Annotated in this window: 101 protein-coding genes and 2 tRNA genes (2 of these 103 cut by a window edge); 32 read left to right on the top strand and 71 right to left on the bottom strand. The window is 59.0% G+C overall.

What is annotated here, in order from left to right:
* The 3 genes in view from ctaC to B9Y51_RS09530 are tightly spaced (at most 11 nt apart) and all read left to right on the top strand, a layout consistent with a single transcriptional unit that may run on beyond the window.
* A protein-coding gene (gene ctaC, locus B9Y51_RS09540) for an aa3-type cytochrome oxidase subunit II (RefSeq protein ID WP_048678334.1) crosses the window boundary here: on the top strand, positions 1-510 show its 3' portion. The gene continues 348 nt to the left of window position 1, outside the view; the window shows 510 of its 858 coding nt (coding positions 349-858); its start codon lies off the left edge, out of view; its stop codon occupies positions 508-510.
* Positions 511-520: 10 nt separating this feature from the next.
* On the top strand, positions 521-2224 hold the full coding sequence (gene ctaD / locus B9Y51_RS09535) for an aa3-type cytochrome oxidase subunit I (protein WP_048678332.1): 1704 nt from the start codon (positions 521-523) through the stop codon (positions 2222-2224).
* 11 nt (positions 2225-2235) lie between these two features.
* The gene (locus B9Y51_RS09530) at positions 2236-2637 is read left to right on the top strand and encodes a cytochrome c oxidase subunit 4 (protein ID WP_048678331.1); all 402 of its coding nucleotides are present in this window, start codon (positions 2236-2238) and stop codon (positions 2635-2637) included.
* A gap of 1414 nt (positions 2638-4051) precedes the next feature.
* Here B9Y51_RS09530 and qcrB read toward each other — a convergent pair.
* From qcrB to ctaE, 4 genes are read right to left on the bottom strand one after another with little or no spacing between them, the layout of a single operon-like run.
* Entirely contained in the window at positions 4052-5680 is a 1629-nt protein-coding gene (gene qcrB, locus B9Y51_RS09525; protein WP_048678329.1) for a cytochrome bc1 complex cytochrome b subunit, read from the bottom strand.
* Between the two features lie 2 nt (positions 5681-5682).
* The gene (gene qcrA / locus B9Y51_RS09520; RefSeq protein ID WP_048678327.1) at positions 5683-6774 is read right to left on the bottom strand and encodes a cytochrome bc1 complex Rieske iron-sulfur subunit; all 1092 of its coding nucleotides are present in this window, start codon (positions 6772-6774) and stop codon (positions 5683-5685) included.
* 58 nt (positions 6775-6832) lie between these two features.
* Positions 6833-7627 (bottom strand): cytochrome bc1 complex diheme cytochrome c subunit, encoded by a 795-nt coding sequence (qcrC, locus tag B9Y51_RS09515; RefSeq protein ID WP_085529512.1) that lies wholly within the window; start codon positions 7625-7627, stop codon positions 6833-6835.
* 58 nt (positions 7628-7685) lie between these two features.
* A complete protein-coding gene (gene ctaE, locus B9Y51_RS09510; protein ID WP_082156609.1) occupies positions 7686-8360 on the bottom strand; it encodes an aa3-type cytochrome oxidase subunit III in 675 nt (224 codons plus the stop codon).
* 215 nt (positions 8361-8575) lie between these two features.
* Here ctaE and trpD point away from each other — a divergent pair, with 215 nt between their 5' ends.
* Positions 8576-9631 carry an anthranilate phosphoribosyltransferase gene (trpD, locus tag B9Y51_RS09505; RefSeq protein WP_048678322.1) on the top strand — a complete coding sequence of 352 codons (1056 nt, stop codon included), beginning with the start codon at positions 8576-8578 and terminating at the stop codon, positions 9629-9631.
* Positions 9632-9689: 58 nt separating this feature from the next.
* On the opposite strand, the gene B9Y51_RS09500 is transcribed toward trpD, so the two are convergent.
* Positions 9690-10103, bottom strand: a complete 414-nt coding sequence (locus tag B9Y51_RS09500) for a DUF3054 domain-containing protein (protein ID WP_218189210.1) — start codon at positions 10101-10103, stop codon at positions 9690-9692.
* A gap of 174 nt (positions 10104-10277) precedes the next feature.
* Here B9Y51_RS09500 and B9Y51_RS09495 point away from each other — a divergent pair, with 174 nt between their 5' ends.
* The 3 genes from B9Y51_RS09495 (at position 10278) to B9Y51_RS09485 (ending at position 12515) form a co-directional block, all read left to right on the top strand.
* Complete coding sequence (locus B9Y51_RS09495) at positions 10278-10760, top strand: NfeD family protein (protein WP_245826129.1); 483 nt, start codon at positions 10278-10280, stop codon at positions 10758-10760.
* Positions 10761-10795: 35 nt separating this feature from the next.
* Positions 10796-11974: an SPFH domain-containing protein gene (locus B9Y51_RS09490; RefSeq protein WP_085529510.1), complete on the top strand. Its 1179-nt coding sequence runs from the start codon at positions 10796-10798 to the stop codon at positions 11972-11974.
* A 190-nt stretch (positions 11975-12164) separates the two neighbouring features.
* Positions 12165-12515, top strand: a complete 351-nt coding sequence (locus B9Y51_RS09485) for an RNA polymerase-binding protein RbpA (RefSeq protein ID WP_048678316.1) — start codon at positions 12165-12167, stop codon at positions 12513-12515.
* Positions 12516-12635: 120 nt separating this feature from the next.
* Here B9Y51_RS09485 and B9Y51_RS09480 read toward each other — a convergent pair whose 3' ends face one another.
* From B9Y51_RS09480 to B9Y51_RS09370, 23 genes are all read right to left on the bottom strand, one after another.
* The gene (locus B9Y51_RS09480) at positions 12636-13385 is read right to left on the bottom strand and encodes a polyprenol monophosphomannose synthase (protein ID WP_281252096.1); all 750 of its coding nucleotides are present in this window, start codon (positions 13383-13385) and stop codon (positions 12636-12638) included.
* 129 nt (positions 13386-13514) lie between these two features.
* Positions 13515-14363, bottom strand: coding sequence for a hypothetical protein (locus B9Y51_RS11255; protein WP_177345062.1), 849 nt, complete (start codon positions 14361-14363; stop codon positions 13515-13517).
* A gap of 17 nt (positions 14364-14380) precedes the next feature.
* Positions 14381-17212, bottom strand: a complete 2832-nt coding sequence (locus tag B9Y51_RS09470) for a DEAD/DEAH box helicase (protein ID WP_085529508.1) — start codon at positions 17210-17212, stop codon at positions 14381-14383.
* 84 nt (positions 17213-17296) lie between these two features.
* Positions 17297-18151, bottom strand: coding sequence for a twin-arginine translocase subunit TatC (gene tatC / locus B9Y51_RS09465; RefSeq protein ID WP_085529507.1), 855 nt, complete (start codon positions 18149-18151; stop codon positions 17297-17299).
* Positions 18152-18241: 90 nt separating this feature from the next.
* Positions 18242-18547, bottom strand: coding sequence for a Sec-independent protein translocase subunit TatA (gene tatA, locus B9Y51_RS09460; RefSeq protein ID WP_048678309.1), 306 nt, complete (start codon positions 18545-18547; stop codon positions 18242-18244).
* Complete coding sequence (locus B9Y51_RS09455; protein WP_048678308.1) at positions 18537-18908, bottom strand: hypothetical protein; 372 nt, start codon at positions 18906-18908, stop codon at positions 18537-18539. The genes tatA and B9Y51_RS09455 overlap by 11 nt, the downstream gene beginning before the upstream one ends.
* 397 nt (positions 18909-19305) lie before the next feature.
* On the bottom strand, positions 19306-21084 hold the full coding sequence (locus tag B9Y51_RS09450; RefSeq protein ID WP_085529505.1) for a helix-turn-helix transcriptional regulator: 1779 nt from the start codon (positions 21082-21084) through the stop codon (positions 19306-19308).
* 40 nt (positions 21085-21124) lie between these two features.
* On the bottom strand, positions 21125-21520 hold the full coding sequence (locus B9Y51_RS09445) for an FKBP-type peptidyl-prolyl cis-trans isomerase (protein ID WP_048678306.1): 396 nt from the start codon (positions 21518-21520) through the stop codon (positions 21125-21127).
* Positions 21521-21572: 52 nt separating this feature from the next.
* Positions 21573-22532 (bottom strand): FKBP-type peptidyl-prolyl cis-trans isomerase, encoded by a 960-nt coding sequence (locus tag B9Y51_RS09440; RefSeq protein WP_048678305.1) that lies wholly within the window; start codon positions 22530-22532, stop codon positions 21573-21575.
* 98 nt (positions 22533-22630) lie between these two features.
* Positions 22631-24064: a Pup--protein ligase gene (pafA, locus tag B9Y51_RS09435; protein ID WP_085529504.1), complete on the bottom strand. Its 1434-nt coding sequence runs from the start codon at positions 24062-24064 to the stop codon at positions 22631-22633.
* A 5-nt stretch (positions 24065-24069) separates the two neighbouring features.
* Positions 24070-24270 (bottom strand): ubiquitin-like protein Pup, encoded by a 201-nt coding sequence (locus B9Y51_RS09430; protein WP_085529503.1) that lies wholly within the window; start codon positions 24268-24270, stop codon positions 24070-24072.
* A 21-nt stretch (positions 24271-24291) separates the two neighbouring features.
* Positions 24292-25878 carry a depupylase/deamidase Dop gene (dop, locus tag B9Y51_RS09425; RefSeq protein ID WP_218189209.1) on the bottom strand — a complete coding sequence of 529 codons (1587 nt, stop codon included), beginning with the start codon at positions 25876-25878 and terminating at the stop codon, positions 24292-24294.
* Positions 25875-27584, bottom strand: coding sequence for a proteasome ATPase (gene arc, locus B9Y51_RS09420; protein WP_085529502.1), 1710 nt, complete (start codon positions 27582-27584; stop codon positions 25875-25877). Before arc ends, dop begins: the two co-directional genes overlap by 4 nt.
* Before the next feature lie 26 nt (positions 27585-27610).
* Entirely contained in the window at positions 27611-28654 is a 1044-nt protein-coding gene (locus B9Y51_RS09415; RefSeq protein WP_048678300.1) for a tRNA (adenine-N1)-methyltransferase, read from the bottom strand.
* An 88-nt stretch (positions 28655-28742) separates the two neighbouring features.
* Positions 28743-29843, bottom strand: coding sequence for a site-2 protease family protein (locus B9Y51_RS09410; RefSeq protein WP_085529501.1), 1101 nt, complete (start codon positions 29841-29843; stop codon positions 28743-28745).
* A 6-nt stretch (positions 29844-29849) separates the two neighbouring features.
* Positions 29850-31148 carry a cysteine--1-D-myo-inosityl 2-amino-2-deoxy-alpha-D-glucopyranoside ligase gene (gene mshC, locus B9Y51_RS09405; protein WP_085529500.1) on the bottom strand — a complete coding sequence of 433 codons (1299 nt, stop codon included), beginning with the start codon at positions 31146-31148 and terminating at the stop codon, positions 29850-29852.
* Between the two features lie 32 nt (positions 31149-31180).
* Positions 31181-32011 (bottom strand): undecaprenyl-diphosphate phosphatase, encoded by an 831-nt coding sequence (locus B9Y51_RS09400; protein WP_085529499.1) that lies wholly within the window; start codon positions 32009-32011, stop codon positions 31181-31183.
* 161 nt (positions 32012-32172) lie between these two features.
* The gene (locus B9Y51_RS09395; RefSeq protein ID WP_085529498.1) at positions 32173-32481 is read right to left on the bottom strand and encodes a hypothetical protein; all 309 of its coding nucleotides are present in this window, start codon (positions 32479-32481) and stop codon (positions 32173-32175) included.
* A gap of 81 nt (positions 32482-32562) precedes the next feature.
* The gene (locus B9Y51_RS09390) at positions 32563-33525 is read right to left on the bottom strand and encodes an L-lactate dehydrogenase (protein WP_085529497.1); all 963 of its coding nucleotides are present in this window, start codon (positions 33523-33525) and stop codon (positions 32563-32565) included.
* Between the two features lie 159 nt (positions 33526-33684).
* Positions 33685-33773: transfer RNA gene (locus tag B9Y51_RS09385), tRNA-Leu, on the bottom strand.
* 120 nt (positions 33774-33893) lie between these two features.
* Complete coding sequence (locus B9Y51_RS09380) at positions 33894-34877, bottom strand: MaoC/PaaZ C-terminal domain-containing protein (protein ID WP_085529496.1); 984 nt, start codon at positions 34875-34877, stop codon at positions 33894-33896.
* Positions 34877-36217, bottom strand: coding sequence for a 3-oxoacyl-ACP reductase (locus B9Y51_RS09375; RefSeq protein WP_085529495.1), 1341 nt, complete (start codon positions 36215-36217; stop codon positions 34877-34879). Before B9Y51_RS09375 ends, B9Y51_RS09380 begins: the two co-directional genes overlap by 1 nt.
* A gap of 36 nt (positions 36218-36253) precedes the next feature.
* Positions 36254-37558 (bottom strand): acetyl-CoA C-acetyltransferase, encoded by a 1305-nt coding sequence (locus B9Y51_RS09370; RefSeq protein WP_048678287.1) that lies wholly within the window; start codon positions 37556-37558, stop codon positions 36254-36256.
* A gap of 137 nt (positions 37559-37695) precedes the next feature.
* Between B9Y51_RS09370 and B9Y51_RS09365 the strand changes: the two genes are divergently transcribed.
* From B9Y51_RS09365 to B9Y51_RS09345, 5 genes are all read left to right on the top strand, one after another.
* Complete coding sequence (locus B9Y51_RS09365) at positions 37696-38397, top strand: TetR/AcrR family transcriptional regulator (RefSeq protein WP_158088286.1); 702 nt, start codon at positions 37696-37698, stop codon at positions 38395-38397.
* A 56-nt stretch (positions 38398-38453) separates the two neighbouring features.
* Complete coding sequence (locus B9Y51_RS09360) at positions 38454-40613, top strand: acyl-CoA dehydrogenase family protein (RefSeq protein ID WP_085529493.1); 2160 nt, start codon at positions 38454-38456, stop codon at positions 40611-40613.
* Between the two features lie 128 nt (positions 40614-40741).
* Positions 40742-43339 carry an aminopeptidase N gene (gene pepN / locus B9Y51_RS09355; protein WP_085529492.1) on the top strand — a complete coding sequence of 866 codons (2598 nt, stop codon included), beginning with the start codon at positions 40742-40744 and terminating at the stop codon, positions 43337-43339.
* 147 nt (positions 43340-43486) lie between these two features.
* Positions 43487-45037: a hypothetical protein gene (locus B9Y51_RS09350; RefSeq protein ID WP_085529491.1), complete on the top strand. Its 1551-nt coding sequence runs from the start codon at positions 43487-43489 to the stop codon at positions 45035-45037.
* Positions 45038-46738, top strand: a complete 1701-nt coding sequence (locus B9Y51_RS09345; protein WP_126855665.1) for an ABC1 kinase family protein — start codon at positions 45038-45040, stop codon at positions 46736-46738.
* A 34-nt stretch (positions 46739-46772) separates the two neighbouring features.
* On the opposite strand, the gene B9Y51_RS09340 is transcribed toward B9Y51_RS09345, so the two are convergent.
* From B9Y51_RS09340 to B9Y51_RS09320, 5 genes are all read right to left on the bottom strand, one after another.
* A complete protein-coding gene (locus tag B9Y51_RS09340; RefSeq protein WP_085529490.1) occupies positions 46773-47798 on the bottom strand; it encodes an LCP family protein in 1026 nt (341 codons plus the stop codon).
* Between the two features lie 123 nt (positions 47799-47921).
* Complete coding sequence (locus B9Y51_RS09335) at positions 47922-48182, bottom strand: type B 50S ribosomal protein L31 (RefSeq protein WP_030014296.1); 261 nt, start codon at positions 48180-48182, stop codon at positions 47922-47924.
* A 158-nt stretch (positions 48183-48340) separates the two neighbouring features.
* Positions 48341-49246, bottom strand: a complete 906-nt coding sequence (locus B9Y51_RS09330) for a TrmH family RNA methyltransferase (protein ID WP_085529489.1) — start codon at positions 49244-49246, stop codon at positions 48341-48343.
* A gap of 27 nt (positions 49247-49273) precedes the next feature.
* Entirely contained in the window at positions 49274-50056 is a 783-nt protein-coding gene (locus tag B9Y51_RS09325) for a sulfite exporter TauE/SafE family protein (RefSeq protein ID WP_085529488.1), read from the bottom strand.
* Positions 50056-50844, bottom strand: a complete 789-nt coding sequence (locus B9Y51_RS09320; RefSeq protein WP_085529487.1) for an ABC transporter ATP-binding protein — start codon at positions 50842-50844, stop codon at positions 50056-50058. Before B9Y51_RS09320 ends, B9Y51_RS09325 begins: the two co-directional genes overlap by 1 nt.
* A gap of 107 nt (positions 50845-50951) precedes the next feature.
* Here B9Y51_RS09320 and serB point away from each other — a divergent pair, with 107 nt between their 5' ends.
* Complete coding sequence (gene serB / locus B9Y51_RS09315; protein ID WP_053089915.1) at positions 50952-51899, top strand: phosphoserine phosphatase SerB; 948 nt, start codon at positions 50952-50954, stop codon at positions 51897-51899.
* A 70-nt stretch (positions 51900-51969) separates the two neighbouring features.
* Here the strand turns inward: serB and B9Y51_RS09310 are convergent, their stop codons facing one another.
* The gene (locus tag B9Y51_RS09310) at positions 51970-52713 is read right to left on the bottom strand and encodes an SDR family oxidoreductase (protein WP_048678266.1); all 744 of its coding nucleotides are present in this window, start codon (positions 52711-52713) and stop codon (positions 51970-51972) included.
* Positions 52714-52810: 97 nt separating this feature from the next.
* The gene (locus tag B9Y51_RS09305) at positions 52811-53557 is read right to left on the bottom strand and encodes a beta-ketoacyl-ACP reductase (protein ID WP_085529742.1); all 747 of its coding nucleotides are present in this window, start codon (positions 53555-53557) and stop codon (positions 52811-52813) included.
* Between the two features lie 211 nt (positions 53558-53768).
* On the opposite strand from B9Y51_RS09305, the gene B9Y51_RS09300 reads away from it, so the two are divergent.
* The 3 genes from B9Y51_RS09300 to B9Y51_RS09290 all read left to right on the top strand — a co-directional run bounded on the left by B9Y51_RS09300 (position 53769) and on the right by B9Y51_RS09290 (position 55553).
* Positions 53769-54242, top strand: coding sequence for a DUF3099 domain-containing protein (locus tag B9Y51_RS09300; RefSeq protein WP_158088285.1), 474 nt, complete (start codon positions 53769-53771; stop codon positions 54240-54242).
* Positions 54243-54312: 70 nt separating this feature from the next.
* The gene (locus tag B9Y51_RS09295; protein ID WP_085529485.1) at positions 54313-54546 is read left to right on the top strand and encodes a hypothetical protein; all 234 of its coding nucleotides are present in this window, start codon (positions 54313-54315) and stop codon (positions 54544-54546) included.
* A 35-nt stretch (positions 54547-54581) separates the two neighbouring features.
* Positions 54582-55553, top strand: a complete 972-nt coding sequence (locus B9Y51_RS09290) for an SURF1 family cytochrome oxidase biogenesis protein (protein ID WP_245826127.1) — start codon at positions 54582-54584, stop codon at positions 55551-55553.
* A 59-nt stretch (positions 55554-55612) separates the two neighbouring features.
* On the opposite strand, the gene B9Y51_RS09285 is transcribed toward B9Y51_RS09290, so the two are convergent.
* On the bottom strand, positions 55613-57211 hold the full coding sequence (locus tag B9Y51_RS09285) for an ABC-F family ATP-binding cassette domain-containing protein (RefSeq protein WP_085529484.1): 1599 nt from the start codon (positions 57209-57211) through the stop codon (positions 55613-55615).
* A 397-nt stretch (positions 57212-57608) separates the two neighbouring features.
* Between B9Y51_RS09285 and B9Y51_RS09280 the strand changes: the two genes are divergently transcribed.
* Positions 57609-59603, top strand: coding sequence for a PhoX family protein (locus tag B9Y51_RS09280; RefSeq protein ID WP_245826125.1), 1995 nt, complete (start codon positions 57609-57611; stop codon positions 59601-59603).
* Positions 59604-59680: 77 nt separating this feature from the next.
* Here B9Y51_RS09280 and B9Y51_RS09275 read toward each other — a convergent pair whose 3' ends face one another.
* From B9Y51_RS09275 to B9Y51_RS09255, 5 genes are read right to left on the bottom strand one after another with little or no spacing between them, the layout of a single operon-like run.
* Complete coding sequence (locus tag B9Y51_RS09275; protein WP_048678259.1) at positions 59681-60022, bottom strand: metal-sulfur cluster assembly factor; 342 nt, start codon at positions 60020-60022, stop codon at positions 59681-59683.
* On the bottom strand, positions 60019-60783 hold the full coding sequence (gene sufC, locus B9Y51_RS09270; protein WP_048678257.1) for a Fe-S cluster assembly ATPase SufC: 765 nt from the start codon (positions 60781-60783) through the stop codon (positions 60019-60021). Before sufC ends, B9Y51_RS09275 begins: the two co-directional genes overlap by 4 nt.
* A 45-nt stretch (positions 60784-60828) precedes the next feature.
* Complete coding sequence (sufD, locus tag B9Y51_RS09265; RefSeq protein WP_085529482.1) at positions 60829-62145, bottom strand: Fe-S cluster assembly protein SufD; 1317 nt, start codon at positions 62143-62145, stop codon at positions 60829-60831.
* A 3-nt stretch (positions 62146-62148) separates the two neighbouring features.
* Positions 62149-63606 carry a Fe-S cluster assembly protein SufB gene (sufB, locus tag B9Y51_RS09260; RefSeq protein ID WP_048678252.1) on the bottom strand — a complete coding sequence of 486 codons (1458 nt, stop codon included), beginning with the start codon at positions 63604-63606 and terminating at the stop codon, positions 62149-62151.
* Complete coding sequence (locus tag B9Y51_RS09255; protein ID WP_085529481.1) at positions 63603-64403, bottom strand: helix-turn-helix transcriptional regulator; 801 nt, start codon at positions 64401-64403, stop codon at positions 63603-63605. The genes sufB and B9Y51_RS09255 overlap by 4 nt, the downstream gene beginning before the upstream one ends.
* 116 nt (positions 64404-64519) lie before the next feature.
* Here B9Y51_RS09255 and B9Y51_RS09250 point away from each other — a divergent pair, with 116 nt between their 5' ends.
* From B9Y51_RS09250 to B9Y51_RS09240, 3 genes are all read left to right on the top strand, one after another.
* Positions 64520-65539, top strand: a complete 1020-nt coding sequence (locus tag B9Y51_RS09250) for an ABC transporter ATP-binding protein (protein WP_085529480.1) — start codon at positions 64520-64522, stop codon at positions 65537-65539.
* A 35-nt stretch (positions 65540-65574) separates the two neighbouring features.
* Entirely contained in the window at positions 65575-66351 is a 777-nt protein-coding gene (locus B9Y51_RS09245; RefSeq protein WP_085529740.1) for an ABC transporter permease, read from the top strand.
* Positions 66352-66439: 88 nt separating this feature from the next.
* Entirely contained in the window at positions 66440-67453 is a 1014-nt protein-coding gene (locus B9Y51_RS09240) for a COX15/CtaA family protein (protein ID WP_085529479.1), read from the top strand.
* A 94-nt stretch (positions 67454-67547) separates the two neighbouring features.
* Here B9Y51_RS09240 and B9Y51_RS09235 read toward each other — a convergent pair whose 3' ends face one another.
* Complete coding sequence (locus tag B9Y51_RS09235) at positions 67548-68480, bottom strand: heme o synthase (RefSeq protein WP_048678628.1); 933 nt, start codon at positions 68478-68480, stop codon at positions 67548-67550.
* Positions 68481-68858: 378 nt separating this feature from the next.
* Between B9Y51_RS09235 and tkt the strand changes: the two genes are divergently transcribed.
* The 5 genes from tkt (at position 68859) to pgl (ending at position 75550) form a co-directional block, all read left to right on the top strand.
* Entirely contained in the window at positions 68859-70976 is a 2118-nt protein-coding gene (tkt, locus tag B9Y51_RS09230; RefSeq protein WP_085529478.1) for a transketolase, read from the top strand.
* 84 nt (positions 70977-71060) lie between these two features.
* Positions 71061-72161 (top strand): transaldolase, encoded by a 1101-nt coding sequence (tal, locus tag B9Y51_RS09225; RefSeq protein ID WP_085529477.1) that lies wholly within the window; start codon positions 71061-71063, stop codon positions 72159-72161.
* A 134-nt stretch (positions 72162-72295) separates the two neighbouring features.
* Positions 72296-73807 (top strand): glucose-6-phosphate dehydrogenase, encoded by a 1512-nt coding sequence (gene zwf / locus B9Y51_RS09220; protein ID WP_048678627.1) that lies wholly within the window; start codon positions 72296-72298, stop codon positions 73805-73807.
* On the top strand, positions 73807-74793 hold the full coding sequence (locus tag B9Y51_RS09215) for a glucose-6-phosphate dehydrogenase assembly protein OpcA (protein WP_085529476.1): 987 nt from the start codon (positions 73807-73809) through the stop codon (positions 74791-74793). Before zwf ends, B9Y51_RS09215 begins: the two co-directional genes overlap by 1 nt.
* On the top strand, positions 74783-75550 hold the full coding sequence (gene pgl, locus B9Y51_RS09210) for a 6-phosphogluconolactonase (RefSeq protein WP_085529475.1): 768 nt from the start codon (positions 74783-74785) through the stop codon (positions 75548-75550). Before B9Y51_RS09215 ends, pgl begins: the two co-directional genes overlap by 11 nt.
* Positions 75551-75693: 143 nt before the next feature.
* Here pgl and secG read toward each other — a convergent pair whose 3' ends face one another.
* The 11 genes from secG to uvrA form a co-directional block, all read right to left on the bottom strand.
* Complete coding sequence (gene secG, locus B9Y51_RS09205) at positions 75694-75942, bottom strand: preprotein translocase subunit SecG (protein WP_048678238.1); 249 nt, start codon at positions 75940-75942, stop codon at positions 75694-75696.
* A gap of 160 nt (positions 75943-76102) precedes the next feature.
* Positions 76103-76918 carry a triose-phosphate isomerase gene (gene tpiA / locus B9Y51_RS09200; RefSeq protein ID WP_048678625.1) on the bottom strand — a complete coding sequence of 272 codons (816 nt, stop codon included), beginning with the start codon at positions 76916-76918 and terminating at the stop codon, positions 76103-76105.
* 144 nt (positions 76919-77062) lie between these two features.
* A complete protein-coding gene (locus B9Y51_RS09195; protein ID WP_085529474.1) occupies positions 77063-78286 on the bottom strand; it encodes a phosphoglycerate kinase in 1224 nt (407 codons plus the stop codon).
* Positions 78287-78334: 48 nt separating this feature from the next.
* Positions 78335-79339 (bottom strand): type I glyceraldehyde-3-phosphate dehydrogenase, encoded by a 1005-nt coding sequence (gene gap, locus B9Y51_RS09190; RefSeq protein ID WP_085529473.1) that lies wholly within the window; start codon positions 79337-79339, stop codon positions 78335-78337.
* A 399-nt stretch (positions 79340-79738) separates the two neighbouring features.
* Complete coding sequence (gene whiA, locus B9Y51_RS09185) at positions 79739-80713, bottom strand: DNA-binding protein WhiA (protein ID WP_048678234.1); 975 nt, start codon at positions 80711-80713, stop codon at positions 79739-79741.
* A 72-nt stretch (positions 80714-80785) separates the two neighbouring features.
* Positions 80786-81811, bottom strand: a complete 1026-nt coding sequence (locus B9Y51_RS09180; protein ID WP_085529472.1) for a gluconeogenesis factor YvcK family protein — start codon at positions 81809-81811, stop codon at positions 80786-80788.
* Between the two features lie 16 nt (positions 81812-81827).
* Positions 81828-82724 carry an RNase adapter RapZ gene (gene rapZ, locus B9Y51_RS09175; protein WP_085529471.1) on the bottom strand — a complete coding sequence of 299 codons (897 nt, stop codon included), beginning with the start codon at positions 82722-82724 and terminating at the stop codon, positions 81828-81830.
* 112 nt (positions 82725-82836) lie between these two features.
* On the bottom strand, positions 82837-84819 hold the full coding sequence (gene uvrC, locus B9Y51_RS09170) for an excinuclease ABC subunit UvrC (protein ID WP_048678229.1): 1983 nt from the start codon (positions 84817-84819) through the stop codon (positions 82837-82839).
* Between the two features lie 26 nt (positions 84820-84845).
* Positions 84846-85535, bottom strand: coding sequence for a lysophospholipid acyltransferase family protein (locus tag B9Y51_RS09165; RefSeq protein WP_048678623.1), 690 nt, complete (start codon positions 85533-85535; stop codon positions 84846-84848).
* 141 nt (positions 85536-85676) lie between these two features.
* The gene (locus B9Y51_RS09160; RefSeq protein ID WP_085529470.1) at positions 85677-86399 is read right to left on the bottom strand and encodes an HAD hydrolase-like protein; all 723 of its coding nucleotides are present in this window, start codon (positions 86397-86399) and stop codon (positions 85677-85679) included.
* Positions 86396-89284 carry an excinuclease ABC subunit UvrA gene (gene uvrA / locus B9Y51_RS09155; protein WP_085529469.1) on the bottom strand — a complete coding sequence of 963 codons (2889 nt, stop codon included), beginning with the start codon at positions 89282-89284 and terminating at the stop codon, positions 86396-86398. The genes B9Y51_RS09160 and uvrA overlap by 4 nt, the downstream gene beginning before the upstream one ends.
* Positions 89285-89459: 175 nt before the next feature.
* Here uvrA and B9Y51_RS09150 point away from each other — a divergent pair, with 175 nt between their 5' ends.
* Positions 89460-90128 carry an MBL fold metallo-hydrolase gene (locus B9Y51_RS09150; protein WP_082156600.1) on the top strand — a complete coding sequence of 223 codons (669 nt, stop codon included), beginning with the start codon at positions 89460-89462 and terminating at the stop codon, positions 90126-90128.
* Between the two features lie 21 nt (positions 90129-90149).
* Here the strand turns inward: B9Y51_RS09150 and B9Y51_RS09145 are convergent, their stop codons facing one another.
* On the bottom strand, positions 90150-91850 hold the full coding sequence (locus B9Y51_RS09145; protein ID WP_085529468.1) for a formate--tetrahydrofolate ligase: 1701 nt from the start codon (positions 91848-91850) through the stop codon (positions 90150-90152).
* Positions 91851-91972: 122 nt separating this feature from the next.
* Here B9Y51_RS09145 and B9Y51_RS09140 point away from each other — a divergent pair, with 122 nt between their 5' ends.
* From B9Y51_RS09140 to B9Y51_RS09130, 3 genes are all read left to right on the top strand, one after another.
* A complete protein-coding gene (locus B9Y51_RS09140; RefSeq protein WP_048678222.1) occupies positions 91973-94582 on the top strand; it encodes a DEAD/DEAH box helicase in 2610 nt (869 codons plus the stop codon).
* A gap of 14 nt (positions 94583-94596) precedes the next feature.
* Complete coding sequence (locus B9Y51_RS09135) at positions 94597-96027, top strand: alpha/beta fold hydrolase (RefSeq protein ID WP_085529467.1); 1431 nt, start codon at positions 94597-94599, stop codon at positions 96025-96027.
* A 146-nt stretch (positions 96028-96173) separates the two neighbouring features.
* On the top strand, positions 96174-96683 hold the full coding sequence (locus B9Y51_RS09130) for a GNAT family N-acetyltransferase (RefSeq protein ID WP_048678619.1): 510 nt from the start codon (positions 96174-96176) through the stop codon (positions 96681-96683).
* Positions 96684-96764: 81 nt separating this feature from the next.
* Here B9Y51_RS09130 and B9Y51_RS09125 read toward each other — a convergent pair whose 3' ends face one another.
* Together B9Y51_RS09125 and B9Y51_RS09120 are read right to left on the bottom strand one after the other, a co-directional pair.
* Positions 96765-97535 (bottom strand): SOS response-associated peptidase, encoded by a 771-nt coding sequence (locus tag B9Y51_RS09125; RefSeq protein ID WP_085529466.1) that lies wholly within the window; start codon positions 97533-97535, stop codon positions 96765-96767.
* Between the two features lie 234 nt (positions 97536-97769).
* Complete coding sequence (locus tag B9Y51_RS09120; protein ID WP_238651012.1) at positions 97770-98459, bottom strand: lipoyl protein ligase domain-containing protein; 690 nt, start codon at positions 98457-98459, stop codon at positions 97770-97772.
* Between the two features lie 130 nt (positions 98460-98589).
* Here B9Y51_RS09120 and B9Y51_RS09115 point away from each other — a divergent pair, with 130 nt between their 5' ends.
* Complete coding sequence (locus tag B9Y51_RS09115) at positions 98590-100107, top strand: SulP family inorganic anion transporter (RefSeq protein ID WP_342742330.1); 1518 nt, start codon at positions 98590-98592, stop codon at positions 100105-100107.
* A gap of 111 nt (positions 100108-100218) precedes the next feature.
* On the opposite strand, the gene B9Y51_RS09110 is transcribed toward B9Y51_RS09115, so the two are convergent.
* The 6 genes from B9Y51_RS09110 to B9Y51_RS09085 all read right to left on the bottom strand — a co-directional run bounded on the left by B9Y51_RS09110 (position 100219) and on the right by B9Y51_RS09085 (position 106488).
* Positions 100219-100932: an SRPBCC domain-containing protein gene (locus B9Y51_RS09110; RefSeq protein WP_085529464.1), complete on the bottom strand. Its 714-nt coding sequence runs from the start codon at positions 100930-100932 to the stop codon at positions 100219-100221.
* 196 nt (positions 100933-101128) lie between these two features.
* Positions 101129-102103, bottom strand: coding sequence for a class 1b ribonucleoside-diphosphate reductase subunit beta (gene nrdF / locus B9Y51_RS09105; RefSeq protein ID WP_048678613.1), 975 nt, complete (start codon positions 102101-102103; stop codon positions 101129-101131).
* A gap of 141 nt (positions 102104-102244) precedes the next feature.
* A complete protein-coding gene (gene nrdE / locus B9Y51_RS09100; RefSeq protein ID WP_238651050.1) occupies positions 102245-104365 on the bottom strand; it encodes a class 1b ribonucleoside-diphosphate reductase subunit alpha in 2121 nt (706 codons plus the stop codon).
* A 29-nt stretch (positions 104366-104394) separates the two neighbouring features.
* Entirely contained in the window at positions 104395-104859 is a 465-nt protein-coding gene (gene nrdI, locus B9Y51_RS09095) for a class Ib ribonucleoside-diphosphate reductase assembly flavoprotein NrdI (protein WP_048678212.1), read from the bottom strand.
* A gap of 36 nt (positions 104860-104895) precedes the next feature.
* Positions 104896-105132, bottom strand: coding sequence for a glutaredoxin-like protein NrdH (gene nrdH / locus B9Y51_RS09090; protein ID WP_048678210.1), 237 nt, complete (start codon positions 105130-105132; stop codon positions 104896-104898).
* A gap of 315 nt (positions 105133-105447) precedes the next feature.
* Entirely contained in the window at positions 105448-106488 is a 1041-nt protein-coding gene (locus B9Y51_RS09085; protein ID WP_085529463.1) for an App1 family protein phosphatidate phosphatase, read from the bottom strand.
* Between the two features lie 311 nt (positions 106489-106799).
* Here B9Y51_RS09085 and B9Y51_RS09080 point away from each other — a divergent pair, with 311 nt between their 5' ends.
* Together B9Y51_RS09080 and B9Y51_RS09075 are read left to right on the top strand one after the other, a co-directional pair.
* Entirely contained in the window at positions 106800-108203 is a 1404-nt protein-coding gene (locus B9Y51_RS09080) for an anion permease (protein WP_085529462.1), read from the top strand.
* A gap of 53 nt (positions 108204-108256) precedes the next feature.
* Entirely contained in the window at positions 108257-108928 is a 672-nt protein-coding gene (locus tag B9Y51_RS09075) for a metal-dependent transcriptional regulator (protein WP_048678202.1), read from the top strand.
* Positions 108929-109001: 73 nt separating this feature from the next.
* On the opposite strand, the gene B9Y51_RS09070 is transcribed toward B9Y51_RS09075, so the two are convergent.
* The 9 genes from B9Y51_RS09070 to nadD all read right to left on the bottom strand — a co-directional run.
* On the bottom strand, positions 109002-109286 hold the full coding sequence (locus B9Y51_RS09070; RefSeq protein ID WP_085529461.1) for an antibiotic biosynthesis monooxygenase family protein: 285 nt from the start codon (positions 109284-109286) through the stop codon (positions 109002-109004).
* 182 nt (positions 109287-109468) lie between these two features.
* Positions 109469-109900, bottom strand: coding sequence for a cupin domain-containing protein (locus tag B9Y51_RS09065; RefSeq protein ID WP_245826123.1), 432 nt, complete (start codon positions 109898-109900; stop codon positions 109469-109471).
* Between the two features lie 812 nt (positions 109901-110712).
* Positions 110713-112230: an FAD-dependent oxidoreductase gene (locus B9Y51_RS09060; protein ID WP_085529460.1), complete on the bottom strand. Its 1518-nt coding sequence runs from the start codon at positions 112228-112230 to the stop codon at positions 110713-110715.
* Positions 112221-112538, bottom strand: a complete 318-nt coding sequence (locus B9Y51_RS09055) for a winged helix-turn-helix transcriptional regulator (RefSeq protein ID WP_281252106.1) — start codon at positions 112536-112538, stop codon at positions 112221-112223. The genes B9Y51_RS09060 and B9Y51_RS09055 overlap by 10 nt, the downstream gene beginning before the upstream one ends.
* A 376-nt stretch (positions 112539-112914) precedes the next feature.
* Positions 112915-113091 carry a hypothetical protein gene (locus tag B9Y51_RS11185; RefSeq protein ID WP_158088284.1) on the bottom strand — a complete coding sequence of 59 codons (177 nt, stop codon included), beginning with the start codon at positions 113089-113091 and terminating at the stop codon, positions 112915-112917.
* 25 nt (positions 113092-113116) lie between these two features.
* Positions 113117-113192, bottom strand: a tRNA-Ala gene (locus B9Y51_RS09050).
* A 114-nt stretch (positions 113193-113306) separates the two neighbouring features.
* Entirely contained in the window at positions 113307-113732 is a 426-nt protein-coding gene (gene rsfS / locus B9Y51_RS09045; protein ID WP_048678197.1) for a ribosome silencing factor, read from the bottom strand.
* A 32-nt stretch (positions 113733-113764) separates the two neighbouring features.
* A complete protein-coding gene (locus B9Y51_RS09040; protein ID WP_085529458.1) occupies positions 113765-114583 on the bottom strand; it encodes a hypothetical protein in 819 nt (272 codons plus the stop codon).
* 53 nt (positions 114584-114636) lie between these two features.
* On the bottom strand, positions 114637-115343 hold the 3' portion of the coding sequence (gene nadD, locus B9Y51_RS09035) for a nicotinate-nucleotide adenylyltransferase (protein ID WP_082156597.1). The gene runs 73 nt beyond the window's last position; the window shows 707 of its 780 coding nt (coding positions 74-780); its start codon lies off the right edge, out of view; the stop codon is at positions 114637-114639.

Below are 115343 nucleotides of genomic sequence, written 5' to 3'. Positions count from 1 at the left end.
TTCTCGTTCTCCGACCGTGCCGAGCGTTCCGTTGATGCACGGTGGGACCATCCGGGAGTCACCGTTGAGGTTTACGGCAAGCAATGGGCTTGGGACTTCAATTACCTGGATAGCAACACGTACACCTCGGGAACGCAGGGTCACCTCGATGGCAAGCCTGGCGTGGAGAATTCCCTTCCGACCCTTTACCTGCCGGAGAACACCGAAGTTGAGCTCCAGCTGAAGTCTCGCGATGTCAACCACTCGTTCTGGGTACCGGCCTTCTTGCAGAAGATCGACACGATCCCGGGACAGACCAACTACATGGACTTCAAGACCGGCGGGCCTGGCGACTACCAGGGTAAATGTGCCGAGCTCTGCGGTGAGTACCACTCGGAGATGCTTTTCAATGTGAAGGTTGTTTCCAAGTCCGACTACGACAAGCACATGCAGGAACTCAAGGACCAGGGCAATAACGGACGCCTCGGTGATGAGTACAACCGCAATCCCACCAAGAACGAATCGAAGTAGGGGAGTACCGGTGTCTACACTCGAGTATTCAGCTGAAGAATCAACGGTTGCTCAACGTACCGTTCCTCGCTCGCGAGGCCGGATCATTGTCAGCTGGTTGACCTCGACCGACCACAAGACGATCGGGTACATGTACTTGATCGCCTCCATCACGTTCTTCCTGCTCGCTGGCATCATGGCGCTCGTCATGCGCTTGGAGTTGTTCCAGCCAGGAATGCAGATCCTTGAGACCAAGGATCAGTTCAACCAGCTCTTCACCATGCACGGCACGCTGATGTTGCTGATGTTCGGAACGCCGGTGTTCGTTGGGTTCGCCAACGTCATCGTTCCGCTTCAGCTGGGCGCGCCTGACGTGGCGTTCCCTCGCCTCAATGCGTTGGCGTTCTGGTTCTTCTTGTTTGGTTCACTCGTCGCTATCTCGGGCTTCATCACCCCGCAGGGCGCTGCATCGTTCGGTTGGTTCGCATACGCACCACTGAACTCGACGACGTACAGCCCCAGCGTGGGCGGTGACCTTTGGGTCTTCGGACTCGCCCTCCAGGGCTTCGGCACCATCATGGGCGGCGTCAACTTCATCACGACCATTCTGTGCATGCGCGCACCGGGTATGACGATGTGGCGTATGCCCGTCTTCACCTGGACCACCCTGATCACGGCAATTCTGCTGATCATGATCTTCCCGCCGCTGGCTGCAGCTCTGTTTGCCCTCGGTATGGATCGACGACTGGGCGGCCATATCTTTGACGCCGAAAATGGTGGCGCGATTCTCTGGCAACACCTCTTCTGGTTCTTCGGCCACCCAGAGGTGTATGTGCTGGCCCTTCCATTCTTCGGTGTGGTCTCGGAAATCATTCCCGTCTTTTCTCGCAAGCCGATCTTCGGTTATAAGGGACTGGTTTACGCGACGATTTCGATTGCTGCCCTTTCCGTGACGGTGTGGGCGCACCACATGTACGTGACCGGTGCCGTGATGCTTCCGTTCTTCTCGTTCATGACGATGATGATCGGGGTGCCCACGGGCGTGAAGTTCTTCAACTGGATCGGAACGATGTGGCAAGGGTCCATGACGTTTGAAACGCCTCTGCTGTGGGTGTTCGGCTTCTTGCTGACCTTCCTCTTCGGTGGCGTCACCGGCATCATCTTGGCTACGCCGCCGCTGGACTTCCATCTGTCCGATTCGTACTTCGTGGTGGCTCACTTCCACTACACGGTCTTCGGTACGGTCGTGTTCTGCATGTTCGGTGGCCTGTACTTCTGGTGGCCGAAGTTCACCGGCAAGATGCTCAATGAGCGTCTCGGGAAGATTCACTTCTGGTTGCTGTTCGTGGGCTTCCACGCCACGTTCCTCATCCAGCACTGGCTCGGTGTGGACGGCATGCCCCGTCGTTACGCGGACTACTTGCCGGAGGACGGCTTCACCTGGATGAACCAGTTCTCGACCATCGGCGCCATGATCCTCGCGCTGTCGATGTTGCCGTTCTTCTGGAACGTTTACATCACCACCCGAAATGGCAAGAAGGTTGAAGTGGACGATCCGTGGGGATTCGGTGGATCGCTGGAATGGGCAACGTCTTGCCCGCCCCCGCGCCACAACTTCACGGCTCTTCCGCGAATCCGCTCTGAGCGCCCCGCGTTGGACCTGCACCATCCGGAACTGTCCACGAACCACGACGTCGCCTCGGCTGCCCGCAAGGCCGCCACGGTGAATTCCTAGGAGGTCACAACGTGCGCGAAAATAGCATTCTCTTCTGGGGCTTGTTCGTCTTCCTCGTTCCGGTCAGCATTGTCTACGGATACATGACCAATTTTGAGGAATGGGTTGGATTCCCCGCTCTGTTGCTGACCGCTCTGATGTCGGCGTTCCTGGGCTTCTTCTTTGGCTTCACCAACAAGAAGCACCCGAACCAGCCGTCGGATAACCTCGACGGTGAGATCGCCGACGCGGCCGGTGACTACGGTTTTTACTCGCCGTGGAGCTGGTGGCCTCTCCTTCTGGGCATTGCCGCCACGATTGGCGTCGTCGCCTTGGCCATCGGCTGGTGGCTGCTGATGCTTGCCGTTCCGGTAGCTTTGGTGGCACTTGTTGGTTGGGTCTATGAATACAACCGCGGAAGCCATGCCCACTAGGGACAAATAGGTTTCTTGACGCTAGAAAGCCCCCATGCTCGTAGAGCATGGGGGCTTTTGCATGGCCACGTTGGTGGAGGCCCCGGGGGACCGACAGCTTCAGGACTCGTGTAACTTCCGCGCCCGCCGGAGACTACGCGAGATTTCTCCAAGCGCTTGCGCAAGGGCTAGGGGAAACTGAACTTGGGACGGCGCATGTGCGGGATGGCAGCATGTGCGCTGCGTGTAGTAGCAATTGTCGCGGAGGTTGGGTCCGCCCAATGCACGGGGCACGCGTAGGGTGGTGCCACATCTTTGTTGTAGAGCATGTTGGCTGCTGCCCTGCGACCCGGGCTGTCGTGGACAGCCGAACCGCGGCTATTGAGGGGTCCGACTGGAGCATCAGGAGGGGGGGTGTCCACCGCCCGTCGCCGTTAGTCGCTCATCGGGGCCGGGTGGCATCCGGCTCTTAGGCGGCGGTTGCCCGGTTGGCGGGCGCCTACCATCACGAGTGGAGAGCGTAGAGACGGAAAAGTCTCGACGTTGGGTGGCGCTTACCCGAATCGGATGTGCTTAATTCCGTTAGGTGGTGGCTACACCGCCTCCTAACAGCTGCAGGCCCCACCAAATTGGGTAAACCCCACCGAACGAGCGACCTACCGAACGGTTGCCGCCGCCGATACGGACAAACCCCGCTCAACAGACCGGAGACCGCACGGAAAACCCCACCAAATCGGACAAACGCCTCTAAACGGACCGAAGCCCGCATGGCAATCTCAACCGATACGGACAAACGCCACCGAACAGATCGAAAGACGCAAGGCAACCACCACCAAATCGGACATACGCTACCGAATGTGTTGTTCGCGATCGTATAGGCTCCAGCATCGCGTCCCTGCCACCCATTGCCGACACCGTGTAGTCCTCCGAGACTCGAGCAACATTCTTCGGATCTTCAGCGGGGTGAGATCCCGCCGAGGCCACTGGGAGAGAAGTTTCGAGCGGATAGAATCGACACGTGGTTCTTCGGTATTTGCGCAGCCGGTCTATCGGTTGCTCGACAACGATCTGACAGGAAATGAGGGAGAGCGCACCCCACACGTACAGGTGCTAAGAAGTGCTCCCCGGAAAGTTACCTGCCGATGTGTCACCTCCATGAGTGGACGGACAATGGGAGACCACCGACGGAGTAGAGCGAATCTATTGGGTAGCCACGACGCCGGTGGACAAAGGCGTCTAGAACCACTAGACGACTCCGCCACAAGAACTGGCCTGAAGCGGGCGGCGAGAATACCCCGCCTCCGTCAACGTGCAGACGGCGGTTGTAGCTCCCGGTACTCCATCAATCCAGCTAGCGCATGAAGAAAGGCCCTCGAACTCCATTACGGAGTTCGAGGGCCTTTCCTAGACGAGGTATTTGGCCTAGCCGTGAAGACTAGTGACCGCCTGCCTCAATCTCGTGATGCTTGTGAGCAGCTTCCAGCTCAGAGGGAGTTACGGGAGCAACCCTGTCCTCAAAGAACAAGCGGGAGATGCGACCGCGAACCTTCTCGGCGCCAGTGATCTTGCCCTTCTTGTTCGGCTGAGCGGGAGTGACCTTCGGGGAGTTGAAGTCCACCAGGCGGTACATGTCGTACTCATTGAGAGGCTCATGTACTTCGATGAATTCACCGTGGGGAAGTTGAACGACCCGGCCGGTTTCGACACCGTGGAGGACCAATTCGCGGTCTTTCCTCTGCAAGGAGAGGCAGATCCTGCGCGTGATCTCGAAGGCGATGAACGGTCCGAAGAAGAACAGGAACCGGAGCACGTAGGCGACGTCGTTGAGAGCGACGTGGAAGTGCGTCGCGATCAAGTCGGAGCTTGCCGCAGTCATCATGACGGCGTACCAGGTCACACCGGCCACGCCTGCGCCCGTACGGAACGGAGCGTTACGGGGGCGATCCAGGATGTTGTGTTCACGGTTGTCCTTGGTAACCCAACGTTCGATCCACGGCCACAGGAAGAAGCAGCCCAACAGGATCGCAGCGGGCACCATCGGGAGCAACACTGCCAACACCCAGGTGCCACCTGCCTGCAACTGCCAGTGGAAGGGCCAGGAGCCCGGCATCAGACGTAGTGCGCCATCGACCCAACCGATATACCAGTCAGGCTGCGTACCTGCCTGAACAGGGGAGGGATCGTAGGGACCGTAGTTCCAAATGGCGTTGATCGTGACGGTTCCGGCCATCAAGGCGATGATTCCGAAGACCACGAAGAAGAACCCGCCTGCCTTGGCGGCGTAAACCGGACCAACAGGGAAGCCGACAACGTTCTTTTCGGTACGTCCGGGGCCGGGGTACTGGGTGTGCTTGTGGACGACCACCATGAAGAGGTGAATAGCGACCGTGAGCAAGATGAGCGCGGGCACAATCATGATGTGCAACGTGTACAAGCGGCCGATGACGGCGTGGCCTGGGAACTCACCCCCGAAGAAGAAGAGCGAGAGGTGAGTACCGACCAGCGGGATCGCCTTCATGACGCCGTCGATAATGCGGAGACCGTTACCGGACAGCACGTCATCGGGGAGTGAATAACCGGTGAATCCGGCAGCCATGGAGAGCACGAACAGCATGCCGCCCACAACCCAGTTCAACTCGCGAGGGCGACGGAATGCGCCAGTGAAGAACACGCGCATCATGTGCACAGCAATGGCGACGACGAACATGAGAGCGGCCCAGTGATGGACCTGACGCATAAACAAGCCGCCACGGATATCGAACGAGATATGCAATGCGGATGCATATGCCGCCGACATCTCGACGCCCTTCATGGGTACGTAGCTACCGTCGTAGACCTTAGAGGTCATCGACGGGTCGAAGAAGAAGGTCAGGTAGGTTCCCGAGAGAATCAGGATGACGAGGCTGTATAGAGCGACTTCGCCAAACATGAAGGACCAGTGATCCGGGAAGATCTTGCGGCCAAATTCACGCACGATTCCCGACATGCCCACTCGAGTATCAACAAAGTTCGCGATACGGCCGGGGGTGGTCGAGGCCTGGTATTCGTTTACGGCATTAGACATGATTAAGCCTCACTCGCCATCTCTTGCTTTTGCTTGCCGCGTTCCCAGTAGGCCGGGCCAACCGGCTCGTGGAAGTCGCTGCGGGCAACGAGGTAGCCCTCGGAATCGACGGTGATCGGAAGCTGCGGCAACGCGTGGGCGGCGGGGCCGAAGACCACGGCGCACTCATTTGCAGCGTCGAACGTTGACTGGTGGCAGGGGCACAGCAGGTGGTGCGTCCGCTGCTCGTACAGAGCGATGGGGCAACCAACGTGCGTGCAAACCTTGGAGTAGGCGATGATGCCGTCGACGTTCCAGTCCTTGCGATCCTCGGAAACGTGCAACTCCTCCGGATCCATGCGCATCAGAAGAACAACGGCCTTGGCCTTTTCCTCGAGGTAACCATCTTCGTGGGAGATATCGAGAATGTTCTCGGGAAGAACGTGGTAAGCGGAGCCCATGGTCACGTCGGCGGCCTTGATGGGAGTTCCGGAAGGGTCGCGAACCAGGCGAACTCCCTTATCCCACAAGGTGTGAGAGAGAACCTTGGTATCGATCGGCCCGAGTTCGCGGAACAGAGTCACAAAGGTGAGGGGCGCCAGGATAATGGCACCGATCAAGGTGTTCCGCATCAGAGGACGACGCTTCACACCGGATTCGTCGATGATTGTTTCGACGATCTCCTGAGCTTCCGCTCGTGAATCCTCGGAGCTGATTTCGTGACGCATCTCGACCATCTCGTGGTCAGGCATCAGCGTACGTGCCCAGTGAACAATGCCGATTCCGATGCCGAACATCGTGCACGCAATACCGAGACCGAGAAGCAGGTTCTGCAAGCGCAGATTGCTGGTGGGATCCGGGTTATTGACGTCGTACATGTCGCCGTTAGCTTTGATCGCGAAGAACCCGATCCAGAAAATGAAAGCGCCAACGATCGACAGAATGAACAGCCAGGAGACCTGATGTTCGGCACGCTTAGCACGCCGAGGATCAAGGTCGGTCAGACGTGGTTCGTGATGCGGCAGACCAGGATCCGGAAATTTTTCCTGGTTCTGATCTTCTGAGGTAGCAACGGCGCCGGAATGATCCGGTGCTCCGTCACGATGGTTGCCCATGTGTTCCTCTAACTTCCTTGGTACGAGCTACTAGTAAGTGTGTGATGCCCTGCTGGGCTTATGCGGACCGCGAGGTCAGCCAGACGGTGAAGCCTACGACGACTCCGAGTCCGATAGTCCAGATGAACAAGCCTTCAGAAACCGGGCCAAGGGAGCCCAGCGCGAGTCCGCCGGGGGAGCTGTTGGTTTCTTGTGCCTTCAGGTAAGTGATGACATCGCGCTTTTCGTCGGGCGTGATGTTGGCGTCGTTGAACACCGGCATGTTTTGCGGGCCGGTTTCCATGGCCTCGTAGATGTGCTGCTCGGAGACGCCCATGAGCGTCGGCGCGAACTTGCCGCGAGTCAGGGCACCGCCGGCGCCTGCCGCGTTGTGGCACATGGCGCAGTTGGCCAGGAAGACCTTGGCGCCGTTAGCGGCATCGCCCTTGCTCGTGTCCAAGGATTCCGCATCCGGCACGCCGGGGCCTGCACCCAAGGAAGAAACGTAGGCGGCGAGCTGCTTGGTCTGCTCGTCGTTGAACTGACCCGGCTTGATCTGGGCCTGAGTACCCTGCATCTGCATGGGCATACGGCCCGTGCCGACCTGGAAGTCCACCGCGGCCGCGCCGACACCGATCAGGGACGGCCCGTCCTGGGTGCCTTCAGCACTCGTGCCGTGGCAAGTGGCGCAGTTCGACTGGAACAACTTTTGTCCGGCAGCAATGTCATCTGCTGTGTAGCTCTGTGAGGAGTCGGCCTTGGCCTGGTTGGTGGCTGAGGCAACTGCATAGAGGCCGCCAGTCAGGACAAGAGCGACAGCCAAAAGAATGATGGCCGCCAGCGGATGACGCCGCTTTTGAGAAAGTGCCTTCACGTCAGGAGTTCCTTTGTCTGTGTGTGATTGATGTGGGGACGGACCGCTGAAACGACGTCTACTTGACGAAGTAGACGACGAGGAACAGCACAATCCAGACCACGTCGACGAAGTGCCAGTAGTAGGACACCACGATTGCCGAGGTCGCTTCGTAATGACCGAAGCGCTTGGCAACATAGGCGCGCCCAATGATGAACAGGAATGCGATGAGTCCCGCAGTCACGTGAAGAGCGTGGAATCCGGTGGTGATGTAGAACGCCGAACCATAGGCGCTACCGGCAATCGAGACGCCCTCCGAGACGAGGGTTGCATATTCCATCGACTGGATGCTGACGAAGAACGCGCCCATGATGAAGGTGAGGAAGAACCACTCGATCATTCCCCACTGGCCGACCTGCCAGATAGAACCGGTGCGTCGTGCCTTGAGCTGTTCCGCCTTGAACACGCCAAACTGGCAAGTGACCGAACTCAAGACGAGGACGATCGTATTTGCCAGCGCGAGCGGAACATCAAGGTGGTGGGTGTTTTCGGCCCACACCTCGGGCACCGTGGCGCGCAGGGTGAAGTACATGGCAAAGAGTCCGGCGAAGAACATCAGCTCACTCGCGAGCCAAACCACCGTGCCAACGGACACGATGTTCGGGCGATTGAGCGTCGGTTGTGCCGACTTACTGTGAGTTTGGGTTGCAGTTGTCACATAGACATTATGTCGGTAAAACTCCCGTCGAACCAACAGGAACGCCGTTTGTGCCCTCCGGCGTGTCACGGAGCGTGCCGCAGATCGTTGGAAATCCGCGGGAATTCGGGGCTTTTCGCGCCCTGTAGGTATTAAGGTCACGTAACGGTGGGACGAGGGCCACACGTGTTTATCCAGGGAGCGTCCAGGGATACGTCAGGGTTCGAGAGTATCGCTGACAGGTGCGGGCTGTGATCCCGTAAGGTTGAGGGATGAACGATTCGTCACTCCACGCACGTGAAACCAGCTGGAAGTCGCTGATCAACGCGATTGAACGTCACGAAGATCTGACCTACGACGAGGCTGCCTGGGCCATGAAAGACATGATGACCGGCGCTGCCGACCCGGTCCACGTTGCGGCCTTCTTGGTGGGTTTGCATACCAAGGGGGAGACGGCCGAGGAACTTCACGGGCTTTCCGAACAAATGCTCAGCATGGCCAAGGATTATCACGGCCCGCGCGACGCCGTGGACATCGTGGGCACCGGGGGAGACCAGCACAATACGGTCAACATTTCGACGATGGCTTCGTTGGTCATTGCCGGGACGGGCCTGAAGGTCGTCAAGCATGGAAACAGGGCGTCGTCGTCCTCCACGGGGTCCGCGGATGCTCTTGAGCGCCTAGGTTTGCCGCTGGATGCGCCTGCTGATCGCGTCGAAGCCTCCGCCGATGAGGTCGGAATCTCGTTCCTCTTCGCGAATACATACCATCCGGCCATGAGATATATCGGCCCGATCCGGAAGACGCTGGGCGTCCCGACGATCTTTAACTTTTTGGGACCGCTAGCTAATCCCGCTCGGGTCGATTCATCCGTTATCGGTGTATCGAATGCTCGGATTGCACCACTTATGGCGGATGTTTTTGCTCGTCGTCGGCAACACGCCTTGGTATTTATCGGGCCACTCAATCTCGATGAATTGAGCTTGATCGGCCCGTCCCGCATCTGGGAGGCGTTCGATGGGCAGATTCAGGAGAGCGTCATTGAAGTTGCCGATTTGAACCTGCCCTCGAATACGTTGGGCGACATCACCGGTAAGGATGCCGAATTCAACGCAGATGTGATTCGGCGGGTCATTGCGGGGGAGAAGGGGCCGATTCGCGACACCGTGGTCCTTAATGCGGCCGCTGGTCTGGTATCGGCCTCGAGCGATGTGGATCGGCCCTTGCCGGACCGGTTGAACGAGGCCATACATAGTGCGGAGGAGTCCATCGATTCCGGAAGCGCGCATCGTGTGCTGCAGGATTGGATTCGGTTCCTCCAAGATTAACCTTAGGTATAAGTTGAAGGTTAGTGATACGCTCGGGGAGTAGCCAGCGTTTTTTGCTTTACTTCGCGGTCGGACCGTGCGCGAATCGCTGAATCAAGCGAATTACGAGGCGGAATCCCAGGAGAAAAACGCCGGTCGCGATGGTTGCGACGATGATGAACGACCAGTGCGTCCCGGCACCTGTGATCGCGCGAAGAATCATGCCGACGACGACGGTGGAGACCCATATGGCGACTCCGGTAGGAAAGATGATTTCAGGTCGACGCCACGCGCGACTGACGATCCATCCCACGGCGCCGCCCACGAGGAACGGCCATGCCGTCATGGCAATACCCGAAATAGCTTCTCCGTGAGAGGCTCGGCCGATGCCAGCGAAGATCATGATCAAGAGTGCATCGATGATGGCAAAGGCCCAAACGGGCATAGATGGTGCTGCGCGGCGTTCGGAGTGAAGTGTGGGGGAAGGAGTCATGCGTCGAATCTACCGCGGACATGGATTCGGCAGCCAATAGGGGCGTCCAGATTCTTGTACTTTACATAATGTAGATTATCGGTTGTATAGATCTCTGCCTGGACGGTCTGCCGTTGATGTATTCGCCGACCGAATCATGCACGATAGATATATACCCCGTGAAAGGACTCAATCGTGCTGACGTGGATTGTCGAGAATCCGGTGGACGTCTGGCTCATAGCAGCGATCATTTTGGGCGTCATCGAAATGCTGTCGCTCGACTTTTTCTGCTTGATGCTTTCGTTCGGTTGCCTAGCTGCAATGCTGACAGCATTGGCAGTTGATAGCTGGACGGTCCAAGTCATCGTTTTCGCTGTCGTGGCAATTCTTCTGCTGTTCTTGGTGCGTCCCATTATGCTGCGACGTCTTCGTCGGAATTCCCCACACGCTCCGACCAATGTCGACCGACTGATCGGCCAACACGTGGAAGTTTTGGAGGCCGTGTCCGACAAGACGGGACTCATTCGGCTTGAAGGCGATCATTGGACGGCGCGAACCGTTGGTGATTCGGCGCCGATTCCTACTGGACACGAAGCTGTCGTTCAACGCATTGAGGGTGCAACAGCAATCGTGAGCAATGAAGCTCCCGAGACAGAACAAGATAGCACCACACTCTAGATCCCGAATAAAAGAACCACCTGAAAGGTAGTCGCATGACCCCGCTCATCATCGTGCTGGTCCTGATCATCATTTTTGTGGTGATCACGGTCTTTAAAGCAGTGCGGATTATCCCCCAAGCCCGTGCAGGAATCGTGGAACGTCTCGGTAAATACCAGACGACGCTCAATCCGGGATTGCACTTTATCGTCCCATTCATTGACAGGGTTCTCCCTCTGATCGATCTTCGCGAACAGGTCGTCTCGTTTCCCTCGCAGTCCGTGATTACTGAAGACAACCTCGTCGTCGGAATCGATACCGTGGTCTATTTCCAGGTGACGGATCCTCGTGCCGCTACATACGAAATCACCAACTACATTCACGCCGTGGATGAGCTCACGAGCGCGACCTTGCGTAACGTCGTCGGTGGCCTCAATCTTGAGCAGACGTTGACCTCCCGCGACCAGATCAATGCGGAGCTCCGTGGCGTGTTGGACAGCACCACAGGACGCTGGGGTCTGCGCGTCTCCCGCGTGGATATCAAGGAAATTCAGCCCCCGGTATCCATTCAGGATTCGATGGAAAAGCAAATGCGTGCTGAGCGGGATCGTCGTGCAGCGATTCTTACCGCTGAGGGACAGAAGCAATCGCAGATTCTCACCGCAGAAGGTGAACGCCAGGCGGCGATTCTTTCGGCAGAAGGTGACGCTAAGGCCTCGATTCTTCGCGCCGACGGTGAGGCTCAGGCCATTCATAAGGTCTTCAGCGCGATTCACAAGGCGAAGCCGAGCCAGAAGCTGCTCAGTTACCAGTACCTTCAGACCTTGCCGAAGCTTGCTGAAGGCGATGCCAACAAGCTGTGGTTCATTCCGACCGAGCTGGGCGATGCGCTGCGTGGTATCGGTAAGGCCTTTGGCGACGACGGCTCTGGGGTTGACCCCATGAACCCCTTCACCAACGTCTCCGACGATGAGGAGGACGTCGAGGTTCCGGACGACGTCGACGACCCGATCGTGGACTCCCCTGTGCTCAAAGTGACCGAGGACGATCTCAAGGCAGATCCGAATCAGACGATGGTGGACCCAGACGAATTTGAGATGCCGCCGTCGAGCATTGATGTCGACTCGACCCCGACAGCTGATCGCGATGAGGTCCCAGGGACGACGAACGCGTCCAATGAGGGCGGATCCACGGGGCAGTCCCCCAGCACCTATGGGATCCCTGGAGACAAATAGGTCATTTAGGTTTCCCGATGAATGCCGTTCATCTCGTCCCTGCGGGGCGGTTGGGCGGCATTCGTCGTCCGGGACCCGAAATTTCGGTGTTCATGGTGATCAATGAGACCATGGAAGGGAATAAATGAGGGCGTGCCAGCGCTGATGGGATCAGCGATAACTGTCTGGCACCGGGGAAGGATAAATATTTATGAGTGACCGTAGCCTGCGAGGCATGCGTTTGGGCTCTCAGTCCATGGAATCAGAGCAGGGCGTGGAGCCCGCTCCGCGTCAGCGTGTTGAGTACCGTACGGAAGACGGTGAGCAAGTCTTCGTCACTTTTGCGGTCGAAGCCGAGATTCCCGCGACCTGGTCGGCCAAGTCCGGTAAGCAAGCATATTTGGTTGATGGCTCCCGGCCGGAAGCTGGCAACGAAAAGCCGGTGCGTACCCACTGGGACATGCTGCTGGAACGACGCTCCATGGAAGAGTTGGAAGAGACTCTCCAGAAGCGCATCGAGTACTACCGTGATCGCTTGGACCTCGCCACGCCGGAGAAGTAACTCCCCCGGTCGTTCGAAGCGAGGAAATACGCCGAACGTCGAATGATCGTTCAGGAAATATGAAGGGGCGACACCCGCGTTGGGTGCCGCCCCTTCATCGTGTATAGCCGAGTGGCTTCCTTATGCCTTCGCCCGAGCGAGCTTATTTTTCAAGGTCTTGAGCCGTGCTCCAAGGCCCCATCGGGCAACCTTCGTCATGGATTCGAAGATCACGCCTGAATCCATTTTGGAGTCCCCGACCTCGCGCTCCACAAAGGTGATCGGAACTTCAGCGACAGTAAGGCCCTGTAGCTGAGTTCGCCAGCCCAAATCGATCTGAAAGCAGTAACCGACCGATTCAATGGTGTCGAGGTCAATTTTCGTCAGGGTTTCGCTTCTGAACGCGCGGTAGCCGGCGGTAATGTCCTTGACGGTGGTGCCCAACATGGTTCGGGCGTAGACGTTGGCTCCCCACGACAGGAACTGCCGGTGCCACGGCCAATTGACCGTCTTGCCGCCGGGAACGTAGCGTGAACCGATCGCAAGGTCGGCACCTTGCTCAACGGCTTCCAATAGGCCGCCGAGTTCTTCGGGGCGGTGTGAGCAATCGGCGTCCATCTCAACCAGGACGTCATAGCCGCGTTCGAGACCCCATTTGAATCCGGCAATATACGCCGCTCCAAGGCCACCTTTGCCTTCGCGATGCAGGACGTGAATCAATGAATCCTCTGCGGCGAGCCGGTCCGCGAGTTGGCCGGTCCCATCGGGGCTGTTGTCGTCCACCACAAGAACGTGCACTTCGGGCTGGGCAGCACGAAGGCGCTTCATGACCACGGGAAGAGCTTCAATCTCGTTAAACGTGGGGATCACGGTCAGGGTCTTAAGTCGCACTATGTATTCTCCTGCTGAGATCACGCGTCCTCGCGGATCCCCGATATGACGTTGGCCTTATTAATTGTACCGGCGGCTACCTTATCCCAGGTTGTCACCAATTCGGGTCACCCGAGGCGACCTGGGATGTCACCACGAAATCTCTCTCGAACCTACACGAGCAATCTGGGCTATTGGGAAAGAATGTTCGTTCAACTCCGGAAGCAATGGGGTCCTTGCCCGGGGGTCTGTACTCCATGCTGCGATGCGTGTGTCTGCCGTCTGCACCATGAGCGCTTCGGCCCGCCAGCCTACGAAGTCTGCGGGCGCGTCGGGAACGATTTGGCCGCCGAACGGTCCGCCGGCCCTAAACAGTCGCCTGAGCCCTCGTGTCTGAGCGGTGAACGTGGCGCGACTCGGCAAACCCACAGAATCTTGGGAATTCAGTCTCAGTCCTCGGGTCGCCCATTCCCAGGGGTTCAACGCCGTAGAGTCACCAACGACGCTACTGGAGCTGACCAGGCCGACAGCTGAGCCTGCCTTCAACTGGTCTTTCACGACGTCGATCCATTGCTCGTCGTTGAGGTCGGCGGACAGCAGGAGCCCGCTATCTTCGATGTCCGTGAAGTTTTGGCTTGTCTCGGCTACTCGGACGGCTGACGGGAGATCCAACGTTTGATCCGTGAATACCTGTCGAAGGTGCCATGAATCGTCCTGCGCCACGACGCTCGCCGTGTAGCCTGACTGCGCCAGTTGGACATCCGTATCTTGCGAAGCCTGAGAAGCGTCGATTCGCCCCACAAAACCCGGGACCAAAATCAGTCCGTCGAGGTCGACGGTGTGCATCGAGTCATCGACGACGGAGTCCGCGCCGGCCTCTTCCCCGACCCATACGACGCGCTCCCCCTGTACCAAGACGGCCGTCGCGAACGGGTCGGCTGGGCTATATACGGATCCATTCCGATACATGACGGTTTCATAGCCACGAAAAATTTCCAATGTCCTTATTCTCTTTCTCATGCCTCATCGAAAATGTCGCTGAACTCCGGAGTCTCGTCCTCGCCTGATGGCGCATCCAATTCATGAATGATGACTCCCCGTTTGATCAGTCCAATGGCGGCTTCACACACGGTGCGCCAGTCAGCATCATCGACGGCGTGACCCAACTGGTCTAGTGCGTCAATCACCTGTTTGGTAGCTCGGACGAAGTCCCCCGCAACGAGGTCGGACCGTTCTAGGGACTGGGATAAGCTACCGCCTCTCGCCCACCGATAGATCGACCACATGAGCCCGACGTCGGGAACGGGCGTCTCTGGAAGCCTGTGGCGACGCTCTCGGCTCGTCAGCTCGGTCCACATCGCATGGAGCGAATCCACCCTGCCGCCTAATCCAGCGGGATACTGACGCATAAAGACCGTTTCTTCCCTCTTACCGGAAAAAACCAGAACCGACATCGCCGCACACAACGCCGCGGGATCCAGATCTTGGAAGTACCCGCCGTGTAAGGACAGTGTGGTCAAGAGATCGCGATCTCCATAAATCTTCCTCAGCGCTTCACCTTGTACTTGAAGCTCAGGTGTACCATCCCCTCCTGGGGCCACGTAGTCGTACTCCGCCAATAATTCGAGGATATGGGCGAATCGTTGAGCAATCGTGTTGGTTCGGGAGTCGATTTGATGCCGGAGTGAATCGGTTTCCTTCTTCAACTTCACCCAACGATTGAACCAGCGCTCGTGGTCTTCGCGTTCGGAACACCCATGGCATGGATGATTCTCGACGGCCTTGCGAAGACGCGCGATCCCCTCGCGCTCATCACGTCGATACTCGAACTCCGGAGATACAGGGGCCGAAATAGAGCGGGGCGGTTTTCCGGCGTCAAGTGCGGCTGTGGCGCGAGCCGACATGTCACGACGCTCTTCCGGGGTGCGCCCCGTGAAGTGTTTGGGAACCTTAACCCTTGAGATCACGTTGACGTCGCCGTCAAAGTCGGAGGGTCCCACCACACGGAGATGAGCGGAAAGGGTCACGATGCCAACCCGTGATTCAAACCCTCCTTGGGGTTTGCCGACGACGACCGCCGTTCCTGCACTCCTACCGCGCGGAATTTCGATCACGTCCCCTGGGGTGAGCAATTGCAACAAGGAATCAACGGCGTCGCGGTTCGCCCGTTTCCGGTCTCGCGCGAAGGCCTTTTCCTTTTGGTTTAGGTTGTACTTGAGGTTTGCATACTCCACGTAGTCGCCGAGGTGGCATGACATGGACTCTTCGTAGCCAGCAAGGGCCTTCTCTTGGCGACGGACCTTGGACGCCAGATTTACCACGGATTTATCGGCCTGGAACTGAGCAAAAGAAGACTCCAAAATGCTCATGGCCCGATCAGAACCAAAATGGTCCAGCAGATTGACCGACATATTGTACGTAGGGCGGAAGCTTGAATAGAGCGGATAGGTCCGTCGGGAAGCCAGCCCAGCAATTTGGCGGGCGTCCATGCCGTCGTCCCAGAGCACAACGGCATGGCCTTCGACGTCAATGCCTCGTCGTCCGGCTCGTCCAGTGAGCTGTGTGTACTCCCCCGGCGTGATGTCGACGTGTTGCTCGCCATTGAATTTGGACAGTTTTTCGATCACCACCGACCGCGCCGGCATGTTGATGCCCAAAGCAAGAGTCTCCGTGGCGAAGACCGCCTTCACGAGTCCCATCGAGAAGAGTTGTTCAACGATTTCCTTGAAGAGCGGCAACATGCCGGCGTGGTGAGCCGCAATTCCACGGCTCAAGCCTTCGCGCCACTGATCAAATCCCAGAACTCGAAGGTCCTTAAGATCAATCGCTGCTGTGGCCTCCGAAATGTAGGCCCGGATCAGCTGGGCTTGACGGTCGTCTGTGAGCCGAATGTCGGCATTGATGCACTGGCCCACGGCGTCGTCGCAAGCAGCTCTGGAGAAAATGAAGTAAATGGCCGGGAGAAGACCATCCTCTTCGAGGGAACGGAGGACCACGGGGCGTGGAGCGCGTCGCATCCGTGGTGACCCGGAACGACCGTGGCCCTTGCCCTTGCGTCCTCGCCGAGGTCCCCCACGTTTCGAGGTTGCCTTCAACAACTCGGTATTGACCTTGAGTTTCTCGGTGTCTCCTGAACGTACGATGTCAGCGGCGCGCGAGATGGTCGTGTTGTCGGCAAAGAGATCCAGCAGGCGATGTCCCGTCATGACGTGCTGCCACAGAGGCACGGGCCGATGCTCGGAAACGACTACCGTGGTGGAACCCCGGACGGTGTCGAGCCACTGCCCAAATTCCTCGGCATTGGAAATCGTGGCGGACAGGGACACAACCGCCACGGATTCTGGCAGGTGGATGATGACTTCTTCCCATACGGCACCGCGAAACCTATCGGCCAGGTAGTGAACTTCGTCCATGACGACGTAGCCGAGCGAGTCCAGCGTGCTCGATTGGGCGTACAACATATTCCGCAAGACCTCGGTGGTCATGACCATGATGGGGGCCTCGGAATTGACGGCCACGTCACCAGTCAGCAATCCGACGTTCTCGGAGCCGTAGGTCTTGCACAGGTCCTGGAATTTTTGGTTGGAGAGGGCCTTGATGGGGGTCGTATAGAAGGCCTTTTTGCCCTGTTGCTGACCCAAATAGACGGCGAACTCCCCCACCACAGTTTTGCCGGCTCCGGTGGGTGCCGCCACCAAAACGCCATCTCCCTGCTGGAGGACTTCGCAGGCTTCGCGCTGAAAATCATCCAGGGGAAAGTTCAGCGACTCTTCAAAGGCGCCAAGCGGAGAGCGCAAGTACTCGTTTCGCGCCCGAGCCGCGCGGTATTGGTCGGCGTAACTAGGCATATACCCCACCCTACCGGTCTAGATCCTTGACCTGACCGAATTCCGCTCACCGCCGGATGAGCGTCTTGGAGTATTCCCAGAACGTTAATCCTTGGGTTCGAGACCTAAATCCTTGAGTCGTCCGGCAGGGGTCGCCTGGTCGGCTTCCATTCCATAGGATTCTGCGAGTTTGGCGTTCTTCTTATCCCGTCGTTTGTCATTGAAGATACAAATCGCGATGGCGAGGAAGAACAGGAGAAGTAGCGGCGCCATGAGGTAGAACATCGTCATGACGTCGGTTCCTGGAGCAGTCATAGCAGCCAACAACGCAACGATGACCACGACCCAGCGCCAGGACTTGAGGATGGTCCGTCCGCGGATCAGCCCCATCATATTGACTCCAACCAGGGCCACTGGCACCACGAATGAAATTCCGAAGGAGAGAATCAGCTTGACGACAAACGAGATGTAGGTCTTGGCCTCGATGAAGTTTGACTGACCTTCGGGGGTAAATGCCGTGAGCGTGAAAACTGCGGCCGGCATGCACAGCCACGCAATGAAGATTCCGAGAAGAAAAAGCGGGACGGAGACTCCGATAAAGCTCAAGGCATAGAGCTTCTCCCGCTTATGAAGGGCCGGCATGATGTAGGCCCACAATTGGTAGAGCCACACTGGTGAGGCGAGGACCAAACCGATGGCCAGCGAAACCTGAACCATCACGTCAAAAGCGGAGGCCACTCCGTTGAAGTTGATGGTGGCGTGACGGCCATGCTCGGAGGCGATCTCGGCGATAGGCTCCGTGATCGCCTTCATGACGGGATTGTAAAAGAAAAACCCTGCGACGGCGCCGATGACCGTGGCGATGGCGGCCTTAATTAACCGATTGCGAAATTCCCGGAGATGCTCCCGCAGGGCCATCTGTGCCTCGGGATTTCCCTTCCGGCTGTACTTTGAAGCCATGTTTTCTGAGTGTCCTTGTGTCTCCAAGGTCGGTACAGCGCCAAGCGGTCCATGCCTTTCCAGCACGGACCTACTCGTCGAGACCAACGATCAGCGGTGCGACGTCCCCTGATCACGCACATTGGGCTCGGCGGTGGCGCCACCGGGCGCGTGCGAACCGTTCGAGTCGACGTCGCCATTGCTGACGACCTCTCCATTAACCACGCTGTTCTTCTGACCCTGGCCAGATTTGTCGGACTTGTCGTCCTTCATTTCTTTGACTTCGGACTTGAAGATACGCATGGACTGGCCCAAGCTTCGGGCCATGCCAGGAAGTTTCGGAGCGCCAAACAACAACAGGATGATGACCAGAAGGATCACCAAGTAGAGGGGGTGATCGAAGAGCCTACCGAGCATGAGATTTTCCTTTCTTATCACCGCGGTATAGGTCCCTCACGTTCTGAGGCTGACCGCGGTGGTCACGGCGCGCGATGCGTTGGGCGACGTGACGTTCGTGTCGCTTCGTGCGTTCGCGAAGATACTCCTCGCGAGCTTGATGAACGGGTATCAGAATGCCGGGAACCGGGGCTTCACGTATTCCGGTGGCCACAGAACTCGACGACTTCTCCCATCGCTCTGTCATATCTTGTCCAAGGGTGCCGATCTCATCCAACAGTTTGAAGAACCGACGGATGACCCACCACATCAGTAATCCGAGGACGGCCGCGGATACGAGGACGAGCGCCGTCCACAAGAGTATCCAAAACCACCAAGGCATGGGTTCCATTATACGCATCCATCAACTGTGAGTAGGCTGACCTGGCCGATCGCTTGGGTCACAGGGATTCTGTAGAATCCGGCGTCGATAGAGCTCTCTTCGCCATTCTGGTGCCCACAATTGTGGCTGCCACAATGCCATGCGCCCCGCGTGGTGCAACATCATCCGGTACAGACTGAACCAGCTGCGAACCCTAACCTCGATGAGCTGTCCCTCGATGCTGGAACCATCCGCACGCGATATCCGTGCCTGGCCGAGTTGAGTTCCATTCATGAGAGCCGAAAGCTCGGGGCACGAGGCATCGACCCACATGTGAGCGGTGGTATCTTGCGGCGATTCGTTGTCACCACCGTGAGCCGCCGTGGATTCAGCAGGGACACCCGGGACAGGTGGCGTCTCACGTTCGATGGCCCGAATAGATGCGACCCGGTAGGTGCGTTCTAGGCCGTCTTTGGCGTCGGCGGACAGGTGGCGTCTCACGTTCGATGGCCCGAATAGATGCGACCCGGTAGGTGCGTTCTAGGCCGTCTTTGGCGTCGGCGGCGCTGACGTACCACGTGGGTCCGTCTGCATAAACCTTAGTGGGCCGCACCGTGCGCCACGTAGCGGAGCTTTGCGACCGTGAACGGTACAGGATGCCTACATGACGGCCTTCGTCAGCTGCCTCGCGCAGGATAGACAGATGTTCCGTGGTAATGGATTCGAGATGGACCGAGAGCTGATCGGACTCGACGCTAGCGAGGGTCACCGTTTTTGCGAGCTTATCGGCGATGCCCCGAGTCTGCTCACGGTGTCCTGGGCTGATCTCCCCCAAAAGATGCAAGGCGAGAACGAGACGAATGGTCTGGTCAGGAGCGAGGCTGAGGGGCTGATCCAGCTCTCGCGGAAGCTCGACCCGGACGACGTCGTCATGTGCGTCCACCATCATGTAGGCGCTGCCCAGTAGCTCAGATCCAGCGTTGGCCAAGGCCATCAAATCCTTGTTGATTTGCGACGGCGGAATGTCCAGATGCTTCGCGATCTCTCCCGTCGTGCAACCCTGATGCGATCCGAGGAATGATGCGAGATCGACGAGACGAACGAACCGTCGCTCGCTCGCCTCTCGATGACGTTCCCTGCGCGGGGCTTCAATCTGCACGGCCCCCGAGGTATAGGCCGAGGAGACTTCGTCCTGCAATTCGACAGCGTGCCGAGCCTGTGCCTCGACCCGATCATTGATCTCCGCGCTGGAGAATCCAGCGTCGTTGCTGACCTCGACCGTGACAGCACCACCCAGTTCCGCGAGGCACCGGATCAACTCTTGGATATCCGGGACATCGACAGTAATCGATGCGCTCCCCACTTGGCCTTGCTCCATCGAGGAAGGAATTTCCGAGAGCGCATCCATCCCGCGAAGCGCTGTGCCGTCTTCGACCCAGTCCATGACCATGGGCCAAGCATGGGTGGGAAAGGTGAGTTTTACCGCAGGACTCTGAGATTCGGTGATTCCGGCAAGCACTCGAGCCATGGAAAACTCCGGGTCGGCTGCCGGTAGCGTGGTCCACGATTGCGTGATGGCGCTCATCCTGGACAAGCGGAACGTGCGAAAGGCTTTCCGGTCAGAGTCCCAACCACCGACGTACCAGTGCCCGAATCGTTGCCCTACTCCCCAGGGCCTCATGATGCGGGGCAAAGCGTCGAAGGAATCGACACGGCGGTAGTTGAAGCGCAATTCGGTGCCTTGGGCGAGAGCCTCAAGCACGAGATCGAGGTGATCTCCTCCCCCATTCAACGCCGGACTCCAGCGATTGTGAGGTTCGGTGGAATTCTCGTCACGATATCCGAGTCGCCTCACCGCGCGATCTACATCCCGTGCATAGTGAGGGTCCGACCAAAGGCGGGCCGCGACCCCCAGGGTCAACTTGTCGGAAGGCGAAAATGTTTCTTCCGACAGCCAGAGGCGATTGCGGTCCAGGCTATAGACCGGTTCTCCGCGCAAAGTATTCGTTTGCAGGCGCATCCCCAGACGCCGCAACGCCGATTTGTCTCGTTCGAAGGTCCGTTCAAAAGCCGCATCAGAGCTCGCACTCCGATATGCGTCAATACTCTCCCGGATGCGCGCCCTGGTCATGGGGCGCTCTTGGGAGACGAGGAGACTGTATAAGGCGAAGAGCCTCTCAGGTACGGTCGTAGCCATGAGAACTGAGCGGGGCCGCCGAAGCGACCCCGCTCCTGAACTATCGGGCGTCCACGAGGTCCACGACGAAGACGAGCGCCTGGTTAGGCCCGATGGCTCCCCCAGCGCCCCGCTCGCCGTAGGCCATCTGAGACGGAATCTCGAGACGGCGGCGGCCTCCGACCTTCATGCCGAGAAGCCCCTGATCCCAACCCTCGATGACCTGGCCAACACCCGCTCGGAATGCGAGCGGTTCGCCACGGTTCCATGAAGCGTCAAATTCTTCACCGTCTTCGTAAGTCACGCCCACGTAATGGCACTGAACCTGGTCTCCGGGCTGAACCTCGTGGCCCGCGCCTTCGATGATGTCGATGCTCCGTAATTCGGTGGGAACCGGGCCGTCGGGGAAATCTACCTCAGGTTTGGTGCGATCCAGATTGCGTTGTCCAAATGACATATCGATCCTTTCTGAGAGCCCCGCGGGATGCCTCCGCGATAGCTCGAGAGTTCTACTTCTGTGTTGTGCCCTGGCCGGTGCCCTGCCCCGCGCCCTGAGCGGGATCGGCCTTCGACGTCCCGAGAATGTCGACGACGAAGACCAACGGTCCTGCCGGTTGCTGTGCGTTTGCACCCAAGGATTCCTTGGTGCCATAAGCCTTATCCGTCGGTACGACCAAGAGCACCCGGTCACCGACCTTCTTGCCCTTGAGGCCCTCGGTCCAGCCCTTGATGACCTGGTTCAGCGGGAACCCGTTTGGGTCTTTAGTCCAGTTCGAATCAAACTGTTTTCCGTCCGACCACTTCACACCGGAGTACTTGACGAAAACTTGGTCACTTTCCTTGACCTCATCACCGTTGCCATTGATCAGGTTTTGCGAGGTCAACGTCGTCGGATCAGGCTGGCCCTCGGGGATCGAAATCTCCGGTCCGCTGTCCTTCATCGTGACCTTCGGTAGCCCTTCCTTCGGAGGAACTGTTTCTCCGTCGGCCGACTTTTTCAGCTTCTTCGAAATGCTGTAGATCTCGACGGCACTGGCATCCGAACCGCCCGATGCGCCTGCGCTGGCGTTGTCTTGGGGCTTCTTCGCGTAGGCGAATGTGGTTCCAACCTTGGAATCCTTGAGGATGTCGTAGACCTTCGGCAGCTTGTCCTTCAAGTCGTCATTGACGGTAATCGGGATGGGAGCGCCGGAATAGGTGTCCCCTTGGCTCTTTTGGTCCGCTCCGTTGAAAACAGCCGCGTTGACGAGGATGGTGTCTCCCGTGCCAACCTTCTCTCCGTCACCTTCCTTGAGCTGACGCGTTGAGTCGTCTTTCACGGTCAACGGGGTCTCAAAGGAGATCGACGGCGCCTTGTCCGCGCCTTGATCCTTGTAGTCGATGGAGTCGAGGCCGTGATCATTGCTGCAACCGGCCAAGGCAAGCGCCAGGGCTACGGTTGCGGCAGAGATTTTCAGGGATCTACGCACGGAATATTTCCTCACTGTGTTTGCGGTCGGGACGATTCGTGACGTCCAAGGGCACGGCGTCGACTCTAGATGACTCGACGGCGAAATTCCTGGACGTGTCAGATCAGCGGTGGCATGGGGGTTGACCCCGAAGCCGTCGCTTCTCGCAGGAGTTCTATGGTTCGTTCAATGTCCTCATCGAACGTGGCGAAGGGATCCTGGCATACATGGGCCATCGCGGGGACATTATTAATCTTGTAGTGGACCCAATCCACCGTGTAGTCGGACCCGGCGTGTTGTGCAGCGGCGATAAACCGACCGCGAATCCGGGCACGAGTTTCCGGCGAAACGGACTCCGCGCGGATAACGCTTTCCTCATCGATCCAACGCCTTGCTTGGCCTTTGCGTTCGAGAAGATAGTAGATACCGCGGGCCCGATTGATGTCGTGATAAGCCAAGTCCAGTTGGGCCATTTTAGGATCTGAATAATCGCAGCCACGCTTTGCGGCGGTACGGTCGAGCAATTTCTTCTTGATCGCCCAGTCGATTTCGGTGTCGATGGAGGATGTATCTTGACGGTCTACCGCGTCCAAGGTGCGCGCCCAAAGATCCATGACATAGTCCGTTTCCGAACGGTGAGACCCATGTGCTGCCAAGAAGCTCTGTGCCGCCTCTAGGTAATACCGTTGCAGGTCCAAGGCCGACATGTGTCGTCCGTCTTTCAGCTCGACCGTTTCGCGACCGGTGAGATCGTGAGAGATCGTCCTGAGCGCCTGGCCCGTATTTGCGAGTTCCAGGTCCTCGAGGTTCGCGTGATCTTCGATCATTCTCAAGATGACGTCTGTCATGCCCAGCCGAGCCAAGGTCGTGGTCTCGGACATGTTGGAATCTCCCACGATGACGTGGAGGCGGCGATACTGTGAGGCATCGGCGTGAGGCTCGTCGCGGGTATTGATGAGGGGGCGCGATCTCGTGGTCGCCGAGGATGAAGCCTCCCATACATAGTCGGCGCGTTGTGAGAACGAGTACGAAGCCTCGCCCGTTCCAGGAGCGCCTTGGGCCTCGGGCGGACCGGTTGGGTGGACTCGACCCGCGCCCACCACGATCTGCCGGCTGACGAGGAACGGAACCAAGAAGCGAACGAGGCGTGAAAACTCTGCTTTCCTCGAAAGTAAATAGTTCTCGTGAGAGCCAAACGAGTGGCCGGCAGAATCGACGTTGTTCTTGAAAAGGTGCAATCGCCCGGGCATGTCCTGGGCTATCAGGGCTTCCTCGGCGCGTTGCGCCAAGCGCTCAAAGAGCCGTTCGCCGGCCTTGTCTTGCCGTACGAGGTCCGTCAGCTCGGCGCATTCTGCCGTTGCGTATTCCGGGTGCGATCCGACGTCCAAATACAGCCGAGCGCCGTTTTCGAGGAACACGTTCGACGAGCGGCCCCAATCCACGACAGGGCGGAACAGCTTCCGTGCTGCCTCCTCGGGACCCAAATGGCCCATCCCTGACATGGAAAATCGGATGCCAAACTCGGTTTCTACTCCGAAGATCCTGCGTTGCATGTAGCCTACTGGCCGCCCTTCTGGACGAACCCACGGACGTAGTCTTCCGCGTTTTCTTCCAGAACGCTGTCGATTTCATCCAAGATGTCGTCGGTTTCGCTGACGAGATCGTGGTCCAGGGAATGTTCACCCCGCACAAGGCTCACGTCTTCTTCTTGCGACTGATCCTGTGCCGACGGCTGCGATGATTCACGAAATTGTGCCACGGTGATCCTGTCCTTTCTCCATCATTGAATTTTACGCAGGCCCAGACGGGACAGGGCCTGATGCGCGTTCGAGCTGGAATTGATCACATGCTCGGTTTCCTCGCGAGTCCACCGCGCGGGGTCCTCCATAAGCCACCGGTGTCGCCGATCCGTTGCCGGGTCTGTGACCGTGAAGACATCCCACCCTGCGGAATCCACCTGGTGAGGCCAACGGCCCAAAATCTTGCCGCGGAGGTAAGCCCGAGTGTTTTCGGGAGGCTCGACGACGGCGTCGTCGATTGAGGCGTCGTCCACAAGAGTTTTCATGCGGCCCAAAGAGACCAACTTGGTGTACAGACTTTTCGACGGTCGTAAATCGGCATATTGAAGGTCAAGTGCCTGAATCTTGGGATCGTCAAGACCGACACCGCGTCCTTCGTATTGCCGGATGAGAGCGTACTTGGCAACCCAATCCAAGCGGTTAGCCAACGACAACACATCGTTTTCCAAAGCCTCAAGAACATGGAACCAGAGGTCGAATGTCCGCCGAGTTCGCTCGTCGTTCCATCCACGTTTTTCCGCCAACTGTTGGGCGGCCTCGGCATAAGCCCGTTGAATCTGTACGGCCGTCATTCGACGTCCGTCCTTGAGCGTCAGGAGTCGCTCCAACGTCAGGTCATGACTTGTCTCGATCATGGCCTGCACCGGGTTTGCCAACGTGAGGTCCGGCACCTCGTCGTGCTCGATGAGCGTCAGCACGGCGGCCGCGCTCGCCAGTTTAAGGAGTGTCGAAGTATGAGACAGGTTCGAATCTCCCGTAATCACGTGGAGGCGACGGAAGCGCTCGGGGTCCGCGTGAGGTTCGTCCCGGGTGTTGACGAGCGGCCGGCGGATGGTGGTTTCCAAGCCGATCTCTCGCTCGAAGAAGTCGGCCCGTTGGCTGATCTGAAAGCCAGGCCTCACATGATTCGCGCCGATGCCCGCACGGCCGGCGCCCGTGATGACTTGACGCGTCGCGAAATACGGCAAGAGATGACGCGCGAGTTTCTGGAAATTCAGGGATCGGGGAACTAGGTAATTTTCGTGAGCGCCGTAAGAGACGGACTTATTATCCGTGTTGTTCTTGTAGAGGTGGATGGCCTCTGGCCACGACTCGGCGTACCTGCGTCCGACTGACGTGGCCGCCGCAGCAGCGATGCGATCGCCTGCGAGGTCCCAAATCGTCGCGTCCCAGGGGTTGGTGGTCTCCGGCGCGGAATACTCAGGATGCGCATGGTCCACATAAAAACGGGCCCCATTAGGCAACACGCGGTTCATCACGGCACGGTCCCAGAACGATCGGTTCACCATGCTCGGGGAATCATCCAGAACCTCCCGAGCGATGTCTTCGCTGGTCAATACGTGACCTTGATGGGTCAGCTGACTCGGGTGTGCTTCCGATTGCCCCATCTGGAACCCACGGGCGTCTTCCAACGGCGATTCGGAGGCATAATCCCACCCGGATTCGGCGGCCGCATGGGGGTAGCTGTCGACCACCAAGGTCGACAGCACCGAATCATTGGCTCCAGGGTTGTCCGGGCAGATGATGCCGAATTCCGTTTCGGTGCCCATGGCACGTTCGAAGATCATGAAATTCCTCGTTCAGAGTGGCTGGCCTCCAGGCTTCCGCTAGGAAATTCAATGCCTGAGAGCGGAACCGAATGCCCAATTCGTCCCAGCCAATCTTCAACGTCGCCTCGTGATGCGGAATCACGCTGTTGCAAGAATTCCGTCCGGGCGCTCTCCACGAGATGCTCGACGCTCAAACCCTTCACCTCATCGTCCAGGAAGGATTTGATGGCGAGTTTTTTGGCACGATCCACGATGTTGTGGATCAAGGCACCCGAGAGGAAATCCGACCAATACGCGGGGATTCGCCGGCCATCGACCAAGACGGCGTCCAAGTACCGATGCTCTTCGTCCCGGGTGAAGATGTCGGCCACCACCGTTTCGATCATGGATGCAGCCAGTGCATTTCGGTCGCCACCGTACTTCGAGACGTCGTCCGCACGAAGCGGCAGCTCGGAGTGCACATAGAGTCCAAAGATCTCGCCGGTGCCTTGGTAATCGGGCCTATCGATGCGAACCTTGACATCCAGTCGACCGGGCCGAAGAACGGCAGGGTCGATCATGTCTTCGCGGTTAGTGGCGCCGATGACGATGACGTTGTCCAACGACTCGACGCCGTCGATCTCGGCGAGGAGCTGAGGAACGATGGTCGTTTCCACGTCGGAAGACTTGCCCGCACCACGCGTTCGGAACAGCGATTCCATCTCGTCGAAGAAGATGACGACGGGGTTTCCTGCCGTAGCCTTATCCCGGGCGCGGGCGAAGATGGCGCGGATCTGCCGCTCGGTTTCACCGACGAATTTGTCGAGCAATTCCGGGCCCTTGATGTTGAGGAAGTATCCGCGCAATGTGCCGTCTTGCGCGTCACCGGTCATCCGATCGGCCAGGGACTTGGCCACGGCCTTAGCGATCAAGGTCTTGCCGTTTCCGGGAGGACCATAGAGAAGAATGCCCTTCGGCGGCTTGAGATCGTGCTCTCGATACAGCTCCGGGTACAAGAACGGAAGTTCGACGGCATCGCGGATCTGTTCGATCTGAGGCGTCAGGCCACCGATGTCCTCGTAGGAAACATTCGGAGTATCTTCCAGCACCAGGTCTTCGGCGTCGGATTTAGGCACGAGCGACAGCGCGATGCCACTGGCCGAATCGAAGGAGACGGCGTCGCCAATCTTGACCTCGGATTCGACCAACTGTCCCGAACGCAGGGCGACGACTTGGTTATTCGAACCGGTCCCCAACACCAAACGGTCGGAACCCAAAATCTCCCGGACGCTCGCAATCTCACCGGTTTCGCGATATCCGACGCAGGCACATGCCCCGACGGTTTCCGTCAGCAATACGGTCATGCCGACTTTGACCTCATCGAGCGATAGCACAGGGCTCACCGGGATCCTGATCCGGCGCCCGCCCATCACCACGTCCAGGCTGGCTTGGGTCGATACGAGCGGGGCGACGTCGTCGTTCATGGAAGACGACCAGATATTGCGGTGATTGACCCGGACCACTTGGGCCTGGTTCATGGGAGCTTCGAGATCTTGAGCGATGGCCTGCTTGAGACGCTGAATATCGCTACGTGCCCCTTCCAGGGCACGGACCAATTTGTCGTTGCGTAACGTTGATTCCTTCAACTGTTTATTGAGGTTCAAGCGTTGGTCGCGCAAGACATTGAGCTGCCGGAGGGTCATCTCGTGGTCGCGCGGGTTGATCGTGGATTCAGATTCGGCCATGAATCCATGTTCTCACCGCGGCGACGTTACTGACCACTAGTGTCCGCATCGTGTCCGGAGCGTGCGGCGTTCTGCGCTTGCCGTTGGGCATCCCGTCCGGCACGGCGCAGTTTACGGTCTGAGACGTTCCGCTCGCCCAACGACATCGGAGTCCATGCATTCATGTCTTCTTCGGTGAAATCTGACTTCGAGGCTCGTCGCTTGGGAGCCAGGCGTTGCGCACCATCGGCGAGTCTGCGAGCCGAGATGAGGAATCCTGTGTGTGCGACCATGCGGTGGTCGGGCCGGACGGCGAGTCCTTCGACGTGCCATCCGCGCACCATAGTCTCGAAGGATTCGGGTTCGGTGAAGCGACCATCCGCGCGCAATGCCTCCGCAACGCGAGATAGCTGCGTCACCGTAGCTACGTAGCACATGATCACGCCGCCCGGAGCGAGAGCAGTCGCGACGGCGGATACGCACTCCCAGGGGGCGAGCATATCCAAAATCGCGCGATCAACGGTGCCCGGCGCTTCAAACTCCCCCAGTTGTTCAGCGAGGTCGCCAAGGGTGAGTTCCCACGCGGGATGCGGGCCGCCAAACATCGTTTCGACATTGCCGGCAGCAATATCGGCAAATTCCTCACGACGCTCGAAGGAACGCAAATGACCGGAATCGCCGATGGCACGAAGCAAGGAAATGCTCAAAGCGCCGGAACCAACACCGGCTTCGATCACCCTCGCCCCCGGAAAGACATCCGCCATAGTGATGATCTGGCCGGCATCCTTCGGATAGACCACGGCGGCACCGCGGGGCATCGACAGAACGAAGTCCTTGAGCAACGGGCGCAGCGCTTGATACTGGAACCCGACGGAATTGGAGATGACGGTTCCTTCGGGCTTGCCAATCAAATCGTCGTGAAGCAGAACCCCTCGGTGGGTGTGAAATTCACCACCTTCCACCAAGGTTATGGTGTTCATGCGACGGCGTTCGTCCGTGAGCTGCACCCGTTCACCTGCGCGGAAGGGGCCCCTGCGGTTTTGCGCGCCGGTTACGGACGTTGGCCGATGCTCCGATGATTCTGAGGCCATGAAAGTGCGACTCCTGACGATTCACGATCGAAATTGATTCGCGCACCATTCTCGCACGTTGGGCCGCGCTTCATGGACGCGCTGGGCATCAGTCGCGCTGGCTACGTCGAACCGCTTCGATCACATCGGATTCAAAGAGCACTGTGGGCTGCCCGTCCCACGACTTCACAGGCCAGATGCGCCCCGGCAATTGAGCCACAAAGGACATCAGGGCGTGCCCCTGGAGACCCTCAGGCACCGGGCGGTCCCACGTCGCTGAAACCATGAGTCCTTCGGCACTGACGTCGTCGTCGCCAACGGCCGATGCCTCCGCCATGGCCGCGGCATCGACCACACCCCGTGCTTGACCCCGGTCGTCGGTGACCAGGTAAACCCCTCGGGGATCTTCGAGGGGCGGAAATGCGCTGAGACGGTCGGTGAGCCTGACGGCGGTGGTGGGTCTCGCCAGAGCCACGACGGAAATTCCGTCCACGGCCTGGCGCAGGTGGACATTTCGGAATGCCTGCGAGGATCCGGAGATGACGATGAAGGCGACCATCATGGTTAAGACGATCATGCCCACGTTGTGCCACGTGCCCGAGAGTATGAGCCATGCGATGAGCCCCGCGGCGGCCAGGTAACCGACGACGCCGGCCGTCCGGGTTCCCGTGTCTCGGTTCTTCGTCACTTTCCACGCCAAGGCCTCTACTGCATAGCCGCCATCGAGGGGAATACCCGGTAGGAGGTTGAACAGACCCACAAATCCGTTCGAAGTGGTGATGAGATATAGAACCAAGGCCGGCCAGCCCGTCCAATCGAGGCCGGCAAGGAGTCCCCACCCGATGCCGGCCAGAACGAGATTCGCGACGGGGCCAGCAAGCGAGACGATGGCGGAACGCCCCGCGGTGGCATGAGATGACCTAAAGGTCGTGTGGCCGCCCATCAAGGTCAGGTTGATGCCAGAGACCGACCAACCGAACCCCTTGGCCGTCAACCCGTGGCTGAGTTCATGAATGAGCACGGAGATCGCGAGGAGCACGGCAAAGGCAAAAGCCGCCAGGTATGCTCCAGGGCCAAGCCAGACGAAACGTTGCGAGAGGTAGCTTCCGTAGCCGGCGATGATCAGGATGGTCAGGAGAAACCAGGACCTCGAGAGTCGGACCGGAATTCCCGCGATCCGGCCGATGAGATAACCTTCATGACCGTTCATGGAACCTCAGAGGGTGACGCCCAAGCGGGCTTCGACGACACGTGCCACTTCACGGCGGTCTCCAGCGGGGCCTCCGGCCTCCACCTGGGACACCCACTCGTCGAGGGCGTGAAGTGCCTTCGGAGCGTCGAGATCCTGAGCTAAAGCCTGACGTACCGCCGTGATGACGGCATCGCTAGAGCGCGTGTCGTCGTCGGTGGGGTCGGCCGTCATGACGCGCCGCCAAGCCTGAATCCTTGCCTCAGACTCGTCCAGAAGCTCCTGTGTCCAGGACCAATCGGTGCGATAGTGGTTCGCCAAAATGGCCAATCGGATTGCTGACGGGTCGACGCCTCGCTCGCGAAGTCGAGAAACGAGCACGAGGTTTCCCTTCGATTTACTCATTTTCTCGCCGTCGAGTCCCACCATGCCGGTATGCACGTAGTGTTCTGCCATGCGGTTCTTCGACATCGCATAGGCATGCCCTGCACCCATCTCGTGGTGTGGGAAACGTAGGTCATTGCCACCGCCCTGGACCGTGTAGGGCATCCCAAGAAAACGTTCGGCAATAACGGTGCATTCGATGTGCCAACCGGGGCGTCCGGGACCAAGAGAACCTCCGTCCCAGGACGGCTCGCCCTCACGATGAGCGCGCCATAAGAGTGCGTCAAAGGGATCCTTCTTGCCGGGTCGCTCTGGGTCTCCCCCACGTTCGGCAAAGAGCGGTCCCATTTCTCGTTCGGAGTAATTGGATACGTATCCCAGATACCAGCGAGCCGGCTCATGTTCCGTATCGGCGGCCGCTCGTACGTCGAAGTAGACGTCGCCGTCCGGATGCTCCACGCCGTCGTCGTCGGTATATCCGCTGGCCCGGTATGCCAAGCCGTCCTCGATCATCCGCTCTACCCACGGAACGATCCAATCGACCGACTCCGTGGCTCCAATGTAGTGATTCGGAGGGATGACGTTGAGTGCCTCCATGTCTGAACGGAAAAGATCCGTTTGCTCTTCCGCGAGAGCCTCCCAGGAGACGCCGGTCTGTTCCGCTCGTTCCAAGAGCGGGTCATCCACGTCAGTCACGTTTTGGACAAACGAGACGTCGTATCCCGCATCGATCCAGGCCCGATTCAGCAGATCGAAGGTCACGTACGTGGCGGCATGTCCCATGTGCGTTGCGTCGTACGGAGTAATTCCGCACACGTACAGAGAGGCCGATTCGCGGTCTTCGGGAAGCTTCACGATCTCATGGAGCCGTGAGTCGAATACCGACGGCACAGGGCCGGCGGTCTGAAGATCAGGAATGTGCGGTGCGGACCACGTACGCATGGACGCCTTTCGACGGGAGCGGGCGGGAAGATTTATGCGGCGATGACGCCAGTGCCGAGCAATACGAAGACGAGCAGACCGACGGCGATTCGGTACCACACGAAGACGCTGTAGCTATGGCTCGAAATGAATTTCAGGAGCCAACCGATCATCACATAGCCCACGGCAAACGCGATAATTGTGGCCAAGATGGTGGGTCCGGCCGAATAGAAGGGGTCAAATCCGTCGGAGAGCGACTTTGCCAATTTGTACAAACCGGAGAGGAAGACCGCGGGAATGGCCAACAGGAAGGAATAGCGTGTTGCGGCCTTTCGGGTATATCCCATGAAAAGACCGGTCATGATGGTGCCGCCCGAGCGTGAAACTCCGGGAATCAACGCGAGGGCCTGTCCCAATCCGTAGAGAACGCCGTGCTTGACGTTAAGGTCATCGAGTTTCAGCTGTTCTTTTCCGATGCGGTCAGCAATGGCCAGGAAAACACCGAAAACGATGAGCATGGTCGCGGTGATCCATAGGCTACGGAATTCCGTGTCGATGTAGTCCTGAAGGAGCAGACCCAACACACCGATCGGGATGGATCCGATGATGATGAACCAACCCATGCGAGCATCGGGGTCTTGCCGGCTGACCTTTCCTCGAAGGGAGAGGAACCAGCGAGAGATGATGCGCACAATGTCCCGCCAGAAGAACAAGATGACGGCGGTTTCCGTACCTAATTGGGTGATCGCGGTGAACGCGGCTCCCGGGTCATCCTTATGAGGCAGTAGCTGCCCCACGATGCTCACGTGCGCCGATGATGAGATCGGCAGGAACTCCGTCAGGCCCTGAACGAGGCCGAGAATAATTGCTTGTATCCATTCCACGCCTCGACTCTACATACTCATCTTCGGGCTTCTTCTCAGGCACCACACTTTGTGGGTGAAGTTACAGGCTACTCATTGTGACTTGTCAGCTGTTCGTTAAAGAAGAACGGCAGGAACTCCGTGATAGGAGTCCCTGCCGTCGTTCCAAGCTGGCCGAGATATTACCGAGAGGGAGTCTCGTCCTCGTCGTCCTCATCGAGATCCTCGAAGTCGTCGTCTTCGTCCAGATCGTCGAGTTCGTCGTAGTCTTCTTCGTCCTCGTCGTCATCTTCCACGAAGACTTCCAGCGGGGTGACTTCGTTATACGCGACGTAGATGGCGTCCTCATATACCTCAAAGGCATCCGCGATACCGAGGTAAGCATTTTCCACGGCGGTGTCCTGCTCGCCGCGCTTGGCTGACAGGGCGGTCAGATGTTCCTCGAGAGCCTGAATGAGCGAATTGAGCGCGACGCGCGGTTCCGTAGTCATGCTCCTAAACTAGCCGACTTTTACGCCCGTGAAAACACCGATGGTTCGATCTAGCAGGGCAACTGTGAGACTTCACCTCGCTCAGAATCGAAGTCCGCTCATGGACTGTTCGAGAGCCTCCGCCGAACGGTGCAACTTGGCCAGTTCTTCATCGGACATCGGAACCTGCAAGCGTTCCCGGATGCCATTCTTATCTACGATGGAAGGAACGGACAGGGCAACCCCGCTCACGCCTCGGTAGTCTTCGAGGACGGTCGACACCGGAAGTACTGCGGCTTGATCGCCCAAGACGGCTTCGACGATGCGTGCGCCCGCAAGGCCGATGGCGTAGTTGGTTGACCCTTTGCCGTCGATCACTCGATAGGCGGCTTTCATTGCTTGCTCAGCCAGTTCGATGCGCCGTTCCTCCGGGAATAGTGGGTCACCGTTATCGTCGACCCACTCATCGATCGGAACTTGTCCGATATTGGCCTGGGACCACAGGGGAAATTCGGAATCTCCGTGCTCCCCCATGATCACCGCATGCACACTCGAGGTCGCGACGTTGGCTGCTTGACCAATGAGCAGCCGAAGCCGGGAGGTATCGATGACGGTTCCCGAAGAGAAGATGCGGTCGGCGGGCAGCCCTGAGATCTGCTGGGCGACGACAGTGAGGACGTCGCACGGATTCGTGACCAACATGTAGACGGCGTCGGGTGCTACCTCCAACAGCTGGGGCAACATGGTGGAGAGAATCTTGACGTTGGCATCGGCCAATTCGAGTCGAGTTTGTCCGGGCTTTTGCCTGGCCCCGGCGGTGATCACCACCATGTCGCTGTCGCGGAGAATCCCGAGGTCTCCGCTGCCGACAACGGGCGTACCACCGGCGAACAATGAACTGTGGGCGATATCCAGGGCTTCTGCTTCAGCTCGGGAGCCGTCAATGTCGTACAGGGCGATATTGCGAGCGGACCGGCGCATCATGGCGGCGTACGCCATGGCCGACCCCACTCCTCCTGCTCCGACAATGCCCAATTTCGAGGTGGTCCGGAAATCACTGGTCATGGTTACTGTCCTCTCTCCCAAGGCTCACGTGGTGGGGTCGACGCCCCAGAGTCATTTTCCCACAGCCGTGTCCGAATATGTGGGAATATTTGGGAATTTCGAGGTTAAATACCAAAAGGCCCCGGCCGGAAACTTTCGTTCCGGCCGGGGCCTTTTCCCTGGTGCGCGAGGGGGGACTTGAACCCCCACCCTCTAATACGAGGACTAGCACCTCAAGCTAGCGCGTCTGCCTATTCCGCCACCCGCGCAGGTGATCTCGGGAGCGAGCTCCCGGGCAACGAGTAATAACTTACTGGATGCTCGACGGGCACGCAAATTCTCAAGCTCCGATCACCTGTGATGATCGGCACTTCCCGAGATCTTCGAAGCTACTCCGGGCGATTCCACGCGAATTCGAAGTTCTTCCGTGCCTTACGGCCAATTCCCCGAATGCGACGTCGTCCCTCAGGTGCGGCCCGATCCTTCCAAATCTCCACGGTGGACGGAAGGACTACGGGCGATCCAAATTCCACCGTCCATTGTCCGGGGCCTGCCGGGTCATCGGCCAGCTGCCCCAAGGCCCTGGAAGCGCAATACATTCCGTGGGCAATGGCACTGGGGAACCCAAACACCTTGGCCGAAGCAGCGCTGAGGTGGATCGGGTTGGCATCGCCCGAAACCTTGGCGTATTTACGACCGGTTTCGGAAGGAAGTCTCCAGCGTCCGATGAGCCGAAATCCTTCACGAGGATCTTCTCGCCGCGTGGACTCCGCCTGCGAATCCTTGCGGACGGCGGTCTCGTCGTCTTGAGTGGTCTTGGCCTGCTTGGATAGATACAGGGACTCGTCACTGAAGGCCAGCTCGCCCTTGTCGTCCCAAATCTCAGAAAGAATGGTGACGGTCACTCCCCTGCGATGGGTCCCGAACTCTTTAACCCGGGACCGAATCTTGACCGTGCTGTCCACGGCGATGGGCCTCCGCTGCGTGACCTCATTCTTGAGGTGGATTAGGCCTAGCAGCCGGAGCGGAAACGTGCGACTCGTCATCACCTCTGTGGAGATCGGAAAGCTGATGGCGTGAAGGAATCCACCGTGAGCGTCCTCCCCGGCAGGCGCATGCACGACGGCGCAAAAAGCAGCGTGCTTTTCGGCGTCGACCTTCACCCGACGCTCGGCCACTTCGAGCGCCTCGGGTGCAGGCATGGCATGGCGTGCCGGAGAATCCGACGAGCCGCGGCGATGCAGCTGCTTGTCGACGGCGGCCCCCAACTCTTTGACCAGGATCTGGCCGTAGAATTTCGCCGCGCCGGCCGAATCACCCTGTACGCTGGCTCCGCTCTTGGGCTTGAGGCTCTTGATGCTCGGAAATTTCATTAGGCACCCACCATCGACTGTCCGCACACGCGAAGGGTCTGACCGTTGATGCAACCGGCGGCGTCTGAGACCAGGAAGCCAACTGCCTGGGCAACATCCTCCGGCCGGCCGCCTTGCTGTAAGGAATTCAGCCGACGCGCGACCTCGCGAGTCACGGTTGGCATCGCCTTAGTCATGTCGGTCTCAATGAACCCGGGAGCCACCGCATTGATGGTTCCTCCGGCTTTCTGGAACTCCTGGGCCATGGCGGAGACCATGCCGATGATTCCAGCCTTCGACGCCGCGTAGTTCGTCTGCCCCCGGTTACCGGCGATGCCGCTCGTGGAGGCCAGGGAGACGACGTGCGGCGTCGAGCCGAGCACCCCAGAATCGAGTAGCTGCCGATTCATGGCCAACTGTGAGGCCAGATTGACGGCCAAAACCGATCCCCACTTGCTCTCATCCATATTCGCCAAAGTCTTATCCCGAGTGATACCGGCGTTGTGCACCACGATGTCCAACCGGCCGTAGTGCTGCTGAGCCGCCTCGGCGATACGCTGACCTGCCTTGGGATCCGTGATGTCGAGCTGAAGCGCTCGGCCGCCGACGCTATTGGCGACCTTGGTGAGCGCCTCGCCCGCCCCGGGGACGTCAACCAGAAGAATCTTCGCGCCATCGTCGCTCAGCCGGCGGACGATGGCTTCACCGATTCCTCGTGCGGCGCCGGTGACGACGGCAACCTTTCCCTCAACCGGATGATCGGCGTCGGACGGAGTCTCGGCATGGCCTGACCCCACGGTGAGGGGCTGACCGCTGACGTAGGCGGAACGCGAAGACAGGAAGAATCGCAATGGTCCGGTGACCGCGTCACTATGGGTCGCAGTTCCAGGGGCAATGCTTAGGAGATTGCAGGTCGCTCCTTTGCGCATCTCGTGGGCCAGGGAACGCATGAACCCCATGACACCTGCCTGGGTGGCAACGAGCTCCGGGGTGTCCCCCGACGTGCTGTCTCGGCCTAGGACCAGGACCCGACCGGAGCTCCCAAGGCTACGGAGGGCAGAACCGACGGCCAGCGCCGGCCTTTGAAGGTCAGACGGCTGTGCCGCCGACGTGAAATCGACGATGATCGCGCCGTATCGCGTATGTGCCTCCGGGTGGCGTCGAACCTCGAGCCCCCAACCTAGAAGAGTCTCGGCGAGGTTGTCGGATGCGTCATCTCCGATGAGCAAGACCTTCTGATCCTTCAGCAGGTCTTGCCCCGGTTCGTAGCGGCGCAGCTCCACGGGTTGCGGTAAGCCGAGGGCCCCGGCGACCTTCTTGCCGAGGGTTGAATTAACGATTTGTGTGTAAGAATCCTTCATCGCGTTCTGAGCTTCCTCCTGAAGTCTATGGGTGGACTAGTTGGCGGGCTTTTCGGCTTCGAGGATCATGGCGACGCCGAGTCCTCCCGCCGCGCAAACAGAAACGAGTCCGCGCTGGGTCTTGCCGGTTTCTGTGGCCTTCTCGTGAAGTTGCTTTGCCAGGGAGGCGACGATTCGTCCCCCGGTAGCGGCGAAGGGGTGGCCTGCTGCAAGCGATGAACCGTTCACATTCAGCTTGGACCGATCGATGGAACCCACGGCCTGGTCGCGACCGAGCTTTTCCCGGGCAAATGTCTCAGATTCCCAAGCCTTGAGATGGCACAGGACGGTGCCCGCGAAGGCCTCGTGAATTTCGTAAAAGTCAAAGTCTCCCAGACCGAGATGATTGCGTTCGATCAGCTGTGGCACCGCGTAGGCGGGGGCCATCAGTAGTCCCTCGTCGCCGTCGACGAAGTCCACGGCCGCGGCCTGTGCATCGACCACACGGGCCAGAGGTGTCATGTTGTGCTGATCTGCCCACTCCTGGCTGCCCAAAAGCACGGCCGATGCGCCGTCGGTCAATGGCGTCGAGTTACCTGCGGTCATGGTCGGTTCGCCGGGAAGGCTGCGACCGAAGGCCGGGTTCAGCTTCGCAAGCTTCTCCAGGGACGTATCCGGACGAAGATTGTTGTCCCTATTCAATCCGCGGAAGCCGGTCACCAGATCATCGAAGAATCCGCGATCGTAGGCGGCAGCAAGATTCTGGTGGCTCGTCAGGGCAAGCTCATCTTGGTCCTCCCTGCTGATCTCCCAGTCAGCGGTCGTAATGGCTTGATGCTCGCCCATGGAAAGTCCAGTGCGCGGTTCACCCGTTCCCGGGGCTTGCGGCTTGATATCGGCCGGGCGCAGGGAAGAAACGGCAGCGAGTCGTTGCTTGAGGGTTTTTGCCCGGGCTAGTTTGAGCAGTCCGCGGCGGAGTCCTTCGGAGACCACGATGGGCGCGTCGGAAGCGGAATCGACACCGCCGGCGATGGCAGAGTCCATCTGACCCAAACGAATCTTGTTGGTCAGTCCCCAGACAGTTTCCAAGCCGGTTGCGCACGCCTGCTGAACGTCGTAGGCGGGGGTTGATGATGAAAGGGCCGAGCCCAAGACGGCCTCACGCGTGAGGTTGAAATCCTTGGGATGCTTGAGGACGGCGCCCGCCGCGATTTCGCCGATGTGCTCGCCAGCAAGGCCAAATCGAGCTGCCAATCCGTCAAACACACTCGTCAGCATGTCCACATTGCTGACCGAGGCATAGGCCCCGTGTGAACGTGCGAACGGAATGCGGTTACCACCGAGAACATAGGCCTGAGACATGGATCCTCCGGATCTAGAAGGTTGTGGAACGACGGCGCAAAGCGCTGAATTTCGCTCGAGCGAGAAGCCGATTCCCACCGCATCGTCCCTTGTGACTGGGGTTACAAAAGTCAAGAGTACCTGATACTCTGCGTATCGTGAACACCAACGAGGCCGTCAAAACACGGAAAGATGCGTCCATCGAATCGTCCGCCCCCGATGGGCGCGCGACTCGATGGCAAACCCACCGTAAGGTGCGGCGTCGTCAGCTTCTTCGGGAAGCCCGGTACGCGATTCACAAAATCGGTCCGCAAGCCTCTATGGAAGAGATCGCCGCCCATTCTGGGACGTCCAAGTCGGTCTACTACCGATACTTCACGGACAAAGCGGGTCTCAGCCAAGCATTGGGTGAATTTTTGCTGTCAAGCCTGGAACAGAAAATCGTCGAGGCGGCCGCCAACGGGTCATCCCCGGCGGATACCGTGCACCGGATGATTGACGCGTACCTCGTGATGGTTCAGCGTTCGCCGTCCATCCACGAATTTGTGACGTCTCATGCCGGATTGGGTTGGGCACGTCTGGATGGTGACGAAGCCCCGACATCGTCATTGGGGCTCTTTGCCGATCACGTCGCTCACCTCTTGCTGGCCTCCTTGCGAAATGTTGCCCAGGAGAGTGGGGAACTTTCCTTACCGGACGACGTCTCGCTCGACTATTGGGCCCGAGCTGTGGTCGGGATGGTTCAATCCGTGATCGAAAAGTGGAGCCGCGCCTATGTCAAAGGGGAAGCCCCATCCCGCGAACAAACGGTGGATCAGCTCACCCAATGGATCCTCATGCCCTTAAAGGAGCACACATGACTCAGACTTCGGAACTCCCAGACCGCCACACCAACCCATCAGATTCAGGAGTAAACATGCCGCTGAACCCCACATCCTCCTTGACGGATGACGCCGCGGCGTCGCACCCGAAAGCGTCCAAAGGATCACCTGAAGGCACGTCTCAGGGCCCGCTGGACGAGGTGCAGGCCGTTCAAGGACCGGACACCGACGAGCGAATCGATGTCGAGACGCTGCACGACAAGCTCATGGGCCCGTGGAAAGAGGTCCGTCAGAAGGTTCGGGATCTCATTGAAGATCCGGCGTTGCACAAGGTCGATACTCTCAGCTATCAGGATCACCGCGAACGCGTCCTGCAGCAGCTTCAGATCCTGGTCGAAAACCACGTCGTACATCGCGCCTATCCTGAGTACGTTGGCGGCGGCGAAGATCCCGGCGGAAATATCGCTGGGTTCGAAGAGCTCGTGGCGGCCGACCCCTCTCTGCAAATCAAGGCCGGCGTCCAATGGGGCCTCTTTGGTGCCGCCGTTCATCAACTCGGCACCCAGGAACACCACCGCCGCTTCCTGCCAGGAATTATGAATTTGGATGTTCCCGGCGCCTTCGCGATGACCGAGATCGGCCACGGCTCTGACGTGGCCTCCATAGCGACCACGGCCACCTACGATCCCGACAGCGAAGAGTTTGTGATCAATACTCCGTTCAAATCGGCGTGGAAGGAATTTCTCGGTAATGCCGCTCAGCATGGCAAGGCGGCCGTGGTTTTTGCTCAGCTGATCACCGAGGGAGTCAACCATGGAGTCCACGCGTTCTACGTGCCGATTCGCGACGAAGACGGGGTGAATCTTCCCGGTATCCAGTCCGAAGACGACGGGCACAAGGGCGGCCTCAACGGAATCGATAATGGCCGGTTGGCTTTCGACCATGTCCGGATTCCCCGGACCAATCTGCTCAATCGCTATGGGGACGTTGCCGACGACGGGACCTACTCCTCCCCCATTGATTCTCCAGGTCGCCGATTCTTCACGATGCTCGGAACACTCGTTCAAGGCCGCGTGAGCCTGGACGGCTCGTCCGTCAATGCCTCCAAGATCGCGTTGAGCATCGCCATCCGATACGCATATGAGAGGCGTCAGTTCTCCGCGGGCGGAGAGACCGAAGCAACGCTCATGAGCTATCAGCTCCATCGGCGTCGGCTTTTGCCTCTGTTGGCCCGCACTTACGCCCAGGCCTTTGCCCATCACGGATTGCTATCGACCTTTGATGATGTCTTCTCGGGCAGAGAGGACACGCCGGAAAATCGTGCGGAATTGGAGACCTTGGCGGCGTCGCTCAAGCCACTGTCTACGTGGGGTGCTTTGGAGACCCTGCAGGAGTGCCGTGAAGCTACCGGCGGTGCAGGCTTCATGACCAAGAACCGTTTCACGTCGCTCTACCAAGACCTGGATGTTTATGCGACGTTCGAGGGTGACAACCACGTGCTTTTGCAGCTGGTGGCTAAGCGCTTGTTGGGTGACTACTCGAAGGAATTCGCGGGGCTCGACGTCGGAACGATCACCAAATATGTGTCCTCTCGCGCGGAAGACCTTGCATTCAATCGCACGGGACTTCGGAGCGTTGCCCAGCTCATTCACGATACGGGTACTCAGAAAAAGTCGGCCAAGGCCCTCAAGGACCCCAAGTGGCAGCGTGAACTCATGCAGGATCGCGTGCACACCAAGGTCTCAGAGGCCGCCGAGGCGCTCCGGCCGGCACGAAAGATGTCGGCCACCGATGCGACCAAGGTCTTTAACAGCCAACAGGTTAAGTTGATCGATGCCGCCCGTTCGCACGGTGAACTCCTCGCGTGGGAAGCCATGAGCGACGTCGTCGATTCCTTGGACGGAAAAACCCACGAAGTCATGACCTGGTTGCGAGATTTGTACGGTCTCACGCTGATCCACAAGAATTTGGGGTGGTACGTGTCCTACGGCCTCATCTCCACGCAACGCGGTCGGGCGCTGGAGGAGTACATCAATCGGCTCCTCGACAAAATCGAGCCCTATTCCTTGCAACTCGTGGAAGGCTTTGGCTGGACCCAGGCACATCTCCGCGCCGAAATTTCCAGTGGTCTGGAAGAGGTGCGACAGGCTGACGCTGCGGAATACTTCCGAAAACTACGGGCCTCGTCGGATGCTCCGGTGGATGAAAAGACGCTGATGAAGATGAAGTCGTCTGGTTCGGGCAAACGCCGTTAGGCACGGAGAGATCGCTGCTGAGCATAGCGACATGACAAGGGGCGGACGCACGGAAAATGACCGTGCTTCCGCCCCTTATCCGCTTGTGCGTCCGAGAGTTACAAGGTAAAACTCCTATACTCTGTGGTGTGCGTAACGATAATTTGACCTTTGATGAAGCCCAGAACCGATCCGCGCTCCTTGAGATGGATCGGTACGACGTCCACGTGGACCTGACGTACGCAGCCGATCCGACGATGGAGTCTTTTCCCGTTAAGGCGACCATCACCTTTTCGGCCGACGTCACCGGCCCGGAACCAGCGTCGACCTTCATCGAGTACATCCACCACAGCGTCGACTCGGTGACTCTGAACGAGCAGCGTTTGGATCTGGCACAGGTGGTCCATGGCAGTCGCATTGAGCTACCTGATCTTGCGCCGACAAATACGCTCGTGATTCACGGTCGTTCGCTGTACTCCCGTTCCGGGGAAGGGTTACATCGGTTTATCGATCCTCAGGATCATCGCACGTACCTCTATACGCAATACGAGCCATCCGATGCTCGCCGTGTATTTCCCACCTTTGAGCAGCCGGACCTCAAGGCGAATTTCTCTTTCACCGTCACGGCCCCGAGCGACTGGGTCGTCGCGTCGAATACAGAGATTGTGGCGACCGAAGACGACCCCGTACTCGAGGGGGTTTCGCGACGACGCTTCGCTCCGACTCAACGCATGTCGACGTACATCACGACCTTGCTCGCCGGTCAGTACCACGCGGTGAGCTCCTTGTATCGACGAAGCGGGTCAGATTCAGGGGTCACGCCCATGACCCTGTATTGCCGGCAATCGATGGCCGAGTCCATGGACTCGGAAAATATCTTCGACCTCGTTCGGCATGGCCTCGATTTCTTCCAGGATCTTTTTGACTACCCGTACCCGTGGGGCAAATACGATCAGGCCTTCGTCCCGGAATACAACCTGGGTGCGATGGAGAATCCCGGATTGGTGACCTTCACGGAGTCGTATCTCTTCCCCGATGGGTCGACGGTGGCGCAACGTGAAGGCCGAGCCGATGTCATCATGCACGAAATGTCGCACATGTGGTTTGGAGACCTCGTGACCATGCGGTGGTGGTCCGATTTGTGGCTCAAGGAGTCTTTCGCCGAATTCATGGGTTCCTTGGCCGCAGAACGGGTCGGAGGCTACGAGGAAGCGTGGGTGACGTTCGCCAATCGTCGGAAAGCCTGGGCGTATACGCAGGATCAATATTCGACCACGCACCCGATCGTCGCCGATATTCCCGATGTTGAGGCGGCCAAACAAAACTTCGACGGCATCACCTATGCCAAGGGCGCTTCGGTGCTCAAACAACTGGTCGCATATGTGGGCTTCGAACAATTCATTCAGGCGGCCCGCGTCTATTTCAAGCGACATCAATTCGGGACCGCGGAGCTCTCGGATTTCTTAGCGGTCCTCAGTGAGGCCTGCGGCCGCGATCTGAGTGAGTGGGCCCGGGCCTGGTTGCAAACGGCCGGTGTCACCCACTTGACGTACAGCGCCCAACGTTCAGAACTCGCGCAAACCTTCCCCGATGAGGCTTCGCAGGCTATCGGTCGCCCCCATGTGCTCAATCTCGCGACATTCTCTTTGGACGCCGGCTCCCTGCAGCGAACCCAGGTGGTTCCCTGCGAGGTATCCGCGGGTGCCGAGAGCACGTCGACGACCGTATCCCTGGACGTCTCTCCCGCCGGCGACGCCGAGAGCATCGTTGTGGTCAATCAGGATGATCAGACCTATGCCCTAGCCCTGCTGTCCGAGTCCGATGTCGAGACGGCGCTGGAGTATGGACACACGATCAGTGATCCGTTGGACCGGGGCGTCTTGGGCAGCTCGCTGTGGAACATGGTTCGGCTGGGCCAGATCGATCCTCGCCGTTACCTCGAGCATGTGGGCCGGGGACTCAGCCGCGAGAATTCCCCTACCCTGCTGGACACCCTACTGATCCATGCGGGTACGGCACTGCGGTCGTATGTCCCTGAACCGGAACGGACGTCACAGCTCGAGTCCTTGGCCGCACACCTGCGGGACGGCTTGGCATCGGTAGAGGAAGGAAGCGACCAGCAACGAGTTCTGGTACAGCACAGCCTTGTCTTGGGCCGTGAATCTGGAGCGCTGGCCGACATTGCCTACGAGCTCCTGGACTGGGCGACAACCCATCCGGGCACCCCGTGGCGAGGCCTGACATTGGGAGACCAGATCCAGTGGCTGGCTCGGACGGCGCTTGCCGCTCACGGTCGTCTCACCCGTACCGCCCTCGAAGAGTCCTATGCAGCAAACCCCAGCCAGTACGCCGCCATCGGTCACGCGCGTTCGTTAGCCGCCTTGCCGAGCACAGACGAGAAGGCTCTGGCTTGGGAAAGGATCTTCGGCGAGGATCTCTCCAACGACCTACTGTCGGCGACGGCAGTGGGCTTAATGACCGGCGACCCAGCTCTGAGGCAAGGGCAAGGGGCTCAGTACTTCGACGGACTCGGCGCGGTCTGGGCAGACCACTCGATCGGTATGGCGACCCGAATTGTCAGGGGCCTGTTCCCCACCGTGGACGACGACGTCGACCCCGTGGCTGCAACCCAGGAATGGCTCGCAGATCATCCTGACGCGCCCCGGGCCTTGCGCCGTGAACTGACCGAACGTTCTGAGGACGCGATCAGGACGTCGCGCATACGCGATCTATGGTCCAAAATTTAAAGAACCTGATGTGGCACCCTGACGATCCGCGGGACGGCGAGGAACACGACCGTAAGATTCGCCGCGATTACCGATCTCCAGGGGCCAAGTTGTGACATTCTAGGAGGACCTGCTTCGGGTATTGAGGGATATTAGAGGAGATTCGCAGTGACGGATTACGCGCTCAACGACCGTGGGTCCTTGGAGCTTGTCACCGAGGACTATTACGACGCCGAGATTTTGCGGCTCTTCGACGGAAAACGCTTGGATCGTGAGCAGGTCGTCGACGCGACGGCTCAGCTGGTTCCGGAGCCCGACAACCCCGTCTTTCCCGAGAGCATCGCGATTTGGGTCAACGGTTACAAGGTGGCCCGAATGACCGTGAAGGATTCCGAACGTTATTGGAATCCCCTGGCACGCATCATCTATTCGGGATACACGCCCGTCGCGCCGATTCGATTCTGGGCGACCCAACGGCGCGATGGTGATCATCCTCGCCTGGAAACCCGCGCGATCCTCTCCGTTTCGCGCCCGGAACTGCTCTTCCCGATCAATGCGTCTCCCCTCCACGCGGCTCTTCTCCCCCAGGGGTCCAGCGTCAAGGTTCTTAACGAGAACGAACATGCTGAGTACCTCCACGACGTCCTCCCGATGTCTGGCGAGGGCCGCGTCATTCTGACCCTTGAGGCGAACCGTCACAAGCTGGCGGACGGCAGCGAGGTCGAGGTCGTGGACGTCTTGCACGACCGTCGCATCGTCGGACGCCTCAGCACCCAGATGTCTGAACAGCTGGCGCCCGTGGTTCGTCACGCCTTCCAGCACAACAAGTTGACCGCCGTGTGGGGAACCATCCGTGGTAGCTCATTCGAGCTGTCTCTCACCGTCCAGACGGTTCGCGCCGACGAAATCCCGAGCTCTTGGTACACGGATCTGCCCAATTCCTTGCCTCTCCTCAAGGCCAAACAAGATTCATATGACCTCGACCCGAGTTACGTGCCGAGCGAGGCGGAAGAGAACCCCAGCTTGAAGCGAGCCGAAAAGCCCGACGACGCCGTCGAACGGCTCCACCCGGATACTCACGGAAGCTCGTCTGCGACCAAGGCCGGATTTGTGGAGCGTCATCGACACAGCGGAGGCTCAGGATGGGGCTTGGGCGTCCTCGGTGCGCTGATCTTGATCCTGGGCATCGTGCTGATTTTCTTCAAGCCGATTCTCGGTGTGTTGGGCATCATCGTCGGTGCATCGGTGGTATTCGCCGGCGTCTACATGTCGCGATTCCAGGGGTCTGGTCGGATGTACGACCAAATCGATATCAACCCGACCGGTGGTCCTTCCGCGTCTGACCACGAACCTCAGGCCCTGGACCAGTCTGAAGAGCCTGAGGGTGCCGAAGCCGACCAGGAAGAGCAAGCCCTCGAACAACGACCGGAGCAGGAGCCCTTTTCCCCCAATGCGGAAGACCTCGACCTGGAAGAAGCCGAGCCCGAGGCCGCCACGGACACTATCGACGTCGCGAAGTACGACGAATCACCCGAGGTGAACGACGGGTATTACTCCGATCAGCATCTGTCGGAGGAGGAAGATGTCGATTTTGAGGAAGATACGGAGCCTTCCGAATACGACGAAAGCTACTCGTATCCGGAGTGGGAGCACTCGGACGACTACGAAACCGTGGGCGAGGATTACTCGAACGGCCGCGGCTCGGGCTCGCGTCGCTAGGTGACACCATTGCTCACCCGCGCTCGCTCTCGGACCGACCGCTTTCTCCAGATTGCCGACGTCTTCATTCGTCACGGATTGGGATTCCTGGTGGAGGGGTTGGGCGCCCCGATCGCCGGCCCATTGCATCGGGTCCGACGCACCGAAACCGGTGAGCGCCTCACCCAACCTCAGCATTTGAGGATGGCCCTTGAAGAGCTTGGCCCGACCTTCATCAAGGTCGGTCAGCTCATTTCGACTCGACAAGACCTCCTACCGACGAGCTACACGCAAGAACTGCGCAAATTGCAGGACGACGCAACGGTCGTTCCCTACGAGGAGCTCATGGACTCCTTGGCCGGACAGCCCGAGCAAACCATGTTGGAACAGTTCGATTCCATTGACACCACTCCCCTGGCGTCGGGGTCTATCGGGCAGGTCCACGCGGGGGTTTTGCACGGGCAGGATGTCGTGGTTAAATTCCGCAAACCGGGCGTTCTCGAAGAAGTTCATCAGGACCTAGATATCATCAGCGACCTCGCGACGCTGTTGAGCCGGTATGTTCCCTTAGCCAAGCAGTACGACGTTGTAGAACTGAGCGCGGAGTTCTCCCGAACGCTCTTGGAGGAGCTCAACTACACCATCGAGGCAACGCACTGCGATCGGTTCGCGAATTTCTTCCACGATGATCCTGAATTGCATATCCCCCACATCTACTGGGAAGCAACGACTTCGCGCATCCTGACGCAAGAACGCGTTGGTGGAATCAAAATCAGCAATGTGGACGCGCTCGACGCCCACGGAATCGATCGACATCGGCTCGCGGTGAATGCGACCGGTGCGATGTGCCGGATGATCTTTGAGTTCGGCTACTTCCACGCGGATCCTCACCCGGGCAATCTGTTTGTGCGCCCAGACGGCGCCATCAATCTGATCGACTTCGGCATGTGCGGCGAGCTGAGCGAAGACTTCCGCGACAGCATGCTTCCCTTGCTGATTGGCGTGACGACCCAGAACATAAAGCAGTGCAGCCGCGCCGTCATCCGTCTCACCAATTCACACGGCCGTAATGTCACGCCTCAGGAAATTGAGGCAGATCTTGGGCGCATCATCCGTCAGTACTCCGGGCAAAGCCTTGACGATCTGAATATTGGCAGGGTGCTCACGGACGTTATGGCCTTGTTGCACCGGCATCAGCTCAGCCTGCCCTCAGAAGCGGCGCTCTTGATCCGCATGATCGCGACGGCCGAATCTTTGGGTGAGCTGATCGACCCGGACTTTGATTTCATCGCCGTCCTCAAGCCTTTTGCGACGGCATTCGTATCGAGCAGGGTTTCGGTGGAGGCCATTCTCAAGCGGCTTACTGCCATGACTCGGGAGACCGTGGGGTTCGGCGTCGAGGTGCCAAGCTCCTTACGAAAGATCATGAGCGTCATCGAAAATGGCGGCTTTGACGTCCATCTCCGCGCGGATGAGCTGGAAGAAATTATCGACCGCGTCGAGGTCGTCGGGAACCGATTGGTTGCCGGTGCGGTCTTGGCCGCTTTGGTGAATGGTTCCGCCAAGATTATTTCGACGCACCCGGAAGGCTATCGAAGCTGGAAGGGGCTCCTCATCAGCGGAGGCGCGGGTGGTGCGGGTCTGTTGAGCGGATACATTTTGAGCTCGGCTCGCCTTCGGGTTAAACGACCGAAGCGACGTCGTGGCCTCATGAGTCTCTGAGGCACGACGTCGCTTCGCGTGTCGCGCTTCGCGGCTAGTCGGTTCCTGCGGTCTTGGCGAATTGATCCATGGTTCCATCCTTCATGGCCTTGCTGAGTTCCTGGACGGCTCCCTCGTCCAGATTGACGATGGACTGGCCGTCGTCGGACCACCCGGTCCCGGCATTCGGCAGAGTCATCATCTTCATGTTCTTGAAGCCGTTGGGCCCCATTTTCATCAGAATCTTTGCCGCTTCCGTGGAATTGAGCGAGTCATCGACTTGTACATAGGGCGAGAAGGTTTTGACCATGTCGTTAACCTTGAGCGGGTTGGCGAAGTTTTGCGGGTCGCCGATGGCCTTCATGAGGCCACGAATATAGGCACGCTGGTCGCGAACCCGCTGATAGTCCCCGTCCGCGAAGGCATAGCGTTCCCGGACGAAGGTTAGCGCGCGGTCCCCGTTCATCTTTTGTGGGCCCTTGTCGTAGGACTCACCGTGATCGGTCGTGAACGCCACAGGAACATCGACGGTGACGCCGCCGACGGAATTGGTCAAGTCACGGAAGCCTTCGAAATTGATGCCGGAGACGTGGTCAATTCTGGTGTCCAGCAACTGCTCGATTGTTTGGACCTCCAAGGGAATACCCCCTTGGTCGAGGGCCGCGTTGATCTTTGCCTTGCCGTGTCCCGGAATATCGACCCAGGTGTCACGCATGATGGAAATCAGGTACGCCTGGCCCCCATCGGCGGGAACGTGGAGGAGCATGATGGTGTCCGCGCGCTGACCGGAAACCGTTTTTTCATCGGCCTCCCCTTGACGCGAGTCGCTGCCGAGGAGCAAAACGTTATAAGAGCCGTCTTCTTTCGGCCGATTTTTGTCGTCCGGCAGGGCGTTGGCGAATTTTTTGGTTCCGGAATCAAAGTTGTGGGCCAGGTTGGCAAAATAGGCCCCAACGGCGATCACGCCGACCAAGAGCAGAGTCCCGCAGATGCCGAGCGCGATGAGTCCCCCGCGCCTCTTTTTTCGGCGCCGGGGCTGCGGCTCGTTGCCGTTGTCCAGGAGGTCGTCGTTCAGCGACATTCGGATACTCCGTCAGGTTCGGTGATGTTCGGGGGTCAGTTAACCCGACCGATTTTACTCTGAACATACAGAAAGTGCCGGGAATCGTGAAAGATTCCCGGCACCTTCTCAGCGAGGGGCTGGTTACTTGCCAGCCTTGCCGAAGTTCTTGAAGCGAGCATTGAAGCGCTCGACGCGACCGGCCGAGTCCATGATGCGCTGCTTACCCGTGTAGAACGGGTGCGACTCGGAGGAGATTTCGACCTCGATCAAGGGGTACTCGTTGCCGTCTTCCCAGGTTTCAGTCTTCTGGCTGGTGGCGGTCGAACGGGTCAGGAAGGTCTTGCCGGACGCGAGATCGCGGAAGAGGACCGCGTGGTAATCCGGGTGAATATCGGTCTGCATGGGTCTACCTTTTCAATCGGACTGGATTTTGCCAGGCCTAGGGAGTAAAGCTGAGATTCTCCACGGGGCGGTCGATATATTGTTCGAACACGCCACGGAGGACGCCGCGGTACGGCGACCACATAACGCTACCACGTGTACTGCAAGAAGAGAAGGAATCAGCGGACACGCGTTTCCCAAAAGGCCACGGCCGAAGCCGCCGCTACGTTGAGTGAATCGACCCCGTGGCCCATGGGGATCATGACCGTTTCCTGTGCGGTCGTAACAGTAGCCCGGCTCAGGCCATGCCCTTCGGTTCCGAGAATGAGGGCAAGTTTGTCTTCGTTCCGGGCTGAGAGCTCGTCGAGGGTGATGGAATCCGGTTCCAGGGCGAGGGCCGCCGTGGTGAAGCCGGCTTCGTGGAGTGCCTCCACATCATCCGGCCACGATTCCGAACGAGCCCACGGAACTTGGAATACTGTACCCATCGAGACTCGAATCGAGCGTCGATACAGCGGGTCCGCGCAGCGCGGCGAGACCAAGACGGCGTCGACACCCAGAGCTGCCGCTGAGCGAAATATGGCGCCGACGTTCGTGTGATCCACGATGTCCTCCAATATCGCTACGCGTCGAGCTCCACGAATAACCTCGCGAACACTCAACGGTTGTGGACGCCGCATCACGGCCAGTGCTCCCCGATGCAGGTGGAAGCCCGTGAGGTCTTCCAGCGTGGCGTCGTCGCTCACGTAGGCAGGGACCTCCGGCCACGCTCGAAGGACGTCTTCCAAATCCGCAGCCCACTTGTCCGACATGAGAAAAGACAAGGGGGCGTGGCCTGCATCGAGGGCTCGTCGCAAGACCTTGGATGATTCGGCGATGTAAACGCCCCACTCCGATTCTCGCGACGTGCGCATGCGGACGTCGGTCAGTCCACGATAGAAGCGCAAGTCCCTGAGCACTCGTTCGTCAGCACGGCCATGGGAATCTGCGATCTGCTGCTGGGCCACGCGCACGACATTGGGAATCGTGTCAACGTGGGCCGCGCGGGCGGCCAGCTCGGCCGGTCCATATTGAGGGTTATTCATAGGTGCTCCGAAAAAATGTGTCGCGGCCTAGTCGAGAAAGACCATCTTGACGATGGCGGCAAGTCCCAGGATCACGATGATGCTCCGAAGAACCACCGGCTTCAATCGTCGTCCGATCTTGGCCCCCACCCAGGAACCGACGGTCGAGCTGATGGCGATCAGGAGGACCACCCACCAGTCGATTCGATCAAACGCAAACAAAAGATATGAGATTCCTGCGATGAGGTTAACGCTGGCCACTAAGACGGTCTTGATGGCGTTGGCACCCTGGAGTGATGCGAGGAGGAAGACGCCCAATATCCCCAAGAGAAGGACCCCTTGGGCAGCCACAAAGTAGCCCCCGTAGACGCCGGCGAAGAATACCAACGCATAAAGTATCGGCGGTTGATGGTCGCTCTCTTCGGACGGCAACTCTGTGCCTTCGCGCCTCTTTCGGACGATAGCCTGCAGTTTCGGCTGGAAGATCACGAAAAGCAACGCCACACCGATGAGAATCGGGCTAGCAGCCTCAAAAACACTGGCGGGTAGGTGCAACAAAAGGTAGGCACCGAGGATCCCACCGATCAGGGAACACGGAATGAGCTTCCAGAGGGTGCGTTCTAATCCCTTGAGCTCTTTTCGGTACCCCCAAGCGCCAGTGAAGTTCCCGGCGATCAGGCCCATGGCATTGGAAATCGTGGCTGTGACCGGTGGCACGCCCATCGACACGAGCACCGGAAAGGTCACGAGAGTGCCTGAACCGACGATTGTATTAATGGCACCGGCCCAGAGGCCAGCAACCAATATGATGCAAATTTCCAGAATGGACATTAGTTCGCGGAGAACGCCGTGTAACGGCCATCCACGGAGGTCAGTTTGAGAGGCATCTCGTAGGCTTCACTGAGATTTTCCGAGGTGAGGACCTCATCGATGGGGCCTTGCGCGACGACGCGGCCGTGGTTCAACAGGAGCAGATGTGTGAGGCCGCGGGGCAATTCCTCGAGATGGTGGGTGACTAACAGAGTGGTCGGCGCATCGGGGTCTTGCGCGAGGTCCGTCAGGCGCGCCACGAGGTCTTCACGGCCGGCAATATCCATTCCGGCCCCCGGCTCGTCGAGAATCATGAGTTCCGGGTCGGTCATGAGAGCGCGGGCAATCAGAACACGCTTCCGTTCGCCGTCGGACAAGGAACCAAAAGTTCGGTCCGCCAGGTGGGATACGCCCCATTGCTCGAGCAGTTCTTGGGCGCGCTCGTGATCCATCTGATCGTAGCCCTCACGCCAACGTCCCGTAACGCCATAGGCTGCGGTGACGACGACGTCTCGGACCTTTTCGGACGCCGGAAACTGTGAAGCGATGGCGCCCGAAGTCAAACCGATCCGAGGCCTCAGTTCGAAGACGTCCACGGCCCCCAAAATTTCGTCCAGGATATCCACCATGCCCGAGGTCGGATGCAATCGCGCGGCGCAGACGCTCATCAACGTCGATTTGCCGGCGCCATTGGGGCCGAGCACTGCCCAACGCTCCCCTTCCCGTACGGTCCACGTGATTCCGTCGATTAGTCGTTGGCCCTGTCCCCGCACCACGGAGACGTTAACTAGCTCCAAAACAGCACTCATGTCTCGACTTTAAGCCACGTCGGCCCGACTTACCTAGCCGTGACACTCGGCAAGTGGAGAGCATTCATACCTGGGAACCTGAGCCTTCCATCCATAGGATGGGAAATATGAGCAAAAACCTGCGAATCGTTGCCCTGAGGGTGGGCGCCCCCGCTGATCGGCATCGAGACCTGTATCGCTACGTTGAGGATGCCGGTGCCCAGATCCTGAATGGCATTGACTACTCCGTGCCAGCCTTGCCGGAAGTCCGGGCTGATGGGCGGCGAGCCGCACAACGTGGCGGCCCCCAGTACAGCGTTGTCACCTTGGATGTTCGCTGGCCTCATGATCTCGCGGAATTGCGTGGCACCTTGCGCCCCGATCCACTAAGCCGCGGCCTCGAGGGGTACGACCTCAACGTCGTCGACCCAGCGATCCTTACGGCTGATCGGCGCATGCTTGTCATGGACGCGGACTCGACGCTCCTCGACGGAGAGGTGATCGATGAACTTGCCGCCGTGGCCGGGGTGCGTCACGAAGTTGCCCAAGTGACGGAGCAGGCGATGCGCGGGGACATGGACTTCTCAGAGTCCTTCAGGAGACGAGTTGCAACTCTTTCCGGGCAACACCAAGCCGTCATGCATCGTGTCTCGCGTTCCCTCGTGTTGAACCCTGGAGCACTCCAATTGGTTAACGCCTTCCACGTTTCGGACAACCCGGTGTGCGTCGTATCCGGTGGATTCATCACTATCTTGAAGCCAGTGATTCGTCAGCTAGACATCGAATGTGCCAGGGCGAATGACGTGACGATCAAGGACGATCGTTTGACCGGCGAAGTCCGTGGAACCATCGTTGACGGTCAGGTCAAACAGGATTCCGTTAAGGAATGGGCCAAAAAGTTCGGTGTGAAGCCCTCGAACGTCGTGGCGGTCGGAGATGGCGCCAACGACGCGATGATGTTGGATCGTGCCGGGCTCGGGGTGGCCTACAACGCCAAGCCGGTTCTGCGACAGGTCGCGGACGCGCAGATCAACTTCCCACGGCTCGACGCCGTGCGGCATCTCATCGGTATGTAGCGGCCTCCGGATATGGAACTGGGGCGTGGCACCGTGATGATGGTGCCACGCCCCAGCTGTGTCCCGAGCTTTAGTTGAGGAAGCCCTTCGCTCCGCCCACGAGTTCCACGTGGCCGGTTTCGACGTCGGCCGTGACCATAGCGGCGACCTCTTGGGCGAATTCTTCAACGGAGTAGAGCTTGCCTGCCTCATTGCGACGCTCTTCGAGCGTTCCCGGGCGGGCCCGATTGAGAAGCGTTGCCGTAACAGTGCCCTCAATCATGTCGCCAGAAACAACGACCAACGAGATCCCCTTCTCCTTCAATGCGGGAATCTCAGCGATGAGGGCGTCCTCGCCGGCCCTCTTTGACTTGGCCACAGCCTCGTACTCGGGCATGGTCTCGACGTCGTGAATGAAGTGAGCCTGGTGCGACGTCACAAAGACAACGCGTGAGCCTTCCTTCATGGAGGCCGCTGCGGTCCGCAACAAATCCAACTGAGCGTCGCGGTTGAGGCGAAGAGCGTAGTCCTCGCCCAAGTCAGTTTCCATTCCACCTGAGGCGTTCAGCACCAAGACGTCGAGTCCGCCGAAATTCGATACGGCGGCGTCGACCAGCTGCTGGACGTCGTCGTGGTTGGTGATGTCAGCTCCCACGGCGACGGCGCGGCCGCCAGCTTCCTCAATGGCCTGGACGACTTTATTGGCCCGGGGAGCCTTCTGTCGGTAATTGATCACGACGCCCGCTCCTTCGGAGGCGAGAATCTTGGCGGTGTCAGCGCCAACCCCTCGCGAGGAACCGGTCACGATTACGGATTTATTGTCCAGAGCGCCCATGCTGTCCTTTCTACGGCGTCTTCGGAGGCTACCGAGGACGCGATATTGATGTTTTCAACGGTCGCTGGCTGAAACCAACGGCCAAAAATCGGTGAATTTAGTGGCCCATTCCGAGGCCGCCGTCGACGGGGATGACGGCGCCGCTGATGTACGCCGCCTCGTCACTGGTCAGCCACCGAACCACGCGTGCGACGTCCTCAGGCGTACCGAAACGGTGGGCCGGAATGGTGTCCAGGTACTTTGCCTGAGTCTCCTCGGGAAGAACATCCGTCATATCGGTATCGATGAATCCGGGAGCGACGACGTTTGCCGTGACGTTTCGGGCTCCCAGCTCGCGAGTGAGGGAGCGTGCGATACCCACAAGGCCAGCCTTCGACGCAGAATAGTTGATCTGGCCCGGGGATCCGTACAGGCCAACGACGGAGGAAATGAGGACTACGCGACCAAATTTCTTGCGCATAAAGCCCTTGGCCGCGCGTTGCACCACCCGGAAAGCTCCGGTCAGATTGGTGTCGACGACCTCCGTGAAGTCCTGCTCCTTCATGCGCAGCAGCAGCGTGTCTTTGGTCATTCCGGCGTTCGCCACCAAGATCTCGACAGGGCCGAACTCGGACTCGATCTCTTTGAACGCACGATCCACGGATTCGGAATCGGTCACGTCCGCACGAACGGCGAAGAAACCTTCTGGTGCTTCCCCGGAACGATACGTCACGCAGACGTTGTGTCCCTGATCCCTATAGGCTTCGGCGATCGAACGGCCGATGCCGCGGTTGCCTCCGGTGACGAGAACGGTCCGGGGCTGAAAGTCCTGGGAAGTATCGGTAGACGTCGGTTCTGCTGCCATGGTCACCTTTCGGCTTCAACCGGCCTCGAGGACCGGACTCCTGATGCGGTATTCAATCCTTCATCCTATCCGAGCCATGGCCCGTGTCCGTGTGGATATTGACGCAATCGGCCACCAAAGACCCACTTCGGCGCCCGAACCGTGCTCCAAAGTGAGACAATGATTCTTTATGCGGTCCTCAACATCACGATTCCGGGAGGAGGGACCGGCGTTGTCACCTCGCGATCATCGAGAAAAGTCCGACGCTCACGATGAGCCTCAGGACGTCCACACCATCACCGGTGCCCAGGCGCCCCATAGCGAAGGCATCGACCATCGCATGAAGCGATACGCCTTGCAGATGGGACTTCGCATCGTGTGTTTGATCGTGGCAGTCGCGTTCGACGGGTGGATTCGCTGGGTGGCCGTCGTCGGCGTCGTCGTTTTGCCGTGGGTCGCGGTGGTTTTGGCCAACGGTAATGACCGGGCGGAAGTTCGTGATGTTTCTTACGATCCCGGTCGGCAGCCACGAGAACTTATTCCTGGGCAAACCTATTCGGCCGAGGAATCGCGGGGACATCAAAAACCGGATGATGGCGAGCAGAACGGTGACGACATCAGCCATGGTTCTCCTGGCGAAGCGCCGAGCTCTCCCCCGTCGGACGACGTCATCGACGGGGAATACCGGACTGGGCACCAGTACTAGCGAGCCATCCATTGGCTTCCATCCGACGGTGTTGAGGCCGAGGACCGTGACCACGAGGAAGGCGGTACGCATGAATCTTCAGGATCTCTTGGGAACCCCCGAGAGCGTCGACATCCCGACCTGTTCCCGGCGTGGTTGTTCTGCCGAGGCTGCCTTCCGGCTCGAGTGGAATAATCCGTCGATTCACACACCCGACAGGCGTAAAGTATGGCTGGCGTGTCCGGAACATCGGGTCTTTTTAGAAGAATTCCTCGGCGCGCGAGGATTCCTCAAGGAGACCATCGACCTCGGTCCGCGAGGATGAAACTCCCCCTACGTAGGTCCACGAAAAGGTAGTGCGTGTACAAGTTCTTGTTGTCCGGCAAATGGATCGGAGCGTTCGGTCTGTGCGTTCTGTTCTCATTGCTTTGCGTCTATCTGGCCGGCTGGCAGATGGACCGCAAGGAGGCCTTGGACTACAGGAATAGTCGCATCAGCCAGAATTATGACGCCTCCCCCGAACCTTTCTCTGAGGCCGGTCATTACTTTCAGGATTATCAGCAAGACAAACAGTGGACCCCGATCTCCATGAGGGGTTCCTATCATCCGAAGGACCAAATTCTGGTTCGTAACCGGCCGCACGACGGCAGCATCGGTTTCGAGGTCCTCGTCCCCTTCACGACGACGTCTGGCACCACCGTGGTGATCGACCGCGGCTGGGTACCTGCCGGAGACTCGAATGCTAAGCCGGCTTCAGCCGTTCCGCCGCCTCCCGAGGGAAATGTCACGGTGGTGGCGCGTCTGCAGGCCTCTGAAGCGGATACCGGAAAGAGCGCGCCGTCAGGACAGATCGCTTCCGTTGACGTGAAACGCCTCGGCCAGAACCTGGGCTATCCCGTGGCCGAGTCCGGGTACGGGATTTTAGCTTCGGAAGACCCGGCGCCGGCGTCGTCGCCCTCTCAGCTCAGCGAACCGGAACAAGACGCGGGACCAAACCTCTCATACTCGATGCAGTGGTACGCCTTCTCTGTCTTGGTCTTCGTCGCTTATGCCTGGTGCGCCCGTCAAAAGGTGCGAAATGACCGCCTCGACGCACAATTGGCCGAGGAACTCGAACAATATTATGGGCGTTTTTACGACGCCGATGGCACGTATATCGGCGACATTGACGAATCGATTGTCTTGCGGCAAATGGAAATGATCGACGACATGCCGTCACATATGAAGGCCATCGTGAGGCCGAAACCACCGAAGAAACGCAAACGCCCCAGCGCCGAAGAGATCGAGGACGCCGAGGTGGATGCTTTTGGGACGGCGCGTCGACCACGCTAAGAATCGCCGTCGGAGCGGTACGTCCGTTGACGAACGTACCGATCCGACGCGGCCCGTTCCTAAGCCAGCGTGATCAGGTCCTGGTATTCCTTGTTCCAGTGATCTTCGATGCCGTCCGGAAGCATCAGAACCCGCTCGGGATCGAGCGCCTCAACGGCCCCTTCATCGTGCGAGACCATGACGATCGCGCCCTCATACGTCTTCAAGGCGTTCAGAATTTCTTCACGGCTTGCGGGGTCAAGGTTGTTAGTGGGCTCGTCCAGCAGAAGAACGTTGGCGCTAGATGCGACCAACGTGGCCAAGGCGAGGCGGGTCTTTTCGCCGCCGGACAGGACGCCCGCGGGCTTGCTGACGTCGTCCCCCTGGAAGAGGAACGAACCCAAAATGGTGCGAACCTGCGTGTCTTGCAGGTCCGGAGCCGCTGTGCGCATATTTTCCAGAACTGACCGCTCCGGGTCTAGGGTGTCGTGCTCCTGAGCGAAGTAGCCGAGTTTCAGCCCATGGCCCGGTTCGAGCTGACCGGAATCCGGTTCCGAAACTCCCGCGAGCATTCGCAGCAAGGTGGTCTTACCGGCACCGTTAAGGCCCAAAACCACGACCCGGGAACCTCGGTCGATGGCCAAGTCCACGTCGGTAAAGATCTCGAGGGAACCGTAGGACTTGGAAAGCCCACTGGCTCGGAGCGGCGTCTTGCCACAGGGAGACGGCGCGGGGAAACGGATCGCGGCGACCTTATCCTTCGCTTGCTCCGGCTCAACCTCGCGCATGAGCCGTTCGGCGCGCTTAATCATCTGCTGGGCTGCTACTGCCTTAGTCGCCTTGGCACGCATTTTATTTGCCTGCTCCATGAGTGCGCCGGCCTTCTTTTCGGCATTCGCGCGCTCGCGTTTGCGTCGATGTTCGTCCTGCTCACGCTGTTGGAGGTAATGCTTCCAATCCATGTTGTAGACATCGACCACACACCGGATCGCATCGAGATAGAGCACCTTGTTGACCACAAGTTCCATGAGTTCGACGTCGTGGCTGATCACCAACAGGCCGCCCTGGTACCCACGCAAGAATTCGCGCAGCCACGCAACGGAGTCCGCGTCGAGGTGGTTAGTCGGCTCGTCGAGCAACATGGTGTCGGCGTCCGAGAACAAAATCCGAGCAAGTTCCACACGGCGACGCTGACCGCCGGACAGGGTTCGCAGCGGTTGCGATAGTAATCTCTCGGGAAGGTCGAGGTTGTGAGTGATCGTTGCGGCTTCTGATTCCGCGGCGTAACCGCCACCCGAAATGAACTCGGCTTCCAAGCGGTCGTAGGACCGCATGCCCTTTGCCTGAACCTGGGGATCTTCAGAAGCCATGTCTTGCTGAGCCCGGTGCATGCGACCCATGACGCCGGCCAAACCACGAGCGGAAAAAATCCGATCCCGTGCGGTCTGCTCCATATCGTCGACCTTTGGGTCTTGCGGCAGATAGCCGATGGAACCCGAATGGGTGACTTCTCCACCAGCGGGAAGTGCCTGCCCGGCCAAGACCTTCGTCATCGTCGTTTTACCCGCGCCATTACGACCGACGAGACCGACTTTATCCCCCTTGTTAACTCGGAAATTGACCTCGTCCATCAGTAGACGAGCGCCAGCACGCAATTCGAGATTCGAAACTGTAATCAAGGGTGGACATCGACCTTCCGGGCGGATCGGGGTGCGTCATTTATTGATAATTGCCCCAGAGAACTGGGACGTCACAGACGCCATGACGGCATCCTTTCCATTTTACGACTCTATGCAAGGATGACGATCACAGCAGCATTTCTCAGGGACCTGGCATGCCGAATAATTTCGGGTTTACCTGGGGTTGATGTGGTGTTTAGTCGAGGTCTCGTCGCGAGTAACACCGCATCCCTAGGTTACGGGTGTGGCCTTTTGGCACAAATTTGCATCAACCACACCACTTCCAGGAGGAACCGTGGCTCCACAGGGGCGAAAACTACTTCCGTTGCTCAACTTCACCTCGAGCCGATCGCATCGTACGTGCGTCTACAAATGCGGTGACGCTTGCGCAAAGCCCGTGTCCAATACTTCTGATAACGAGTATTTCCGCGATGTCGCCCGACGGGTATTCGACCGGCGTCGGCTCCTCAAGGGGGCAGGGGCTGCGGCAATGACCGTGGGCGGCGCCGCCGTCACGGCCGGCTGTGCTACCTCTGAAGCTTCGGCGGATTCCGTAGGCGCCCCGTCAGGTTCTTCTGACGGAACTTCGTCCGGGGATATTCCCGACGGCATGCGTTTCGACGTCGTGGCTCCGAATACACAAGACGCCGTCGTCGTCCCCCATGGATATGACAATAAGGTGCTGATTCGCTGGGGCGATCCTGTGGTTCCCGGGGCACCCCAGTGGGACCTGAATCAGCAGACCCCGGAGGCAGCGGCTCAACAATTCGGGTTCAACCCGGACTTCGCCGCCTTGCTGCCGATCGAGGGTAGCGACAAGAGATTCTTGTTTGTGTGCAACCACGAATACACGACCCCTCAGCAAATGTTCCCGGGGTACGACGCCGACAATCCTTCGGAGAATGACGTCAAGATCGAATGGGCCTCACACGGCCTCACGGTCCTCGAAGTTGAAGGAAACGACCAGGACGGTAGCCTCAAGCCGGTCATGGGCAAGTACAACCGTCGGATCACCGGCACCACTGAGTTCACACTCACTGGGCCGGCCGCCGGAAAGGAACTCCTGAAGACGAAGGCGGATCCGTCGGGCACGCGGGTTCTCGGGACTCTCGGAAACTGTGCCGGAGGATTGACGCCGTGGGGCACGGTGCTTTCCGGCGAGGAGAACGTCGATCAGTACTTTGCCGGGGGCGCGGAAGCCACGGGAAAGGACGCCAAAAAGCGCAATGACCGTTATGGAATGAAGGACTCCGAGACCGTCCGTCACTGGGAGAAGTACGACGATCGTTTCGACCTCCGCAAGGAGCCGAACGAGGCTCACCGTTTCAATTACGTCGTGGAGATTAACCCGTGGGATGCCTCGTCGACTCCCGTCAAGCACACCGCCATGGGACGCTTTAAGCACGAAGGCGCCACCATTCACGTGACCGACGACGGCCAGATCGTCGCCTATTCCGGGGACGACGCACGGTTCGAATACATCTACAAATTCGTGTCGTCGCGTCGCATCACTGAAGGGTCAACCCCCGAAGCGATAGCGGCCAACATGAAGGCCCTGGATGAAGGCACCTTGTACGTGGCGTCATTCCAGGGAAATTCCGATGATTTCACGGAAGGAAAGCTTCCGAAGGATGGCGCCTATGACGGTGAAGGTACCTGGCATCGGCTGGCCACCAGCAATTCCGACGGAAGCGTAACGTCCCACATTAACGGCATGACCGGCGAGGAAGTTCTGATCTTCACGCGGTTCGCTGCTGACACGGCCGGGGCCACCAAAATGGACAGGCCCGAGGACGTGGAGCCGAACCCGAAGACCGGAAAGGTCTATGCCGCGCTCACCAATAACGATTACCGAGGGGCCAATCGTCCGGGAAAGAATGACGCACCGACGGCCGAATACGCGCCAATCAAGGAGAATAAGAACGGCCTGGTTCTGGAAATGGACGATGAGCACACCGGCGAGTCCTTCACCTGGAACCTTCTGCTCGTTTGCGGTGATCCTCATGCGGCGGAAACGTATTTCGGAGGGTTCGACAAGAACAGCGTCTCCCCCATCTCCTGCCCGGATAACGTGGCGTTCGATCCGCACGGAAATCTTTGGATCTCCACGGACGGCAATGCGTTGAAGTCCAATGATGGTCTGTTTGCCGTGTCTCTCGAAGGTGATACCCGTGGCCTGACCAAACAGTTCCTGACAGTTCCGAAGGATGCGGAAACGTGCGGTCCGATCGTCGAGGAGCGCCGGGTCCTGGTTAACGTTCAGCACCCTGGTGAAGACGACGAGGCCACGGTTGAGTCCACAACGTCCCACTGGCCCGACGGCGGTAAGTCTCTGGCCCGACCCGCTGCGGTCGTGGCCTGGAAAAAGGGCAACGGACCTATTGGGTCCTAGCCGCCGCAGGTGAAGAGAAAAGGCCGGGCCGCTCCACAAGGGAGCGGCCCGGCCTCATCATCTGTGCTGTAGCAGCGTTAGATATTGAATCCGAGAGCGCGCATCTGATCGCGCCCCTCTTCGGTAATCCGCTCGGGACCCCACGGCGGCATCCACACCCAGTTGACATGCCATTCGTCCACCACAGGCTCAAGGTTCTGCGTGACCTGCTCTTCGATGACGTCCTGCAAAGGGCAGGCAGCGGTAGTCAGCGTCATATCCATGATCAACGCACCGTTGTCGTCCCAGCGAGTGCCATACAGCAAGCCCAGGTCGACGATGTTGACCCCGAGCTCGGGATCGATGACGTTAGCCAGGGCGTCCTCGATCTCTTGGTCCGACGGGCGCCCGTCAGGCTTCTCTGTCGTTGCTTCGCTCATGCTCCGGCCCCCTCAAGGTAGCCGACGTAGCCCTCATTCTCGAGGCGCTCGGCCAACTCGGGTCCGCCCTGGTCCGCAACGTGGCCGTCAACGAACACGTGGACGAAGTCGGGCTTGATGTAGCGCAAAATGCGTGTGTAGTGGGTGATGAGCATGACGCCCATGTCGTTGGCATCGTGTGCCCTATTGACGCCTTCGGAAACCACCTGAAGGGCGTCGATGTCGAGCCCGGAGTCGGTCTCATCGAGAATGCCGAATTTAGGCTTGAGCAATTCGAGCTGGAGGATCTCGTGGCGCTTCTTCTCGCCACCGGAAAATCCTTCGTTGACGTTACGCGAGACGAAGTCCGGATCGATCTTCAGCTCGTTCATGGCTGCCTTGACGTCCTTGGTCCAGGTTCGAAGAGCCGGTGCTTCGCCGTCGACGGCGGTCTTGGCTGAGCGGAGGAAGTTGGACATGGTCACACCGGGAATCTCTACGGGGTACTGCATGGCCAAGAACAGTCCCGCACGGGCGCGCTCGTCAACGGACATCTCGGAGACGTCTTCGCCGTCCAGGAGGATTTCGCCGGAATCGATCGTGTACTTCGGGTGACCGGCGATAGTGGACGCAAGGGTCGACTTACCGGAACCGTTCGGTCCCATAATGGCGTGAACTTCGCCGGACTTAATGGTCAGGTTGACGCCTTTGAGGATCGGCTTGGTGTTTTCGTCATCGAGGATGACCGAGACGTGCAGATCCTTGATCTCAAGAGTGGACATGAATACTCCTCTGAAGTGTATGAAGTTCGGGGATGCCTGCCGGCATTAGTTGTCGCTGATCGCCAGTTCATCTTCGAGGGCGTCCATCAGGGAGTCCTCGAGTTCCGGAACACGGATCTGCTGGATGATTTCGTACAAGAAGCCGCGGACCACAAGGCGACGAGCCTGCTTTTCGGGGATGCCGCGGGCCATGAGGTACCACAGGTGTTCCCCATCGAGCTGGCCGGTCGTGGAAGCGTGGCCGGCGCCCTCGATGATGCCGGTTTCGATCTCCAGGTTGGGCACGGAATCCGCGCGGGCACCGTCCGTCAACACCAAGTTCTGGTTTTTCTCGTAGCTGTCGGTGCCTTCTGCAGCCTTCTGGATGAGGACGTCGCCCACCCAAACCGTGTGGGCATCCTCGCCTTGAAGGGTTCCCTTGTACAACACGTTGGAGGTATTCCGGGGAGCGTTGTGGTCCACGAAGGAACGGTGTTCCAAATGCTGACCCGAATCTGCGAAGTAGAGGCCGAACAGTTGCGCGTTGCCGCCTTCAGCGGAGAACCGCACATTTGAGTTCAGACGGACGATGCTGCCACCCAGCGTCACATTGATGTGCTTGTAGTGCGCATCCTTACCGACCTCGGCATCATGTTGGCCCACATGCAAGGCGTCGTCGTTCCACCTTTGCAGGGAGACGACGGTCAGGCTCGCGCCCTGTCGAACGATGATCTCCACGTTTCCGTTATGGCGGCTCGAACCGGTGTGTTCAAGCACTACGGTGCTGTGTGAGTTGGCACCTGCCTCGATCACGACGTGGTTATTCGAGCGTGCCGAGGCGTCGTGCCCCTCTACCCGAACCGTCACGGGTTCCTGACGTTCCTCGTTTTCCGGGACAAGAACGTGCATGGCCTCGGGAGCGTTGGCAGATCCGACCACCGCTGCGCGATCCGCAGGTCGCAACACGGTGTCTCGAGGGGCCTCGCCCTTGTTCAAAGTCCCGGCAAGCCAAGATTCAGGGCCGTCGAAGGAGACGCTGAATGCCGGCTTTCCGTCGACGACGTCCGTGGCCGCATCCTCAAATAGGGAAGCGATCTTCTTGATGGGAGTGAAACGCCATTCCTCTTCACGGCCATTCGGGAGCGCAAAGTCGGCGACGTCGAAGCTCCAGGGCCGTTCCGCACGTGAATGCATGACCTGCGAGTCAGTTTGACCTGCATTATCCGACTTGCGAGCACGAAGCGTGTCGTCGATGGACAGCTCGGGCGAAAGCTTTTCGCCTTCCTGATCCATACCGGGAATCGCGGGCCGTGCTTCACCGGTGTGAACGCCGTCGACCTTTTCGGAAGTCTCGGTCTGATCCTGTTTGATCTGATCAGTCATGTTTTAGCCTACGGATCCTTCCATCTGGAGTTCGATAAGACGATTGAGCTCGAGTGCATATTCCATGGGGAGCTCGCGCGCGATGGGCTCGACGAAGCCGCGGACGATCATCGCCATGGCCTCGTCCTCGGGGAGTCCTCGCTGCTGCAGGTAGAACAACTGTTCCTCGGAGACCCGCGAAACCGTGGCTTCGTGGCCCAGCGTCACTTCGTCTTCGCGAATGTCGATGTACGGATATGTATCCGAACGCGAGATGGTGTCGACCAGCAAGGCGTCACACACCACGTTGTTCTTGGAATGCTTGGCGCCTTCACGCACCTGAACCAACCCGCGGTAGGCAGCACGACCACCAGAACGCGCCACCGATTTCGAAACAATCGAGCTTGAGGTGTTCGGGGCGATGTGAACCATCTTCGACCCGGTGTCCTGGTGCTGGCCCTCGCCGGCGAAAGCGATGGAGAGAGTCTCACCCTTCGCGTGCTCCCCCACCATGTAAACGGCGGGGTACTTCTGGGTGACCTTGGAGCCGATGTTTCCGTCGATCCACTCCATGGTTGCTCCCTCGTGAGCAATGGCGCGCTTGGTCACGAGGTTGTACACGTTATTCGACCAGTTCTGGATCGTGGTGTAGCGAACGCGAGCGTTCTTCTTGCACACGATTTCGACGACGGCCGAGTGCAACGAGTCCGACTTGTAGATCGGAGCCGTGCAACCCTCGATGTAGTGAACGTAGGAATCCTCGTCCGCGATAATCAGCGTCCGCTCAAACTGACCCATATTTTCCGTATTGATACGGAAGTAGGCCTGCAGCGGAATCTCTACGTGAACTCCCGGGGGAACATAGACGAAGGATCCGCCGGACCAAACCGCCGTGTTGAGGGCAGCAAATTTGTTGTCTCCCACCGGAATGACGGTGCCGAAGTATTCTTCGAAGAACTCGGGGTGTTCCTTGAGGGCCGTATCAGTATCCATGAAGATGACGCCTTGGCGCTCGAGGTCTTCACGGATCTGGTGGTAAACCACCTCTGATTCATACTGGGCGGCCACACCGGCCACCAAGCGGTTGCGTTCGGCCTCGGGAATACCCAACTTCTCGTAGGTATTCCGGATATCCTCTGGCAGTTCTTCCCACGACTCCGCCTGACGCTCGGTCGAACGCACGAAGTACTTGATGTTGTCGAAGTCGATCTCGTTCAGATCGGCTCCCCACGTCGGCATCGGCTTCCGATCGAAGAACTTCAAGGCCTTGAGCCGGAGGTTCAACATCCACTCAGGCTCATTCTTCTTGGCGGAGATGTCTCGGACGACGTCCTCGTTCAATCCGCGCTTTGCGGACTGTCCGGCGTCGTCGGAGTCGTACCACCCGTATTGGTAGGTGCCGATTCCTTCGAGCTCGGGGTTTCGTTCCAGAACGTCGGAAATGACGTTGCCGTCGGCTGTTCGCTCAGCTTGTTCAGTCATGGAGACCCTTCCTTGCTGTGTGTCGCTTTCCCCTGTGACGGGGTCGTGGCTTGCTGTGTCCCGCGAGCCAAGGGGATGTGTGTTGTACATACATGGGCTCCCCCGGCCATGGTCGAAAGGCGTCGGACATCGACTCCCAAGAGGGAGGCGATGATCCGAGTCTCTTCATCACAGAACTCGGGAAATTCTTGGGCCAGGTCACGGACTGGGCAGTGACCTTGGCAGAGCTGGATGCTCGAGAGGAGGTGCTCGGGTAGTTCGACAGTTCGCGCGGCTTCGCCCATCGCCAAAACGGAGGTGCTGGCGACGAATCCGTCACGAGTCATGGCGTCACCGAGCGCCTTGGCTCGGTCGTTAATATCGGATCCCGCAGCTTCGACGATCGGCCGGTAGCGACGCTCCATCTCCTCGAAGCGTTTTTGGGCGAACTCACGAAGTGCTTCTTCTCCGAGAGATTCTTTGATGGTGTGGAGCGACTCAATCGCAATGCCCAGGTAGTCATTGCCCAGTTCAGCATGCCCCTGGGGTGCGATGACGTACCTCCGGGCAGGTCGGCCTGCACCGCCGCCGCGCTTGCGCACCACCGTGACCTCGATGAACTGTTCCTTTTCGAGGGCCTCAAGGTGCCGCCGAATGGCGGCGGGAGTGAGACCCAGAACGCGACCCAAATCCGCAGCGGACACCGGGCCATGAGCAAGCACGCCTTGCAGGACCCGGTCCCGGGTCCGTTCTTCGGTCTCGGCACCTACCTGCGGCGAGGCACCCTTGGTCTGGGTAGCGTGCTTCATCGAATACATAACTAAAGTATGTCCTAATTTATTCCGACCTATCCAGTAAGGCGCACCTTGCCGCCTGTCATACACCACACCGTCTCAATGCTGAGGAGGGCGGAAGCTCGCCGTAGACTGGGACGGTGCCAGTTTTAGGAGATGAGAAGCGCCCGGGTGAGGCGACGACACGCGACGCAGCTGTGGTCGTCCAAGACTTGTACAAAGATTTTCCCGCCGCTCGGCGACCACGCAGGGAATCCCGTGCCGAGGGTGCGCCCACGCGAGTTAATGCCGTCAACGGCATCACGCTCCAAGCTCGGCGTGGAGAGATTACGGCCGTCTTGGGTGCCAATGGCGCGGGTAAGTCCACAACGCTGTCTTGTGCTCAAGGACTGATGCGCCCAACTTCCGGTTCCGTGAGATTGCTCGGAACGGATCCCTGGGGTGCAGGTCCCGAATTGCGTGCCAGAGTCGGCATTATGCTTCAGGACGGCGGTCTTCCGCAGGCCATCCGGCCCATTCCGCTTCTCAAGCACGTGGCTTCGATGTACGAGACCCCGGCAGACCTTGAAGCGCTGATCGAAAGATTAGGGATCAACGGATTTGACGGAACTCCCGTGCGGCGTCTTTCGGGAGGTCAGAAGCAGCGGGTTGCTATGGCCGCTGCTCTCGTTGGCGGACCCGAGGTTCTTTTTCTCGACGAGCCGTCGGCAGGGCTCGATCCCCAGTCTCGCAAGGTCGTTTTCGACCTGATCCGCGAGCTGCGGGATGAAGGAACCTGCATCGTCTTGACGACTCACCTCATGGACGATGCACAACGTCTAGCCGACTATGTCTACATAGTCGACGCCGGACAGAACGTCGTCGAAGGCCGAGTCCACGAGTTGCTGTCGCCCGAATTTAGCGGTCAAAGGGCGAGGTTCACGGTCTCTCAATCCGGATTGAGCCTCACGAACCTCTTCCCCGAGGCCCTTTCCCAAAGTCTCGAACTACGCGAGACCCAGCACGGCACCTATGAGTTATCGGGGCCCATTCGTCCTGAACACCTCGTTTATCTGACAAAGTCTTGGGAACGTTCCGGCGAATTGCCCCTCAACTTCGAGCTCACCTCGAAGAGCCTCGAAGACCTGTTTCTCGAAGTGTCTGGGAGCGATGTTCGGTGAGTACCCCCACGAATGAAGAACGCCACGGAGACCTCATGACGGAACCCACGGTGGCCAAACGACGACCTGCCTCGTCGAGCAAACGCGTCCTCGAGCAAGGTCGGTTCGAAACGTTGGCCATGTTGAAGAACGGTGAGCAACTGATGTTGCTGATCTTGTTCCCGCTGATGGCACTCCTTGCATTGTCTTTCACGGGATTCCTGGATTCGACGGCTGCATCGAAGGGCGTAGGCCGTGTAGATCTTGCCTTGCCGGGAGTGCTCGCTCTCTGTGCCATGTCGACCGCGTTGTCTGGTCAAGGAATCGCCACAGGCTTTGATCGCCGTTACGGCGTCTTGCGATTTATGTCCACCACTCCCTTGGGTCGGGGTGGCCTCATCGCCGGCAAGGGAGTTGCCGTACTCACGATCGTTATTGTGCAATACGTGGTTATGGCGATCGTCGGCGTCATTCTCGGCTGGCAACCACCCTTGACCGGGATATTGCTCTCCATTCCAACCCTTATTTTGGGGGCCGCGGCATTTACTGCAGTTGGCATGTTGGTGGCGGGTACGGTTCGAGCCGAAGCCACGTTGGCTTTGGTGAATACGCTGTGGGTCGTTTTGGCGGCTGTCGGCGGCTCCCTCCTCCCCTCGCAGCATGCACCAGGCTTTCTCGGGTGGGTTGTCGCGTTGCTTCCCTCCGGCGCCTTGGGCGACGCCCTCCGCGCCGATTTCGTTTCCCACCAGGTCGCCTGGTGGCCCCATGTGGTCCTAATCTGTTGGATCGTGGTCGCAGGCTACGCCGCCAAGCGATGGTTCAAGTGGTCATGACCACGACCGATCAGTTCGCTTCTGACGACTTGATCAGCGGATAATAGGAGGAGTTTAGCGTCGTCGTCAGATTATTGAGGTACTGAGAATGTCCACGCCCGCTCCGGCAACTTCGCCTTCATGGGCGGATCGTCTGATCCCTTTCAATGTCACGGCGTGGGTTCGGCGTCTGGGGCTGGCCTCGGTTCTGGTGAACCTCTTGCTCGTCATTACCGGCGGTCTCGTTCGTTTGACCGGTTCCGGTTTGGGGTGCCCTACGTGGCCACGGTGCACCGATGAGACGTGGACGAACGTCCCGGCAATGGGCATCCACGGTTTCATCGAATTCGGAAACCGTACGCTGACCGGCGCCGTCGGAATTGTGGCCCTCGCGACGTTCATCGCGGTATGGCGTCTTCGCGGCCGGTACACCGATCTGTTCTATATCTCGCTGGCATTGGGCGTGGGCGTCATCGTGCAGGCCATCGTCGGCGGATTCTCCGTGTTGGTTAGATTGAATCCCTGGATGGTGGGAGTGCATTTCATGCTCTCCGGAATCATGATCGCCATGGCCTCAATTTTCTATGCGAGGGCCCGCCGTTATTCCTTGCGATCGGTCATTGAGAGTGAACGACTGTCGGATACACCCGGACCGGATAATGTGCAGCGCTCGCTCGGTTTCGTGATTGCCGTTCTATCCACCGTGGTCGTGTACATGGGCACGTTGGTCACGGGAACCGGCCCTCATTCCGGGGACGCTTCTTCCGCCCGTCACGCCTTCAACCCAGAGACGGTGACCCGATTCCACTCGGTACCGGTCTGGGCTCTGATGATTCTCTTGGTCGTGACCTTCATCCTCGCGAAGAAGAGGCTGTGGGCACCAGCCGTTTCCAAAAACATCGTGGCAATCTTCGTCGTGATGCTATTTCAAGGAGCCATCGGCTACACCCAATATTTCACCGGGTCTCCTAGCTCTCTCGTCTGGCTTCACCTCGTGGGCGCAGGTCTACTGGTAGCGACGGTCACGTTCCTCTTCGAGCGCATGGTGGTCCTGGGCACCCCGGCCTTGCGGCAGCTGGCGGAAAGCCGCGTGGATATCGCGGAGGCCAACGGAATCGTCTGACGAAAACCATCGTCACCACGCCAAAACCCCCACTCATCCCTGGGATGAGTGGGGGTTTTCTTTCCTCGAAATATTCGGTGTGAGGCAGCCTGGCCTACAAGACTGACCCTCCGACAAATGGATCGATAGCCAAAGCGACAAATACGACGGTCAGATACGTAATCGATGCGTGGAAAACCACCATCGCGGTTCGAGACGTGGCTTCCTCAGCCAAGGCCAATTGATGCAGATGGTGGCATTTCCAGATGAACCAGGCACCTGCAATCAACGCTGTCAGACCATAGACCCAACCGGCACCACCGACGGGTATGAGCATGAGGGAACAGATGACCGTCGCCCAAGCGTACAGAACAACCTGAACCGAGACGGCCTTTGCGGACGCGATTGCCCCCAGCATGGGAATGCCTGCACGCTGGTAATCCTCCGCGTATTTCATCGACAAAGGCCAGTAATGAGGCGGAGTCCACAAGAAGATCAGGACGAAGAGAACCACGGCTGAAAAGCTGAGCCTGTTTTCAACTGCGGCCCACCCGATGAATACGGGCATACACCCCGCGATGCCGCCCCAAACAATGTTCTGAGCAGTTCGGCGCTTCAGAATGAGCGAGTAAAAAACCACGTACAGCAGAATCGCAGCGAGGCCAAGAACTCCCGACAGCGGGTTAACGAACATCGTCAGATAGGCCACAGCAACGATGGACAGTATCCAAGCGAAGACGAGTCCCTCGCGGTCAGTAACTTCACCCGTCACCAAAGGTCGCTTTTCCGTGCGCTTCATGAGCCGGTCGGCTTCGCGATCGATATAGCAATTAAATGCTCCGGCACCACCGGCGGCCATCGCGCCGCCGAGCATGGTGTTGAGGATCAGCCAAAGATTCGGGATTTCACCGGCCGCAAAAATCATGGTGGGTGCAGTGGTGACGAGAAGGAGCTCAATCACTTGCGGCTTGGTGAGAAGGAAAAATCCCTTGAGCTTTCGCCGCAACCCCACCTTGGACCCCGACGCCGCGCTGTGGGGGCTTGGCATCGTGGATCCCTTCCCCGCGCCGTCGTGGACGGTGTGCGCGGAAGGTGGTGTCTCGCTGATACTTTGGCGCTTCACTCATCGACCCTTCGTGATTGACGTTTTCACCCTACGGAATAGACCCGCTTGCCATCTTCAGATATCGACCGGGGTGGGAGGGAAAAACAACCTCCATCATATAACGAATTGGGCAGCACTCCCCAGCTGACACGTGATATTTCCGTCTCATCGCCGCATCGTGAAATGGTGCGTCCGCTGTCGGCTCACTCCCCTGCCCGTCTGGACCGTATTGGCATACTGTTGGAGGGAGAAATTGCGGGATTCTGATCTCGGTCACCCCGGTCGGGGCCCGCACATATCAGCGGAGAAAGGGGCAATTTCGTGCCTAACCTCAATGACAAGCTCGAATGGACCGACCAGGATCGTCGTGCGGTGGACACCGTACGCGTTTTGGCTGCGGACGCGGTCGAAAAGGTCGGAAATGGCCACCCCGGTACGGCGATGAGTCTCGCTCCTCTTGCCTACCTGCTCCAGCAGCGCGTCATGCGGCATGATCCTTCGGATGACCGTTGGGCGGGCCGTGACCGGTTCATCCTCTCCCCTGGTCACTCCTCTTTGACGTTGTACATCCAGCTCTATCTCTCCGGCTACGGTCTCGAACTGGACGATCTCAAGTCGCTCCGCACGTGGGGTTCATTGACTCCGGGGCACCCGGAGTACAAGCACACTCGGGGCGTTGAGATCACTACCGGTCCCTTAGGGCAAGGATTGGCTTCCTCCGTGGGCTTTGCATACGCCCAGCGTCGCATGAGGGGCCTCTTCGATCCGGAGGCTCCCGAGGGTAAGAGCCCCTTCGACCACATGATTTACACGATTGCATCCGATGGCGACTTGCAAGAGGGCGTGACCTCTGAGGCGTCGTCATTGGCTGGTCATCAGCAACTCGGGAACCTGATCGTGTTCTACGACCAGAACCAAATTTCGATCGAAGACGACACCGACGTCGCCTTCACGGAAGATGTCACCAAACGCTATGAAGCCTACGGTTGGGATGTCCGCACCGTGGATTGGACTCATGGCGGAGACCATTACGAAGAAAATGTCGAAGAGCTTTACGAACAGATTCGTGAAGCTCAAAAGGTCACTGATAAGCCGACCCTGATCGCGTTGAAGACCATTATCGGATGGCCGGCACCCACCAAGCAGAATACGGGTGCCATTCATGGTTCAGCGCTGGGCGGCGACGAGGTCAAGGCCGTCAAGGAAGTCCTCGGATTCGATCCGGAGAAGACCTTCGAAGTCAACGACGACGTTCTGGCTCACGCACGTGAAGTGAAGACTCGTGCACAGAAGGAACGCCAGGACTGGGAAAAGAGCTTTAGGCAGTGGCAGGAAGAGAACCCTGAATCGGCGAAGCTGTACCGTCGTCTTTCTGAAGGTGCCCTCCCCCAGGACTACAAGTCTTCATTCCCCGTGTTCGAAGCAGGCGAATCATTGGCGACCCGCGCGGCAAGCGGCAAAGTCATTAATGCCATTGCCGAGACCTTCCCTGAGCTCTGGGGCGGTTCTGCTGATCTCGCTGGTTCCAACAACACCACGATAGAATCCGCAGATTCTTTCAACCCCTCCTCGCGCTCGACCAAGAAGATCACGGCCAATCCTTACGGGCGTGTCCTTCACTTCGGAATTCGCGAGCATGCTGCGGCAGCTATCGTCAACGGAATCGTGCTTTCCTCGCCAACGCGAGCTTTCAGCGGCACGTTCCTCATCTTTAGCGACTACCAGAGGCCCGCGATCCGGCTCTCGGCGCTGATGGGCGTCCCCTCGATCTACGTGTGGACTCACGATTCCATCGGTCTTGGAGAAGATGGACCTACACACCAACCGGTCGAGCAGCTTTCGTCCTTGCGCGCCATCCCGAACCTCGACGTCGTCCGTCCGGGCGATGCCAACGAAACCGCAGTCGCTTGGCGCACCATTTTGGAGCAGAAGGAACGTCCAGCGGGTCTCGCCTTGACCCGGCAAGGGCTCCCGACTCTGGCCCGTGTGGATCTCCACCCCGAAGCCGAAGGGGAGAAATTCGGTTCGGCAGAAGGCACTGCACGCGGCGGATACGTTCTCGCAGACACCGATTCCACTCCGGACGTCGTGTTGATCGCTACCGGCTCGGAGGTGGAGTTGGCGCTGACGGCGCGCAAGCTCCTTGCCGAACGGGACGTGGCCGCCCGCGTGGTCTCAATGCCGTGCCGCGAATGGTTCGACCGTCAAGACGCCGCCTACCGTGAATCGGTCATTCCGGCCGGTGTAGCGGCCCGAGTATCCGTGGAAGCCGGAAGCGCGATGTCGTGGAACGACATCTTGGGATCAGCAGGACGCGCGGTTTCCCTGGATCATTTCGGAGCATCAGCCGACTACAAAACCTTGTACAAGGAATTCGGTATCACGCCGGAGGCCATTGTGGAATCGGCCCTCGAGTCGATCCACGCCTCGAAGGCATAGGACCGACGGGCCGGGCGGCGATCATGTGAGCCTCCCGGCCCACTCAGTTTTCGAATAACTTCATCGCCAAGAGGAGTACTACAGATGACTACCCACACCCAAAAGCTTTCCGACGCCGGCGTTTCCATTTGGCTCGACGACCTCTCCCGGGAGCGTCTGACGTCCGGCAACCTGGACGAGCTGATTCGGGACCGCAACGTCGTCGGCGTGACGACCAACCCGACCATTTTTGCTCAGGCTCTGTCCAAGGGTGACGCCTACGACGCTCAAATGAAGGAACTTTCTGAAGCCGGTGCCGACGTCGAGGAGTCCGTGTTCACAGTGACCACGGACGACGTCCGCGATGCCTGCGATGTCTTCGCACCAATCTACGAATCGACACAGGGCGTTGACGGACGCGTTTCGATCGAAGTTGACCCGCGTCTTGCTCACAAGGCCGAAGAAACCATCGAGATGGCACGCCGCCTCCACGAGACTGTGGGCCGAGACAACGTCATGATCAAGATTCCCGCAACAGAGGCTGGTCTCGAGCCCATCGCTGAGACACTCGGCCAGGGAATCAGCGTCAACGTGACGCTGATCTTCTCGCTCGAAAGGTACCGCGCCGTGATCAACGCGTTCATGACCGGTATGGAAAAGGCCCTCGAAAACGGACATGACCTGAGCAAGATTCACTCCGTCGCGTCCTTCTTCGTTTCGCGAGTGGATTCGGAGGTCGATGGTCAGCTGGACAAGATCGGAACCGACGAAGCCCAGCAGCTGAAGGGCGAGGCCGGGCTGGCCAATGCCCGCCTCGCGTATCAAGTCTACGAAGAAGCCTTCGCCACCGAGCGGTGGAACCGATTGGCTGAAGCCGGTGCCGCTGCACAACGGCCGTTGTGGGCCTCCACAGGCACCAAGGATCCGTCGTACCCGGACACCATGTACGTCACTGGTTTGTGCGTGGAAAACACCGTGAACACCATGCCAGAGAAGACGCTCGAGGCCACCGCTGACCACGCGGAGATCACTGGCGATTCCGTCAAGGGCACGTACGACCAGTCCGAGGCGGAGATTAACGCACTCGAGAAGATCGGCATCTCGTACAACGATGTCGTAGCCAAACTCGAGGAAGAAGGGATTCAGAAGTTCGAGGACTCCTGGAAGGAACTCTTGGACACTGTTTCCTCCGCCCTCCGCAAGTAAAACGAAGTCATCGCGCGTGGCGGCCGTGGAATAGCGGCCCGTCACGCGCGGTTTGACCATCTGGTGAGTTTTCACCGAGAAGATATTTCTTAATTAAAGGATTTGGTGTGTCGGTTACTCAAGAAACCAATCCGCTGAGAGATCCACAAGATCGTCGCCTGACCCGTGTTGCCGGGCCGTCGGCCCTCGTCCTCTTCGGCGTCACGGGCGATCTCGCCCGCAAGAAGCTCCTTCCTGCGATCTACGACCTCATGAACCGCGGACTATTGCCGCCAAAATTCGCGCTGGTGGGGTTCGGACGTCGCGACTGGTCGGATGACGATTTCAGGGCGGAAGTTCGCGAGGCCGTGGAGGCCCATTCTCGAACTCCGTTCCGGGAAGACGTGTGGAACCAGTTGACCGTGGGGATTCGCTTCGTCCAGGGGTCCTTCGATGAAGCTGACGCTTTCCGTCGGCTCAAGCAAACCCTGGCGGACCTCGAAGAGTCGCGAGGAACCCGGGGCAACCATGTGTTCTACCTATCGATTCCCCCGAAGGCTTTCGAGGCAGTCTGCACGCAACTCGCGGAGAATGGTCTTGCCGATCACGATGACACCACTGGTTGGCGGCGGGTCGTCATTGAGAAGCCGTTTGGGCACGATCTCGAGTCGGCTCGCGAGCTGAACGACATCGTGGAGGGTGTGTTCCCCGCCGATTCCGTCTTTCGTATCGATCATTACTTGGGCAAGGAAACGGTCCAAAATATTCTGGCGCTCCGATTCGCCAATGAAATGTTCGAGCCTTTGTGGAACGCGAATTACGTGGACCACGTACAGATCACGATGGCCGAGGACATCGGCATCGGCTCGCGAGCCGGGTACTACGAGGGTGTCGGCGCCGCTCGGGATGTTATTCAGAATCACCTGCTCCAATTGCTGGCTCTCACGGCGATGGAAGAGCCCATCACCTTTGACGCCGAGTACCTCCGAGACGAAAAAGCCAAGGTCCTCGCAGCCGTCACCTTGCCAGAAGACCTCGAAAGCTATTCCGCTTTGGGCCAATACGCCGAAGGGTTCCAAGGTGGCGAGGAAGTTAAAGGCTTCAAGGATGAAGAAGGCATTCCCGATGACTCTCGAACGGAAACGTTCGCAGCCATCAAACTCGACATCAACAATCGTCGTTGGTCGGGAGTTCCGTTCTACCTTCGGGCCGGGAAACGACTCGGACGACGGGTCACGGAGATCGCCGTCGTCTTCAAGCGCTCCCCCAACTTGCTGTTCCGTGAAAACTCCTTCGAGGAATTCGGCCAAAACGCCATTGTGATCCGAATCCAACCGGATGAGGGCGTGACCATTCGTTTTGCATCCAAGGTTCCTGGAACACAAATGGAACTGCGCGACGTCAGTATGGACTTCGGATATGGGCATTCCTTTACCGAGTCCAGTCCTGAAGCCTACGAGCGATTGATCTTGGACGTCCTTCTGGGAGAACCCCCGCTATTCCCTCGACACGAAGAAGTGGAACTCTCGTGGAAGATCCTGGACCCGTTCGAAAAGTATTGGCAGGACAGTGGGATGTGTCCGGAAGAGTACGACCCTGGTTCGTGGGGACCCGATTCAGCCCATCAACTGTTGGCTCGTGATGGTCGAGCCTGGAGGAGGCCCTAATGATCCGCACCCTCAAAGACACCACGAGCTCCACGATTGATAAAGAGCTCGCTCGCATGCGCGATGACACCGGCATCAGCACTCTCGGCCGAGTTCTGACCCTCGTCATCATGGCCGATAAGGGCCACTCAAAGAATGCCATCGACGCAGCGATCGCAGCCAGCCACGAGCATCCGTGCCGCATCATCGTCCACATCGCTCATGATGTGTCGGGCGATAACCGGCTTGATGCCGAGGTCAGCATGGGCGGCGACGCCGGAGCCAGCGAGATCGTGATTCTTCGCGGCTGGGGAGAGTCCGCTCGTCCAACCGAATCCTTGATTGCGGCTCTCCTCTTGCCGGACGCCCCGATCGTTGCTTGGTGTCCGCATTCATTGCCGGAATGCCCCGCTGATCACTCGATCGGTCGGATTGCGCATCGGCGGATCACCGATTCCGCTCGTGCCGAGGTTCCCTGGGACGCGTTGGAAGCTTTGCGCCTCCGGTATTCCCCAGGCGACACCGATCTGGCATGGACCCGGCTGACGTTGTGGCGCATCCAATTGGCGGCAGTCATGGACGATCCCGAGACTCATCACGTATCCAAGGTCATCGTCGAAGGGTCAGAGAAATCCCCGTCGGTTCTCCTGTTGGGTACTTGGCTTGGGTACCGCTTGGGTGCCACGGTCGAGATTCAAGAAAGCCCGCAGCAGCGCGGTCTGTATCGGGTCAGCTTGTGCCGCGATGACGGCCAAGTGACGATTTATCGCCCAGGCCAGAACATTGCGACCCTTTCCAGTCCCGGAAGCGCAGACCAGCAGATCGCTTTACCGGTGAGGACCCTTTCCGAATGTCTTGCCGAGGAACTTCGCCGGCTCGACCCAGACGAGGTATTCGGTGACGTCTTGCAGAATGGTCTGGCGTCGTCGGACGTGAAGTTCGTTCAAGGCCAGGCGCCGGTTCCTGCCGGAGATCCGAACCGGTACACGGAGGTCTATGATGCCTAAACTGCCGCAGGTCTTCAGATACCCGAATAAAGAGCTCGTCGCCCAATCCGCAGCCGCAAGGCTGTTATTACTCCTGTCCGACGAGACCGCGACACGCGATGTAGTCCACATCAGTATTACTGGCGGCTCGTTGGGCGCCGGCATCTGGTCCAAGGTCGCGGCGAGCCCTTTGGTGAGCACCGTAGCCTGGGAGAAGGTCCACGTGTGGTGGTCGGACGAGCGTTTTCTTCCCGAAGGGCACAACGAACGCAACGCGCAGCAGGCTTTTGACGCCTTCTTCGCTGAGGGTCCGATGCCGAAGGCCAACGCTCACATCATGGGTTCAGCAACAGCTTTCCCCTCCGAAGACGCGGCGGCTCAAGCCTATGCAGAGGAACTGGCCGCTCACGCGGACGCGGGCGCCGTCTCGCCCAACTTTGCGCTGTCCTTATTGGGGATGGGCCCAGACGGCCACATCGCGTCGCTGTTTCCCGAGCGTAGCGAGATCTTGTCAGAGATTGATGGTGTCCTGGCGATTCGTGAATCTCCCAAGCCGCCGCCGGAGAGAACAACCATGACTTTGCCCATGATCAACCGTTCCGAGAGAATCTGGTTTCTCGTCGCCGGTGGAGACAAGCAAGACGCCTTTCAGCGACTTCTCGCTCATCGCCACCAGGAAGAAGCATCCAGCGAGGTTTTGCAAGAGACGCCGGCAGTTGGCGCCCGTGGACGCACCGAGACGTTGTATCTGGCGGCGCAGGACGTCTTCAGTGACTGACCTGGTTTCTGCCCAGTGACCTCACAACTCGGGAACCTGATTTCACAAGGTCGATGCCCACAGTGAGCTGAACCCCATCAAAGTAAAGGGCCGTCCCACCGAAACGGTGAGACGGCCCTTGTACGTTCTTCTCGTTGAGAAAGTTAGACGGCGGTGAACCTCAGGAACAGCGCATAGCCGATAATGGCGAGGACCCAGATAATGGCCGTCGTCACGGTGAGACGGACCAAGTTTCGGGAGGCAACGCCGGAGGAGTTCAGCGAACTCGTCATTCCGCCACCAAACATGTCCGACAGTCCCCCGCCCTTGCCCTTATTCAGCAGGACGAAAAAGATGGTCAGCACACTGGTGAGCGCGATGATCCCCAAGAGGACCCAACGTAATATTTCCACTTCGACCTTTCGTTGCCTTGTGGCATCGCCTCAAGGAGGACAAGCGACGTGGCCACAACGAACATGACATTCAGCCCAACTCTACGTCATAGGATTGCTTGATCCATAGAGCGGAGGCGTGAATCACGCCTAGCCTTGTGTCGCCTGGTGGGGATAGCCCTTATTCAGAGACGACGTGCTTCTCGAATCGAGCGATGTTTGCGAATTCCTCGGCCTTCAAGGAAGCGCCACCGACGAGGACGCCGTCGACGTCCTTTTCGCTCAGAGTAGCCGCAGCGTTATCAGCCTTAACAGAGCCTCCGTAGAGGATGCGCACTGCGTTGGCCGTCTCGGCGTCGTAGAGCTTCGCGATCTCGGCACGGATTGCGGCAGACATTTCCTGAGCGTCGCCGGGACCGGCGACCTTCCCCGTGCCAATCGCCCAAACGGGCTCATAGGCGACAACGAGTGTCTTCGCTTGTGCGGGGGTCAGGCCGTCCAGCGATCCCCTGAGCTGCTCCAAGGTGTATTCGACGTGTCGGCCCGCTTCTCGTTCATCCAGGCCCTCGCCTACACACAGCACCGGGGTCAATCCGTGTCGGTACGCAGCCTGGACCTTGCGTGCGCACAATTCGTCGCTTTCTCCATGGATTGAACGGCGTTCTGAATGTCCCACGAGAGCGTAGGTGCATTCCAACTTCTTCAGGAAAGCTCCCGAGATATCGCCTGTGAAGGCACCCGAATCTTCCGGCGAGAGATCCTGCGCGCCATACACCAGGTCCAGCTTGTCCCCGTTGATAAGGGTCTGTACCGAGCGAAGATCCGTTGCCGGCGGAAACACGGCCACCTCGACCCGGTCGTGATCAAATTTGGCGTCGTTGAGAGTCCACGCAAGCTTCTGAACCAGCGCCACGCCTTCGGCGTGATCCATGTTCATTTTCCAATTGCCGGCGATCAGCGGCTTGCGGTCAAAGGTTCCGTTGGTCTGCGTCGTCAATGCGTTGTCCTTTGTGTCGTGGCATCCACACGATGCCGAGTTCACGGGTGTGGTATCGGTCGGGAGCTCAATCGCGCCCGCCCAGAGTCGTCCGGTCATAGAGAAGAGCGGGCCGACCACGAGGTGGTCGGCCCGCTAGTGCCTTTAGACGCCGAGCGCTTCCAGACCTGGCAAAGTTTTGCCTTCTATATACTCCAACGAGGCACCGCCACCGGTGGAGATGTGGCCAAACTCGTCGTCGGAGAATCCAAGGTTGCGAACTGCAGACGCCGAGTCGCCACCACCGATCACGCTGAAGGCGTCGGACTCAGCAACGGCCGTCGCGACTGCCCGTGTACCTCCCGAGAAGGCTTCCATTTCGAAGACGCCAACAGGTCCGTTCCAGAAAACGGTTTGAGCGTCCTTAATGTACTGGGCGAAGAGTTCCTGAGACTTCGGGCCGATATCGAGGCCCTGGCCTTCGGCACCAATTTCTCCGTCTTCCAACGAATCAATTGACCGAACCTCATGACGAGCATCCGCAGAAAACTCTGACGCCCACACAGCATCCGTCGGTAGGACGATCTTGGTGCCCTCGGCCTCTGCCCGTTCCAAATACTGGGTAACGGTTGAGATTTGGTCCGACTCCAACAGTGAACGTCCAACTTTGTAGCCCTGCGCGGCGCTGAAGGTGAAGGACATGCCTCCTCCGATCAGGAGAGCGTCGGCCTTGCCGATCAGATTGTCAATGACGGCAAGTTTGTCCGAAACCTTTGACCCACCCATGACAACAACGAAGGGCCGCTTCGGGTTGTCGATAATCGTCGAAAGGACTTTGAGTTCCGTTGCAACGAGGTCACCCAAGTACGACGGAAGGACCTTCGCGATGTCAAAGACTGAGGCATGCCGCCGGTGAACGGCGCCGAAAGCGTCGTCAACGTAGGCGCCTCGTTCACCGGTGAGGTGAGCAAGTTCCTCCGCGAAGCTCGCACGCTCTTGGTCGTCCTTGCTGGTCTCCCGGGGGTCAAAGCGAACGTTCTCGAGAACGAGGACTTCGCCTTCTCCGAGATCACGAGCCTTTTTCTGCGCGTCGGGGCCAACCACGTCTTCGGCGACCTCGACCGTGAAATCCGCGAGATCTTGCAACCGGTCGGCGGCGGGCTTGATGGAATATTTCGGGTCAACTTGGCCCTTGGGCCGGCCCAGGTGGGCCATAACGATGACCTTAGCCCCGGCGTCGGCAAGTTTTTTCACAACCGGCAAGGACGCTTTGACACGTCCATCGTCGGTCACGGTGGTCCCGTCAAGGGGCACGTTCAGGTCCGAGCGGACCAGAACGTGCCTTCCCTTGACACCACCGGCAATGAGCTCTTCTAGAGCATGTGCCATGGTGTTCTACTCCAACCTCTTCGTGGGAATCCGAATCCGATTCCTATCTTAGAGCTTGGCCGCCAACATGTTGACGAACTTGACGGTGCGGGACGTGAATCCCCACTCGTTGTCGTACCACGCGAAGACCTTGACCTGGCCGTTGAGAACGGAGGTGAGATCCGCATCGAAGACCGTGGAAATTTCCTCGCCGACAATGTCGGTCGAAACAATGGGGTCCTCGGTGTACTTGATGATGCCCTTGTAGTCGCCTTCGGCAGCCTTCTTGACGACCGCGTTGATCTCTTCCTTGGTGACGCCCTTCTCCAGGTTCAAGGAGAGGTCCACGATGGAACCGGTGATCGTGGGAACGCGGAATGCCATGCCGTCGAGCTTGCCTTCAACGGGTGCATAAACCTTGCCAACGGTACGAGCTGCACCAGTCGACGTGGGAATCATGTTGACGGCGGCAGCCCGGGCACGACGCAGGTCCTTGTGCGGCGCGTCCTGAAGTCGCTGATCCGCAGTGTAGGAGTGAATCGTGGTCATGAGTCCCGACTTGATGCCGAAGTTCTCATCGATCACCTTGGCCAGCGGCGCGAGGCAGTTCGTGGTGCACGAAGCGTTGGAAACTACGTGCTGGGAGTCGTTGTCGTACGTGTCGTCGTTGACGCCCATGACGAAGGTTCCGTCAAGGTTGGTTCCGGGGGCGGAAACGACGACCTTCTTGGCGCCGGCGTCCAGGTGCGCCTTTGCCTTGGTGCCGTCCGTGAACAACCCGGTCGATTCGAGAACGATGTCTACCTCGAGGTCCTTCCACGGAAGGTCTGCGGGGTTCTTCTCCGAGAGAACGGTCAACTGCTTGCCGTCGACGACGATGTGGCCATCCTTGACCGAAACATCTGACTTGAGCGGTCCGAGAATCGAATCGTACTTGAGGAGGTGTGCGAGGGTTTCGGGGCTCGTCAGGTCGTTGACGGCTACGACCTCGATGTTTTCGCCCTGCTCGAGCGCGGCGCGGAAGAAGTTACGGCCGATGCGACCAAAACCGTTGATACCAATACGTACAGTCACTGTTGATCAAACTCCTCAGTTTGAGTGCTTTTTGTTGGTGACTCATCCATGCGGAGGTCACCCGCCGAACCCTGACCACGTGGCATTCACATCGACAGGAACCCCACTTGACGGGTCTCCGTTCGGTCCTGGTCTTAGTTTAGGTGATTTTGTGTGTGTTTGGGTGTGTTTTCTCGATTTTTTTGGCGCGCAGAATCGAATGTGGACTACGGGGTATGGCGTGCGGCAAGGCCGCATGTCCTCGATTCGCCGAGTTGGCGGGCGGTGGCGACCATCACGACGTCGAAATGTGGTTTCGTGTGGCAAATTTACGCCGTGAGCATACTTAGCCACGTCGAGGGAACCGGATGGGTGAATTACCCGTCCAAGCGGCGTACGACGGGCTCTTCGTTCTATTCGCTATTCGTTGCTTGAACGGGGCGACGAGTCGGTTCCAGGAATTCCCTCCACCGCCGCTTGCTTATCGGCCATAGCGAGTAGACGACGAATACGTCCCGCAATCGCGTCTTTGGTGAGCGGGGGGTCAGCCAAGCGTCCGAGTTCATCCAAACTCGCATGACGATGCCCCAATCGCAGATGACCGGCATATTTCAGGTGCTCGGGCACGTCGTCGCCCAAAATCTCTAAAGCGCGTTCAACGCGTGCCCCGGCGGCGACCGCTGCCTGTGCGGAACGACGAAGATTCGCGTCATCAAAATTTGCGAGCCTGTTGGCCGTGGCTCGTACCTCACGATGCGTGCGGCTGTCTTGCCACTGCGAGAGAACGTCCTTGGCTCCCATGCGTTTGAGCAATTGACCTATCGTTTCGCCGTCGCGAACGACGACTCTGTCGGCGCCGCGCACCTCCCGCGCCTTAGCAAAGACGTCGAGTCGTCGGGCACAACCGACCAGCGCAAGGGCAGCTTCCGATCCTGGGCACGTGAATTCCATGGCCGATGAGCGGCCTGGCTCGGTTAAGGAACCGTGAGCCAAGAATGCGCCTCGCATGACGGCCTCAGAATCTGCGAGTGAGCCGTTGACGACGGCCGGAGGGAGCCCGCGGACGGGGCGCCCACGGGTATCTAACAAACCAGTCTGTCGAGCCAGAGCTTCACCGCCCTGGTCCACGCGCAATAGATAGTGACCACCGCGCTTGAGAGCGCCTCCGGAAACCGTCATTAAGACGGTTCGATGGCCGTATAGCTCCTCGATGGCAGTTTGAATACGTTGGGCCGTGCCGAGATGATCCAGTTCGGCTTCGATCATGATGTGCCCGGACACCAGATGCAGCCCACCGGCGAAGCGCAGGACGGTCGCGACCTCGGCCTGACGTGTGGAGGATTTTGGTACCTCGAACTTGGCCAGTTCGTCTTTCACGAGTGCCGTCAAGGCCATTTACGTTCCTCCGGGCTGATCTTGGATACGTGGTTCACGGGGTCTCGTGCGTACACGGGCCACAACGCGAGATTACACGGTGGGCGCGTCGGGTTCCATGCCGTACGCCTTGTCGCGAGTACGCATGACCTCCTGATAGGCGGCAGCAAGGCGCAATGGGTTATGGACGTCTTCTCCCCTGCGCGTCCTCATGCGGTTCCAGACCATTTTTGCCCCACGTGCCTCAACTGCTTCTTCAAACTCATGAGACCGCTCCATAGAAGTAGGGTCAGCGACGACCGCGTCAATTGACAGTTCTGGAGCATATTCCTCTAGGGATTCCAGGTGCCCGACCGCTCCTAGACGCGACGTTTCCTTTTGCTCCAATCCCAGATTCATCGAAACGCAGATTTTGGCGTCGGTTTGGCAGAGGGCATCTCTCGATTGTGGAAGCAAGAGATGGGGAATGACTGAGGTAAACCACGATCCCGGCCCGAGGATCACCCAATCGGCATCGAGTATCGCGCGGGTGGATTCCTCGCACTCACGTGCCTCTTCCGGCTCGAGGCTGAGATTCACAACGCGTGCAGCCTTTGCCAATTTCGCTTGTCCCACGACGCGTTCCCGAGAGCCGTCTTGCATGAAAGCATCACCAGAGATGATGAGCGGATCCAATGCCATCGGTAGAACGCGCCCTCGGGCCTCAAGAAGCCGGGACGCCCAATCCAATCCGGCGACGGGGTCGTCGAGGAGTTGCCACAGACTGACGAGAAGAAGATTTCCCATGGCGTGCCCATCGATTTCTTGCGGCGCCTCGGGAAGCGCCGAGAACCGATGCTGGATAGCGGCTCGCCACAAATAGCCCCACTCCGAGTCATCACACAAAGCGGAAAGTGCCATACGCAGGTCCCCAGGCGGCAGGACGTTGAACTGTTCTCGCAGGCGTCCGGAGGAGCCTCCGTCGTCGGCGACGGTCACGACGGCTGATATGTGGGGCGTGACGAGTCGCAGGGCACTGAGCGAAGCGTACAGTCCGTGCCCTCCGCCCAGTGCTGCGACCTTGGGAGCATCGTGTGATCCCGGAAGTCGCCGTCCTCGGCCCCGAGGTGTCTCATTCATCGAGCCGTCCTTCGCTCTATTCCCTACCGAGGTCCCTGTGTTGCACATTGACCGTCACGTTTTCTAGTTCGCCCAATCGGCGGGCGATTTCCTCGGTCACCGCAACTGAACGGTGTTTCCCTCCGGTGCAACCTATGGCGATGGTTGCATAATGTTTATTCTCGACACGATACCCCTCGATGACCGGCGAGAGCGACGGCACGAAATGGTCGATGAATTGCTTGGCGCCATCTTTGTTGAGGACGAAATTTTTGACTGGTTCGTCTCGCCCGGTGAAGGGACGTAGCTCAGGAATCCAGTGCGGATTTGCGATAAACCTCATGTCGGCTACGAAGTTTGCGTCCGGCGGTAGTCCGTATTTAAACCCGAAGCTCATGACGGTAATATTCACGATCGTGGGACCCGACATCGAATAGGTCTGCGAAATTCGTCGTGACAATTCGTGAACGTTAAATCCGGTGGTGTCGATGACGACGTCGGCTCGGCTCTTGAGATCCGCGAGCAATTCCCGCTCTGCTTGGATGCCGTCGAGAATCCGGCCATTTCCTTGAAGCGGATGCGGACGCCGTTGCGCCTCGTACCTCGCGATAATCGACTCGTCGGAAGCATCGAGGAACAAGATGGTGAATTCCACCGGAGCATTCTGGAGCACACCGAACGCCTCTTTGAAGTCCGCAAACAGTGCCTTGCCACGGATGTCGATAATCACCGCAAGTTTCGGCATCGATTGAGGCGCCCTAGCGACAAGATCCACCAATGGAGCCAGAAGGTTAGGCGGAATGTTGTCGACGACGTACCAACCGGCGTCTTCCAGGGTGTGGGCGGCCGTAGATCGGCCGGCACCCGAGATTCCGGTAATAACGAGCATCTCGGTTTGTGCGGGCTTTTTGGGTGTGAGGTCCTCGGAATTCATCGGAGGGTTCACATGCGTCACAGGTAGCTCCCGGTGTCGTTTGAAGACGGAAAACAGGTTCGGACCGGTCCCGCGAAGGCGCGGGGCGAACGACGAGTCTCGTGCTTTAAGCCTACCCGGCCTCGGCCTCTGATTCTGCTGGTTTCTGGCCTTCTGTGGATAAGTGATCCAAGATTTTTGTCGCTAAAGTCGGGCCGATGCCCCGCACCCGGGTCAAGTCGTCGACGCCGGCCTCCCGTATCGCCTTCAACGAACCGAAGTCTTGGATCAGCGCCTCGCGTTTGGCCTTCCCGAGACCCTCGATGCCGTCCAAGGAGGAAACCAACATGGCTTTGCCGCGCTTACTTCGATGGAAAGTAATGGCGAAGCGGTGTGCTTCATCTCGAAGGCGTTGCAGCAAAAAGAGGCCGTTGGAAGATCGAGGAAGAATGACCGGGAAATCGTCTTCGGGCACCCAAATTTCTTCGAGACGTTTGGCGAGACCGATGACGTCTACGTCGGTAATCCCCAGGTCATCCAGTGCCTGGCGGGCGGCCGCCACCTGAGGTGGTCCACCATCGACGACCACGAGATTGGGCGGATACGCAAATTTCGCCGGCTCAGTCGCGGCGGATTCATCCACCTCGCCCGAGGTCGGCGGTTCCGACTCGCGTTGACGTTGATCCTCAAGATGGCGTTTGAAGCGCCGGCTGATGACGTCGTACATCGAGGCCGTATCGTCTCGAGCAGCTTCTCCACGGATCGAGAATTTTCGATAGTCCGCTTTTCGCGGAAGCCCATCCTCAAAGACCACCATTGAGGCGACGACATTCGTTCCCTGGACGTGTGAGATGTCGTAGCACTCAATCCGCATCAACGGGTTGGGAAGGTCTAAAGCCTCCTGGAGTTCTTGAAGCGAAGCGCTCCTCGTGGTGAGGTCTCCGGCCCGCCTGGATTTATGCAGGGTCAAGGCTTGCTTTGCATTTTCCGCGACGGTTCCCATTAATTGGACGCGTTCGCCGCGTTGAGGCACGGAAATACCGACCTTGCTTCCGCGGAGCTCGGTGAGCCACTGCTGAAGGTCATCCGCATTTTCAGGCATCACCGGAACGAGCACGTTTCGTGGGATTTCATTGAGATTCAACGTCGCGTCGTCGGGAGAGCTGGCCAAGGTCACCGCAGATTCGCCATAAACCTGTTGCAATAACTGCTCGACCATTTCTGGAGCCGAGAGATCTTCCACGCGCTCGACGATCCAGCCACGTTGCCCACGGATGCGTCCTCCTCGGACGTGGAATACCTGGGCGGCAGCCTCGAGTTCATCTTCGTGGAATGCGAAGAGATCGGCATCCACCGAATCGGACAAGACGACTGCATTGCGTTCGAAGGCCTTTCGCAATGCTCCAATGTCGTCCCTCAGACGAGCCGCCCGCTCGAATTCCATATTCTCAGCGGCAGCTTCCATCTCGGCGGTCAGCCTCTTTATGTGCTTCTCTGAGTCCCCCGCCATGAATTTGCACAGCTGATCGGCCAGTTGTCGATGCTCCTCTTCATCGATGCGGCCGACGCACGGAGCTGAGCATTTATCGATGTAGCCGAGCAGGCACGGGCGATCCGCTCGTTCGGCTCTCTTGAAAACCGACCGGGTGCACGTTCGGACGGGGAAAACCCGCAACAGCGAGTCCAAAGTTTCCTTGATAGCCCACACCTGCGAGAACGGGCCAAAGTACCGTGACCCTTTTTTCTTCGCGCCCCGCGTCACCTGGGCTCGCGGAAATTTCTCGGACATCGATATCGCTAAGTACGGATACGATTTGTCGTCCCGATACATAATGTTGAACCGAGGCGTATATTGCTTGATCCAGGTGTATTCGAGTTGGAGCGATTCCATCTCGGAGCCGACGACGGTCCATTCCACACTCGATGCGGTATGAACCATCGCATAGGTTTTGGGTGGTAACTGACCCGGTTTTTGAAAGTAGGAATTCAGCCTATTCCGCAGGTTTTTCGCCTTGCCGACGTAGATGACACGACCGAACTCATCACGGAATCGATACACTCCCGGACTGGTGGGGATCTCCCCCGTCGCGGGCCGATAAGATGCCGGGTCTGCCATGCTTTTCTCCCTGCGTAGTATTCCTCCTATTCGGCTATGCCCGAATCTTTGTCCAAGGACGGTGAGGTATTGTATTCGTTCTTTCGCGGTTGCCCTGAAAGCTGTGCAATTTCATCCATGATGAGATCCGTCGTTTGGCGCCGTTGCTTACCCGTCTGCCGATCACCCATACGATCGAAGTACATGGGCTTTCCGACCCTTACCGTGAATCTCACCGGTCGGATGAGCCGGGAACCAGGCGGCTGGAGCTTTTCCGTTCCGATGAGGCCGATGGGGACCACCGGGGCGCCCGTCTTATGGGCCAGCCACGCTACGCCGATCCGGCCTCGATACAGATATCCGTCCCGCGAACGAGTTCCTTCTGGATAGATCCCGAAGACCTCGCCTTGCTCGAGTCGTTCGAGTCCCTTTTCCAGGGCCTTTAACCGTTGGGACTGGTCCGATCGGTTCACCGGAATGATGTCAATCATGTCGAAGAGCGTCTTCATCAATTTGCCGCGCATACCCGGTGAGTTGACGTATTCGGCCTTGGCGAGGAATGCCACGCGTCGGGGCATCATGGCGGAAATGATGACGCTGTCGAGAAATGCCCGGTGATTTGAAGCGACGATCACGGGGCCATTCTCAGGGAAGTTCTCCAACCCGGTCACTCGAGCCCGAAACCCTGTCTTCAATAGACGGGTTACCGCGGATTGGGCCAATGAATACAGCGTCACGAGCAACTCCCCTCGATTATTTCGTCGACCCTACTGTACCCGCACCGCACGCGCGAGGCGGAACGCCACTATTGACGTGCAAAGTACATGCGCGGCTCCCCGACAGGCCTCACGGCGTTCGGAAGAGGCATTCTTGACTTCTCATGGGGCAAGAGGAAGGCCGGTCATATCTCGAAGGGCTGCCCGCAGAGATGCAGAGTCGTCGACGATCGGATCTGCGCCGGCCGCCTCTAATTCCTCAGGACCGCCAAAGCCCCAAGTCACGCCGATGCACGGTAGCCCATTGTGGGCAGCGCCCGTGACGTCGTACTCGCGGTCACCGACCATAACCCCGCTCAACTCGACGGCGTCTCCACGTGCTTCGGCGTCGTCCTTCACCTGTCGTAGGGCCCGTTCTATGACACCGGCCTTGTCCCGGGGAAGATCGTGTGTTTCAGGCTTCAGGGCGTCCCACGCACCAGAGACGACGTCGAAGTAGTTGCTCATGCCGAAGTCGTCGAGAAGGATCCTGGTGGTCGGCAGGGGTTTTTGCGTCGCGATTCCGACCCAAACCGGCAAAGTACTCAGTTCTTGAAGCAGCGAACGCATTCCCGGATACAGAACCGACACGGACCGTGCACGTTCGAGATATCCCTTGCGATACGTCGTGAGAATGTCTCGGTGACGCTCGCGGGGAATCGACGTGTACCGAGCCAGCGACACATCGGTGGGTGGCCCGACGAATTTCCTCAACGTTTCAGGATCAGGCCTGTCAAAGCCGTGCATCGCGATGGCATCGGAAATGCCTTCCGTAATGGCTCCGGCAGGATCCAGCAACGTTCCGTCAAGGTCAAAGAGAATTACGGTCGTTGGGCTCACGGTCATGGTGACTCCAAAACTTCGGCAAGGAATTGCCCCGTGTAGCTGTTCTTGTTCCGAGCCACGTCTTCAGGGGTTCCCTCAGCGACAACCGTTCCGCCGCCGGAACCACCTTCAGGACCCATATCAACGATCCAGTCGGCGCATTTAGCGACATCCAGATTATGTTCGATGGTGAGAACGGTATTTCCCTTGTCCACGAGACCCTGCAGGACGTTGAGCAACTTGCTGATGTCTTCGAAATGAAGGCCCGTCGTCGGTTCGTCCAAGACGTAAATCGTTCGACCATTTGAACGCTTTTGTAGTTCCGAGGCCAGCTTGACGCGTTGGGCTTCACCGCCGGAGAGGGTCGGCGCGGGTTGACCCAGCCGAATGTAGCCGAGGCCGACATCGACCAGCGTATTGAGATGACGAGCAATCGGTGTGAATGCGGCGAAAAACTCCGCGGCTTCCTCGACCGGCATGTCGAGAACTTCCGAGATGGTCTTTCCCTTGTACCGAATCTCCAGGGTTTCGCGGTTATAGCGCGCACCGTGGCAGACCTCGCACGGCACAAAAACATCCGGCAAGAAGTTCATTTCGATCTTCAAGGTTCCATCACCGTGGCAGGCTTCGCACCGTCCGCCTTTCACGTTGAAGGAGAATCGGCCGGGAAGGTACCCACGAACCTTCGCTTCGTTCGTTTCGGCAAATAATTTGCGGATGTGATCGAAGACCCCCGTATATGTGGCCGGGTTGGAGCGCGGCATACGGCCAATGGGGCTCTGATCCACGTGGACGATCTTGTCGAGAAGGTCCACTCCCTCGACACGACGGTGACGACCTGGGACCTGTTTGGCCCCATTAAGCCTATTGGCGAGGCTCGTATACAGGATGTCGTTGACCAGCGTCGACTTACCCGAACCTGAAACACCCGTCACAGCCGTCAAAACTCCCAGCGGGAACGAGACGTCCAGGTTATTCAGGTTGTTCTCCTGCGCGCCGACCACCTTGATCATGCGCTTTTTGTCGATAGGTCGACGTTTGGTCGGAACAGCGATCTCGCGATCCCGGTTGAGGTACGCGCCCGTGAGCGACTCCGGGTTGTTGAGAATCTCCTGGTAGGGACCGGAGTGAACGATCCGGCCGCCGTGTTCGCCGGCACCAGGGCCGACGTCGACCACCCAATCGGATTCCTTGATCGTGTCTTCATCGTGTTCGACGACGATCAACGTATTTCCGAGGTCGCGCAGTTTGGTTAACGTCTCAATGAGACGGCGGTTATCACGCTGGTGAAGACCAATAGACGGTTCGTCCAGCACGTACAGAACCCCGACCAAACCGGATCCAATTTGCGTGGCCAATCGGATTCGCTGGGCTTCGCCTCCGGAAAGTGTGGCCGCGGCCCGTCCGAGGTTGAGGTAATCGAGCCCTACATCCAATAGGAATTGCAGGCGCGCATTGATCTCCTTGAGCACCTGCTCGGCGATTTTGACTTCACGCTCAGTCAGCTCAAGCCCTGCCATGAATGCTTGCGCGTCCGACATCGACATCGAGGTGACATCGGAAATCGACGCTCCCCCGACGGTCACCGAGAGCATGGTGGGGTTCAGCCTGGCGCCTCCACACGAAGGGCAAGGAACCTGACGCATGTACTGCTCGTATCGGTCTTTAGCGCGGTCCGACTCGGTTTCCAGGTGCTTACGTTTGATGTACGCGTAGACGCCTTCGAATCCGGAGGTGTATCGGCGTTCGCGACCAAACCTGTTCCGGTAGGAGACCTCGACCTTGAAGTCTTTACCATCGAGAATTGCGCTTCGCGCTTTGGCGGATAATTCCTGCCATGGAGTGTTGAGATCGAAACCGACCTCTTTCCCGAGCCCGGCTAGTAGGCGAAGCCAATATTCGGAAGAAGCCTTGCCCAACGACCACGGCGCCACAGCGCCCTCGCCGAGGGTCTTCTCCGGGTCAGGGATAACGAGGCTTTCGTCCACCTCGAGACGCGACCCGATGCCGTCACACTCCGAGCAGGCACCAAAGGGACTGTTGAAGGAGAACGCACGAGGCTCAATTTCCGACGTTTCGATGGGGTGCTCGTTGGGGCACGCCAGGTTCTCGCTGAAAGCACGCAGACCTTCGTCGGAGTCGTCGTCCACAAAGTCGATTTCGACCCGGCCGTCCGCAAGTCCAAGAGCCGTCTCCACGGAATCCGTGAGCCGTTGTTGAACAGATTCCTTGATGACCAATCGGTCCACGACCACGGAAATCGAGTGCTTATATTGCTTCTTAAGCTTGGGGGCCTCCGAAAGCTGGATCTGTTCCCCATCGACGATCGCCCGGGAGTACCCCTGTTGCGTCAGATTGGCAAAAAGATCGACAAATTCTCCCTTGCGTGACCGAACCATCGGCGCCAGGACCTGAAGTTTGGTGCGTTCGGGATAGGCCATCAATTGATCGACGATGGCTTGTGGCGTCTGTTGGGTAATGGGTTCACCACAGATGGGACAGTGGGGATGCCCGATGCGTGCCCATAAGAGGCGCATGTAGTCGTAGATTTCGGTGATCGTCCCGACCGTCGACCGAGGGTTCTTTGACGTCGACTTTTGGTCGATGGAAACGGCCGGAGAGAGGCCTTCGATGAAATCGACGTCGGGCTTGTCGACCTGGCCCAAGAACATGCGCGCATACGCTGAGAGGGATTCGACGTAGCGGCGTTGCCCCTCCGCGAAGATCGTGTCAAAGGCCAAAGACGACTTGCCCGAGCCAGACAGCCCCGTGAAAACGACCATCGCGTTTCGCGGAATGTCCAGGTCTACGTTCTGGAGATTATTCTCTCGGGCACCTTTGACGAGGATCCGAGTGAGATCTTGCGGTGCTCCTGGTGGCGTTGCCTGAACGTGCTGAGTGGTCATGAACTGCCTGTCTTCGTGGTGGCTACCGGACGTAAGTCCGCATCGATTTCGTCGTTCGTATTCGAAGATTTATTCTAACGAGTCATGGAGGGTTTGTGGGCGTCGTCTGCCGCTGGTGAACGAATCTTCGGCACGGGTTGTGCCGAAACCCCTAGAAAGTCCTAAACTCGGCACCATGATGGCAATCGCTACCGAGAAGATCGACCTGAGTGACGTCACCATCCGTTATATCAGCGTCTCGAGCATGGACAACAAGGTTTATCTCGTGACGTGCAAACGGACCGGCACACAACTGCTCATCGACGCCGCCGATGATCCCGACGCAATTTCAGGCCTCGTTGCCGCCGGTGCACACGACGTCGACGATCAATGTGCCTGCTGTGGCAACGTGCAACTCATCGTCACGACCCATTCGCACTGGGATCACGTTCGGGCCCTGCCCGAAATCGTCTCCCGGTCCGAGGCTCTGACCGCGTGCGGGGCGGCCGATGAAGCGGACATTAACGTTCCGATGGATATTACCTTTGAGGATGGCGACACCGCGGACCTGGAAGGATTCTCACTCGACGTCATCGGCTTAGTGGGCCATACCCCAGGTTCGATTGCCCTGGCCTATACGCCCGACGACGGACCGAGCTACATCTTCACCGGCGATTCGCTGTTCCCCGGCGGTCTAGGCAAGACAAGTTCACCGGAAGCCTTTAATTCGTTGTATCGCGATGTCACGACCAAGATTTTTGATGAATATGGTGATGACACGGTGATCCTGCCTGGCCACGGTGACTCCACCACGCTGGGCGCGGAACGCCCCCATCTCCAGGAATGGGCCGAACGAGGCTGGTAGCTCCCCCCTCGGGGCAAGGCCTCAGAACAGCCCCCGCAACGTTCCGTTCTCGTCGAAGCCAATTCGCTCGGCGGCTGGATGCCGTGACAGGCCGGGCATGGTCCGCATGGTGCCGCAGATGGCATACACGTAGCCGGCGCCCGCCGCGAGTCGCGCTTCCCGTACGGGAAGCCGCCACCCCGTCGGAGCACCCTTCGCGGAAGGGTCGGCCGAGATCGAAAGGTGCGTCTTGGCGATCACGACCGGTAGCTCCCCGAATCCGAGTTTTTCGTACCGGTCCAGTTGGGCTGCCGCCGACGAGGACAGGTCAATGCCATCCGCGCCGTAGACCGTGGTCGCCACTTTCTCTAGCTTCGTGACGAGGGAATCGGAGTCATCGTAGGTGAAGCGAAATTCACCGGGCTCCTGACAAGCCCGGACCACGGCCTCGGCCAGTTCGGTGGCTCCCGGCCCTCCTTCGGCCACACCGCGATGCGTGGCGACCTCGGCGCCGAGATCTCGTGCGATATCTCTGATCGCCTGATGTTCGGACTCGAAGTCCGCGGGAAATGCATTAATGGCGATGACGGGCGAGATTCCAAATGACCGGAGAATTTCGACGTGCTTTCTCAGGTTTTCGGCGCCTGCCACGACGTCGTCGGGACTCTCGGTGAGAAGTCCCTCAGGCAAGGGGCTTCCCGGTGTGATGCGATACCGACCTGAATGTGACTTCAACGCACGCACGGTAACGACCAGTACCGCCGCATCCGGACGCAACCCGCTGACTCGACATTTAACGTTGACGAATCGTTCCGCGCCCATGTCTGACCCGAATCCGGCTTCGGTGATGACGTAGTCGCTATGCTCGAGACCCACATAGTCCGCGACCACGGACGAATTGCCCGTCGCGATATTTCCGAAGGGCCCCGTGTGAATTAGTGCGGGCACATGTTCCAAGGTCTGCATGAGGTTTGGGTGCATGGCGTCCGCCAGAATGACGCTCAGGGCGCCGTCGGCTTTGAGATCCCGCGCCGTGACTGGTTCACCTGAGGAGGTGAATGCAACGACAATACGTCCGAGACGTTCCTTGAGATCTTCAAAACTGGTGGCGAGTGAAAGAATCACCATGAGTTCGGACGCGGAGGTGATGTCGAAACCCGATTGACGCGTCACGCCGTCGGCGCGTTCGCCGAGTCCGAGGACGATATTTCTGAGCGCACGGTCGTTGACGTCAAGGACACGACGCCAGAAAATGGTGCGCTCATCGATGTCGAGCTCGTTGCCGAAATGCAGGTGATTGTCGAGTATCGCGGCCAGCATATTGTGAGCCGACGTCACGGCATGGAAATCACCCGTCAGATGAAGATTGAGCTTTTCCATGGGAACGATTTGCGAATATCCGCCGCCGGCCGCGCCGCCCTTGATACCGAAGGTGGGGCCCATCGATGGTTGCCGGAGGGTCAGTAAAGCTTTCCTCCCGGTCGCAGCAAGACCCTGAGCCAGCGAAACACTGGTAGCCGTCTTTCCTTCACCGAGCGGCGTCGGCGTCACGGCGGTCACGACAACGTATTTTCCCTGATGCTGGCGCGCTCCTTGCGATTCCGCCAGAACCACCTTGGCGACGTGCTTCCCGTACGGCTCTAAACGGTCATCGTTGATGCCCACCGATTGGGCTATACGGGCGATGGGCCAGAGATCGGCGCTCTGAGCGATTTCGAGGTCGGACGGAAAAGCATTGGACATGGGTCATCTCCTCTGGGTGTCTCAGATAACTCCATTATGCCCTCGGATCGTTGGGATTCCGGGCCCAAGAGACTCGATGCAGGCCCGTCATGGGCCGCCGAGTCCCGGTAGCATGGGAGTCAATGAAACTCCTTGAAGCACTCGACCCCCGCCTAGCCGGACCCGACCATCAGTATTTCCGAGGGGACTACGCGTCGAATCCCCTCACTGGCGACGAAATCTACGAAGGTTTCACATCGTGGATCGCCTCGCGGGATATGGAGCTTTACCCTGCTCAGGACGAAGCCGTCTTGGAAATTGCGGCCGGAGCCAACGTCGTCCTTGCTACCCCTACGGGATCCGGAAAGTCCACCGTGGCCGTGGCTGCTCATTTCGCTGGGCTCGCCCGTGGACAACGCTCGTATTACACGGCTCCCATCAAAGCTTTAGTCTCCGAAAAGTTTTTTGATCTCTGCGAGATCTTTGGCCCTGAAAACGTCGGAATGATCACCGGGGATTCTTCGGTCAACGCTCAGGCGCCCATTGTGTGCTGCACCGCCGAGATATTGGCGAATATCGTGTTGCGGGAAGGAGAAGGTGCCGACCTGACACAGGTCGTGATGGACGAATTCCATTTCTATTCCGACCCGCAACGCGGTTGGGCATGGCAGCTTCCGCTTCTTGAATTGCCGCAGGCACAATTCCTGCTGATGAGCGCCACTCTGGGGGATGTTTCCCGGTTCGAACGCGAACTCACCGAATTGACGGGCCGACCTACGGCTTATGTCACGAGTTCGGAGCGCCCCATTCCGCTGAACTACTACTATTCGGAAGAGCCCGTCCACGAGGCCATCGAAGAACTCGTGACGACCAACCAAGCGCCAATTTATGTGGTGCATTTTTCCCAGCTCCAGGCGATGGATCAGGCGCAGGCTCTCATGAGTATTTCCGTGCTCTCCAAGGAGGAACGCGAACGGGTTTCAGATGCCATTGCCGGGTTCCGATTCTCATCTGGCTTCGGCAAGGTGCTCAATAAAATGGTCCGACACGGAATCGGGGTGCACCACGCGGGGATGCTTCCCAAATATCGGCGGCTCGTGGAGCAACTGGCCCAAACCGGGCTTCTCAAAGTCATTTGCGGCACCGACACCCTGGGCGTCGGCATCAATGTGCCCATTCGCACCGTGCTCATCACGGCTTTGTCCAAATTCGATGGCGAACGCACGCGTCGTCTCAAGGCACGAGAATTTCACCAGATTGCGGGGCGCGCCGGCCGGGCAGGCTTCGACACCGCCGGCACCGTGGTGGTTCAGGCTCCCGAACACGACATCGAGAACGCGAAAATTCTCGAGAAGGCCCGGGCCAAATTCGATGGTGATGAAAAGAAGATCGCACAATCGACTCGGGGAAAGAAGAAAAAGCCTCCTCAGGGGTTTGTGGCATGGTCCCGGAAGACTTTCGAGCAACTCGTCTCGGCCGAGCCTGAGCCCCTGACTTCGAGTTTCACGGTGACTCACTCCATGATGTTGAACCTCCTGGCCCGTCCGGGTGACCCATTTGTGGCGGCGAAAAAGCTCCTCACCGAAAATGATGAGCCTCGGCCGCGACAGCGTGCTCTGATCCGCAAGGCGATCGGCATCTACCGCGAGCTCCTCGCCGCGGGAGTCATCGAACGCCTCAGCGAGCCGGACGAAGAAGGTCGTACGGTTCGCTTGACGGTGGAGTTGCAAGATAACTTCGCGCTGAATCAGCCATTGTCGCCCTTCGCTTTGGCCGCTTTGACGCTGCTAGACCGAGATGAGGCTACCTATGCCCTCGATGCCGTCTCGGTGATTGAAGCAACCCTCGAGAAGCCCCGCCAGGTCCTCAACGCACAAGAAAAGAAGATGCGTGGAGAGGCTATTGCCGCGATGAAGGCCGAGGGTTTGGACTACACCGAGCGTATGAATGCCGCCGAGGACATCACCTATCCGCAGCCCCTCGCCGACATGCTAGAGGAGGCCTTCGAGACGTACCGTTCCGGTGCCCCCTGGATTTCGGAATTTGAGCTGGCGCCAAAATCCATCGTTCGCGACATGTACGAGCGCGCTATGGGGTTTGGCGACTTCGTGCAGTATTACCAACTCACACGTTCCGAAGGTATTCTCTTGCGGTACCTTTCGGACGCGTATCGGGCATTGAAACAGACGGTGCCCATTTCCTCGCTTACGGATGATTTGGAAGACCTCATCCAGTGGCTCGGCGAGCTGATCCGCCAGACCGATAACTCCCTCATCGACGAGTGGGAGAAAATGACGTCGGGCGAAGCAGCAGAGCCGACGCAAGATTCTTTGGAAGAACTCGTCGCGGAATCTGCACCTCGTCTCACCGATAATCGTCGCGCCTTTACGGTCATGGTGCGCAACGCCATGTTCCGTCGCGTCGAGCTCTTTGCCGATGAACAGGAACAAAAGCTCGGCGAACTCGATGCGGATTCAGGGTGGGATGCGGATCGCTGGGCCGATGCCTTGGACGAGTACTTTGACGAGTACGACGATATCTTCACCGACGCCTCAGCCCGTTCCCCGCGTCTGCTCACGATTGATGAACACGATGACACGACGTGGCGCCTACGGCAGACCTTCTCTGATCCGGACGACAACTTCGATTTCGGCATCACGGCGACGGTGGATCTCTTATCATCAGACGACGTCGGGGCCCCTGTGATCCGCATCGATCACGTTGGCTCTTTCCGCGATGCCGTCCGAAGCTGAAAGGACACGGAATCATGACGACGTCGACACCGGGCCTACGGCCTGTGCCCCACAGTATTGGCCCTAGCCATCGCGTCGGTGACCTGCACATCACCGAGATGACTTTTCAGGTGCCGCTGGCCCACGCCTGGGAATGGTCGCACGACACGCCCTTCGGGGAATCTGACGTGTATGGTTTGCGCGACGAAACCGTCGACTTATTTGCTCGAGTAGTGACGCACACCGGTGATCAAGCACATGGGGCGCCGGAGAAGCGGCCATACCTGGTGTATCTCCAAGGTGGACCGGGGATGCCGTCACCGCGTCCCCTCGCGGATCATGGCTGGGTCAGCCGCATGGCGACCGTATATCGCGTCGTCCTTTTGGACCAGCGTGGGACCGGTCGGTCCACGCCCTTGACAGCCCAAGGCCTGGTTGCTCGCGGAAATGCAGCCCAACAAGCGGCCTATTTGGAGCACTTCCGGGCCGATTCGATCGTTGCCGATGCCGAGTCCGTACGCGCGACGTTGACCCGCAACGAGCCCGAGAAACGATGGGCAACCCTCGGGCAGAGCTTCGGCGGCTTCATCACCTTGAGCTATCTTTCCTTCGCACCGCAATCGCTGCTTCATTCCTGGATGACCGCCGGACTGGCTCCCCTTCATGCCTCCCCTCACGAAGTTTACGAATCGACGTTTGACCGCGTGGCCGAAAGAAATCACGAGTTTTATTCGTGGTACCCAGAAGATCGCGACCGCGCTGTACGGATCGCGGAGCTGCTGCGTCGCGAAAATATCCAACTTCCGAGCGGTGAAGCGCTGACTCCGCATCGATTTCAGATGGTGGGTCATCGACTGGGTGGAAATTCTCGAGTTCACGGTCTGCATTACCTTTTGGAATCGGCATTTGCGGAGGGCGATCAGCGACTCTCCGAAGCATTCCTGACCGATACACATCAAGACATCACTTTTGCCGGAAAACCGCTCTACGCCCTCATGCATGAGGCGATTTACTGTAACGGCCCCGGCGTGAGAAGTGGCTGGGCCGCTGATCAGGTCCGCACATCCCGCGAAGATTACCGTTCCGACGCCGATCCCCTGATGCTGACCGGGGAGATGATTCACCCCTGGTATTTCCGGGAAGACCCCGCATTACGGCCTCTAGCGGAAACCGCAGAGGTCCTGGCCGATAAGGACGATTGGGGTCGTCTCTATGACCTCGACGCCCTCAGCACTAATGAGGTTCCCGTTGCGGCCAGCGCGTATCGCCATGACATGTACGTGGATTACGATCACGCGTTACACACCGCGAACTCGGTTGCCAACCTTCAGACGTGGACGTCTGAAACCCTTCATCATGACGCGCTCGCCAACGACACGGACCAGGTTCTCGAAGGGCTGGGAACGATCCTTCGTGAGACCGGTGCGATAACCCAACTACCAGTAGATTCTGACCACACAGGATAAAATTTTCTATAACGCGATAACCTGGGTATAGATCCATTCGTCGATCGTCACCACTAGGCTCCGCGAACGCCCTCCGGAGGATAGGCTAGTGACTACAAACATACGGTTACGGAACGTGGCCGGTGGGAATCATTCGGGAGGTTTTCGTGAGCGGCACGATCACACTTATTGGAAAGACGTGGGCCAACACTCGCCCCCTCAAGGTTTCGACTCGCCCCGTCACGCAAGAGGATGCCGACGGTCTGGCAAAGCTCTTCTTTGCCTCGTACGACGACGTCGACGTCGTCGGTAGCCAGGCCGAGGCGCTCGAAATCCTTCACAAGGTTTTCGCCGGTGACTACGGAAACCTGATTGAGTCGGCATCCCCGGTGGTGGTTGATGACAACGGTCGTATCGTTGCGGCCGCGATCGTTCTCGACTCCCGTGTGGGTTCCGGAGTTCCCAATACGCCGTACGTTTTCGAGCTGTTCACGGCCGCTACCCGCCGTCGTGAAGGATTCGCCGAGCAACTGCTTCGTATTGCGATTGATCAGCTTCATGAGCTGGGTCATGAAGAGGTTGCGCTGCGCATCGCCGAGGACAACTCCGCCGCTTTGGCCTTGTATCTGACCTTGGATTTCAAGCGTTGGATCCCGGAGGATGACTCCGAACTCTGAAGGTAGCTTCGAGCAAGGCCCCCGGTACCGCTGGTCCGGGGGCCTTGTCGTATCTCGTGGGTCTGGTCAGGTGATGGAATCTTAGATCAAGCGCTCCACCGGTTGAATAAGCTCTGGTCCATTATGTGCCACCGACCCGACTTCACGCCCCACCTCGGTGAGGACCCATTCCCGCGCGACGTCGTAGGCTTGGCCCCGAATGCGTTCCACGGCGACGTCGGCCTCTTCCTGTGCCCGCATCCAAACAGACAGCTCGTCGTTGTCGTCACCCGAATACCGGAGCGGGATAGGGAGCCTGTCATGGAGTTCCCCGAGTTCGTTCAACGTCTCGGAGGAAAACTTTTCCGCGTCGCTTTCTCCGGGCGAAGGCATCGTCAAAATCGTGGTGGATAACAGCCACTCCCCCGCGTGCTCTCCCTCCGGGATCTTCCACCACTCGTAAAGCCCTGCGAAATAGATGTTGTCGTCGGAATTCTCGGGATGCACATAGAACGGGGTCTTCTGCGTTCTACCCCCAGTCGATGGAGTCGATTTTTTCCATTCGTAGTATCCAGTGGCCGGTATGGCGCAACGCTGGGATTTAACGGCATGCCGGAAGGTGGGTTTCTCGGTCACGGTTTCAGACCGCGCGTTAAAAGCTCGCGATGAAAAAGACTCGTCCTTGGCCCACACGGGAAGCAGGCCCCAACGAGCCCCGTGAATTTCTCGGGTGAAACCGCCGTCATTGGGGTGATCGACCAGAATAGGCACGGTGTGAGTCGGCGCCACGTTGTAATTGGTGAGGGATTCTTCAAGCTCGACTCCGCCCAGGAGGTCCCCCGAGGCTCGGGCGATAACGTACCGTCCACACATTCTACGAACCCTCTACTTCCTTGATGTACCGGAGTTCATGGTCGGCTATCACTGGGTCCACGGACACTCATCGCATCTTGGAAGCACCTTGTTAGACGGCTTCTCCGGATGTCTCAGCCGTCACAGATTGACCGTTGTCATCCTCATTATTGCCGGTGTTGTGTCAATCGTGGGCTAAAAAAATGAACACGACACCTCTGATGACAACGATAACCCTTGCTATGTGCTGCTTCCCTAGCCCGCAGAGTTATTCACCAGCCACCGTTCGTAGTGCTCCTGCACCGCGTCCTCCACGTCTTCGCACTGGAGTTCCGGCACCGCCTGATTGGCCGACCCGATGGTTCCTGGGTCAAGGGGTAGATTGAGGTGCTGATACGCCTCGGTCAGCACTGCCTTGAGCGGTTCAGGACGCGCCACCACGATGCCCGCAGAAAACCACCATGCTCCCGCGATGACTCGTTGAGCGGTGCCCACAAGCTTGATCTTGCGGCCGGTGGCGTCGAGCCCATGAACGCTGAATTCACCGGGACAGTATTCCCCGGGGATCTCTCCCACATCTGCCTCGATGCCAAGGTCACGGAGCGCACCCGCGTAGAGTTTTCCGAACTCTCGGTATCGGCGCATGTTGCCGCTTGTGGCGTCGTCGTCGGCGAAGAGATGATCCACGATGAGGCAGTCGCGGTGGTATGCGGCGGCCCGACCCCCGACTTTCCTGACGGAGGCCGAGAAGCCGCGTCGAATGCAGGCCTCCCGAGCCGCGGCAAAGCCAGGGTTGAGCTCGTCCCGTCGGCCAAAACCGACCACCGGTTCCGGACGGGAGAATCGCAGTACCGAGCTTTCCTCACCCGCTGCTATCCGTCGGAGACGGTCAATGGTGGACCCGAAGGATGTGGGTGTCTGGTCGTCGGCACGTTCAATGAGCATGGTCGTCCTCATGTGTAGGTTTCAACGAGAGATTACCTTGACCCCCGAAAAGAAATCTTCGCGAGAATCTCGGCACCTCCTTCCGATACTCTTGGATTCGGCATCCCCACCTCATCAGGAGCGAATCTTCGTGGCCTTTTTGGCATCCCCCGTGGCGGCTCAACCGCTAAGTATCGCTCAAGCGATCAGGAACCCTCGTACCGCTCTGACAGAAGTCCTCGCCGGTATTGTCACGTCTTTAGCCTTGATACCTGAGGCCATGGCTTTTGCCATCGCCACCGGCTTGGATCCTCGCACGGGTCTGTTCGGAGCGGTCATTATCGCTTTCGTCACCTCCGTGTTTGGTGGTCGTCCCGCGATGGTCTCCGCGGCTGCAGGTTCCGTGGCGTTGGTCGCCGCGCCTCTCATCGCCAGTCACGGTGTTCAATACTATTTTGCAGCCGTGATCCTCACCGGTCTCTTTCAAATCCTTTTGGCCATGCTCGGCGCTGCGAAGCTGATGCGATTCATTCCGAGGTCGGTCATGAAGGGGTTCATCAATGCGCTGGCCATCCTGATATTTAGTTCGCAAATGCCAGAGCTCATGGGGGTTCCATGGATGGTCTACCCACTGGTCGCCCTGGGGCTACTCATCGTCTTCCTCCTGCCCCGCTGGTTCACTCTGATCCCCGCACCGCTGGTCGCGATAGCGGCGGTGACGGCGGTTTCGCTACTCGTGGGTGGACATGTGCCCACCGTCGGTCAGACGGGCTCGCTACCGGAAGGGTTACCAGCATTCGGGCTTCCTCACGTGCCGTGGTCTTGGGACCTGTTCGTGGCCATAGCACCGGTGGCTTTTGCGATGGCCGTGGTCGGCCTGATCGAGTCCCTCCTGACGGCAGCGTTGGTCGATGACCTCACCGATACCCCGTCACGGAAAACACGGGAATCATGGGCGCTCGGGCTGGCCAACGTCGTCTCGGGACTCTTCGGGAGTTCGGCAGGTTGCGCCATGATTGGGCAAACAATGATCAACGTGAAGACCGGAGGCCGCACGCGTTTGTCCTCGTTGGTGGCCGCGGCCTCGGTACTCGCGCTCATTCTGAGCTTGCACGGGGTATTAGCGGTCATTCCGATGGCTGCGCTCGCCGCGGTGATGGTCTACGTAGCGTTCACAACCTTTGACTGGCACTCCGTGCGGCCACGGCTCCTGCGGCGCATGCCCTGGTCCGAAACTCTGGTCATGGTGCTGACCGTGGTGGTGACCGTAGCGACCCACAATCTGGCATTAGGAGTAGCCGTTGGGGTGATGGCTGCGATGATTGCTTTTGCGCGGCGCGTGGCACATTTGGTGGAAGTCACTAGGATTCCGGAGTACGACGGCGATGAGCTCGCCTCCGTGCGCTATGGCATTGACGGGACTCTGTTCTTTGCCTCCTCGAACGACCTGTACGAGTCCTTCCACTATGCCGAAGACCCCGAACGAGTGACCCTTGATTTTTCCCAGGCCAGGATCAGGGATGCTTCCACGGTGGCAGCACTCGACTCGATCATGGACCGGTATCGACGGGGCAGGCACCTGGTGAAAGTCGTTGGGCTGGACCCGTCCTCCGCTCGAATCCATGAGCGCCTCACCGGACACCTCAATCGAAGCGACGGCGCAGATTAGGCAACGGGGGACGACTCAGGGCGTGTGAAGCCAGCCTTGATGCTGACATCACACGCCCTGACTCGAAATCTGGCGACGAAATTCGCCCCGCGAAAGCCGGCGCTTGTGAAGCTACGCCTGGTTCGGAGCTTCCTCACCGCGGTAGAAGGCCTGAGTACGTTCGGCCTGTGAGCGCGCGGTCGCCTCGTCGTCGCCGGCCTTCACCTGCGCGGCTTCCCATGCTTTGCTGGAATCCTCGATGAAACGATTGCCCTCTTCCGAGCCTTCCAGCGCGGCCATGCGTTCGCGCACCGTCGCCGCCCGTCCCGAAAGATACGCGTGGAGTGCCAAGAACGCGCCATCCCAGCCGACGCCGGTCGCTCCTGCGCCGTAGGTGTCCCAGTGCTCGTCGGCCGGAACACGATGCCGAAGCGTCAACGAGGAGCCGGCTTCGGTCTGCGTGATGGAGATCTGCAGTTCGCCGATTTGTGAGCCGTTTTCCCAGGACACCTGGAGCAATCGGGGCGCGTCGAAGATCTCGACGGTGCCTTCGGTTCCGGTCTTGCCCGTCCTGAAGCGGCGCCTTTCCTGAGAAATGATGTCGACCGGTTCGAGCCACACACCCAAGGACTCCGGCGTCGTCAGGGCCTGCCAGATGTCGTCGGCGGAGTTTGTAAAGGTCTGCTCCAGCACGACGACGTGGTGCGACTGCTTGTTCCCGACCTGACGGTACACCCGGTCTATCTGAAGCTCTGTGGGTGACTTGGTGGACCTCGGCTGTGACAGGGCCGATTCCCCGCGGTGGTGGGTCTGGGATTCCTGCTCCGACGTTGCAGCATGTGCCACGGTGTGACTCCTAACCTAGGTGATCTTCACCTCGAGAATACGGCGAGCTGCTACCGTGGCGCGACTGGCTCCCCTGTGAGTGAACGAACCTGCTCCGTGACTGCGCGGCTGGAACGACAATGCCCGGGCCGTGGTGTTCCAACGGCCCGGGCAATTCTCAAGTCACAGCATTCTCATCGTGTGACGACGACGGGGTTTAGAAGTCCCAGTCCTCATCCTCTGTATTGACGGCCTTGCCGATGACGTAGGACGAACCCGACCCCGAGAAGAAGTCGTGGTTCTCGTCCGCGTTCGGGGAAAGCGCCGAGAGGATCGCCGGGGAAACGTCGGTCACGGACGACGGGAACATCGCCTCATAGCCGAGGTTCATCAACGCCTTATTGGCGTTGTAGTGCAAGAACTTCTTGACGTCCTCGGACAAGCCGACGCCGTCGTACAACGAGTGCGTGTAGGCCACCTCGTTTTCGTACAACTCGAACAGCAGCTCGAAGGTGTAGTCCTTAAGCTCTTGCTTGCGCTCCGGGCTGGCTTGTTCCAAACCACGCTGGTACTTGTAGCCGATGTAGTAACCGTGAACGGCCTCGTCGCGAATGATCAACCGGATGAGGTCCGCGGTATTCGTGAGCTTGGCGTGGGAGGACCAGTACATGGGCAGGTAGAAGCCCGAATAGAAGAGGAAAGACTCGAGCAGCGTCGAAGCAACCTTCTTCTTCAACGGATCATCGCCCTGGTAGTAATCCATGACGATGTTCGCCTTCTTCTGCAGGTGCTCGTTCTCACGGGACCAGCGGAAGACCTCGTCGATCTCCTTGGTCGAGCACAGCGTCGAGAAAATCGACGAATAGGACTTGGCGTGCACCGACTCCATGAACGCGATATTCGTGTACACGGCCTCCTCATGAGGCGTAAGCGCGTCGGGCAAGAGAGCGACGGCGCCGACGGTCCCCTGGATGGTATCGAGCAAGGTCAAGCCCGTGAACACCCGCATGGTCAGCTGCTTCTCTTCGTCGTTCAGCGTCGCCCACGACTGAACGTCGTTGGACAGCGGAACCTTCTCAGGAAGCCAGAAGTTGCCGGTCAACCGATCCCAGACCTCAAGGTCTTTCTCGTCCGGAATGCGATTCCAGTTGATGGCCTCAACGTTGTGGACCAGTTCGACCTTTTCGCTCATCATGGCAGGCGGGACTCCTTTGGGCGCGCTGGGCGCGTCATCGCGGGTGATGGTGGTGAAGTTTTCGATGGTGATGCGCTCTCTGAACGCATCGGGTGTCGGGGAGGGCCGGACGTCCATCCGACCCTCCCCATCACGGTATTACAGCATGCAGGAGACGCAGCCTTCGACCTCGGTGCCCTCCAAAGCGAGCTGACGCAGTCGCACGTAGTAGATCGTCTTGATCCCCTTGCGCCACGCGTAGATCTGAGCCTTGTTGATGTCACGCGTCGTGGCCGTGTCCGGGAAGAATAGCGTCAAAGACAGACCCTGATCCACGTGCTGCGTGGCGGCCGCGTAGGTGTCGATGATCTTCTCGTGGCCGATTTCGTAGGCATCCTGGAAGTACTCAAGGTTGTCGTTATCCAGGTACGGAGCCGGGTAGTAAACGCGCCCGAGCTTACCTTCCTTACGGATCTCGATCTTCGAAGCGATCGGGTGGATCGAGGAGGTCGAGCCATTGATGTAAGAAATCGAACCGGTCGGCGGGACGGCCTGCAAATTCTGGTTGTAAATGCCGTGCTCCATGACGCTCGCCTTGAGCTCTTCCCAATCGGCCTGAGTGGGAATGTGCGTTTCGGAGAACAGTTCACGGACACGCTCGGTGGCCGGCTCCCACGACTGCTTGACGTACTTGTCGAAGAACTCACCCGAGGCGTAGCTCGACTTTTCGAAGCCTACGAAGGTTTCCCCGCGTTCGATGGCGATCTTGTTGGAAGCCCGCAACGCGTGGAACAACACGGTGTAGAAGTAGATATTCGTGAAGTCGATACCCTCTTCCGAACCGTAGAACACGCGTTCACGCGCCAGGTACCCGTGCAGGTTCATCTGCCCCAGGCCAATCGCGTGCGACATCGAATTGCCTCGGGCAATAGACGGCACCGATTCGATCTCGGACATGTCCGAGACGGCCGTCAACCCACGGATGGCAGTTTCGATGGTTCGGCCGAAGTCCGGGGAATCCATCGTCCCGGCCACGTTCAAGGAACCGAGGTTGCAGGAAATGTCCTTGCCGATGTGGTCGTAATCCAGTCCCGGGTTGTACTCCGAGGGCTGCGAGACCTGAAGGATCTCCGAGCAGAGGTTGGACATGATGATCTTGCCGTCGATCGGGTTAGCCCGATTCACGGTGTCTTCGAACATCACATACGGGTAACCGGATTCAAACTGGATCTCGGCGAGCGTCTGGAAGAACTCACGGGCGTTGATCTTTTTCTTCGCGATGCGCGAGTCGTCGACCATCTCGTAGTACTTCTCGGTGACGTTCACGTCCGAGAACGGCACGCCGTAAACGCGCTCGACGTCGTACGGCGAGAACAGGTACATGTCCTCGTTCCGCTTCGCGAGCTCAAACGTGATGTCCGGAATGACGACGCCGAGTGAGAGGGTCTTGATGCGGATCTTTTCGTCCGCGTTCTCCCGCTTGGTGTCCAGGAATCGGTAGATGTCCGGGTGATGTGCGTGCAGGTATACGGCGCCGGCACCCTGACGAGCACCCAGCTGGTTCGCGTAGGAGAACGAGTCTTCCAGGAGCTTCATCACCGGAATCACGCCAGAAGACTGATTCTCGATCTTCTTGATGGGCGCGCCCGACTCACGCAGGTTGGTGAGGGCAAAGGCCACGCCTCCCCCACGCTTGGACAGCTGCAGAGCGGAGTTAATGGAGCGACCAATCGACTCCATGTTGTCTTCGATGCGCAGGAGGAAACAGGAGACGAGTTCGCCGCGTTGCTTCTTGCCCGCGTTCAGGAAGGTAGGAGTTGCCGGCTGGAAACGTCCGGAGATGATTTCTTCGACGAGCTGCGTCGCGAGGGTTTCATCACCCCGTGCCAGGGCGAGCGACACCATGACCACGCGGTCCTCGAAACGCTCCAGGTAACGCTGTCCGTCGAAAGTTTTCAGCGTGTAGGAGGTGTAGAACTTGAACGCCCCGAGGAAGGTCGGGAAACGAAACTTCTTGGCGTAAGCGAGCTTCGAGAGGGACCGGATGAAGTCCATCGAGTACTGCTCCAGGACCTCGGGCTCGTAGTACTGATGCTCAACCAGGTACTTGAGCTTCTCTTCGAGGTCGTGGAAGAACACGGTGTTGTTATTGACGTGCTGCAAGAAGTACTGGCGCGCGGCCTGACGGTCGGCGTCGAACTGGATCTTGCCGTTCGCGTCGTACAAATTGAGCATCGCGTTGAGCTCGTGATACCCCAGGCCCTTGTACTTCTCCGGGATGGTGGGGTCGTCGTGACCGCGTTCAGAGCTTACGTCGCGAGTGGGGAGTTGTGTTTCCAAAAAGCTTTCAATCCTTCGTTAACGCGGGCAACATCGTCGCTGGTGCCCATGAGCTCGAATTTATAGAGGACGGGGACACGGCATTTGACGGCAATTTTGTCCGCCGCGATGCAAAAGTGTTCCCCGAAGTTGGTGTTTCCCGCGCCCATGACTCCGAGCATCAGTTCCCGGTTCTGGGGAACCTGCAGGAATTTCATGACCTGAGGCGGGATGGCTCCGCCGGAACGGGGCCGTCCGTAGGTGGGAACGCACAGGACGTACGGACGATCCATATGGATCGTCTCCTCGCCGGTGCGCAATGGAAGCCGAAGTGACGCGGCGTCCACCTTGTCAACGAATTTCTGGGTGTTTCCGGAGACGGAGGAGAAGTAGACGATCAGTGGTTCGTCGTCCGTCAACGGTGCGCCACGAGAAGTTTCGAGCGCAGTATCCATGAGGTGCTCCCGAAATCTACGAGTGAGCGGTTGAGGTTAGGAAGCGAGGGCGACGTCCAAGGTCGAGATCTTGTCCGGGCGGAAACCCGACCAGTGATCATCCTCGGTGACGACGACGGGGGCCTGCATGTAGCCCAATCCCTTGATGTGCTCGAGAGCCTGGCTGTCCTCGGTGACATCCACGACGTCGTAGGAGATGCCTCGCTTGTCGAGGGCACGGTAAGTCGCGTTGCACTGGACGCAGGCGGGCTTGGTGTAAACGGTGATTGACATGGTTTCTCCTCGTGCCATGGGATGGGCGACAGGTGCTCTGAGCAGTTTTACCTGCTTCCTCGAGCGACGTCGCTGGGTTCGAATCAATACTACATCTTGTGTTGGCTTCCAGAAGAGCCCCCAACATATGTGTTTTTGACCGCCAAAGTTATCCCCAGGGTGTGCACACAACAAGGATGTAATTCGTGGAGCGTTCCGCCGCGAAATCGCACGGTCGATGCTTTCCTGACGGACGCTCGACCACAGGTCTGTCCACAGAATCCGTCACCTAAAATTCATGAGAAACACGACGACACTCGCGTGTCGCGAATGACCTCACAAGAGGTCGGTGCGCTTGAGCTTGTCGCAGAGAGTCGCGCCGTCGTTGGCCTCCATCCACAGTGAACCTGCGGCAATTTCCCGGGCACGGTCGTCTCCCCAGACCCGGCCCGACGCCAAGACGGACTCGCCGACGGTGAGATTACGAATAATGATGGCAGCAACGTGCTCGGGGTACCTCAAAGCGAAGCCGTTATAGATGTCGGGATCGCTCTGACCGTCGTCGCCAATGAGAATCCACTTCATGTCCGGGAACTCACGGGCCAGTCGTCGCAACGAATTGACCTTGTGGGCCGCGCCCGAACGGAACCACCTCGTCCTTGTAGGGCCCCAGTCGGTCAGCAGAAGTGTGCCTTCCGGATAGGCATTTCGAGACAAGAACCGGCGAAGGGTTGGCGCGACATTCCACGCTCCGGTCGATAGGTACATCACCGGCGACGTCGGGTGGGCCCGATGAATGCGTTCGAGTAAGACGGGCATTCCGGGGGTCGGCATACGTGCGTGCTCGCTCAGCACAAAGGAGTTCCAGGCCGCCAAAAGCGGGCGAGGCAAAGCGGTAACCATGACGGTGTCGTCGACGTCGCAGATGATGCCGATGTTTTCGTCCTCGGGAACCACATACACGCTGGACGAAACCGTCTCGGATCCCTCCATGCTCATGGTCACTTCATGCACGCCAGGCTCGAGGGTGATGTCGAGGCTCACGTCGAGGACCCCTCCACGGTCGGAGGACACCTGAAATTGCTGTCCGCCGATCGTCACCGTAATTTCTGCGTAGGAAATCGGGACCGAGGTGAAGGAGCGCCAGCCGCGTGCCGGGCTGCTGGCTCGTTGATCACCCGAGAACGTCTCGCTCAGTTCCGAAAACAACATCGTTTTGTATAGGGCACGCCCCAAAACCCTGACCCACTGGGTGGATCCGTAACCCACGAAGGGCACGATCGCGGGCTCGTTGCCAGCTTTAATGGCCGCCTTTTCACGACGTTCGTGAATTCCATCGGCGATGCGGTACCCCAGGTTCACCGCCTCACGACTCATGGACGGTGTGCGGCGCGTCTTCGCGTGGTTCCTGCGGATGCGGGGCCGAGATAGAGGCATGTGTCCAGTTTGTCACAGAGGTTCGGCAAATCAGGCTCACGCCGTGCTGTCAATGTGGCGAGGGGAACTCGGTTTTTGGCCGTTCCAGGCCCCACATCCGGACGTCGCGGACCTAAAGTCGAAAGGGGTTGATCCAGGGCATAACGGGCCCGGGTACCCATCAGTCACGTCAAACTTTTAAAGGACACATCGTGAGCAGTAAGACCGTTGCACCCCAGAAACCCAAGGGTTCAGCTGGCAACACGAAATCCATGACGCTGAAGATCGCCCTGATCCTCATCGTCACGGCCGCTATCTATCTCCTCCCGGTTCCGGAGGGTGTGGATCCCCGAGGAATGCATATGGCCGGCATTTTCGTCGGCACGATCCTGGGGCTCATTCTCCAGCCGCTTCCCACCGCTTCGGTGGCCATCGTTGGTCTAGCCGCTGCGATGATCACCGGGACGATGAACGCCAAAAAGGAAGCGCTCATGGGCTTCGGCGATTCCACGATCTGGCTGATCGTCGCCGCCTTTTTCATCGCCGACGGATTCCTCATCACCGGTTTGGGCCGACGGATCGCGCTCTTATTTGTCTCGGCGCTCGGGAAATCTTCCCTCGGCCTCTCCTACGGCATGGCCCTGACCGACCTGGTGCTCTCCCCCGCGACGCCGTCGAATACGGCCCGCGCCGGCGGCGTCGTGTATCCCATCGTTGCCTCGCTCGCGACCGTCAACGGCTCTACCTCGGAGAGCGACGAATCCCGCAAGCGGCTCGGTGCCTACCTCTCGATGACTTCGGTCCAGGTCAATACGATCACCTCGGCTATGTTCGTGACCGCCATGGCCGGAAATCCGTTGGCCGTCAGCTTCGCTTCCCAGCACCATGTCAATATCACGTGGGGCGGGTGGGCACTGGCCGCCGCACTTCCGGGTCTGGTTTCACTCATCACGATGCCGTGGCTGATGTCCAAGGTTTACGCGCCGACGCTGAAAAAGACCCCCGACGCCCCCGCCCATGCCCGGGAACAGCTGAAGGAACTCGGCAGCATGTCCCGCGGAGAGTGGATCATGTTGCTGACCTTCGTGGTCCTACTCATCCTGTGGGTCTTGGGTAGCTCACTCGGTATTAACGCGACGACGGCGGCCTTCCTGGGCATCGCGATTCTGCTCGTGACTCGCGTCCTGACGTGGAAGGATATGGCCGCTAATTCGGGCGCTTGGTCCACGCTGATCTTCTTCTCCGTCTTGGTCGGCATGGCCACACAACTCAACGCACTGGGTGTGATGAGCTGGATCGGAAATTCGGTGGGCAATATGGTGGGCGGATTCCCGTGGCCCTTGGCGTTCGCGATCCTCGCGCTGAGCTACCTCTACGTCCATTACTTCTTCGCCTCGAATACTGCCCAGGTGGTGGCGATGTACGCCGTCTTCCTGGGGGCAGCGATCTCGACCGGCACGCCACCCATGTTTGCGGCGATGATCCTCGGCTTCCTCGGCAACCTGATGGGCGGACTCACCCACTACGCGTCGGGTCCCTCCGGCGTGATCTACGGATCGGGCTACGTGTCCACACGCGAATGGTTCCGCGTCGGCTTCATCGCTTCGGTGGCCAACGTGATTATTTGGGGCACGATCGGTACCGCGTGGATGGCCCTTCTGGGCATGTGGAACTGACCCGCTCCTGGTCACCGTGAAACCCCTGGGCGTTTGTTCGTAAGATGGGGAGCATGTCCGTCTCGCAGCTCACCGACAGCACACAGAACTACCTCAAGACCATCTGGTCCCTTAACGAGTGGTCAGATAGCCCTGTAACCGCCTCGGCGATTGCGCAAACTACGGGCTTGCGGTTGTCGTCGGTTTCCGACGCCGTCCGCAAACTCACGTCCCAGGGGTTACTCACCCACGCTCCCTACGGCGCCGTGACGCTGACGGACGAGGGTCGCTCGCACGCCGTCGCGATGGTTCGACGGCACCGACTCCTCGAGACCTTTTTGGTGGAAACTCTCGGTTACACCTGGGATCAGGTACACGACGAGGCGGAGGAATTGGAGCACGCCGTCTCCGATTTCATGATCGACCGGATCGACGAGGTCCTGGGCCACCCGGAAAGGGACCCCCACGGGGACCCGATCCCTGGACGCGACGGAACAATATCTACTCCTGAAGCGCATCGTCTCACGGACACGGAACCGGGACGGCCGGTGACGATTGAACGAATTTCCGATGCCGACCCGCAGCTGCTTCAGTACTTTTCTGCGAAGGGGCTGACAGTCGGCGTGCGGGTCGAAATCTCCCCCGGCGCACCGTATTCGGGTGGACTCGAGGTGCACATCGCCGGGAGCGAGGACAGCCTCTCATTGGGACGCGAGGCGACCGACTCCGTCTTTGTCTCCGCCTAGAAATTCACAGTCGAAACGACAATGGCCAGCACGGGTATAAAACTGACCCGGCTGGCCATTGCCATGTCATGAATTAGTCGAGATCGACGACCTCAAACTCCAGCATTCCCTCCGAGGTCGACACCGTGGTCTTCGGATCCCGTGCCTGCCGTTGGGATGCCCAGTTCTGGAAGCTAGACTCATCGGCCCAATGAGTAATGACGTAGTACTCCTTCTGCTCGCCAACGGGACGTAGCAGTTCGAATCCTTGAAAACCGGGTGCAGAGTCCACAGAGTGCTTTCGCTCCGCAAATCGATGCTCAAGTTCCGGGCCCACGCCTTCGGGGACGGAGAGTCTATTGATCTTGACGACGGTCATGTCGGCCTCCTTGCAGCTTTCGATAACCCGAGCTTAAGTCGGCTACTTCGGCCCCACCATGCAGTAGATCACTTTCCTGGCGCCCCGGCGACGGCCCATAGGAAGCGCCTGGTCAACGCGATGGTGCCTGCACCAAATCTTGTGGATGTTCCCGGCATCTAGCCGTCACCGGGTAAGGGACTCTATTCGTCGTCCTGCGTGGTGGGCAGAGCGCGGTACTCTTCGTCGGAGACCGGCTCCAGCCACTCGTTACTGACGTCCTGACCGGGCGTAATGAACGCGACGTGTGAGAACCATGCGTCAGCCTTCGCACCGTGCCAATGCTTTGTCCCGGCCGGTACTCGGATCGTAGTGCCTGGAACCATGCTGATGGGCTCTTCGCCTTCCGCTTGGTACCAACCCGAACCGGCGGTGCACAGCAGAATTTGATCCCCGCCGCCGTCAGCGCCGTGATGGATATGCCAGTTATTCCGGCAACCAGGTTGGAAAGATACGTTCGAGACCGGGACTGAGCCATCTGTCAGCGGAGCGAGGTAGCTCTGCCCGATGAAGTACTCGGCGAAGGCCTCGTTGGGCTCGCCTATGGGGAACATCTGCTCGAAATCGTTGCTCAAAGTTCTCTCCTGCTGTTGCCTGCGATGCATGTGACTTATCAGCGGCCCAAGGGCCGTATACAGAGACGGCATGTGTCGGTGACTTCATTGACGCTCGGCCTTACCGGTCGCCGTCTGTATTCGTGCCAAAGCAACACCACCGATCAGACCTGCATCTCGTGATGTGATTCCACGCTATGCCTATCTCAGGTTGAGTGCCAGACCCGCCTGGTACCGCCCCTTTTCCCCACAAACGGCGGTTCCTAATAACCGGTCGGATTTTCCTGGCAACGCGAAAACAAGACCGGGCAATTATGGCTCCACCCCGGGGTCTCCTTGACCTGCGCGATCCGGTTAGCTTCCTGCGTCTCCTTGTCCGTCCAGAACTCGCAGTACCATCCCGGCTTCAGTGATGGGCTCGGGTATCTGACCATATCCCGATCCCGAACCAGCGCGACGCCGGCAGCGGTATCAGGTGGCGATCATCAGGTCGTAGTACGGCGTTGATACCCAGACACCACCGTCTTCAGGGGTTGATAACGGAGTGCCCCCCCCCTGCGCACTCGCCCTCACTGGAGAGCGTGGCCATCCTCGCCTCGTTGACGGTGCATTCACCAACTCGAAAGACGCAGCTACCATGTTTAGTTCAGCGCAGCCGCCTATTCCGCAGGAAAGCTCTCCTGCAACTTTATCGTCACTACGATTTCGAGCGTCGTCTTGCCTGCACTGACTAGCGAGGCACCATTGTTCGCTGGGCTGCTTCGTGCTCGGCGATGGCGCGGTTCAACGCCCGGATGATCTGCCAGATCGGGTCGACGTCGTCCATGGTCGCCCTATCGTGCCTCGGCTGAGCCGGGCGTGATCGCCAGGGCGCGGTCGACGAGCCGCGCGACATCCTCCGCGCAGGTGACGACACCCGTCAGCATGCCGTCGGGACGGAGAAGGTGGCCGGGAGCGCGACCATAAGTGCTCGCCCACCGAGCCGAATGTCGGGGGTCAATGTCGGCAGGGTGGACCGACACGGCGTGCACTCGCGGGTCATCAGCCGCGAGATCGTCCGCGGCGATAAGCGTGAAGCTGCGGGAGTCGAGCAGGTCGAGGATGCTGCGCCCGTCGCGCAGAGTGAGGTGCGGGGCGCGGGTGCCATCGGCCATGGTCGGCGTAGCAGGGTCGTCGAAGCCGGCGGTGTCGTCGGTGCCGTAGCGGATGCCGAGCGAGAGGCGTAGCGCGTCGACCTGACCGTCGGCTTGCACCTGCCCTGGTGCCTTCCTTGACCGAAGGAGTGCCTGGTCGACGGTCAGCTGGTCGATGGGCCGACGCTCGGCCTCGTAACGGTTCAGGAGCCGCTCGGGGGCGTTGCCGCGCACGACTGCCGCGAGCATCCATGCGAGATCGTGCGCATCCTGCACTCCAGTGTTCCCGCCGAGGCCGCCATAGGGCGGCATGACGTGCGCGGCGTCGCCTACCAGGAACACGCGGCCGGACCGGAACCGGTCCGCGACAAATGCGCCGGTGCGCCAGAACGCGATGTCCTCCAGTGCCGGCTGCACGTCGGGCAGCCCGGTCGCCGCTCTCAGCACTTCGGTCAGCTCGTCGGCGAGGTCGCTGGGGTCGCGGCCTTTCCACTCGGGGCGCACGTACGTGCCCAGCTGCCACCGACGATCGGCACCATTCCCGCGAGCGAACAGGAATGCGCCCGCCGCACGGCAAAACACCGCGTCCGCAGTGCGTCCCCGGAGCGCGGGCTCCAGGTCAGCTCGGAAGAGCGCGCTCACGGATTCGCCGGGCACCTCGGTTCCAGACATCGCGATGCCGAGCTGCTGGCGCAGCCCACTCCGGGATCCATCCGCGGCCACCACGAACCGCGCCCGGATCGTCTGCTCGCCGTTCGGTCCATCGATGCGGACGTCGACCGCATCAGCCAGTTGAGCGATCTCACTGGCGGTCGTGCCGAAATGCACTTCCGCTCCGAGCCCCCTCGCGGCGTTCAGGAGGATCGGTTCGAGACGCTGCTGGTCGCAAGAGAAGGGCGTGGTCGGGCTGAGGTCGGCGGCTTCGACTTCCTCTGCCGGCGGCGCGATCCAACTGGTCAAATCGCCGGAGAGGGAGTCGGCCACCACGAAACCGCTGCTCGGCTCCCCCGCGGACCGGACTGCGCTCTCGATCCCGATCGATCGGTAGAGCTCCATGTTCCGCACCGTCACCAAGCGAGCCTTCGGATGCACGGACGTCGAGGGGTGCCGCTCGACCAGCGTCGTCGCCACGCCCTGACGCGCGAGGAACGCGGCGCTCGCCAACCCGACGAGACCACCTCCCACGACGAGAACTTCTGTCTCAGTAGTTACTCCCATCCAATAACTATATAGGGATACAAAGTCGCCGAGGGCCGATTTGGGTCAGCTGTCGGAGTTTCGGCGGCGTCGATGATGTCCATAACGCCCCCCTCCAGTGGGGTGAGTTCGTATTCGACATGCGGAGGATTGACGCGAAGGCCGCAACGGGTAATGAAGCCGTTGCGTTTCATGTCACGCAAGGTCTGCGCTAGGACTTTGGCTGTGACGACGCCGACCATCGAGCGCAGTTCGGTGAAACATCGGGGCCAGACGCGGAGACAGACGCCGATCATGCCACCCCCTTGCCACTTATCTGAATCGGGAATTCCGATGGGGGGGGGGGCAGGCGGCGTCGATTAGCGCAGGTCGGACCCCTGCCTGATTAGTCATCATGGGCTCTCGGTATCGTTGAAGTAACCAGTTGCCCAAAGACGCCGTCACGTCTTAGCGGACATCACAAGAGCTCCCGTACTTGCTCGGATCGCCGTTCCCGGTGCCGGCGGCCGAGCAGGGCAAGCTGTCTCGCGCACGGCCGTGAGGTCACCGCCGTCGTCAGCGATCCCCGGCGGCGGCCGCAGCAAAATGCAGCGCATTCGACCTCGACACGCTCAAGCGTCAACAGGACCGGACCCGCGCCGGCCTCGCGGAAATCGACCGCAAGCTCGAGAACGACCACAGTAGTACACCGTGCAACGCAGCTACCTATCCAGTGCCATGAAGCTGCTGACCTACTGCGCCACGATGTACCGTCCGTCCGACGACGAAGCCAAGCGTCTCGCGAACCAAGACTTCTTCGAGAAGATCTACATCGGCGAAGACGAACAGCTCATCGTCCGTACCGAGCCCTTCAACGAACTCACCCCCGACACGCTTCCGCATGTCGGGGGTTCGTATACATCAACTATGGTGGAGCTGAGGGGACTCGAACCCCTGACCCTCTGCATGCCATGCAGATGCGCTACCAGCTGCGCCACAGCCCCATGTGATCATCACGAAGATGATCTCTGGTGTTTGCCTCGCGGCAACTCCTCTACTATATGAGAGCCTTCGCGAGTTGTGCAAATCCGTGAACGGTGATCTGCACCACCTAATTTTTAGGACTTAGGTTCCGGTGCCAGTTCCGTCGCCTCGGGAAGGTCACCGACCTCCTGCACTTCGTTCTCCACGCCCAGCGAGATGCGCGGAGCATCTGCCCAGAGGCGGTCCAACGCGTAAAATTCGCGCTCTTCCTCGTGCTGAACGTGGACGACGATGTCACCGAAGTCCAACAGGACCCACCGTCCGCCGGACTTGCCTTCGCGGCGAATCGGCTTCAGGTTTTTCTGCTCACGGAGCTGGTCCTCAACCTCGTCAACAATGGCATCCACAAGGCGTTCGTTGGACGCGGAGGCGATCAGGAAGCCGTCGATGAGGCCCATGATCTCTGAGACGTCGTACGCGTTGAGCTGCGTGGCCTGCTTCGATTCAGCGGCCTGCGCGGCCACGGTGATGGCGTCGATGGATTCTTGAGTAGCTGTCATGGTGTCCTTTCGGGACTCGAGAAGCGGTCGGATCAGAGAAGGAAAATGATTCCCAGCACGACGGCCGCAATCAGAAGTAAAGCAATGATGATGAAGAGGGCGATCTTGGAACCAGACTTTGGCGCCTTACGGTCCATGCCGGACAAGTCCAGGCCGTGAGCGTCCATCGCTCGAACCGGTCGCGCCGAAGATGCCGCAGCCGCGTTTCCCGACGTCTGTTCGGTAGATTTCTGGGGTTCTTCTTCCTTCCCACCGGTCGTTGGTGCGGTCAAAGGAATGGACGTGACGTCAGGTTCGTCAGACGACTCGGACTCTACCGGTGTCGCGTCCGGCAAGGTCGCGCCCCCAGCAACGTTGTGAACCTGAGGCTCGTCCGGGCCGAAGACGACGGGCACCCCCGTGGTGACCGGGCCCAACACGTGTTCGTCGTAGTCCCGCTTGATATCAGTACTACTGAACCCGGAGAGGTGCGCCGGGTTGATGGACATGCTGGGACTATCGGCAACGCTCCCCGACTCGCCCAAGATGTGACGCTGAACCGCGTTCAGCACATCCTCTTCTTGGAACTTGACGGCCGAGGCGTCCTCGGCGATAAACGCATCAAACTCGGCGTTTTCGCCCAACTGGACAAACTCCCCGTGCTCTTCCAGAGAACGTGAAAGCGCTTCAAACCGGCGGTGAATCTCCAAAACGTCCGGGCTGGGCTCGATCGTCGGAACAATCGGAACGCCCTGGGTATGCAGCGGCGGCTCTCCCCGGACCTCGGCCAAATACCCGCGACGATAGCGGGCCAGGCGGCGGGGACCGTACTCCTCCGGGGCCGGAGGAACCTGTGTTCCGTCCTCCGCCACATACACCTTGTCCGGGTCCGACGTGATGTCGGTCGTGGTGGGAAGATTGCTACTCAGCTGAAGCTCCTTGAAATATCCGCTCGACGCGGCGTTACTGCGTCGTTGTTGAGTCTACCGGTCTGGGTTTCTCCCCCATGTTCCCTCGGGAGGCGATCGGGGTTCTGGCGGTCCGGTTCGTCTCCCGTCTCACCGTGCGGATCATACAGGTCGTACTTGTTGATGTACTGGACGACGCCGTCGGGAACCAAGTACCAGACCGGCTTGCCTGCCGCGGAACGTCTCCTGACATCGGTCGACGAGATGGCCATCGCCGGCACTTCCAGCAATCCCACACCCTCGCCGTGATAGGGCGCCGCCAACTCGTGTCCGGGACGAGTGACCCCGACAAAATACGCGAGATCCCACATGTCTGAGGCGTCTTTCCACGAAAGAATCTGCGCCATAGCATCTGCGCCCGTGATGAAAAACAAGTCCGCATTGGGACGAAGGGAACGGAGGTCTCGAAGAGTATCGACCGTGTACGTCGGCCCAGGGCGGTCGATATCGACCCGAGATACCGTAAATCGCGGATTCGATGCCGTCGCGACGACCGTCATCAGGTACCGGTGCTCCGCGGATGACACCTTCTTGTCGGCTTTCTGCCACGGCTCGCCTGTGGGCACGAAAACCACTTCATCGAGGTCAAAAACCGAGGCGACTTCGCTGGCCGCAACCAGGTGGCCATGGTGAATCGGATCGAATGTTCCGCCCATGACGCCGA

The sequence above is a fragment of the Kocuria massiliensis genome (assembly GCF_900169715.1).
Taxonomy (GTDB): Bacteria; Actinomycetota; Actinomycetes; order Actinomycetales; family Micrococcaceae; genus Rothia; species Rothia massiliensis.
The sequence above is the reverse complement of the archived record's forward strand: the minus strand, read 5'-3'. Positions and strand labels throughout refer to the sequence as shown.

Bases quoted from the DNA above. Each gene is read 5' to 3' on its own strand.
- qcrB (WP_048678329.1), bottom strand. From the start codon at position 5,680: ATGTCTAATGCCGTAAACGAATACCAGGCCTCGACCACCCCCGGCCGT.
- qcrA (WP_048678327.1), bottom strand. From the start codon at position 6,774: ATGGGCAACCATCGTGACGGAGCACCGGATCATTCCGGCGCCGTTGCT.
- trpD (WP_048678322.1), top strand. From the start codon at position 8,576: ATGAACGATTCGTCACTCCACGCACGTGAAACCAGCTGGAAGTCGCTG.
- B9Y51_RS09500 (WP_218189210.1), bottom strand. From the start codon at position 10,103: ATGACTCCTTCCCCCACACTTCACTCCGAACGCCGCGCAGCACCATCT.
- B9Y51_RS09490 (WP_085529510.1), top strand. From the start codon at position 10,796: ATGACCCCGCTCATCATCGTGCTGGTCCTGATCATCATTTTTGTGGTG.
- B9Y51_RS09485 (WP_048678316.1), top strand. From the start codon at position 12,165: ATGAGTGACCGTAGCCTGCGAGGCATGCGTTTGGGCTCTCAGTCCATG.
- B9Y51_RS09470 (WP_085529508.1), bottom strand. From the start codon at position 17,212: ATGCCTAGTTACGCCGACCAATACCGCGCGGCTCGGGCGCGAAACGAG.
- tatC (WP_085529507.1), bottom strand. From the start codon at position 18,151: ATGGCTTCAAAGTACAGCCGGAAGGGAAATCCCGAGGCACAGATGGCC.
- tatA (WP_048678309.1), bottom strand. From the start codon at position 18,547: ATGCTCGGTAGGCTCTTCGATCACCCCCTCTACTTGGTGATCCTTCTG.
- B9Y51_RS09455 (WP_048678308.1), bottom strand. From the start codon at position 18,908: ATGCCTTGGTGGTTTTGGATACTCTTGTGGACGGCGCTCGTCCTCGTA.
- B9Y51_RS09450 (WP_085529505.1), bottom strand. From the start codon at position 21,084: ATGGCTACGACCGTACCTGAGAGGCTCTTCGCCTTATACAGTCTCCTC.
- B9Y51_RS09445 (WP_048678306.1), bottom strand. From the start codon at position 21,520: ATGTCATTTGGACAACGCAATCTGGATCGCACCAAACCTGAGGTAGAT.
- pafA (WP_085529504.1), bottom strand. From the start codon at position 24,064: ATGCAACGCAGGATCTTCGGAGTAGAAACCGAGTTTGGCATCCGATTT.
- dop (WP_218189209.1), bottom strand. From the start codon at position 25,878: ATGATCTTCGAACGTGCCATGGGCACCGAAACGGAATTCGGCATCATC.
- arc (WP_085529502.1), bottom strand. From the start codon at position 27,584: ATGGCCGAATCTGAATCCACGATCAACCCGCGCGACCACGAGATGACC.
- B9Y51_RS09415 (WP_048678300.1), bottom strand. From the start codon at position 28,654: ATGGCCTCAGAATCATCGGAGCATCGGCCAACGTCCGTAACCGGCGCG.
- B9Y51_RS09410 (WP_085529501.1), bottom strand. From the start codon at position 29,843: ATGAACGGTCATGAAGGTTATCTCATCGGCCGGATCGCGGGAATTCCG.
- mshC (WP_085529500.1), bottom strand. From the start codon at position 31,148: ATGCGTACGTGGTCCGCACCGCACATTCCTGATCTTCAGACCGCCGGC.
- B9Y51_RS09395 (WP_085529498.1), bottom strand. From the start codon at position 32,481: ATGACTACGGAACCGCGCGTCGCGCTCAATTCGCTCATTCAGGCTCTC.
- B9Y51_RS09390 (WP_085529497.1), bottom strand. From the start codon at position 33,525: ATGACCAGTGATTTCCGGACCACCTCGAAATTGGGCATTGTCGGAGCA.
- B9Y51_RS09380 (WP_085529496.1), bottom strand. From the start codon at position 34,877: ATGAAATTTCCGAGCATCAAGAGCCTCAAGCCCAAGAGCGGAGCCAGC.
- B9Y51_RS09375 (WP_085529495.1), bottom strand. From the start codon at position 36,217: ATGAAGGATTCTTACACACAAATCGTTAATTCAACCCTCGGCAAGAAG.
- B9Y51_RS09370 (WP_048678287.1), bottom strand. From the start codon at position 37,558: ATGTCTCAGGCCTATGTTCTCGGTGGTAACCGCATTCCGTTCGCACGT.
- B9Y51_RS09360 (WP_085529493.1), top strand. From the start codon at position 38,454: ATGCCGCTGAACCCCACATCCTCCTTGACGGATGACGCCGCGGCGTCG.
- B9Y51_RS09340 (WP_085529490.1), bottom strand. From the start codon at position 47,798: ATGTCGCTGAACGACGACCTCCTGGACAACGGCAACGAGCCGCAGCCC.
- B9Y51_RS09335 (WP_030014296.1), bottom strand. From the start codon at position 48,182: ATGCAGACCGATATTCACCCGGATTACCACGCGGTCCTCTTCCGCGAT.
- B9Y51_RS09330 (WP_085529489.1), bottom strand. From the start codon at position 49,246: ATGAATAACCCTCAATATGGACCGGCCGAGCTGGCCGCCCGCGCGGCC.
- B9Y51_RS09325 (WP_085529488.1), bottom strand. From the start codon at position 50,056: ATGTCCATTCTGGAAATTTGCATCATATTGGTTGCTGGCCTCTGGGCC.
- B9Y51_RS09320 (WP_085529487.1), bottom strand. From the start codon at position 50,844: ATGAGTGCTGTTTTGGAGCTAGTTAACGTCTCCGTGGTGCGGGGACAG.
- serB (WP_053089915.1), top strand. From the start codon at position 50,952: ATGAGCAAAAACCTGCGAATCGTTGCCCTGAGGGTGGGCGCCCCCGCT.
- B9Y51_RS09310 (WP_048678266.1), bottom strand. From the start codon at position 52,713: ATGGGCGCTCTGGACAATAAATCCGTAATCGTGACCGGTTCCTCGCGA.
- B9Y51_RS09305 (WP_085529742.1), bottom strand. From the start codon at position 53,557: ATGGCAGCAGAACCGACGTCTACCGATACTTCCCAGGACTTTCAGCCC.
- B9Y51_RS09295 (WP_085529485.1), top strand. From the start codon at position 54,313: ATGAATCTTCAGGATCTCTTGGGAACCCCCGAGAGCGTCGACATCCCG.
- B9Y51_RS09275 (WP_048678259.1), bottom strand. From the start codon at position 60,022: ATGAGCGAAGCAACGACAGAGAAGCCTGACGGGCGCCCGTCGGACCAA.
- sufC (WP_048678257.1), bottom strand. From the start codon at position 60,783: ATGTCCACTCTTGAGATCAAGGATCTGCACGTCTCGGTCATCCTCGAT.
- sufD (WP_085529482.1), bottom strand. From the start codon at position 62,145: ATGACTGATCAGATCAAACAGGATCAGACCGAGACTTCCGAAAAGGTC.
- sufB (WP_048678252.1), bottom strand. From the start codon at position 63,606: ATGACTGAACAAGCTGAGCGAACAGCCGACGGCAACGTCATTTCCGAC.
- B9Y51_RS09255 (WP_085529481.1), bottom strand. From the start codon at position 64,403: ATGTATTCGATGAAGCACGCTACCCAGACCAAGGGTGCCTCGCCGCAG.
- B9Y51_RS09245 (WP_085529740.1), top strand. From the start codon at position 65,575: ATGACGGAACCCACGGTGGCCAAACGACGACCTGCCTCGTCGAGCAAA.
- B9Y51_RS09240 (WP_085529479.1), top strand. From the start codon at position 66,440: ATGTCCACGCCCGCTCCGGCAACTTCGCCTTCATGGGCGGATCGTCTG.
- B9Y51_RS09235 (WP_048678628.1), bottom strand. From the start codon at position 68,480: ATGCCAAGCCCCCACAGCGCGGCGTCGGGGTCCAAGGTGGGGTTGCGG.
- tal (WP_085529477.1), top strand. From the start codon at position 71,061: ATGACTACCCACACCCAAAAGCTTTCCGACGCCGGCGTTTCCATTTGG.
- B9Y51_RS09215 (WP_085529476.1), top strand. From the start codon at position 73,807: ATGATCCGCACCCTCAAAGACACCACGAGCTCCACGATTGATAAAGAG.
- pgl (WP_085529475.1), top strand. From the start codon at position 74,783: ATGATGCCTAAACTGCCGCAGGTCTTCAGATACCCGAATAAAGAGCTC.
- B9Y51_RS09195 (WP_085529474.1), bottom strand. From the start codon at position 78,286: ATGGCACATGCTCTAGAAGAGCTCATTGCCGGTGGTGTCAAGGGAAGG.
- whiA (WP_048678234.1), bottom strand. From the start codon at position 80,713: ATGGCCTTGACGGCACTCGTGAAAGACGAACTGGCCAAGTTCGAGGTA.
- B9Y51_RS09180 (WP_085529472.1), bottom strand. From the start codon at position 81,811: ATGAATGAGACACCTCGGGGCCGAGGACGGCGACTTCCGGGATCACAC.
- rapZ (WP_085529471.1), bottom strand. From the start codon at position 82,724: ATGAATTCCGAGGACCTCACACCCAAAAAGCCCGCACAAACCGAGATG.
- uvrC (WP_048678229.1), bottom strand. From the start codon at position 84,819: ATGGCAGACCCGGCATCTTATCGGCCCGCGACGGGGGAGATCCCCACC.
- B9Y51_RS09160 (WP_085529470.1), bottom strand. From the start codon at position 86,399: ATGACCGTGAGCCCAACGACCGTAATTCTCTTTGACCTTGACGGAACG.
- uvrA (WP_085529469.1), bottom strand. From the start codon at position 89,284: ATGACCACTCAGCACGTTCAGGCAACGCCACCAGGAGCACCGCAAGAT.
- B9Y51_RS09150 (WP_082156600.1), top strand. From the start codon at position 89,460: ATGATGGCAATCGCTACCGAGAAGATCGACCTGAGTGACGTCACCATC.
- B9Y51_RS09145 (WP_085529468.1), bottom strand. From the start codon at position 91,850: ATGTCCAATGCTTTTCCGTCCGACCTCGAAATCGCTCAGAGCGCCGAT.
- B9Y51_RS09140 (WP_048678222.1), top strand. From the start codon at position 91,973: ATGAAACTCCTTGAAGCACTCGACCCCCGCCTAGCCGGACCCGACCAT.
- B9Y51_RS09135 (WP_085529467.1), top strand. From the start codon at position 94,597: ATGACGACGTCGACACCGGGCCTACGGCCTGTGCCCCACAGTATTGGC.
- B9Y51_RS09125 (WP_085529466.1), bottom strand. From the start codon at position 97,535: ATGTGTGGACGGTACGTTATCGCCCGAGCCTCGGGGGACCTCCTGGGC.
- B9Y51_RS09120 (WP_238651012.1), bottom strand. From the start codon at position 98,459: ATGCTCATTGAACGTGCCGACGACCAGACACCCACATCCTTCGGGTCC.
- nrdF (WP_048678613.1), bottom strand. From the start codon at position 102,103: ATGAGCGAAAAGGTCGAACTGGTCCACAACGTTGAGGCCATCAACTGG.
- nrdI (WP_048678212.1), bottom strand. From the start codon at position 104,859: ATGGATACTGCGCTCGAAACTTCTCGTGGCGCACCGTTGACGGACGAC.
- nrdH (WP_048678210.1), bottom strand. From the start codon at position 105,132: ATGTCAATCACCGTTTACACCAAGCCCGCCTGCGTCCAGTGCAACGCG.
- B9Y51_RS09085 (WP_085529463.1), bottom strand. From the start codon at position 106,488: ATGAGTCGTGAGGCGGTGAACCTGGGGTACCGCATCGCCGATGGAATT.
- B9Y51_RS09080 (WP_085529462.1), top strand. From the start codon at position 106,800: ATGACGCTGAAGATCGCCCTGATCCTCATCGTCACGGCCGCTATCTAT.
- B9Y51_RS09075 (WP_048678202.1), top strand. From the start codon at position 108,257: ATGTCCGTCTCGCAGCTCACCGACAGCACACAGAACTACCTCAAGACC.
- B9Y51_RS09070 (WP_085529461.1), bottom strand. From the start codon at position 109,286: ATGACCGTCGTCAAGATCAATAGACTCTCCGTCCCCGAAGGCGTGGGC.
- B9Y51_RS09060 (WP_085529460.1), bottom strand. From the start codon at position 112,230: ATGGGAGTAACTACTGAGACAGAAGTTCTCGTCGTGGGAGGTGGTCTC.
- B9Y51_RS11185 (WP_158088284.1), bottom strand. From the start codon at position 113,091: ATGCGGAAGCGTGTCGGGGGTGAGTTCGTTGAAGGGCTCGGTACGGAC.
- rsfS (WP_048678197.1), bottom strand. From the start codon at position 113,732: ATGACAGCTACTCAAGAATCCATCGACGCCATCACCGTGGCCGCGCAG.